Genomic DNA, 114,447 nt, shown 5'->3' on the forward strand with positions numbered 1-114,447 from the left:
GATGGATCGGCCGCGGTGGAGGCGTTGTGCAGACTGAGGCGGGAGCATCCGGGCCTGACACTCAAAGCCCTGGCGGAGGAGTTGGTGCGGCAGGGGATCCTGGAGCGCGGCAGTGTGAGCGAAAGCACGCTGCGGAGGCGGCTGGTGGAGGCGGGATTGGACCGGCGCAGCGTGCGGGCCGGTTCGGGTCTTAGCGGGGGGCCGACGAAGGCCTTCGAACTGCCGCTGCCGAATCTATTGGATGGCCGACTGCATGCACGGGCCGACGCTGAGGACCGGGGGGAATGCAGGGGCGCAGCGCACGTATTTGTTCGCGCTGCTCGACGACTGCTCGCGGCTGTGCGTGCACGGGCAGTTTTACGAGCACGAACGCCTGGAGGGTTTCCTGGATGCGCTGCGGCGGGCGCTCCAGACCCGCGGGCTGCCGGAGAAACTCTACACGGACAATGGAGCGGCGTTCCGCAGCCAGCATCTGGCGGTCGTGTGTGCGAACCTCGGCATCCGCCTGATCCACGCGAAGCCGTACCACAGCTGGTCGAAGGGCAAGATCGAGCGGTTCTTTTCCACGGTGCAGACCCAGTTCCTCCCGCCGCTGGTGTTCACGCCGGTGCACTCCATCGACGAATTGAACCGGCGGTTCTGGCAGTGGCTGGAGAGCGGGTACCATCAACACGTGCACTCGGCCCTGGCCGGCGAGGCACCGGCGCAGCGCTTCGCACGGCTGGGCACGGCGTTGAGGCTGCTGGATGCGAACGCGCCACTCGACCGCTTGTTCTTCATGCGGGTGGAGCGGCGGGTGCGCAAGGATGCGACCTTCTCGCTGGAAGCGGGCCTTTGGGAGGTGGCGGCGCATCTGCGCGGGCAGCTCATCACGGTGCGTTTCGATCCGGTGAGCCTGGCCCGGGTGGAGGTCTGGCTGGGCGAGCGGTTCATCGGGCTGGCGGTGCGCTGTGACAAGCACCGCAACGCGAAAATCCCCTTCGTGACCAACGACTATGAGCGCGAAACCCACTGAAGCCCCGGCGCTGGACCCGCGCTCAAGACGCTGTGGGGTGCCAGCCGATGGCTGGATGGCTGACGGCGGGTGGTCCTTGCCCACCCCGCCTGGCAGGAGGCGTACCGACGACTCGACCAACTGGCCGTTGTGCGCGCCAGCGGTGTCCTTCACGGGCCCAATGGCGTGGGGAAAAGCACCCTGTTGCACCGCTGGAGCGAACGGTTGAGCCCCAAGCAGTATCGCTTCGTGCGGATGACGCACGGCTCGCTGGCCCACTCCGATCTGCTGCGTCACCTGGTGAAACTCGGTGGCCGGGAGCCGAAGTACCGCAAGGGCGACAACGTCGGCCTGCTGAGCGAACTGTGGCAGGAGTGGGCTCCGGTGTGGCCGGTGCTCGTCATCGAGGAGGCGCAGGATCTGTCCGTGGCCGCACTGGAGGAACTGCGCCTGCTCACCTGCGCCCGCACCGACGCGGCCCCGCCGTTCTCCCTGATCCTCTGCGGGGACGAGGATCTGCTCGGTCGCCTGGAACTGAATGTGAACCGCGCCCTGGTGTCGCGGCTGGGCTTCTGCCTTCATCTGGCCCCCTGGCCCGCGGAGAGTTTTTCCGAGTACCTGCACGAGCGCCTGGCCGAGGTCGGCATCCACTCCAGCCCCTTTGAGCCGGCCGCCGAAACCCTGCTGCTGCAATCGGGACAGGGGCTGCCGCGCACGCTCAACGCCCTTTTGCAGCGCGCCATGGAGCAGGCAGCCCTGGCGAACCGGCGCGTTGTCACCACCGCGGATGTCCAGTTCGCCCTCGATGCGCTGCCGTGGCTGGCGCGAATCCGTCCGTCGTGAGGCACCATGCAACCGGCCGACCCCACGTCCGTCGTGCCTGCCCTGCTCGAGGAAATCCGCCGCCGCTTCTATGCCCAAGCCGAAGCGCGCACCTTCCATCGCGACCGGCGCATGCTGCTTTACGCGCTGAGCTGGCCGGCGACCTGGCTGGAGCACCGCGCGCTCACGTGCCTCTCGCCCGCTACACCACGCTGATCACCGACCGCCTCGACGACATCGCCGCGCACGGTGATCCCGCCCGTTACGGCCCATACTTTCCGGCGTATCTGCTCAAATGCGTCCAGGATTGGTTCCAGCATCACGGCGACGAACTCGACGCTGAACTCAAACACATCCGAAACGCCCTCGATCAAATCCTCGCCTCACCCTCGCTCGCCCTGACGGTCCGGCGGGACGCCCACCACCTCGCATTGCTCGCGGCCGCTCATCGGCTGCTCCACCAGCGCAGCCAACGCCAGCCCGCCGCCGACCGCCAGCTGTCGCTGTTTTGATCTCCGCCGCGATCAACGTGGCGTCACACCGCGTCGCTTTTCCATCACGTCACGCTCCACCCGGAGCACCCGCAAACAGCTCTACTCCCGTGCCGCATTTATCACGAAAAAACGTTCCTGAAACACCGTGACGCGGAACAGAAAGCCACCCGCGGCATCTACTTCATCTCGAGAACCAAGGACAACATGACTTTCACCACGGTGTCTCAAGTGGCTCCTGATCCGGACCGCCCGATCGACCCGAATATCCTCTCGGACGAGCGCTGCTTGAGCAGCCAAGGCACCGAGGTCCCGCCTGATTCGATATCGCGATCCGGTGGGCGCAACGGTGTACGAGTTCGTCACCACCGCATTCCACCTGCCCGCCGACATCATTGCCTGGCTGTATAAAGCGCGATGGAACATCGAGAAGGTCTTCGATCAGCTCAAAACAAGTTCGACGAGGTCAAGGCTTGGGCAACCAGCGATACGGCGAAATCCATCCAGCGAAGTTCTTTGCCTGGCTCACAACTTGCTCGAGCTGTTTGAGGTGCACTTGGAAAACGACTATCGGATTCGCAACCGAAGCCGGCCTGCAACGTCGTGAAAAAAGGCTCGCCGAACACACTGCCGTTGCCCGGAAAAGGGTACGCCGTCCCAGCCCCAGACCGCCTTTATTCCAGCCTCTACAATGCAGCATAAACCCATCCGATGGCTTCGCTCCTACTGGTTCTCCAGCACCCCTCTATCGCAGATCCTGCCTGTCCTGGCCCGCTCCTACGCACATTCCTAGCCTCCCACATTGGACACCCTTGAGGAAGGAGCCGAGGTCGGATACAATCCCGGCAAACCAGGTCGGCGCAGTTTTCATCCGCTACTCGGTGTGGTGGCGCGCACTCGGTTGTGCCCGGCTTATCGTTTTCGCTCAGGTGACACAGTGACCGCGACGCAGTGGGAAGAGCGGCTTCGACAGATTCCGCGCTAATCATCCAGTCGATGTCTCTACCACTCGAAGATCTCCAAGTGGCCGATGCCGAAGGCAGCTCCTGCCGGATTTTGGTTCTTTAGGATGACTGTGTAATCTCCCGCAGCCAGCGAGAAGTTCACGAAGCCCGCTTCCTTGTTGTCGATCGTCCAGCCGCCATAGCGGGTTTGCAGCGTCGCCTTGGATGTGGCGTCGATATCGTCACACGAGGCGACTAGTCCGGCCGAACCGTGTACCTCCACTCGGGGATCGGCCAGTAGTCCGGAAAGTCCAAATGCGGAGAGACTGGGGCCGCTACCCCGAATACCGATCGACATTGCACGGTCGAGTCGGAATCCAAGTATCAACACTTGATCGCCGACTTGCACATTGCCCCGCCCGTTAAAATGTTGGATGCGCGAATCACTGATCTCGTCGGAAACTACTATGCGTATATGTCCGATGCGACCATAACTTGATTGGTCCGTCAATAGGGCGGAGTAGCTCAAATCTGGGTCGAGATCTGCGGTGATTCCCGGTTCGTTGCTTTGAAGTGTTTGCCCGTAGTTTAGCGATTGTACATAATACTCGCTATTGCGCAAGATACGCACGTTAGTCATCGATACAGTATCACCACTTGGCGTGTGCGAATATGTTCCCCACGACAAGGGTGTCCAATGTGGGAGGCTAGGAATGTGCGTAGGAGCGGGCCAGGACAGGCAGGATCTGCGATAGAGGGGCGCTGGAGAACCAGTAGGAGCGAAGCCATCGGATGAGTTTTATACTGCATTGTAGAGGCTGGAATAGCTTGGTTAGCAGGGCTGAGACGGCGTACCCTTTTTCCGGGCAACGGCAGTGTGTTGGCGAGCCTTTTCACGACGTTGCAGGCCGGCTTCGCTGCGAATCCGATAGTCGTTTTCCAAGTGCACCTCAAACAGCTCGGCAAGTTGTGAGCCAGGCAAAGGAACTTCGCTTGGATGGATTTCGCCGTATCGCTGGTTGCCCAAGCCTTGGACTCGTCGAACTTGTTTTTGAGCTGATCGAAGACCTTCTCGATGTTCCATCGCGCTTTTATACAGCCAGGCAATGATGTCGGCGGGCAGGTGGAATGCGGTGGTGACGAACTCGTACACCGTTGCGCCCACCGGATCGCGATATCGAATCAGGCGGACCTCGGTGCCTTGGCTGCTCAAGCAGCGCTCGTCCGAGAGGATATTCGGGTCCGATCTGGGCGGTCCGGATCAGGGAGCTACTTGAGACACCGTGGTGAAAGTCATGTTGTCCTTGGTTCTCGAGATGAAGTAGATGCCGCGGGTGGCTTTCCAGTTTGCCAGAGCTCGAAGTCTATGCCAGCACGGTCCCACACCCAGATGACGCGCTGACGCTTCTTCGCACCCATTCGAAGCTATGTCCGCGCTGAGCCGTTTGAGCACAGACATGTCGTGCTCCTTTTCGCCCTGGAGTCAGATCAAGGTGATGCAGGGCGCGGGTGCGCAGGTTCAGAGCGTAAACATGGCCGACCGCCCAGCGCCGATCATCGATCTTCGCATCATGCGTGGCGGCACCGTGCCAATGACCATCGCCGGGCGTACAGTTCGTGATTGGCGAGCTCTTCCGGCATCTCCGCCCGTGGCGCCATCGTTGCCGCAACCCGCTCGGTCACGTCGGAGAGCATCTGCAGGCGCCCGCATGCTCTTGAGTTGCTCGAAAAGCTGCTCCGCTGCGGGCACGATTCAATGTGCACGCCAATCTGCTGAAGGAATCCTCGACCACTGCGTGGATCGCAAATCACCAGGGTCGCGCCGAGTTCAAGAAAACTCGGCGTCCGTGACCGCCCGGCAGTCCCGCTGATGCAGCGACGCAGCCAGGGCATTGCTCAGGGGCGCGAAAACGTCTTCCTCAATACAGGATCAGAAATGTGCTCCATATGGGGCCCCAACCTGACCCTCAATGCATCTTCAAGCATAAGTTTAAACAATTTTCAAGGGTGTCCAATGTGGGAGGCTAGGAATGTGCGTAGGAGCGGGCCAGACAGGCAGGATCTGCGATAGAGGGCGCTGGAGAACCAGTAGAGCGAAGCCATCGGATGAGTTTTATACTGCATTGTAGAGGCTGGAATAGCTTGGTTAGCAGGGCTGAGACGGCGTACCCTTTTCCGGGCAACGGCAGTGTGTTCGGCGAGCCTTTTTCACGACGTTGCAGGCCGGCTTCGTTGCAAATCCGATAGTCGTTTTCCAAGTGCACCTCAAACAGCTCGAGCAAGTTGTGAGCCAGGCAAAGGAACTTCCGCTTGGATGGATTTCGCCGTATCGCTGGTTGCCCAAGCCTTGACCTCGTCGAACTTGTTTTGAGCTGATCGAAGACCTTCTCGATGTTCCATCGCGCTTTATACAGCCAGGCAATGATGTCGGCGGGCAGGTGGAATGCGGTGGTGACGAACTCGTACACCGTTGCGCCCACCGGATCGCGATATCGAATCAGGCGGACCTCGGTGCCTTGGCTGCTCAAGCAGCGCTCGTCCGAGAGGATATTCGGGTCGATCGGGCGGTCCGGATCAGGAGCTACTTGAGACACCGTGGTGAAAGTCATGTTGTCCTTGGTTCTCGAGATGAAGTAGATGCCGCGGGTGGCTTTCCAGTTTTGCCAGAGCTCGAAGTCTATGCCAGCACGGTCCCACACCCAGATGACGCTGACGCTTCTTCGCACCCATTCGAAGCATGTCCGCGCCGAGCCGTTTGAGCACAGACATGTCGTGCTCCTTTTGCCCTGAGTCAGATCAAGGTGATGCAGGGCGCGGGTGCGCAGGTTCAGAGCGTAAGCCGATCGCCCCAGCGCCGATCATCGATCTTCGCATCATGCGTGGCGGCACCGTGCCACGACCATCGCCGGCGTACAGTTCGGGATTGGCGAGCTCGAGCATCTCCGCCCCGCCATCGTTGCCGCAACCCGCTCGGTCACGTCGGAGAGCATCTGCAGGCGCCGCATGAAACAGATCGAAAAGCTGCTCCGCTGCGGGCACGATTCGCGCCAATCTGCGGAACGCCTTCGTTCTGCGTGGATCGCAAATCACTCGGGTCGCGCCGAGTTCAAGAAACTCGGCGTCCGTGACCGCCGGCAGTCCGCTGATGCGGCGACGCAGCCAGGGCATTGAAGCCGCGCGAAAACGTCTTCCTCGATCACAGGATCGGAATCGTCCATGCAGCCCCAACCTGACCCCGCGGCATCTTCAAGCGGTAAGTTTAAACAATTTCCGGGCGTCTTCCTGCCCTACAACGGATTACCACCGCCATCAAGATACAGGCCGCTTGAAGAGCCCTTTCCAATTGCAAACAAAGAAATTGTTATTCCGCAATCGTTCTATAAAGTGGTTTGGACGCCCTTGTGATAATATTATGCCGGTTTAGAATGTAAAGGGGACATCATTAACAGGGTGGTAAAATTCTATATTGGATTCTAATTTCATGGATGGAATGAGGGAGCGATTGCGTGCATCAGAGCGACGGCAAGGAGGAGCGCAAGCCGTGACGCAAAGTCCCGCAATCCCTCAGGTGGTCTGACCCAGTGCGAGCATGGTGGGAAGTGTGATTGCGCGATGACTGCCGTCCGCAAGAATCTTGCCCGCCTCAAGCCCGATGCGTTCGTAGTCAATGACAAGCGTTGTGATATTTCGATCGGTCACAATATTCGTGCCCATGGCTGAAATAATCCCGGCCGCCCCGGGCAGGCGATATGGCGTCGGCAATATTGCCGCGCAGAATTGCGGCAATATTGTCCTCAAGACAAAATTCCAACACGCCTGCTTGTAGCTTGCAGACGGCGAACGAACTCCGCGCGTTCAGCCGGGGTCGACACCGCATACATTCGATTCTTCAATGGGACGCCCCACATGGACGCCGCTCGCAGGCGCAGCCGCGCGCATCAGGTCAACCGGTGCAGCGCCGCTGAAAGGAACGGCGATCCAAATTTCCTCATAGCCGCGCGCGAAGAGATGGCCGACGGCAAGCACCGCGCTTGATTCAAAATCGATCGAAACGCTTGCAAGTCCGGGAAGGCGCGTTTTTCGACATACAATCACCGCGTTGGTCAATTGGGCCGAAAACTCCTCCAGTACATCATCCAGCCAGACGTCGTCGAGAAGGATGCCTCCAAACTGGTCCTCGTAATCCCGAAAAAATTCCGCGATCGCTTCATGCTGCGCCGTGGCTCCTGCATGCAAGGGCGGATGCTCCGTGTCCGCGTGGCGCACCGTGCTTTCGTTGTGAACAAAGAGCATCGCTGCCCGATTGCGCCCGAACGCCTGGCTGAATCCACTCATGATCCCTTGGTAGATGCGGCTCCAGTGCCGAAGTTTGCGAAGCAAACACGCGTAGGGCTTGCGGCGCTCGAACATATGGCGGCTCTCAAGCGGGTAATAGCGCCCGTTCGCACGGCGCCAGAGAACCTTCTCGGCATCCAGCTTCTTCAAAAGTCTGCATGCACTTGCATTTGAAACCCCATACCGGTCGCCGAGTTCGCGCGTTGTTGGCAACGGGTCTTTGCATCCCATGATTTCTTCAGAGCAAGACGCCTGAGCGCAGCTTCGAGTTCGGTGACACCCTTGCCCGGACGCAAGAGTGCTGAGTTTGATGTAACAAGCTGCTTGTTTGACGGCATAATTTTGAGCGACTCGGATCTCCTTCGTAATATCGCCTGAAGTTTGTTACGCAACAAATCATATCGCTCGTCAATGGACAATTGTAAACGCTACCCACCAGCCATTCTGGCCACCTGCCCCATTCCGTGGAAAGAAGATCATGAACTTGACGAGCCGCTCTTCAGGCGCGTCGTGGCACAACTCGCGCAAAACTTCACAAGACATGTCTATCTCTTCGGAACTGCAGGTGAAGGCTATGCAGTCTCCGATCGGCAGTTCGAATCTATCGTTGGATCTTTTCGGAGCGCGTTATCCATGGATGCCCGACCGATGATTGGAATCATCAGCCTGTCGCTCGGAACAATCGTGGACCGCATTGCCCCTGGGTCGCGAACTGGGGTTTCGTGAGTTTCAGCTTTCCCTTCCCAGCTGGGGTGCACTGACGGATTCTGAGACCGATCGCTTCTTTGCGGAAACCTGCGGTCGCTTTCCCGACTGTCGATTTCTGCACTACAACCTAAAGCGAGCAAAGCGCGTCCTTGACGGCGACGCCTATGCACGCCTTTCAAAGGCCCATCCAAATTTGGTGGCGGTCAAGATGGGCGGCGAGGATCCCGCCGCGTTTGCCGACATTCTTACAAAGGCGCCCGCACTTCAGTGCTTTTTCACGGAATTTGGCTTTGCGGCGATGCGGGATGCCCACGAATGCGGCCTGCTTGCCGCACTTTCGGCGTGCTGCCACAAGAAAGGCCTGGCCTTTCACGCAGCGCGCGGTGCTGAGCTAAGCATGCGGGCGGAGGAGTTTCGTATGGTTCACCGCGCATTGAAGGGTGCGATCGACCCATGGCCACCCACATGGACGGCGTCTACGACAAGCTCCTCATCAAGCTGGAATTTCCGGAATTTCCCCTTCGCCTGCTGGCTCCTTACGCTTTTGCGGGTGAAGACGCATTCCTCCGCTTTGTTCAGAATCTACCCGCCGGCTGGCTGACTCCAAGGAAAACATGATTCGGTTCAGCATAATGTTGGTCGCGGGCTTGGCTGCCACCGCAGCCCTCGCTTCCGATTCGATCTGGTCGCCTGTTGCATCGCTGCCCGAAGGTCTGGCCGGATCCGCCTGCGGCGTCATCAGTTCCCGCTTGGTCCTTGTGGGAGGATCCCGCTGGGAGGATGAACGAAAGATCACTCTTCGCGAAGTGCAGAGCTATGACCCGCTGACCAATCGATGGGAACAGCTGGACGCCAGCCCACAGGCGTTTGCCCACGGTCCTTTCTGCACATGGCGAAACCGGATTCTGGCATGGACGGCCGACTCGGTTCTCACCATCGCAATGGATGCCCCTGGGCCGGGTTCAAGCACGGTCCCTTCCGCACCCTGTCGTTTATTCCGGAAGCACACTGCTTCATGACAGCTTCTACATTCTAGGCGGCTGCCCGGATGCGCTATCCACAAGCAAATCCACATCGCAGTTCTTCAGCATGGATCTGGTTTCGGGCTCAATTGAGATCCTGCCCGAATTTCCCGGAGGTCCAGCCATTCACATCGGACTTGCGGCGTCTGCGGGGCGCCTTTGGGCGTTTACCGGTGGGGTCTGGGACAAGGCATCATCTCAAATGCTCAACACGGATGCAGCGTGGGTTTATGATCCATTGACAAGGAAATGGAGCTCCGTGGCTCCGGTCCCCTATAAGGCACGCGGTGTCGCGGTCCTCGCTCTCGATGACAGGCATATCCTGCTGGCTGGCGGCTACCGCAACGAGGACGGCGGCGCGCACCTCACGGACGCCTGCCTGATCTACGATCTGGAAACAAACCAATACCATTCTTTGGGCCGGCTGCCGATCGCCGTCATGCTCGCCAGTTTGGCTCGCGTTGATGACTGGATCTATGTCCTTGGGGAGAGAATGGTCCCCGTCGTCGGTCGGCAAACGTCTATCGCGCTCCACTGCGGGCTCTCCTGCAGCATGAAGACTCAAGATCATGAGATATCGTGCGGGCGACTATGAGGAGGCCGATGCGACGCTGGCTGACTCATTCTCCCTTGCCCTATGAATGTCCTCAGCGCCAGTGAAGTGGTAGGCCAGCAGCAGAGCGATTCCCGCGATTACGAACAACACTGCAACGGACGCAAATATTGCCTGTAGTCCAAGCGCGCCTTTGAGGACTCCTGCAAGAAATACTCCGCAGCCACCAATACCCGTGGCGCATGCGTTCATGAGTCCTATCGCCGTTGCCCGCAGATGTTCGGGTACAATTTCGCATAGAATAGGCTTGTCATTGGCCTGACCGATGCCGCGAAACAGTGCAAAAAGTGAAATTGCGATCGCAATGGTAGCGAAGCCGGGGTGAGCCAGGAAAAGAAGGAGTGGTGGTGCTGCTGCGAAATAACAAAAGGCAAATACGAGCAATCGCCGTTCCGTGCGGGCGCGAAGCCAGCCGGTCTGAGATCCAACCACCGATCACGATCCTGAGAGGAGACTGCATGTTTGAAGCATGAATGTTCCCGCAAAACCCGCCTCACCGAGCGACATGTTGAACGAATCGCGGAAAAAAAGCGGGAGCCAGCTGAGAAAAACCCAAATGCCGATGCCCGAAAGTACAGCCTCAAAGAGCAGGAGGTGGTAGGTTCGGACGCGCAAAAGCTGCCGCAGTGCCGGCCACAACTGTGGACGATGGAAAGCTGGCACTGGCAGGCATCGGTCCGACTCCTCCAATCGTGGCCGCTCCCGGCAGGAACCGCTTTGCAAGCATGGCCAGCACGAGGCCCATTGCACCAAACACCAAGAATGATGCGCGCCAGCCCCAGTGTTCTGCGAGAAATCCAGCTGCCGCTCCACCGATCACAACTCCTCCATTAACGCCGATTGAAATCAAACTCATCGCACGTGCCCGGGTCGACAGGGCATGGAACTGCGCAATCAGCGCGTATGCTGCCGGAAGAAAGAGACATTCTGAAACTCCCAGGGCGACGCGCAGGACCAGCAGGGAATTGAACCCCGGAACCAATCCTGTGAGCGCCGTGACAACACTCCAAGCCACGAGACTGAACGTGACCACAGCTGAGCGAGAGAGCCTGTCAGCAAGGACACCGGCAATCGGTGAAAAGACCGCATAGGACCAAAGAAAGAATGAGCCTAGCAAGCCCAGCGCGACGTCGGACAGGCCGAGTTCGCTCCGCAAAGCGGGCAAAACAGTGGACATGGCCGTGCGGTCCGCATAGTTGACAGCCGAAGCAAGGGCTAGGAACACAACCATCCCCCAACGGTCGCTCTTCTCGGGCGTCTGGCATCCGGCCGCAGGCAATGGAAGCGGGTTGGATGTCATCGTTCACACGTCCCGGCCTGTTCCCGCGGCGTAAGCCCGCACCTCCATGATGCGGGCGTGATCAATGCCATTGGTGGAGACAACCACGATGCGCAATGCAACGGCAGGGACAGGCGTGGGAAGCAGGTGCACACGCCTCCGAAGATAATTTCCGTCCACGACAACCAGTGCAGCGCCACGATGCTCCGTCATCGCATTCGATCCGGTAGTCGCGCACCGTTTCCGCCTGCGGACGGCCCCATTGCATTGCCGCGGTGTATCCATCCGCCTGTGACAAAGTAAGGTGTCGGTGCTGTCCCGTATCAAACACGAGCTGAATCTCCTGAATCAGGACGACCGATTCCCATCGTATTTCGAGCCAGGCGGGCAAGCCGCATCCTGATTCGCTCATCCACCGGTGTGTCCCCGGGAAAGAACGTCTGGCGGTGCCTGAGTCACCACGTTGCTGCCTTGGGTGCCTTCAAGCACACTGTTCCACAAATTCTCCGAGCGTGCGCTTGGGATCTCCCGTTCGCGCCCGTGCACAGCGCGGGTTTGGCCGCTTCGAACCTGATGCGCTTCAGCACCCATCTGCTCACTTGATGCCGTGATGCTCGCGGCTGCGCGCACGAGATCGAGTTCATCCTCATTCCGGATGCCAATCAGGTAACAGTCGTCGCGCAACAAGCGCTGCTGAACCTCCCTTACCAGATCCGGCCGGCCTGAGAGCGCCGCCGGTGTCAGTCCGGACCGAATCGCAAAGGCCGCCGCCGTACCCACACCCTGCCCGACGACCGCGCAGGTAGCCATGACCCGCGTGGAGGCAAAGGCAATGTGGGTCGCGGAAATATTGCGTCCGGCAAACATCAGATTGCATGGCCCCTCGGAAATGCAGGCGCGCAGGGGAATGTCGTAGAGAAACGGAGGTGATGCTGCTCACAGGGAGCGAGGTCGGTGCATCAATGCCTTCCGGTGGATGCGTGTCGATCGGCCAACCGCCGTAGGCAATGGCGTCGGGAAACGGCCTCGACTCAAACAAATCGGCCTCCGTCAGCACATGGAGGCCGGTGAACCGCCGGCTTTCTCGCTTGCCGGGCAGAAAACCAATCCACTCAAGCGCCCAGTTGGAAGCATCGAGGCCAGACTCGTTCTTAACGTGGTTCCATACCCCAAAGCAATCGCGAGCAGCTCGTCGCGTATGCGTTCATTGTCCTTGATCGTATCAAGGCATCCGCCCCACTCCACCCACCAATAGCCGTACTCCAATCCCAGATCGGAACCGCTGCGACCAAATGGACGAAGCGTGAAGTGTTCGGGGCGAAACCGACGCACCCAAGGCGGCGCAATGAAGGGCATCGGACGGTCGTGCCTCCGCGCCTGAAACAGAATTGAGGATCCAAGGGTCCTTCGATCCGCGCGCTCGACGGCCAGTGATTCACCAAACTCCTCACGGGATTCCCGCCCGTGCCGAAACGGTGCCCTGGCTTCGAGTCCGAGACGACCGTCTCCGGTGCAATCGACAAAAATCCCTGCGGTGATGCGGATCCGATCCTCGGTCGATGCTCTTGTCGCGAGCACCGAACGCACGACTCCGTCCGAGACCTCCGCTCCGTCAACCGTCGTGTTCAGCAAGACGCGCAGGTTGGGCTCGCGCCTGCATTTGTCGTAGAGAGCGAGATCGAGCATCGCGGCGGATCGCTGCGGGTTGTGAACCGACTGCTCCAGGCGAATTTCCTCGATGATGCCCCCCTCGCGCAATTCGGTCTCGAGGGCAGCGCCTCCCTTCAATCCCGTCGCACCCACCATGTGCATGCGCACCTCGCTTGAGGCGTTGCCGCCGAGCACCGGGCGATCCTGACAAAGGATCACACGCACGCCCAGGCGCGCGGCGGACAGGGCGCAGGCGACACCTGCAGGACCACCACCGGCTACGAGGAGATCACAGTCAAGAACCTGAGTGGGTTCCGTCAACGGACCTCCTCCCAAAGAAATTCGAACTCCATGATCTGCGGGGCAGTCGGTCGACACCCTTGTAGTCGACAATGCGGAAGAGCGTGCGCCCGCTGCGTTCGAGAAAATAGGGTACGGGGTAGTATCCGTCGGTCACGTTCGCGCGCTCCGCATTGTCGAGAATTACCGCCTTCTCAACTGTGAGCGCAACGGGATCCAAGCGAAAGAGGCAGAGTTTCATGGCCGCAGGAAATGTCGGCCCGCCGCCCGATGGCGTGGCACTGCTGACCAAAGTCACGTGTTCGGTCCAGTTGCGGCCCATTAGATAGTAACGCCCATCACGCATGAAGAGTCGTGGTCGCCCGACATAGCCCGTTATGTAATCATGGGTTCCCGTAAGATCCACTGGCGTCGCAGCCAGTCATTGGTCGTGAAGTGGAGCCGCGCGCGATTGTCGTAGCCCCGGGTGGCCACGAGAAAGCCGTCAGCGTAGCGGACAAAGGAGCTCTCGTTGATCGGGAGATCACCAAACTCACGCGATAGATTCCTGACAAATTTCCAATTCCCGGCCGCTGTCCTCTGAGCGCAGAATCGCCACCTGGCCAGCCTTCGGGCGCGGAGCATGCACGGAGTAGCCCCCCGCAAGATTGCTGAAACTCATGGCCAGCATCCAGGTGGTCGTGCCTTCCACCACGAATTCGAAGGGGTACCCGTACCCACACCATCAATCAAGCCGACCCGTGCAAGCGGACCGTAGGTCTTTCCTCCGTCCGATGAGCGCGCGTAGCGCATACCGATGCGGGTGGTTTCGGTCTGCTTTTCCTGTGCGTCAATGTAACTGCCAATATCCCCGTTTGGAAAACGCACCCATTCGCCCATCTGCATTATCATTCCGTCCAGCCGCGCAGTGACTGGGCCGGGAGTCACCGCATCGGTCAGCTTGTCGATCCTAACCGTATCGATCTCTGCGCCGGGATCTCCACCATGAGCCTGCCCGCGCTTGAAGGAGACAAGCACCTCATCGCCAAGATCAACCAGATCCGGAAACGCGAGATAGTGTCGCGGCTCATTCGCAACTGACGCCACGATCACCCGAGTCTGATGGTGTTGGGCTGTGGCGAGGTCAACGCCAGCCACAAGCTGTGGCGCTGCCAAGGCATACAGAATGGCGAAGTGTGTTGAGTTCATTGCTTACAAGCGGTCGCCAACGCTTGATTAAGGCCAGCCATCACACCCCGATAGTCGCTGAAAACATTAAAGAATGAATATCCGAGAGAGCACGGTATTTTTCGACCTGCTCCGCGGCACACGGGATGCCTGCAACCTTGCCGTGGCGTCGGCATACAGCACCAACCTCACGAATCACCGCGAACACCTCCGGGGAGTCGATGGAGCCGAATTTGCCAAGGCCGAGCGATAGATCACCCGGGCCAATAAAGAGAACATCAACATTCGGAATAGACGCGATCTCCTCAAGATGCGGCACCACCTCCTGCTCTTCAATCTGAACCACAAGCATCGTTTCCCGGTTGGAATGCGCAAAATATTCCGCCGGTTTTGCGCGACCAAATGCTGAATCTGGATGAATCGCATCACAACCCCGTTTGCCTTGGGGAGGAAACTTGATCATGTTGACGCAATTCCGAACTTCATCAGGATCCAGCACTCGAGGGATCATCACTCCGGAAGCGCCACTCTCAAGGACTGAAATCACGTCTGTATAACTCGACGGTTTCAACCGTATGATTGCATCCGCTCCTCCCAGGCGACAGGCTTGAATCAGGCCGTGCAGCGTATCAGGGGATATTCGTTTGTGCTCCAGACAGATCCAAATTCCGTCGAGTCCAGCCGAAGCCATTAGCTCAACGAGTTCGGGATCCTGAAAACACGCCTTTGCGGTGAATACTGCTTCACCACGAGCCATCTTTCGTTTGCACCGTGAACTTATCATGGAAAAGTTTGAGAGGCATGATCAGACTTGCGCATCGATAAGCGCAATTGACACGCGCCCGCATGCCTCCTTCAGAAGCTTTCGATTTGAAAGCATATCTGACGAATGGATTGTATTAGATGGGCCCTCATGCCATCTTGATTTTACTGCATGGAACGGAACGAGACAATTGCATTTATGGTTTGGCTGCAATAGCCTCATGAAACCATATACGAAGATTGTGGCGGGCTGGAATATCATACAGAACCCAGCGATCGGTATGATTACGAATGGGCACAAGTTGAAACCGAAAGTTGAGAGGGATCGTCCTGTACCTGCCAGATAGTTTATTGTATCAACTATCGTGTAGGTTTCTGGTGTGACATCATAGACTTCATGACTGACAAAGACCCGGCGGTTGCCCAATCGTTCGAGCCGTTCGCGCGCAGCTGCACGATCACTGCCGGCATACGGCCATGCCCGGGCTCCGTCGTAATGACTGGCCGCAAAAAAGCCCCGCCAGATCCCGGCAATCTCTTCATCGTGGAGACCTATGAAGTTGCAGGCAATGGCTCCACGAGAAAAGCCACAGAGAAATACTGCCGTCGGATCGCCTCCATACTTCGAGCAAATGTACGCCACAGCCTCCTTGCAGAACGCTACGGTCACATCAACATTGCCCCACCATTGGAGCGCATTTTCATGCTTCGTCTCATCAACAAATGGAAGACAGATCCAAATGCTTCCCTTGCCGCCAGAAATGCCGAAACCGAGATTACAGTCCTCCACTCGCCCGGTGCAAATGTCGCCGTGCTTGCTGCGATAATTTCCATTCCCCGGATATTCGACAATGACCGGGAAGGTGTGCCCGTGCTTCCAGTCAATCGGCAGATACAGAGAGAAGTATACCGAAGTCCCTCGCCACTTGGGAAGCGTAGTTCGGACCCGACGCCCTGCAGCAGGTTCATCCTCGCTTATCTCAGGGCTCTCCAAATCCGGATGGAGCGAAGATATGTCAGGATAGCCGATATTGATTTTGCCGGCAGGAATAGCGCCCCCTTGGGCCGAAGGCGTGGCCACAATGCAAGACCCTCATCCAGCATGACGACAAAGGCCATGGATACCGCGAGCAGCCAACGGCAATTCGCAATCGGACTTGCTGTCGTATTTGGCAAGTGCCACCTATTGCTGATGCAGGAAGGAGCTCTTAGAATAGGCATGCGACACGCAGCTTAATAAGTCTCTCCGGGCCCGTAAGGAATAGGTTGCGGTTAATTCCGCGGGCCAGATACCACTTGTCGCTAAGATTGAGACATTCAAGCTGACCTGATACCGACGCCACGAATACTGTGCAAAGGCGTCCATGGTGGTTACAGCGGGAAACATCACCTCATTGCCCACTTCGCCGGGAACCTTCCCTTTTCGATTTGCACCGAGTCCAACAACAAATCCCTTTAAGGCGCCGTTTTGGAACTTGTAGCGTGTCCAAAGAGCACCGGTGTATTCCGGTGCATTGCGCGGCAAAAGTTTCGTAGGCAACGAAATATCCATCTTGGCTCCACTGGAGCATGAGATCCCATCCAGGCAACATGTTAAGAATCAGATCAGCCTCGGCACCCTTGGTTATTTGTTGCGCCAACTGAACTCGGTATCCAGCGGATGCCATGTCTGGATCTGGGTGAAGACCAATAATTTGTTTAAGGCGGAGATCAAATATGGACACGGTAGCTGTAATGCGACCTTCGTGAAGCGCTGTCTTCAATCCAATTTCATTTACAACACCTGTAGACGGCTTGAACGTTGATCCATCCGGATTTGCGCCAAAATTGGCGGTGAAAGTCTCAGAATAATTATAGAACAACGAGAAATCCTGCCGTGGTTTCCAAACAACACCGCCTTTGTAGGTCCAGTTGTCCCCACTGTTTCGCGCTCCTTGAAACCGGTCAACAAGCTGTCCGCATGTGAACGATACTTGTCAAATCGCGCACCGGCGACAAACTGCAACTTGTCCCCAGCCAGCCGGATGTGGTCGTGAAATGAAAGACTCTGATTTTCACACCCTGCTGTTTGTCTTGGATGTCAGGCGTGGATTTACTGGCGTCAAGTAGTTGTAAGTCGGAGTATAGATATCGAGCGCAGGAGGAGCATTGTGCGTGACAACGCTCGCTTCATTGTTGAGTTCAAAGTGCTGCCCGATAAACAGAAGCTTGTGATTAGTTGGCCCAATATTGAAATTATATATTGACTCCAAGGCAACGGTCTTGTCGCTGTCATAGTTAGTGGCAAAGCGCGACGTGCGATTCATCAGTCGATTATTAATCTGCATTCCCGCGGCAAATATATCATACACGTCATGATCCCAAAAGTTCATATAGCCAGCAAGGCGCAACGACCATTCGGGTACGGGCTGTGCCTCAATAGAGGCAAAACAGCTCTTTTGTCATTTTCGTTATATGCCCATGGATCCGTAAATGTGAAGTCGCGGGGAAGAAGGCCGAATGTAGTGGCAGCCCCACGCCCAAAGGGCTGAAGTTCTGCATTGTCACTCCAGTGCTTGAATCCCTTTTCGTGAAGGAATTCCCGGTAAGTTTCACCTGGACATTCTTCCAAGGACGCCAAGCAATCATGGGATCCACATTCCAACGTCTGAACCACGAAAAGCGGGTATTCACTCCATTGTTGAGATCCTCATCCCGGACGACACCGATGATTCGGTAGGCGAAATGCTTGTTGAGCGGAGCGGTATAATCAACCTCTGCTTTCTTTTGCGAATGATTACCATAGGTTAGCGCGAGCTCCCCAGCGGGCTTCCATTGCGGTGACTTTCGCACGCGGTTAAGTACTCCGCCAGTTGCATGCGAGCCATACACAATTGCGGATGGGCCTTTCAGGACCAAGCCGTTCGAACAGGAATGGCTCCGCACCAGCCTGACTTTGATTTTGGTTGTCGGCAAATCCATCTGTATACTGACTTCGCACGACATAGCCGCGAATCATCACACTATCGCCCACGTTTGATTCAATCGCCACGCCACTGATGTATTTCAAAACATCATACAGTTCGCTGGCCATCGCATCGCGCAAGAACTCTTGATTGATGACGGCTACCGCCTGTGGTGTGTCGATAAGGGCTGTATTGGTGCGGGTGACGCCTATTGCGTTCGTGGTTGCGTACCCTACATCCTTCTCTGCTGAGACAGTAAACTCGGAAAGCCGGATAACCTCTTCATCGGGTGAGGCTGCAGCTTGTGCAAAGATGGACGGAGGCAGGACTAAATAGCAGCAACCAAACATGCCAAGCAAACGAAGGAAGTGGCAACACTGTGGATATGGAATATTCATGTGGGATAGGAATGTTGAAGCCGACCTTGGAGATTCCGACTTCGAGGAAGGCAGGGCGAGTCAATGCAAGGGTCAACTGAGGTAAGAAGTTATCGTGACCGAGAAATCGGTGTTACGCAACAACTGAGTTAAATTACGAAGTTCCATCAGACCCGGAATGTCAATAGAATTGGGAGCTCAAATGGGCACAAAGATTGGGCGAAAGCAGATGAAAACTTTTTTTCGGAAATCCACGAAGTAGTGGAATTCTTGCCTAGAGCTTATCGGTGTTGCGTAACATGGAATCCATGATTCATCGAGCGAGCCCAGCAAATCTTATTCAAACACGCCGGCGAGTTTCCATGCATTTTGGTCATCGACGAAATATGTCCGTTTTGGTCAATTCCGGGCATGTTCCCGAGTACTCAACCCAACACCACACCTATGCGAGCGCTCAAACTGATCACCTGTCTGGGTGCATGCGTGGCGCTTGCCGTCACACTGCCCGCCCAGCAAACGCCGCAGCAACCGGCCGATCAAGCCATTCAACTGGAGGCCTTCACCGTGACTGGCTCCAACGTGAAACGCCTGGAATCAGAAAACGTCCTGCCTGTCACCCAGTTCACCACCGGATGAAATCGACCTGCGGGACGCCTCGCAGACATCGGACCTCCTGATGGCCCTGCCCCGTGTCACCGGACTTCCCGGCAACGAAACGGCGACACTGGGCGCCACCGCCCGCGGCGACAACGCCACCGTGTCGCTGCGCGGCATCCCTCCAGCAACACGCTGATCCTGCTCAACGGCCGGCGCCTGCCGCCCCACCCCATCAGCCAGGGTGAAGCCGGAGTGCCCACACCTCAACGAATGTGAATGTGCTCCCCAATCGCGGACTTGACCGCATCGAGGTCCTCCGCGACGGCGCATCGTCGATCTATGGCACCGACGCGGTCGCCGGTGTCATCAACACCATCACGCAACGCAACTTTGCCGGGACCGAACTCGTCCTCCGCTATGGAGAAACGGAGGACGGCGATGGACGCGAGGTGCGCGCGACGCTCACGCATGGCCTCAAGTTCCACAACGGACGCGGACGCGCCATGGTCGTCCTTGATCTCTATGACAGGGATCCGATCTACGCGCGGGATCGCGCCTTTTCCGCAGAGGCCGATCATTCCGCACGAGCGCCAGCTCCCGGAATGTGTCCACGGACACCACCTTCAACGCCCGCTCTGCCACAAGCGAGTTCGGCAACTTCATCATGGGCACGCTCACCGACGGCGTGTTCAAGACAGGGCGCACGGCCGGCATTCCCTCGTCGCTCGCCGCAACCAGCGGGCAGTTCTACCTGGTACCGACCGCAACCGGCGTGGGTTTCCAGACTTCCAGCCCTTCCCGCGCAGGAATCACCAGCACGTATTATTGGAACAACAACACCTATCGCGTGATTCAACCGCAAAGCACGCGCGGCAATCTGTATCTGAATGGTGAATACGACCTGGGCTCAAATCTCACCGCGTTTGCCGAGTGGAGCCAGTACCAGGCGCGCTCCGTCACCATTCGCGAACCCGACGGCATCACCCAGTCCACCGATGGCGACATCATCGTTCCCGCGACAAATCCCTTCAATCCGTTCGGCACGCGGTTCTGGAGTCCAACAGGAGCTCCAAACGCCGATGGCACGCCGCGCCTCACGGGCACGCCCGCGGCGGTGCGCATCACCAACAAGCGCCTGACCGATCTCGCGGACCGCACCGCCGAAATCAACACCTCGGTCTATCGCGGCGTGGCGGGAATTCGCGGACGGTTCTTCGACTGGACCTGGGAGGCCGCCGGCCTCTGGAGCGCCGCACGTGTGAAGGACGACGAAATGGGACCGAGCCGGAAGAGCCTGCTCAAGGATGCAATCAACCAAACCGACCCCGCACGCGCCTTCAATCCGTTCACGCGAAGTTTTGCCATCCAGAACAACACGCTCGTCGTCACGGGCCCCTACATCAATCCCGAGTCCGTTCAGAATACGTTCCGTTCGCACTTTATCCGGGAGGGCCTGACTGAACTGAGAAGCATTGACCTGCGGGCAGCCGGCAACGTCACTGAAATCTGGGCGGGCAATGTCATCGGTGCCGCGCTCGGTGCCGAATATCGTTACGAATCCTTTGCAGACACCCGACCCCCGTTCGCCGGTCTCAATCCCCCGGATTCCGGACTGGATCCGACCGCAAATGACTTCCTGGGTTTCTCGCCCAATTCCGACACGCATGGCAAACGGCAGGTCGCCGCCGCCTACGTGGAGGGGCTTTTCCCGCTCGTCGGCAAGGGCAACCGCCTCCCGCTTGTGGAGTCCTTCGAGATTTCAGCCTCAGCCCGGTATGAAAGCTACACGGACTTCGGCGACACAACGAAACCCAAGTACGGCTTCAGTTGGAGGCCACTCCTCCGTTCTTGTGCGCGGTTCCTACAACGAGGGCTTCCACGCGCCCAACCCGCGCAGCTTTTCACGGGCACGCTCATCCGGACCGCAACCAACTCCACCGACTCCTACCGCAGCATCGTGACGGGACAACCCACCGACGGCGCCTCGAACCGGCGCAGCATCGCGGCGGGTAATCCGGACCTCGATCCAGAGGAATCGCGTGGAAAGTCCGCAGGCATTGTCATTGATGTGCCAAAGATGCGCGGCCTTTCCGTCGGCATTGACTACTGGGAAATCCGGCAGCGCAACGTGATCGCCTCCTCCGGTTCAATCGCGGACGACACAGCGGCACTCCAAGCCGCCACGCAGGCGGCCCTTGCCGCGGGCCAGAGCATCAACCAGATCGACCTCGGTTCCGGCACTCCAGGCTACAAGGGCGATGGCGCGATCGTCCGCCTGCCCGTGACCCAGGCGGACCGCGACGCATTCGCCGCCTACAATGCCGGCCGCCCGCCCCGAGCCAGCGGGCTGTTGTCGGCGCGATCGAATACATTCGCACCACGTACTTCAATCGTTCGCAGGAATTCGTGAACGGGTTCGACTTTGACGTCACCTACCGCCTGCCCCGGATGGATGTTGGTCGTATTGTCCTGAACACCAACTGGACCTATCTCAACGACTTTCACACCTACGTGAGCAACGGCGCGCCGCGCACGGAATTGCGCTGGACCAATTCGACCAATGTGGGTGGCGCGACCCCAAAATGGCGGGGAAGCGCGACGGTCACCGAAGCGCAACAACTGGAGCGCGGGCCTGTCCGCCTACTACATCGGCAACTATTCCGACGTGGGCGCAACGACCTCCCTGGCGACCTATGAATCCCTGGGCTCCAAGCTACATCAAGCCGGTGTTCAACAACGGCGCCAACAGCTACCGGTTCATCGTTGATGACTCGATCAGCTTCAACGCCAACATCTCCTATCGATTCATGAGGAACGACTCCTGGCTGAACGACACGACAGTCCGGCTGGGAGTCGTCAATCTGACGGACGAAACACCGCCGCTGACATCGGATTCGCGGGGATATGAGACCGGCGTCTACAATCTGATGGCCCGCGGGCGCACCCTATTCGCTCCAGATTACCAAGCGGTTCTGACCGAAGACGCATCGCACAAGCTTCAAGCCGGCTCCCCCCGGGGCCGGCTTTTCATTTGGGAAGGAAAAGAGTTTCCGCCCAGCGTCAGTTGCCTCCGACGGCTGCATTGGTGCGCCGCGGGTCCGCATAACCCACGCGCATGCCGTCGGGTTTGATCGCGATGGCGTTGATGCCTCCAAATTGCCGGCCCGTTCCCGGCTCCTCGGGAAGATTCACCTGCCAGCCCTCGGCCTGAAGGCCGCGCACCACAACCGGATCGAGTGACTTCTCAGCCTCAACGGCGTCTCGTTTTGATTTGTCAAAGGGGCTGTACCAATGGATGCGTGTATCGCCTATCGCGTCCTCGATCGACCGGTGAAACACCAGGTTGTCGATCAACACCCGGAGGATTGCGGTCGGAATGCGTGACGAACCGGGTATGCCGAGGGCAAGCACCGGCTTGCCGCCGCTCAGAACGATCGTGGGCGCAATCGTGCTGCGCGGACGACGGCCGGGAGCGAGGGCATTCGGACTGTGCGCATCATTGTAGGCAAAATTGCTCATGGAGTCGTTCATCACGACACCGGCAGCGGCGACACCCGCGCCAAAATGAAGGCTCTGATCGACTGCGTCGCGCAAACGATGTTTCCATCCGCATCGGCGACGACGAAATGCGTCGTGCACGCCAGCAGCGAATCCACCTCCGAAACACCCGCCACCTTGCGTTTCCTGCCGAGCACGCGCTCGCGCAAGGCGGCAATTTCCCCGGGACTCACCATGCGGTCGAAAGCCGCCTGGGATTCGACTGTGTCACCAATTTCACGCTGCACCATCGCATGCGCCTCCTCCAGAATCGTCCGACCGGTCGATGTTGGCCGCCGTGCGAAGCGGCGGGGTCAGTTTCTCCGCTTCGAGTCCCTTGAGAATTATCATGAAAAGCGACGCTCCCGTGGTGGGTGGAGGTCCGCCAAGTAGGTGATATCCCCTGAAATCGATGGCTATGGGTTTGGTTACGCGCGCGGCATAACTTTCCAGATCCTCATGCGTCAAAAGCCCCCCGCCCTTTCTCGACGCTTCGACCAGCGCCGCCGCCACCGTCCCCCGGTAAAGCCATCGGCACCGTCGCGGGCGAGGTGCTCCATGGTGCGGGCAAGATCATGATTCGGAAGGCGGGAGCCGATCTGCGGGAGATCTCCATTCGGCAGAAACAGCCTCGCCAGCGTACCGTCCCCGCCGCGCAGCTTGTCCAGCCGCTCTTCGAATAGCAGCCGCGATTTCGGCAGGACGGTGAAACCCGCGTCTGCCAGTGCAATCGCAGGTGCGACCGTTTGCGCCCAAGGGAGTTTTCCCCAGCGTGAATGCGCGGTGAAGAGGCCCGCGGCAAGACCTGGAGTGCAAACCGACGACCATCCGTCGAAGCGGGATTTTTCCGGACGGCGGCGATACTTGTCGGGCACCAGCGAACGACTTGCCTGGTCCATGGCATCGACAGCGTGCGTCTCGCCTGTGCGCCCATCGAAATACAGCAGCATGAGTTTGCCCCCAAGACCTGATCCATAGGGCTCCGCGACTCCAAGCGTGGAGCGAAACGGCAACAGCCGCGTCGATCGCATTCCCACCCGCGCGGAGAATGCCGTCACCCGCTGCCGCCGCCTCCGGGTGGCCGGCCACCACCATCGTGCGGCTTGCAGAGACAGGTTTGACAAGGACCGGCACCTCGCCGCGCACAAAGACGGCGGCGATGCCGGAAAGAACGATAAGCCGGAGGGAATGGCGCGGGAGTTTCATCATGATCGCAACAGGTGTTGCCGGATGCTGCCGCTACGCGCGGCGGTGCGCAATGAGCGACTGATAGGAGGGCGCGCGCGACTGAAAGACGGTCGTGAATTCAAAGGGCCATGCCTTCACATCCGGGGCGAGGCTCCAGCGCGGATGCGATTCGATCACGGACCTCGCCTCCTCGAAATAGGGAGCGTAGTCCGTGCGAAAGTGCAACGGTGCACCCGGGAGGGAATGCGATGCCAGGCTTTCGAGAAACTCAGGCTGGACAAGCCGGTTCTTCCAGTGACGGCGCTTGGGCTGTGGATCGGGAAACAGGACAAAAATCGAAGCAATTGCCACGGAATCCGGCAGGACTGCGAGGAGGTCATCCGCGGATGCGTGCAGGAACGCGAGGTTGCCCAGCCGCGCCCTGTCCTTCTTGCGGGTGCCACGGCGAACCCGATCGCTCATGAGGTCCACACCGAGGCAGAACCTGTCCGGATGCGCCGCGGCATAGGCTTCAAGAAAATGCCCATGACCGCAGCCGATTTCGAGGGTGATGCGGCGATGCCCGGCAACCAGCGGAAGCAATGCCGCGCGCACCTCCGCGCGACGCTGCTCGTTCAGCCGCCGGTAGTCGGGAGGACGACTTCCTCCATGTCGCTGCGTCCTTTCATGGTTTCATGAGCGTGACCACGCATTCGAGATGCCGCGTCTGCGGAAACAGATCGAACGGCTGGACGCGTTTCAGCGCGTAACCCGCGGCGATGAACTCCTTCAGATCGCGCATCTGCGTGGCGGGATCGCAGGACACATAGACCACCGCCCGCGGACTGTAGTTGAAAAGTTGTGACAGGAACGTTGCGTCGCACCCCTTTCTCGGCGGATCGATGACCACGACGGTGTCCGCCGGCGGGAACGCGAGTCCGTCAAAGATCCGTGCGGCATCACCGGCGATGAACCGGACATTGGCAATGCCGTTGGACACCGCGTTCCCGCGTGCAAAAGCGACGCTGCTTTCACTGACCTCCACGCCCGTAACCTGCGCGAACGCGGATGCGCTCGCGAGGGCAAACAGACCGCTTCCGCAGTAGCCGTCCACCAGGTGGCTCGCCCCGCAGTCAGCGGCCTGTTCGCGCACGTACCGGGTAAACTCGGGGAGAATGAAGGGATTGTTCTGGAAAAAAATCACGGGCGAGAAAACGGAGCCTGAGGCTGCCGACGGTTTCTGACGATGACGGCGTCGAAGTCGGTTGTCACCTCGCCGGAAGCCTCCCGCAGCAGGAGAGTCGCCCCGCGCTGGTAGCCACCCGCCGCCGCTCTTGCGCGCACCTCCGCCCGAAGCGCATGCAGCCGGTCGTTGATGGCGTCGGTCGCGATCAGGCACCGTGGCACGTCAACAATGTCGAAGCGTGTCCCCTGCCTCAGGAATCCAATCGGCAGCGCCCTGTCCTCCGGTCGGCGGCGGCATCGCCCGGGACTTCCGGGACCTGTCGCGGGTGGCGAAATGCGGGGTGATCTTGGAGCGGTAGCCCCACTGCCGGGGCGAGGCGATGGTGGGTCAACCGGAAAGTCGATCCCCGCCATGTGGCGCAGCAGCTCCTCCACCTGGCGCCGCTTCCAGGCGAGCTGTGCGTTGTATTCAAGGTGTTGATACTGACATCCGCCGCACCTGCCGAAGAGCGGACACTGCGCCGCGACGCGATCGGGTGACGGTTTGAGGACCTCGAGCAGATCAGCCTCTGAAAAATTCCTGTGATTGCGAAAACCCGGGCCCGCACCCGTTCGCCCGGAAGCGTAAAAGGCACCATGACCACCCAGTTGTCCAGCCGTCCCTGAGGGTGGTCGATCGAGACGCGCCCCAGCCCTGACCCCAGGTTCGTCAACGTGGCTATCTCCAGCTCGATCTCCTGGTGGTAGGAAAACGGATGGTCATTCGGCTTCCGGTTCTTCTTTCGCACGCAGTCCACGTTCTAGCGAAGAAAGCGCTCCAGCAATGGTTAAAAGCCCATGTCATCGTTGCGCTGTACCGCGATGCGCGTCCCCTGGTCACGACGGGAGCGTGCCCCTCCAGTTGGGAAGAGTTCAACTCTCCTCTGCCTGACTTCCGACCTCTGAACTCTGACCTCTGGCTTCTCCGCGTGCTCCGCGTCTCCGCGTGAGACTCTTCCGGTGGCGTTCCGCAACGCGCGTCCCCAGGTCACGACGGGCGTGCCCCTCCATTTGCAAAGTTCTCCCCGTCGCTCTGCCTTCGCGTCTTCGTGTCTTCGCGCGAAACAATCTGACTTCCGTCCTCTTCTTTCTGCACTTGGCCTGAAGTCAGGAGCTGACTGCGGGCTGGAAGCCCGAGCCACACCGCGACCCCGCTTTCCTCGCTCCCCATCCGGATTCGGTCCGTGGTTCCCCTTCCGATGCCGTTTGCGCCATTGCATCGGATCGATGCCTGGTCAGCGTAAGTCTTTCTGTGAACTTCCGCCCGAAAAGATCACCAGCCTCCAGAACCCGCGGATCAAACAGCTCGTCAAGCTGCGTGACAGGCGGCCTCGCGACGAGGCCGGGGTCTTTCTGGTCGAGGGATTCCGCGAAATCCGCCGTGCGCTGGACAAAAAGGTCGCGCTGTCGGAAGTATACTTTCCCCCGATTGGTTCATGGGGGAAAATGAACGCAGCCTTCTTGAAAGCGCGCGCGGCTGGGGCGCGTTTGTTTGAGCTGAGCAGGGAGGCCTTTGCAAAGGTCGCCTATCGCGAACGTCCCGACGGCCTGCTCGCGGTCGCACCGCAATGGAAACGCTCGCTCAACGATCTGCATCTTCCCAAGGAACCGTTCCTGCTCGTCGTCGAGGCGATCGAAAAGCCCGGCAATCTCGGAACGATCCTGCGCAGCGCGGACGCCGCCGGGTGCGATGCCGTCATTGTGTGCGACCCGGTGACCGACCTCTTCAATCCAAACGTCGTCAGGGCGTCGACGGGCGTCATCTTTTCCGTGCCGTGCCTCATTTCAACAAGCGCGGAGGTGCATGCCTGGCTGAAGCAGCATGGCATTCGGACGGTCGCCACCACACCGGCGGCCGAGGCGCTCTACTCGGACAGCGATCTCGCGGTCCGCTTGCAGTGGTGATGGGAAGCGAGCAATATGGCCTGAGCGAATTCTGGCTGCGCGAGGCGGATCTGCCCGTTCGCATACCGATGGCCGGCCAGTGCGGACTCCCTCAACGTGGCAATGGCGACGATCATCACGCTGTTCGAGGCGGTCCGTCAGCGCGGGCCGCGCTCCGGTTTGAGCTGAAAGCCCGCCCGGCGCAGCGCCCGCCTGAGTGCGACGACGTGCTGGTGGTCACGCGTCTCCACCGTGCAACTGCACGTGACGGCACTGACATCGGGCCCGCTGAATGCCCGGTCATGGGCAATGTCCTTGATGCTCGCGCCAGCCTCGGCGATCACCCGCGCCAGCGCGGCCAGGCCGCCCGGGCGGTCGCTGATCACGGCGCTGAACCGTGCGATCCGACCATCAGCGACGAGCCCGAGTTCGATGACGCGGCTAAGGACCGCGGGGTCGATGTTTCCTCCGCAGATCGTGAGGGCGACGCGTTTTCCAGCCAGTTCGGGAAGTTTACCCGCAAGAAAAGCCGCGAGAGGCGCCGCGGCTGCGCCTTCAACGACGGTTTTTTCAAGTTCGGCCATGCGCAGAATGGCGAGGGCAATGGCATCCTCACGCACACTGACCACCTTGTCGACGCGTGACCGTGCGAGTTCGAAGGCGCGTGCACCGACTTTCAAAACCGCCAGGCCGTCGGCGAGTGTTGACTTTCTCGGAATCGCGACGGGCTGACCCGCCTTGAGAGCGGCGGCAAAGCTACAGGTGGCGATGCTTTCGACGCCGATGACCTGAACTTTGGGCTTCAGCGCTTTCACCGCCACGGCAATACCCGCGATCAGACCCGCGCCGCCGATCGGGCACACGATGGCGTCGAGATTGGGAACCTGCCGGAGAATCTCCAGGCCGGCTGTCCCCTGCCCTGCGATGATGGCCGGATCGTCGAAGCCATGTATGTAACGTGCGCCGTCTTTTGCGACGATCGCATCAGCTGCGGCACGAGCTTCGGCGAAGTCCCGGCCTGCGATGATCACACGTGCGCCGAGTCGTTCGCAGGTGGTCCGCTTGATGAGCGGAGCGTATTCCGGCATCACGACTGTCACGCGGATGCCAAGCAGCCGACCGTGATAGGCCAGCCTGAGCGCATGATTGCCCGCGCTTGCAGCCACAACGCCCCGTTTTCTGGCGGAGGAAGGGAGCATCGCCAGCGCATTGCGCGCGCCGCGTTCCTTGAATGACCCGGTGCGCTGAAGGTTGTCGAGCTTGCAGAAAATGCGCGCACCAGTGACCTCGCTCAACGCGATCGATTCCGGGCAGGGAGAAGCAATCACAGCACCCTTGATGCGCCTGGCAGCGGCACGGATGGCGCTCAAGGACACCTGCGAAGCGGAACTGCTGGACTCGCGGTCGGGGGCTTGAGTCATGGGTTCAGTAGCTGACAGGCCTGCACCGAAACTCCAATGGATATTTTTGCACAGACGCCGACTTGAAGAAGCCGGTGAAGGGCCAGGCGAAGGCCGGTTTTATATAACGCATGCGACCCATCGAGAGTGAAGCAGGCTTCCTGAAGCTTCCGCGGCAGTTGATAATACAAGGGTGTCCAATGTGGGAGGCTAGGAATGTGCGTAGGAGCGGGCCAGGACAGGCAGGATCTGCGATAGAGGGGCGCTGGAGAACCAGTAGGAGCGAAGCCATCGGATGAGTTTTATACTGCATTGTAGAGGCTGGAATAGCTTGGTTAGCAGGGCTGAGACGGCGTACCCTTTTTTCCTGGCAACGGCAGTGTGTTCGGCGAGCCTTTTTCACGACGTTGCAGGCCGGCTTGCTGCAAATCCGATAGTCGTTTTCCAGCGCACCTCAAACAGCCTGAGCAAGTTGTGAGCCAGGCAAAGGAACTTCGCTTGGATGGATTTCGCCGTATCGCTGGCTGCCCAAGCCTTGACCCGTCGAACTTGTTTTTGAGCTGATCGAAGACCTTCTCGATGTTCCATCGCGCTTTATACAGCCAGGCAATGATGTCGGCGGGCAGGTGGAATGCGGTGGTGACGAACTCGTACACCGTTGCGCCCACCGGATCGCGATATCGAATCAGGCGGACCTCGGTGCCTTGGGCCGCTCAAGCAGCGCTCGTCCGAGAGGATATCTGGTCGATCGGGCGGTCCGGATCAGGAGCTACTTGAGACACCGTGGTGAAAGCCGCGTTGTCCTTTGGTTCGAGATGAAGTAGATGCCGCGGTGGCTTTCCAGTTTTGCCAGAGCTCGAAGTCTATGCCAGCACGGTCCCACACCCAGATGACGCGCTGACGCTTCTTCGCACCCATTCGAGCTACGTCCGCGCTGAGCCGTTTGAGCACAGACATGTCGTGCCCTTTTGCCCTGAGTCAGATCTGGTGGATGCAGGGCGCGGGTGCGCAGGTTCAGAGCGTAAACATGGCTGACCGCCCAGCGCCGATCATCGATCTTCGCATCATGCGTGGCGGCACCGTGCCAATGACCATCGCCGGCGTACAGTTCGTGATTGGCGAGCTCTTCCGGCATCTCCGCCCGTGGCGCCATCGTTGCCGCAACCCGCCTCGGTCACGTCGGAGAGCATCTGCAGGCGCCGCATGCTCTTGAGTTGCTCGAAAAGCTGTCCGCTGCGGGCACGATTCAATGTGCACGCCAATCTGCTGAAGGAATCCTCGACCACTGCGTGGATCGCAAATCACTCCCTGGTCGCGCTGAGTTCAAGAACTCGGCGTCCGTGACCGCCCGGCAGTCCTGCTGATGCAGCGACGCAGCCAGGGCATTGCTCAAGGGCGCGAAAACGTCTTCCTCAATACAGGATCAGAAATGTGCTCCATATGGGGCCCCAACCTGACCCTCAATGCATCTTCAAGCATAAGTTTAAACAATTTTCCGGGCGTCTTCCTGCCTCTACAACGAGATTACCCACCGCCACTCAATCCCCGATACAGGCCACTCTGAAGCCCTTTCCAATCGCGCATTGTTGCTCCCAAGTTTCGCTATTCCGCAATCGTTCTTTAAAGTGGTTTGGACGCCCTTGCAATTTTCCGGGCGTCTTCCTGCCTCTACAACGAGATTACCCACCGCCACTCAATCCCCGATACAGGCCACTCTGAAGCCCTTTCCAATCGCGCATTGTTGCTCCCAAGTTTCGCTATTCCGCAATCGTTCTTTAAAGTGGTTTGGACGCCCTTGTCCCAATCCATGATGATCTGCTCGGGCAATGCGCCCCACATCGGTTTGACATTGCGCGCGATCCACTCAGCTCCGAGATGCGGTTCGATTGATTTGAAGAATCGACGCACCGTATCATCACTGACCACCGCATCCATCCCGAACAGTTCGGGAATCGTCGGATCTTCCCGCAGTCGCTCCACGTGCGAGAAACGCCTGCCATCCGTCAAAGCCGTCAGCATGAACGATTGGATCACATCGTATACCGGCGCTGCATTCGGACTGGTGCGTTCGATCGGACAGGTTGCCGCAAGGTTCTCGGCGATGCCTATATGTTTGGTATACGCCGCCCAAGGCACCAGCCCCCCGTACGGTGTCAACGCATCTTCGGTCACAGAAAGCCGCACTCGACCGCCAGCGGTCGGAAACGTAAACTCTCCTTCACTCGCAAGGTGAATGCTCTCCGTCTTGTTCAGTTCGTTCATAACTCAGAATCGCAGCATTTTCCGTGACAATCTTCCGGCCTCAACTGAGGAATTTAGGATTATCACAGTTTGCGCATGACACGGTTGCAGGAACTCAAGAAAGAGGCGCTGAGTCTTACGGATGCGGAGCGGGCAATTCTGGCATCGGATATCCTGCAGACGCTGCCTGCAGTGCTTTCCGACGAAGACGAGGGAGTCGCGGAAGCCATGCGCCGCGACGCCGAATTGGACGTCGATTCGACTGCCGCTATTGACTGGCCGAGGTTGAAGAAGGAGTTGGGCCGTTGATCGATGGCGCTGATTTTCCATCGCCTCGTTCAGATTGACTACAGCATAGCGTAAAACTGGTTCTTCACGGAATCGTGTGGGTAGCGCCTGAGGGAAGAAGGGGCGCGAGGTCGAGCTTGCCGCAGAAAAAGAGGATGCGGGCGCGGTAGTTTTCGAAGCGGCGAAAGCCGCGGGCATCGGCCTTGATGGCTTGGATCTTGGAGTTGAAGCCCTCGGTGAGGGCATTGGTGATCGGGTGCTGGAAGTACGTCAGAAGATTCACCAGATGGCTTTTGAGGGTGCGGGCCACGGCCATCACCTTCGGCAAACGGCTGCGCATGACGGTGCGGCACCACTGGGAGAAGAAGCGTTCGCCGCTGGCCGTCGTCCGGTTGGCTCCAGAACTCCACCATCTGCCCTTGTACAACCAGCCTGGAGGTCTTCAGGTTCATTTCCAGCAGCTCGGCGAAGCTGGCCTGATGCTTCTCCGGCACGGTGCCATGCAGCCAAAGATACCGAGTCTGCTTGAGGTCTCGTCGCCCTTTCGGCCAGCTTGGCCGCCTCCTGCCGGCGGGTCTGGTCGACCGCCCGTTGAGGTGCTTGGAGACATGGAAACGGTCATGGACGATCGCAGCCTGCGGAGCGGCGATCCGTGGTGGCAGCTGCAAAGTTCGCCCCTACGTCCATGGCGGCGGCCCCACTTTCAACCGCTGCGCTTCCGCAGGCACTTCCATTAGGGCAATCGCCTCGCTCGGTGTCCTGTCCAAGCACCACGTCCAGCACCCGCGACTGGCCGAGGTCGGTCATCAGCGAAACGTAACTTTGGCCTCGCAGAAAACTCTTCATCGAGGCTTGACTCGACGGAGTCCCTCCGTGCCCGTCGAGCCAGGCCCTGCCCACGGCCCGCTCGATCAGCCGTTGATCGCCTGTCCCAATGCAGCCGCAGCAAATCTGCGGCCTGCGTCAGCGACCGACAGGCCGCGATCACGGCCACCGCAAAGGCTTCCAAAGTGGAACGTGAGCGCGAGCCCGGCTCTGCCCACGGCACCGTCACCGTCTTCACCCGTGTGCCGGGCAGGCGCACCGCGGTACCCCCGCACCGCAGTTCCAGAAGGTATTGCATCACACCAGGTGCCGCCACGTTTGTCCGGTGCCGGACCATCCGAAGGGAGCGCCTGAATCGCACGGGCCAAGGGGGCTGCCCGCGCCTCCAGGGCATCGATGGCGACGAGCGCGGAGAGCGCCACAAACAATCCGTTCTGCGGCCAATCCGCATGACCGATCAGCAATCGCAGAGGGGAATCGATTTATTCTACCCGATTCGCGGACCAAGGGCGGCCCCCCTTCGCCATGATCAAATGGTCGGGCCGGCGAGATTCGAACTCGCGACCTCTTGCACCCCATGCAAGCGCGCTACCAGGCTACGCTACGGCCCGAACAAGAGAACGGTCAGAGAGCCCGATGCCTCCTCTCAACGCAAGCGCGTTTTTTCCGTTCCCAAATCCCGGAAACATGCCATCCGTGAAGCGCCAGATCGCCCAAGGCACCCCCGTCTCAAGAGCCGCGGAAGTTATTGCCTGCATTGAACAAACAAAGCTCGTGCGTGTCTAACGTGGCATCATGACAATCCTGACCCCAATCGACTTCTCCGGCGCCAGCGATGATGTCGTCAAGGCGGCATCCGAGCTGGCTGGCATCCTTGGCGCAAAAATCGTGCTGCTCCACGTCGTGCAGCCTCCGGTCGTCACCAGCGACTTCGGAGTCGGGCTCGAAAACGTGCAGGAACTCATGGTCATCAGCGAAAAGGCTGCCACCAAGAATCTCGATCGTCAGACGGCGCGACTTGCGAAAAAGGGACTTCAGGTGGAGGGCATTGTCACCACGGGCTCCCCCATCGCGTCGATCATCAAGGAAGCCGACCGAGTTGGCGCCAGGTACATAGTCATGGGCTCGCACGGCCACACCGCATTCTACGACCTGCTCGTCGGCAGCACCACCCAGGGCGTGCTCAAGCGGGCGAAGTGCCCGGTCGTGGTGCTTCCCACTCAGCGGAGTTCCCGGAAGAAGGCCAGGAAGAAGTAGCGCCACTTCCCCATCAGGGAGCGTGCGCACATCCCATAGTCTGCACCAAACCGCGAAATCTGCGGTTTCTTCCAGATTGCGCTGGATGAACGCGGTCCCTCTCGAACGGGTATTGGAATCGCTGGTTGTAGTCGGCATGAGTGCCAATCCATTCCCAGACAAATTCATGGCCAACGAATCGTCCAATGGCGCGGTAGTGATCTCCAACCCGAACCGACCAGTTGGGCTTGCCGATGGGCTTGAAATGGAGCGAAGGATGAAACGCATTGTCCTGCCAAAGCTGGTAGTTCTTGCGAGCGGTAGCCTGGGCTTTGCCAGGCAGTGCACGGTAAAGCCGCCAGAACTCCATCGTGCCGCGGCTCGCGATTTTCACTACGGTTCCGTCAGCCCGTCGAGCGGCTGCGCCTGTCCGGTGCGATATTCGTTGGCCGTGCTCTCATTCAAGGCGGTGAATTTGCCAGCCTTGGCGTCGGCCTTCATCTGGCGATCCCATGCATCATCGGTCCAGCCACAAAGCTCCGCGACAAGCGCGGCGCGTTCCTCCGTGGGAAGCCGCTCGATGGCCTGCTTGATTTCCTGCACGGTGCTCACGGGCAAAAGAATGCGTTTTCAGGGTGCGCTGGCAAATCCGATTTGATGGGCAGCGGCGTCGAGCACACTTGCCGCAACCAGGCAATTCCACCAGCCTGCGCCATGCTGCCTTTTGACGATGCCGTTCTCCAGTCGCGGCGGAGCCGTATTCAGAAAGATATTACACCCGCGCTGGGCGACTCCATCCTCCTGGTTTACGCGGGCAATCCCATCCCGCTTCCCGAAAACACAGACCAGACCTACCCGTTTCGCTCCCACGCGGAGTATTTTTTCCTCACCACCCTGGAGTGTCCCGGCGGCGTGGTGGCCTTCGATCCCAATCCCAAGAGCGTTCCGCAATGGCGGTCATTCGTGCCGGCGCTCACCGAGAACGAGCGCATATGGGAGGGGCGCACCCAGGCTCCCGGTGAACCGCTCGATGCACTGACAGTCTGGCTGAAACAACAGCCGCGTTCAGTCGTCCGGCTCGGCTCACCGCCTCCCACGATGGACATTTCCGACCGGGATGATCGGACGAAACGCGTCCGCGAACAATTCCGCCACGCACGCCGTCCGAAGGACGCGTTGGAGCTGGAGCTGCTGCGTCGCGCGGCCGCCTGCACCGCGGGGGGATTCGAAATCATGCGGACTCGATTGGGCCCCGCGTTTCGCCCCGCCTCCGAACGCTCCCTGCAGATCGAACTGGAGACCGGCTTCTTCGAAGCGGGCGCACGCCGGACTGGCTATGGTTCGATTGTCGGCAGCGGTCCGAATGCCGCGGTGCTGCATTTTGATCCAAGCGATCGCCGGGTGAACAAGGGGGAGTTTGTTCTCATCGATGCCGGGGCCGAAATCGATCGCTACGTTTGCGACGTCACGCGCACCTACGTCGCCGGCGGCAAACCGACGCCCTTTCAAAGGGATCTGCACGCCCTGGTTCTGTCGGTCGAGGAGGCCGCCATCAATCGCTGCCGAAGCGGTGCCGAGTGGAAGGAAATCCATTTCCAGGCAGCCATAGAGATCAGCGCCGGACTGGTCGATCTCGGCCTGTTCCGCGGCAGTCCCGAGTCGCTCGTTGAACGCAGCGCCCACACGCTCTTTTTCCCCCACGGCCTCGGCCATCTCGTCGGTCTCGGCGTGCGCGACGCGAGCGGCACGCTCCCGGGCAGACCGAAGGATGCACGCGCCGCTTTGCAGACGCTCCGGACGGACCTTCCGCTGATGCCCGGCTACGTGATCACCGTGGAGCCCGGCGTCTATTTCATCCCGACGCTGCTCAACGATCCGGTGCGACGCGAACGCTTTCGCGACTGCGTGGCCTGGGATCGCGTCGAGCCGCTGCTCTCGATCGGAGGCGTGCGCATCGAGGACAATGTCCTCATCACAAAGGGCGCCCCCGAGGTGCTGACCGCCGCAATCCCCAAGGTGCTCTGAATCGCCCAGCCGCACTGATTTCTCTCCGCGTGCTCTGAGGCTCCGCGTGAAACCATTCCGGCGGCGTTTCGCCGCCACTGCATTCACGACTTGCCAGCCCCGGCTATTTCGCTTCGCATGGTACTTCCGACAGCCCGGATGGCGGAATTGGCAGACGCAACGGACTCAAAATCCGTCGCCCTCTAAAGGCGTGTGGGTTCGATCCCCTCTCCGGGCACCAACTGTGGAAACAACCTCGGAATAGCACGCCTGCGAGTTGCAGGGTCGACATCGGTCCGCGATTAAGACATCGACGATCGCATGAAACCTGCGTTTCCCACCGATCTTCAGAACACGATTCAGTCCCGCGGTGTTGTCGCCGTGCTCGTCATCGACGAGATCAAACACGCCGTGCCCGTCGCGCGGGCATTGCTCCGCGGCGGCATCGCCTCAATGGAGCTCACCCTGCGCACGCCCGCCGCATTGGAATGCATTCGCGCGATCCGCCAGGAGGTCCCGGAGATGCTCGCTGGCGTCGGCACGGTTATTGAACCGCGCCAGGTTGACGAAGTCGTGCGCGCAGGCGGCGCATTCGCAGTCGCGCCCGGATGCAATCCCCGCGTCATCGCCGCCGCCGTCGCAGCCGGCCTGCCTTTCGCCCCAGGCATCGCGACCGCGACCGACATTGAGAGCGCGCTCGAGTCCGGCTGCCGGCTGCTGAAGTTTTTCCCCGCCGAAACTTCAGGCGGACTCCGTCACCTGGATTCGATTGCGGCTCCATACGCGCACCTCAAACTGCGCTACATCCCTCTTGGCGGACTGAACGCGAACAACATGCGCGTCTACCTTGAAAACCGCCACGTCGCCGCTCTCGGCGGATCCTGGCTCGCCTCGCGCGACCTCATCGCCGCCGAGCGTTGGGACGACATCGCCGCCAATGCCCGCGCCGCCGCCGACGCTGTGAAGAGTGTGCGCACCGTCGCCACCGCCGGAAGCAAATAGTCCCGGACCGCGTGCTTTGAACACGCCCTCCAGAAGCAAGAACCGCCAACCGGGATCAGCCGGCGAAGCGGACAGTGCAACGTGCGATCAAACGGCATTCATCCGGTCAGAACCGTCACACAACTCATGACCCTTCCTTTCCTCCGCCAGCTTCAAGTGCTCCACGCATTCCTCGCAGCCGCCGTGTCCCTCGCATCGGCGCACAGCCTCCTCGCCGGATCCAGCGATCGAAAAGTGGATCTTCGCTTCGGAATTCCCACGTGGCACCAGCCTCTCGGCATCCCAGCCGACTGGCACAAGCCCATGGCGAACGAGCGTGGCGCGTTGCTCTACGACTTCGGCCCTGGCCCCTACGTGCAGGGTGCAACCGTGGTCGAAGCAACTGCCGAGGGACCCGCGTTCTCACTGGATCGGCAGACTTTCGAGGAGAGTCCCCGGCTCCCGATTCTGCGCACACGCCTGACACAGGGAAGCGATGTACTTTCAGTCACTACCCTTGCCCTCCCTCCATCCCAGCCCTCGCCATCGAACGGACGCAGCAATGGCCATGAGCGACTCGACGGCATCGCGGGAGCAATCGACTGGGCAAATCCGCCCGAGGAGGTATCCCCGCAATTCCGCAACGTAGCCTGGGGAGTCAACCGACCCATTCGTTATCGCATCCGGGTGACCGAGGGCGATTCGAAGAAGGTCATGCTCGGTTTTTGCGAAAGCTACAAACGCATCCTCAATCAGCGCATCGCGGAAATGCGTGTTGAGGGTTCACCGTCACAGATTGTCGATCTGGCTCTCAATGCCCCCACCAACCAGCCTCAGGTTTTCCTCTTCAACGCTCACGACGCCAACAATGATGGCTGGATCGACATCGCAGTGGTGGCGCCACAGGGACACGACCCCAACACGACTCTTGCCACGATCGCAGTATACGCCGCCGGCACCTCGTTGAACCGCCAGGAACTGCTGGAGGGATCCTTGTCCGCCAGCGATCGGGCGGAACTCCGGATCGCATGCGGCACCGAAATGCGCTCGCAGGATCCGCGTGTCGACCTGATCCACGCAGCCTATTCCCCCGGTTCGCGGCCTGTCGTCGCTATTCGCACGAGACGCCTTCTTCAGTTCAATGAGAACGGTCTCGTGACAAACGGAGGGAGAATTTTCCTCGACACAACACCCCACGCCACCGGGTTCACCCGCAGCGCACAGGGGTGGAATCTGGAATTTCCACAAGGCACGCGGGAAGTGCTGGTCCGCGTGTTTTCAGGAAATGCCTCGCCGGATGATGTCCGCCCTGCACCCACGAGTCTGAAGGATGCGCTGCGCATCAGCCGCGAGAGATGGTCCAAACTGAACATCCCCCATGGTCGCATCACGGTCGCCGACCCCTCGATTCAGGCGATGGTCGACGCCTCAATTCGCACGGTTTATCAGGCCCAGGAAACAGTCAATGGCCAGACGCAGTTCAATTCGAGCTTCACCCTCTATCGCGGACTCTGGGCTGGGGACGCCGTCTATATTGCCACGCTTGCCGCGCAACTCGGCGACTCAACCTCGGCACGGCAGACGTTCGACGCCCTGCTCAGCCATCAGCGGCCCGATGGAATTATCGACGAACTTCACCCTCAGCAGATCTATCGCACGACCGCCGAGGTCATCTGGGCCATCGAGCACGACGCACAGATTTCCGGCAACTGGGACTACGCGCGCTCAAAGTGGCGTCAGATCATGCTGGGAATTCAAGGTATTCGCGCACTGCGCGATTCGACTCTGGCCCATCCCGATTCTCCTTTCGCCGGTCTCTTCCCACCGGGTTTCAGCGATGGCGGAATCCTCGACATCGGCGCCGAATACTCCTCGGTCTACTGCACCATCACCGGCCTGAAGGCGGCCGGACGAATGGCGCGGAAACTCGGCTTTGACAGCGACGCCGCATCCATTGAATCACTGGCAGAGGAGTTCCGCTCTTCCTTCGACCTCCACCGCCGGCGGGATCAGCGTCGCGACAGCCACGGCAACCTCTACCTGCCGGTGCGCGTGGGTTTCAAAGGCAACGATCCCATCCCGCAGCTCACGCAATGGGCATTCATGGATGCCAGCATCAACGGTGGCGGCTGGCTGCCGTCGAATCACGAATTGGTGACCGGAACTTTCGCCCTGCTGGAATCGGTGGAGCAACAGGGCCTGCCGGTCAGCATGGGCTGGATGCCCGGTGGCAACTGGGCGGGCATGGGTCTCTTCTATGGCATCGAAGCCCTGATCCTGGGAAGGGATGTCAAGGCCGCGGATGTCCTCTATGCCGCCGCCAATCATGCATCACCACTCGGCACCTGGGTCGAGGAACAATCCCTTGTCGGCAAGCCCCTCAAGCTCGCCGGCGACCAGCCTCATTGCTTCGCCGCCGCAGCGATGCCGCTGCTGGTCGGCTCCATGCTGGCCTACGAGCACAACGGGGCCATCCATCTTCTCGGAAGTGTTCCCGAGGAATGGCTTCGTGCGGAAGCAGTCAACAGCCTCAAGCAATGGAAAACCGCAGGTGGTTCCATTTCCCTCCGCTTGGCGGTGAATGAAGACGGATCGGTGATGTCTCTCCGTGTCGACCCCATCGAAAACGCCCGCCCCTCCGGATCCGTGATCCTGCACACCGCCAGCCTCACTCGCGCCGGTTTCAAGATCGCCGGTCTTGCCGCCGACGGGCTCATCTCAATTCCAGCAGGTCAGCCCTTTGAACTTTCCGCGAAGCGCTAGCCGGCACTTCGCGGCAAATGCACGCCGCCCTCGACGCCAGCGAGCCAAATGGTTCGGCATGGAGGAATGGGCTAGCGCTCGTTGATTCTGTCGTAACTCTTGAAGAAGGCCACAACCGCCTTCAGTGCGCCATCGGGATACCGGTGCCCGCCGGGATGCATCCAGGTCACCACCGGCGCGCCAACCTTTGAACGATGGATCTCCGCTTCCTTTCCTCCCTTTGGCCAGGGAGTGCCGTCCTGCGAACACTGGTTGGTTCGAAGATCGAATGCGATCATTCGCTCCTGCCACTCAAACTTGACCAGCTCATCGGTCCTCCCCGCGATGTGCAGGATCGGACGCGGCTCTGTCGGAAATCGCGCTCCTTTTCCCAGCAATCCCGACGATGGCGCAAAAGCCGCGAAATCGGAGGGTCGTTCCGCCCATAGCAGATACGTGAACGCCCCGCCATTGGAGTGCCCGGTTGCGAACACGCGATGCGAGTCGACCGGATATTCCTTCATTATCGTCGCCATCATGGCATCCACAAATTTCAAGTCCCGATCCCCCTGATCGCCCGCCGTCTTCTGCCAGCCCGCCCGCCTGCCCTCCGGATCGGTGATGGCCCCCGGCGTCGGCAGGCCCTGCGGATACACGACGATGGACTCCGGCCAGAGCTTGTTCACGCCCATGGAGAGCATCGCATGACGCATGGTGCCGCCATGCCCGTGAAAAACAAACACCAGCGGATGGCTGCCGTCCCCCTTCGAATCAGGAAGGGCGATCAGCGCCTCCCGCTCAGCACCATCGACAACCCACGTTCTCTCCACAGTCCTGGCATGGGTCGCGCCCACGGCGAGCAGGAGCGCGACGACAATGAATTGAAGCTGTTTCATGCCTGATACAACGCCAGTCACCCGGGTCCGGTTACCATGGATCAGAGAAATACGTCACCGGGCAATCCGGGCTTCAAGTCCACATTGCCGCGAAGCAATGACAGGTGGTTCCGATTTGCGGGAAGAGAAATCGCTTTTCTCGCCACGGTTCCTCGCACCTCATGCAGGCATGACATTGTCGGTTGCAGGACAACGGTGCCTGAGCGAACGGGAACCCGAACTGGGCCTTGGCCTGGTCGAGGAGATCGACCGCGCGCGCATCACCATTCTTTTTCCAGCGACCGGGGAGAAGCGCATCTACGCCCGTGGCACCGCGGTTCTCAAACGCGTGCAGTTCCGCATCGGCGACCGGCTCACCGATCGCGAAGGAAAATCCCTGACTGTCGATCGAATCGAGGAGGCCGGCGGCCTGATGACCTACTTCGAGTCCGGCCGATCGGTCCGTGAGGATTCGATTTCCGACAAAACCACCGTCGATCTGCCCCAGGAGCGGCTCATGGCCGGACAGGTCGACGAGGAGGACATATTCAGCCTGCGCTACCGAGCACTCCAATTCCAGGCCCGCCTTCGTCAATCCGAGGTGCGGGGGTTCCTGGGCGGTCGCGTCGAGCTCATCCCCCACCAGATGTACATCCTGCGCGAGGTCACGTCGCGCCAGTACCCGAGGGTGCTCCTTGCGGACGAGGTGGGACTGGGCAAGACGATCGAGGCCTGCCTCATCATCCAGCGGCTCCTCGCCGTTGGGAAGGCCCGGCGCGTGCTCATTCTTGTACCAGAAAGTCTGATACACCAGTGGTTCGTCGAGCTTCTGCGCCGCTTCAACCTCTGGTTCGGCCTCTACGACGAGGCGCGCTGCGCGGCCGATGAAGCCGCCGAGCCGGGAAAAAACCCGTTTCTCTCATCCCAGCTCGCACTCGCAAGCACAACCTTCGTCTCCGAAAGCGAATCGCGCCGGGCACAGCTGATCGCCGCAGGCTGGGACATGGTTGTCGTGGACGAGGCCCATCACCTGACGTGGACCCCCGAAGCCGCGAGCGCCGAGTACCGGCTGGTCGAGGAACTGGCATCGAAGTCGCCCGGCCTGCTTCTGCTGACCGCCACGCCGACGCAGTTGGGACCAACCGGCCATTTCGCGCGCCTGCGCCTGCTCGATCCTTCGCGCTACCCGGAATATGCCGCCTATCTCGAGGAGACAAAGCGTTTTCAAACCGTGGCCGGAGTCGCGGAGAAAATCGTTGAATCCCAGCCCCTCGAACCCGGCGACATCGCCTCCCTGAAGTCCATCTTCAGCCGCGACCCCCAGCGTCTCGATGAGCATCTCGCAGCCCTGAATCAGAAGCGCCGCGGAGCCCGGGAAAACCTGCTTCGCACCCTACTCGACCAGCACGGCACGGGTCGAGTGATGTTCCGAAACAGCCGCGCCAATATCGCCGGTTTTCCCCGCCGGCGTCTCTGCCCGGCGGTTCTCCCGGCTGCATCGCAGGCACAGCTCGAACGCGGCGCGCGCGAAATGGAGGCGGAGGAAACGGGGAGCGCGGGCCATGTCCGCTACGCCCTCAAGGACGACCCCAGGGTCGAGTGGCTGGTCAATTTCCTTCAGGAGATCCGTCCCTCCAAGACCCTCCTCATCTGCCGGTCCCAGCGCAAGGTGCTCGCTCTGGAGACCGCCATCAAGGAGCGCTCCAATGTCAGCGTCGGGCTCTTCCACGAGGGACTTCCGCTGGTGAATCGCGACCGCCAGGCCGCCTGGTTCGCCGAGCCCGATGGCGCCCAGTTGCTTATCTGCTCGGAGATCGGCAGCGAGGGACGCAACTTCCAGTTCTCGCACCATTTGGTCCTCTGGGATCTGCCTCTCAACCCGGGATTGATCGAGCAGCGGATCGGCCGCCTCGACCGCATCGGCCAGACGGAGGAGATTCGCATACATGTCCCCGTGCTCAGCGGCGGCGCAGACGAACTTGTGCTGGACTGGTATCATCGCGGCCTGAATGCCATTGAGCATCCGCTGCACGGCGGCAACGACGTGCAGGAGGCTTTTCGCGACCGTCTGCTCACGCTTGCCGTCGCACAAGGCGAGGGGCATGCCTCGGCCTCCCACGCCGCGCGTGAGGCCATGATAACCGAGACGATTGCTTTCCGCGAGGCGCTCGCCCTGAAGCTCAGGAACGGCCGCGACCGCCTGCTCGAACTCAACTCCTTCAACCCCGAGTCCGCCGCAAGGGTCATCACCCGCGTCCGGGAGGCCGAGGCGGACCCTGGCCTGCGCGCCTTTCTAGTCGAACTGCTCGACCACTTCGGCGTGCGCATCAAGGAGCATGAGGAGGGCGACATCTTCCTTGATCCCAGCCACGCCTACGTCGAGGGGTTCCCATCCCTACCGGCGGAAGGCCTGCTGGCCACATTCTCCCGCAAACGCGCCCTGGCGCGCGAGGACATCGGATTCCTGACCGCCGATCACCCGCTCGTGTTCGATTCGATCGACCTCCTTCTGGCGTCGAAGTCAGGCACCACCGCGTTCAGCAAGATCATCTCACCGAAGCCAAACCTGCTGCTCGAGGCCATTTTCGTCCTCGAACCCGTCGCCGAATCGCGCTGGCACGCCGACCAGTTTCTTGCCCCCTGCCCGGTCCGTGTCGTTGTCGACCTGCAGCGTCGCGATGTATCCGAGGCGTGGACACACGAGAAACTCGCAAAGGAAACGGAGGACGGCTCCATTGCGCGCTTTCTTGAGAAGGGAGGTTTTGAGCCCGCGTTGCTGAAGCGGCTGACAGATGCCGCGGAAAGACTCGCGCTGGCGCGCACGCGCAGGCTCAAGCAGGACGCCGCAGCCGCCGCTTCCGAGATGCTGACCGAGGAGCGGCAGCGGCTTCTCGATCTGAGGAAGGTCAACGACCATGTCCGCCCCGAGGAGATCGCAACGACAGAGGAGCGGCTGGCCGCGACACTCGCGGCCATCGAGGGCGCCCGCCTGCGCATCGACAGCCTGCGCCTCATCCTCGAGGGTCCTCAACTTGACGACTGAACCTGATTCTGCATTCGGCAGGCATCACGCCTGCGAAGCCTTTGAGGCATAGAACGGAACCAGTTGCTTCAGGTGTCCCTGAATGATCGAAGCGACCGTCTCCCCGGGCGTCACGCCCTTGTGCAACTCGAAAACCGCGACAAGCAGGGCAAGTTCGATGTCCACTTTCTTGGGGGAAACCGTCCTCATTTCGGCCAGCAATTCCAGCGCCTTCTTCTCGGCCTTCTTGTAGTCCCTGAAGTTTTCGTCACGCGCGTTTTGCATGAGCGCTACGCTCGACGCACCCGCCCCGCGGTCAAGAGCGCAGATTTGGCTGGTTCAGCCTGACAGGCCTGCCGTCCGCCGCACTCCGCCAACCCGGGTGCGGATCTGCAAGCCCGGGAAACCCGTGGCAGGGATGCACCGATCGACCTGCAATTCACCCTAGTCCCCGCGCAATCTCCACCCAAAGTCACCGCATTTCCACGTATCCGGGAATTTGGGCTTCAAATCACCCGTCAATCGTCGATAATCCGGCATCGGAAATGGAGAGCGCCCTCGGCAGTCTTTTCCAGCTCACTGTTCCGGCGCAGATGAGACGCGGCCTCACGCTCATCGCTCTTGTCGCCGGTTCTTTCACGATGGACCCATCCCTGCAGGCCACACCCGATCGGGCGGCACCCTTTGCCCTCACCCCTGCCGACATCGCGTTTCTCGACGAGCTTCAGCGTTCCGCCCTGCGATTCTTCATCGACCAGACCGATGCGGTGACGGGCCTTACGCGCGATCGTTGCCCCGCGGACGGCACCGCGGGAAACGACCCGTCGAGCATCGCCGCAGTCGGATTCGCCCTTTCAGCCTGGTGCATTGCCGACCAGCATGGCTGGCTTCCCCCGGGAGACGCTCTACGCCGTGCGAGGACAACGCTGCGATTCGCCGCGGACTCGCTCGAGCACGAGCACGGCTGGTTCTATCATTTTGTCGACATCCACACCGGCAAACGCGCCTGGGCGAGCGAAGCGTCAACCATCGACACCGCCATCCTGCTGAAAGGCGCCCTGCTCGCCCGTGAATATTTTCACGACGCTCAACTCACCGCCGATGTGAACCACATCTATTCTCGGATCGACTGGAAGTGGGCCATGAACGGCGGCACCACGCTGACCCACGGCTGGTGGCCGGAGACGGGTTTCATCCCCTATCGCTGGGACAGCTATTCCGAAATGCTCGGACTCTACCTTCTCGGCATCGGAGCCAGTGACTCGCCGCTGCCCCCTGATGTCTGGCACGCCTGGAACCGCGGGCCCGTCGTGCATGTGGGTCAGCGCACGTTCATCCAGTGCGCGCCCCTGTTCACCCACCAGTACGCGCACGGCTGGTTCAATTTCAGAAACCGCCGCGATCTGTATGCGGACTACTGGCAGAACTCCGTCAATGCCACGCTCGCGCAGCGCGACTGGTGTGCCGCGCAGAAGGAGCGGTTCCCCTACTGGTCGCACAACATCTGGGGGCTCACGGCATCCGACAGCGCGCGCGGTTACATCGCCTGGGGAACACCTGTGGACGGCAGCCACGATCCGAGCGACGGCACGATTGTCCCGTGCGCACCGGGCGGCTCGCTTCCGTTCGCTCCCCGCGAATGCCTTGATGCGCTCATGCACATGCGCGCGCTCGGCGGCAAGGCCGTGTGGAAACGCTACGGCTTCGTCGACGCCTTCAACCCCCAGACCGGCTGGACCTCCTCCGTCGTGATTGGCATCGATGTGGGCATCACCCTCGTCATGGCGGAAAACCTCCGCACCGGCCTCGTCTGGAACACGTTCATGCGCGCCCCCGAAGTGCAGCGCGGACTCCGCCTTGCCGGCTTCCACGAAACCTCCCGCACCCAAGGCTCCATGGCCTCAACCGGCACGCCATAGCGAGTTGAGTACCGAACGGGACAACAAAGTGCAACCCATGTCCGAATCTAACCACCTCGCTGACCTGCATGACCGGTTCAATCGCCGTATAGTTGGGAATATCGGTCGTCAATTCTGCAGCATGAGATGCAAAGGCCGCCTGAAAAGCGGGCATGGAATCAAAGGTCAAATGGCAGAGTGCGACAAATGCAGCCGGTGCATCGGGTGCGACGCCGGCGAGACCGTGCTCGATTGAATTGGACTTCAGCCCATTGCCCAATCGGCGCCGGACAAGCGGGATCTGTGTGGTCCTGTCGCCAGCCTCCTAAATCCGGTTTTCATCCCGATCCATCCGTGGTCAACACTTCGGGAATCTGTGGATTTTCAATCGTCTGGAACGCCGGTCAGGACCTGACCATACCGTTTGACGATGAGCGCTCAAAGCGGTTTGCTGACCGCCCCACCATGTCACCATTGGCATCCCTACCTCGACTGTTCGTCGCGTCACTCGTTTTCCTGACTGTCGCGAAGATTGCTTCATCCGCCGCGGAAAGGCCAAACATCATTTGGATCACGAACGAGGACATGAGTCCCAACCTTGGGTGCTACGGCGATCGCACTGCACACTCGCCAAATATCGACGCGTTTGCGAGGACCGCAGTGCGCTACACCCGGGCGTTTTCTGCGGCTCCCGTTTGCTCGCCGTCGCGAGCAACGCTCATCACCGGTGTTTGCGCCAACTCGCTCGGCAACCCCCACCTGCGCTGCGAGTTCTCGCTGCCCGGGGGATTCGAGAGCTATGCCTGGCAACTTCGCCAGGCCGGGTACTACACGACGAACAACGTGAAGACCGACTACAATCTCAGGGACGAGGCCGCCTATGTGCACAAATGGTGGAACGAATGCAGCGACCAGGCGCACTGGCGCAACCGCGCGCCCGGGCAGCCGTTCATGGCGGTCTTCAACATCATGGACACGCACCAGTCGCGCACAAGCGCCTGGCCGGAGAAGCAGTTTGAGCGTGAGATCGGCAGCCAGCTCGCTCCAGGGGAGCGGGCCAATCCCGCCACCGTCAATGTGCCGCTGTTCTATCCCGACACGCCCGCCTCAAGAAAGGCGATGGCGCGCTACTACGACTGCATCGCGGTCATGGATCACAAGGTCGGCGCGATCCTGCGGGAACTCGAGGCCGACGGACTCGCCGACGACACGATTGTGTTCTACTACTCCGATCACGGCATGGGAATGCCGCGCGGCAAACGGCTGCTGCACGACTCTGGCATGCATGTGCCGCTGCTCATCCATTTTCCAAAAAAGTGGGCGAAGTTCGCATCCGGAACTCCGGGTGGCACGGTCGATCGGCTGGTCTACTTTGTGGATTTCGCGCCGACACTGCTGAGTCTGGCCGGCGTGCCCATTCCCGGACACTTTCAGGGAACCGCATTTCTCGGACCCAAGGCGGGGCCCGCGCGACAGTATGTCTTTGGCGCGCGCGACAGAGTCGACGAAGCCTTCGACACCGCGCGTTCGGTGCGCGACGCGCGCTGGCTCTATATCCGGAACTTCCGCCCGCACCTTTCCTGGGCTCCTCCCGAGTCCTACTCCGACACAAGTCCCTTCCGCGTTGAACTGCTCGCCGAGGCCGCCGCCGGCCGCCTGGGCAAGGGTCCTACTGCATGGCTCGCCCCGACGCGGCCGCTGGAGGAACTCTACGACACCCAGGCCGATCCGTATCAGCTCAACAATCTCGCTGCCGATCCGAATCAGCGCGCGATCGTGTCCCGGATGCGCGGCGCGCTGCATGACTGGCTGATCGAGATTCGCGACGCGACGTTTGTCTCCGAAGAGGAGGTGATGGCTCATGCAGGAGGAGGTTCACCCTACACCTGGGTGCGCCAGGGCGATGACTACCCGCTCGAGCGCATACTGGAGGTCGCCGGGAAGGTCGGCGACCCAAAGGCGGTCGCCGCCCAGCGCAAATGGATTGGAGACAAGAACAGCGTCGTGCGCTACTGGGCGGCGGTCGGATTCTCCGCGAACAAGGACGGTGCACGGGCGGCTGAGAGCCAGCTGCTGCCGCTGCTCAAGGATCCCTCGGCCGCGGTGCGCATCGAGGCGGCGAGCGCACTGCTTGCGACCAAGGATGAGAAGGCCGCGGTCCAGACCCTCGTGCATGAAACCCTTGGCACCGATCTGAACGCGGCGCTGCATGCTGCGCGCACGCTGGAGCTTGCCGGCGAGCCGGCCCGTCCGTTCCTGTCACAGCTTCGCCCGCGTTATGAAGTGGCGAAGTCCCGGTGGCAGAAGGTCTATCTCGAGTACTACATTTCCATGGCGCTTGGATCGCTGATCACCCATCTCGACTCCACCCCGAACCATTAGCCGCCGCATCATGATGAGCATCCGTTTCGCCGCCTTTTTTCTCTTCTCCGCAGTTCTTGCATCAGCCGCGGGCTCCCGGCCCAACATCCTCTTCATCTTTTCCGATGACCACGGATCGCAGGCAATCAGCGCCTACGGCGAGAAGCGCCACCTGATAAACACACCGAACATCGATCGCATCGCCAGCGAAGGCATCCGCTTCGATCGCTGTCTCGTCACCAATTCACTCTGCGGGCCGAGCCGGGCCACCGTGCTGACGGGAAAATACAGCCACCTCAACGGATTTTACAACAACACCAACAGCCGGTTCGACGGCAGCCAGCCCACCTTCCCCAAGCTGCTTCGCGCGGCCGGTTATCAGACGGCGCTCTTTGGCAAATGGCATCTTGTTTCAGATCCCACGGGGTTTGACTTTTGGGAGATCCTTCCCGACCAGGGCCAGTACTACAATCCGCCGATGATCCGCAATGGGAAGAAAGTCACGCTGCCGGGCTACGTGACGGACATCATCGCCGACGAGTCGATCGCCTGGCTCAAGGGTCGGGACAAGACGAAGCCGTTTCTTCTCATGGTTCAGAACAAGGCGCCCCATGGCGAATGGGCGCCGGCGCTGCGCGATCTCGATTGGGACCACGGGCGCGTGTATCCGGAACCGGATACACGCTTTGACGCCTATGACAACGACCGCGGGCTTGCCTGGCGCGATCAGGACATGAACCTCGCAAAGACGTTCAGCGAACGCCTGGCCAAGCTGATCACCCCTCCCTACCTGAACGCGGAACAGCGCGCGGTCTGGGACGCCTATTTCGGTCCGCGCAGCGCAGCCTTCCGCAAGGCGAATCCCACCGGCCGGGATCTGGTGCGCTGGAGGTACCAGAGCTACATGCATGACTACCTGGGCACGGTGAAGGGGATCGATGACAATGTCGGGCGCCTGCTGGCCGCCTTGGAGAAGGAAGGCCTGGCCGACAACACAATCGTCGTTTATGCGAGCGACCAGGGTTTTTTCCTCGGCGAACACGGCTGGTACGACAAACGCTGGGTGCTGGAGGAATCCGTGCGCACGCCGCTTGTGCTCCGCTGGCCCGGCACGGTCAAGCCCGGCAGCACCAATGGGGATATGGTCTCCTTGCTGGATGTCGCCCAGACATTCCTCGAAGCGGCCGGGGTGCCGGCGCCATCGGACATGCAGGGCCGCAGCTTTGTGCCGCTGTTGCGAGGCGAACACCCCGCAGACTGGCGCAAATCGTTCTACTATCATTTCTACGAGTTCCCGAAACCGAACCGAGTGCGACCGCATGAAGCCATCATCACTCAGCGTTACAAACTCGCCCACTACCATGGCGACGTCGACGACTGGGAACTCTACGATCTCCAGCGCAACCCTGAGGAAACCAGGAACTATTTTCATGATCCCGAGTACCGGCAGGTGATCCAAGACCTGCGGACCGAACTCGATCGCCTGCGGCTTGTTTACCACGTGCCGAAAACCGCCCCACGATCCGCGTACGGCAACGAGGCTTTCCCGGGAGAGAAGCGCAGGTAGACCGACGATCCGGGCACGACGGAGCGTGCCTCTCCAGATCGATGAGATGATTGGTCGCCGACCGCTGGTCTCTGAAACCTGATCCATATCCGGCTCCATCGATGCGCAAACTCGAAGGCATTTCATCTCGCCTGCTCCTCGGGGCTGAGGCAGAAACACGTACTGATCCTCCCTGTGCCACCGCAAGATCCAGAAGAGGCTGAATGGTTTGCCGCTGAACTCCGGCCGCACGAGCCAATGCTGCGCGCCTGGCTCCGATCGCATTTCCGCGCGGCTGATCAGATCGATGATGTGATCCAGGAGGCCTATCTGCGTGTTCTCCGGGCACGCGCGCAGGGGGAGGTGCGCGCGCCCAAGGCCTTTCTTTTCGTCACGGCGCGCAACCTCATGCTCATGCACCTTCGGCACTGCGAGGTCACCCGAATAGATCCTTTAACGGAACGGGACTTCGAGGGCATCTTGGATGACAGGGCCGACGTCGCCGCCGAGGTGGCTCGCTCCCAGGAACTCGAAATGCTCACCCAAGCCATCCAATCACTCCCGACGCGCTGCCGCCAGATCCTCACGCTGCGGAAGATTTATGGGCTTTCGCAGAAGGAGGTCGCTGCGGAGCTCGGCATTTCCGAGCATACCGTCGAAGCGCAGGGCACGATCGCGCTGCGCAAACTCGGCGAGTTTTTCGCCGGCCGCGGCATCGCCCCCCCACCCCGATGAACGACGCGCGAAAACACTCATCCACGAATGCGATCGAGGATCAGGCCGCCGCCTGGGTGCTCCGGGAGGATCGCGGTCTCTCCGCGGTGGAGCAGGACGAACTTCTGCACTGGCTCTCGCTCGATTCGCGCCACGGCGAGTCGCTTTCAAGGCAGCGCCAGAACTGGCGTCGCCTGGATCTGCTCGGCCAGTGGAAGCCCGAGCACAGTCTTCGGCCCAATCGTGACCTGCTGGCACCGCATGAATCCATGCGAATCACGCCTACACGATTCCCTGGGAGAAACGCGATTTTCGCGCTGGCTGCCTCAGTGACAATTGTGTTCGCCGGGTTTGCGCTTTGGCTGCGTTTGAAGCCAGACGGAGCCGCTGGCAATCCTTCAACAATCGCGGCCATTGAGACGCGCTCACTGCCGGACGGCTCCCATGTTGAACTCAATCGAGGCGCGGTGCTCACCGCAATGTACACGGCAACTGAGCGAAACGTGCGGCTCGAGCACGGCGAGGCGCATTTCAGCGTCAAAAAGGATGCAGCGCGGCCCTTCATTGTTTCCGCAGGCGGCGTGAACGTGCGTGCAATCGGGACGGCCTTCAATGTCCGCCTCGGGGGGCGGGCGGTGGAAGTCCTGGTGACCGAAGGCCGCGTGCGCGTCGATCAACGCGAAGGCCCATCCGGCGAAAGGATGGTTGTCGTCCCGGAGCTTGAGCGGGGTGAGCGCACAGTCGTCCCGCTTGAGCCTGCGGCGGCACCGCAGGTCGCCGTCGTGACGCCTGAGGAAATGGACCAGTTTCTTGCCTGGCAACCCCGCATGCTGGAATTCACATCGGCACCACTCCGCAGCGTGGTTGCTGAATTCAACCGCCGCAACACGCCTATTCACCTGCTGGTCATGGATTCCGATCTGGCCGAGATCGAGGTGAGCGCCTCACTGCGCTCGGACAATGTGGAGGGCTTTCTCCGGCTGCTCGAAGCGGGCTTCGGCGTGCGGGTGCAGCGGCAGGGAGAGATAATTCGCCTGAACCGACCCTGACGCCGCCGAATGGACAAACCAAGCACCGGGTCAACTTTCAGGAAATCGGTCAGGAAGCGTTAGCGGAAATCCGGGCAGACGGCATCTCGGGTGTTAGACCCAGCCATGAGATCCCTTCCCCTTGCCTTGCTCCATCGCGCAAGATCATTGCGCGCCGCCTTCCTCATTGCCTCGCTGACAATCTACGCAGACGCGTTTGCCGCATCCCAGGGAAAGATCACTTTTGATCTGCCGGCAGGCGAGGCAAGCCAGACACTCAAACAGTTCGCGCAGCAGGCCCAGCGGGAGATTCTGTTTCCCGTCCAGCCCGTGGGCGGTGTGCAGACCAACGACGTCCACGGGGAGTTCAGCGTAGGCGAGGCGCTCGACCGGCTGCTCAGTGGCACGGAGCTGACGGCGCTAGTGGACACCAAGACGGGTGCGATTGTCATCAAGCGCGTGTCGAGCCCAAACGCCCCAAGCCGCCCCGCTGAGCGCGAGGCGGCGCAAGGTGCGGAGACTCGTCCATCACGGGGTGCCGCCGGCACGAACGAGTTGCGCGTCGTAAAACTCGAAAAACTCGAGGTCACAGGCACACGACTGCATGGACTCCTTGCCGGAGCGACGGCGCAGCCCGTGCTGTCCCTGAACAGCCGCGACATTGACCGGACCGGCGCGCAGTCACTCGGAGACCTCTTCCGCTATATTCCCCAAGTGTCCAGTTTCACGCTCGGTCAGTCGGTGACCCGCCCCAGCGGCTTTGCTCAAGCGGTTGGCGGCCCTCCGATTCCGAACTACAACGCCTTGAACAATGGTGCATCCGGTCGCGTAACCGCCACATTGCGAGGTACTGCCGGTGACGGCACACTGCTGCTTGTCGACGGCGTACGTGTGCCAAAGAACAACCAGGCCAGCGGCGGGGATGGATACGACCTGAATGGCATTCCCCTGGCAGCCATCGACCGCGTCGAGGTTCTCCTCGATGGCGCCAGTTCCATCTATGGTGCGGACGCCATCGGCGGGGTCATCAACATCATCCTGAAGAAGAACTATCGGGGAAGCGAGCTGCGCCTGGGTTATGAGAACACCTTCGACCGCGACGCCGGTGTGCGCACGGCAAGCATCACCCACGGTTTCGGCAGCGGCAGGCTGCGCGGCCTCGCAACCCTCTCCTACGAGGACTCCAACAGCATGGCGTTGCGCGATCGTGCCCTCACAGCGAGTTCTGACCGAAGGCCTTTCGGAGGGCAGGATCTGCGCGGAACCATTGTTGGTGGAGCCGGACGGGTGTCGCGCACCGGGACCGTTCCACTGCCGGGCTTGACCGCCACATCTGCCGCTGTGCCCTCCGGAACTTCCGGCACAGGTTTGACGGTGGCAAACTATGCCAGCTCCGGCCCCATACCCGAGCCCGGTGATCTGGCGCAGTTTCAAGACTACAGCTCCGAGTACACCCGCAAGAGCGCCGTGATCAAACTGAGTTATGACTTCGCGAAATACCTGGAAGCCTACACCCATGTGCGCGCGGGACAGAACCGCAATGAACTCGCCCCCCAGCCCATTCAGGCGAGCCTTACCATTCCCGCTGGCTACCCCGGAAATCCGTTTGGCATACCGATCCTACTTTCGAAGTACCTCTACGACATCGCGCCCGTGCGGACATCAATCAATGATTCGTTCCTGGCGACACTGGGCGTGCGAGGTCAGCTTCCGCGGGACTGGCACTATGATGCCTCCATCAGCTTTGTCCGTGGGCACACCAGAGCTGATGCATCCGCCGGACCGTCAATCACAGCCGCGTTGTTCAATGCGGCTGTTGCCGCGGGACAGACTCCGAATCTCTTCTACGACAGCACGCGCATTCCGAATCCGAACGCCCCCGGAGTGATCGAATCCCTCACGACCCCGGCGCGCGACGAGGAGGTCACGGAGGATTGGATTTACTCGGCCCAGCTCGATGGCCCGGTCTTCACATTGCCCGCCGGCAAGATCGTCGTCGCCGGAGGTGTTGAATTTCGTGAGGAATACACGGACTTCCCCCTGCGCTCCGCCACCGACAATGTTTCGGCGCGAGCTTCAAACCAGGAGGTGAGGGCCTTCTTCAGTGAGGTAAACGTGCCTGTTTTTGCTCCAGCACAGAAGCTGCCTCTCCTCGACCAACTGAACCTCTCGGGATCGTTCCGGCGCGAAGCGTACACTTCCGGCGGAAGCTCCTCGAATCCCCGGGGGGGCGTGGCCTTTCGTCCCATTAAATGGCTCCTGCTGCGAGGCAGCTACGGCACGGGCTTCAAGGTGCCAACCCTGCTGCAGACCAACCAGCCGGTTCTCTCCAGTACATTTCGCTTTTCAGGCAGCGTTGATCCCCTCCGTGGCAACGAGCCTCAAACCTCCTTCATAACCCGCACCACGGGAGGCAATCCCAACCTTCGTCCGGAGAAGTCCGAAAACACCAGCTTCGGTTTCGTCCTGGAGGCGCCGATGGTCAAGGGGTTGTCCTTCTCCGTTGACTGGTTCGACAACAAGTTCATCGACCGCATCACGCTACCCGCATTTGAACAAATGCTCCAGCACTTCCCGGAGCGCGTGACCCGCGGCCCCAACCGACCCGGAGACCAGGCAGGCTGGCCCGGCCCGGTGACGGCCATAGACTACCGCAATGTAAACCTCGCTTACAGCGAGGTGAGCGGCTGTGACGTGAGTGCGAAGTACGACCGCACAACTCCGCTGGGAGAGGTGCTCGTCAATCTCACCGTCACAAAATATGCGAAGAATGTTTTCGTCGCGGCGCCCAACGCTCCTCCTTCCTCCAATGTGAACACGGACAGCCTGCCAGTTCAGGTGAGCGGCGCAGCGTTCCTGAACCGTGGCGCCTGGGGAACCGGCGCACTCGCCACCTATCGCGCTGCCAGTCGCTTCCTGCCCACCGTCACCGCCACGCCCTCCGCGATTCGCTGGGACTGGCAGTTCAGCTACGACTTCGACAAATCGGCCTGGCTGAAGACGCACGGGGCCGGATGGCTCGGGAGAGCTCTCAAAGGCGTCAAGGCCAGCCTGACTGTCTTCAACGTATTCAACACGGAGCCGCCGCTCGACTACCTCTATCTGCCGGACAACACCACGCTCGACGCGCGCCTGCGTCGCTACGGCCTCTCACTGCGCAAACAATTCTGAATACAACGCCATGAAATCCCTTGCCTGCTGTCTGCTCTGTCTGACCTTCGCATGCGTCAGTGCGGCCGTTGCCGCTGATGCCGCCGGAGAGCTTACTGCTCTCAAGGCACTGGTGTCCGAAAAACCCCCTGCCGGTTTTTCCAGCAATTCGGCCCGGTTCCGCTGGAATCTCGAACGTGGCAACGCCATCGCAGCCGCCGCCGAAAACTTCATGACCAATCATCCCACCGACCCCCGTCGCTGGGAGGCTGCGGTCATCCTGCTCTCGCGGACCCGTGCATTCGTCAAGGCCATTGACGAGGCCAAGCTCGACCAGACCAGGCCTGGAACCGTGGTCATGGGTTCCATCACCTACGACCATGAAGCCCAGGCGGACTGGCGCCGGCGTATGGAGGAGCTGGACACCCAGTGTGCTGCAGCCACTGACATGACAGCAGAAGTCCGCAAGGAATACGAACTGGGCGCAGTCATACGGCACATGACCTCAGCCGGAATGATCGGCGCGGGCGCCAGAGTGAGCCCCGGAAAGCCTGCGACCAAGGTGGACCCGGCCGAATCTGCCGCGCTTCTCGCAAAGCTGCACGCTGAACTCGACCATGTCATTGCCGCCTATCCGGATGACCCGCTCACGACCTCGGCTTTCGACCGCTTCGTCAACCTGTACCGACGCTCGGGCGCCTCGATCGAAAGGGTCAACGCGCTGCTGGAATCCTATGTCGACGCACCCAGCGAGGGCATCCGCAACATCGTCGAAGCAGGCCTGACTTTGCAGAAGGCTCAGATGCAGCCGCTCGACTGGAAATTCACCGCAGCCGACGGCCGCCAAGTCGATCTAACCCAGCTCCGCGGCAAGGTTGTACTGATCGATTTCTGGGCCACCTGGTGCAAACCCTGCATTGCCGAAATCCCGAACATCGTCGCCACCTATCAGAAGTTTCATGAGCGCGGATTTGAGGTTGTTGGAATTTCCCTCGAGCAGGCCGGAGTGACGCCTGAGACTGGCGCTGATGCGGCCCAGATGAAGCTGGCGGCGGCGCGCCGCAAGCTTCTGGATTTCACGGCGAAGCACGGCATGCCGTGGCCCCAGTATTTTGACGGCAGTGGATGGAAAAATCCATACACTGCAAAATACGGCATTCGTGGAATCCCCCGAATGTTCCTGCTCGATCGTGAAGGCAAGGTTGTGACCATGGACGCCCGGGGACCGAAGCTCGAAACCGAGCTCAAGCGACTGTTGAACCGCTGACCGCCGTGCACGCTCTACGCATTCTGGCCGCGGCAGCCATGCTCCTTTCCGCCAACCTCCGCGCTGAGACGGAGGCCGATCGCGACTTTGCAGCCTACAACGCCAGCAAACGCATCATGACTCCACCGGAGTACAAGGACATGACTGCGGGTGAGCGCGCCCTGTGGCGCGACAGGGAGATGGTTCGACTCGCAAAAGCGGGCCTCGCTCTTTTCGAAAAGCACCCCGACGACCCTCGGCGATGGGACTTGGTTGTATACCTTGGCTACCTCAAGCCGGGGTTCATCAAGTCGGTCGGGCCGGACTACGACACCATGAAGTCCAAGGCGTTTGTCTACGACGATGCGGCGAAGGCGGCGTGGGCAGCGAAGGAAACGGAACTTTGGAATGCGATGCGGGCAGCCTCGGATCGCACCCCGCTGGCGGACGAGGAACTCGCTTGGGGATCCTTCGCAACGGATTTCCGAGCCCAGGCGGCACGTGCAAAAAGGGGAGAAGCGGTGGATTGGGTGCCTTTTCGGAGGAGACTGGCCGCGCATGTCGAAAAATTTGTGAGCATGAATGAAACACTCACACGACGCGCTCGCGATTTTCTGAGTGCGCTGGCTGCCTTCGCTCCAGATGCCGCGGCGATTGAGTGGCGCAATCTGGCTGACCACTCGCCCAATGCCGCACTGCGCGCACTCGCCGCTGAGGAATCAAGCAGGATGGCCGCACTTGTCAGGCCGATTGAAATCAAGTTCACCGCGATTGACGGCCAGGTGGTGGATTTGAACGCGCTGCGCGGCAAGGTCGTCCTGGTCGACTTCTGGGCCACTTGGTGTGGGCCGTGCAAGGCAGAGATCCCCAACATCAAGGGAGTCTATGCCGAATACCACGACAAGGGCTTCGAGATCATCGGCATCTCCCTGGAAAACGCATCGCTCAAACCCGAGGACACTGCTGAGCAAGCTGCGGCCAAACACGAGAAGGCCAGAAAGATCCTCGCTGATTTCACCGCGAAAGAGGGCATGTCCTGGCCACAATACTATGACGGCATGTACTGGAAAAATGCCATCTCCACACGTTTCAACATCACCGGCATTCCCGCCATGTTCCTCATCAATCAAGAGGGAAGGGTCGTGTCCACAAATGCGCGTGGTCCGTCCCTCGAGGCTCAGGTGAAGCAATTGCTCAAGCTCTAGCACACACCAATCGGCTGATTGGCTGCCTGCATTTCATCCCTCCACCCCCCGGACGGCTCGGAGTGAATTCCCCCCGGCGCTGTCTTCAACCGCGTCATCAGCAGCTCCTTCCCGCTTGTTGGTTGCAGAAAATAATTTCATACGATCGGCATTGTCATATTGTCAGATGACGTCGGTGGGTTACCGTGGACCGTGAATGGCGTCTATATCTGAGATGACATCGTCCTGCTTTGCGTTGCTCGGAGATATTGGTGGGGCTGAATTGCTCCTGATCTTCGTCTTGGTGCTGGTGCTGTTTGGCGGAAAACGGCTCCCCGAGTTTGCCCGCGGCCTTGGGAAATCGATCAGGGAATTCAAGAAGGCAACAAGCAGTGTTGAGGAGGAATTGCGGCGGGTGATGGAGGAACCGCCACCTCCTCCGCGCAAGAAGGATCCGGCGTCGCTTCCCGCCTCATCCACACCCGCACTGCCGTCTCACGCCAGTGCGTCGGCTGGGGTGATCACCGATGAACACGCCTATGATGACGATCCCTACTCCGCCGATCTGCATCATCCGGGTCCCGACGCCCCGAGCGTATCAGTGAATGACGACGCGAGCACCGTGCCACTCACGCCAGCAGAACCGGTTGCACCATCCCACTCCGAAACGGCATCCACCGATCCAGCAAAGCCCAAGGATGCCGCCAGCGCCTCGCCTGGCTCCGAGGCCACCGGGGGCGACTCAAAGGTAGCCTGACGCGGGAGACCGCCTGATAGCGCCGCTGAGGCACCCAAGAATCTGCGTGGCGGTGACCGCTGTGGCTCCGTGAGCGCGAGCGAGCACATCCGCAGCACATCCCTGCCAGACGACACCCGTGGCGGCCGCCTCCAGGGGACTCTCAGGATTCTGCGCCAGCAGCGAACCAATGATGCCGGACAACAGGTCGCCGCTGCCTCCGCGGGCTAGAACCGGACCGCCAAACGGCGAGCAATACTGAATCTCCCCCGAGGCAACCCGCGTGATGGGTCCCTTCAGCACCACCACAGACTGATGACGCCGGACATAACTTTCCAGATCCAGGCCTTCTCCAATCCTGGCAAATTCTCCCGCATGTGGCGTCAGGATCTTCGCGCAGTCACCCGCCGTCACGATATTCGGCTGGAGCGCATCCGCATCGATGAGCACGGGAAACCGGAATGTCCGCATCTCGGAGGCTATGCAGGCCAGTGTCTCGACCTCCCTGCCCAGGCCCGGTCCCACGACCAGGGCCGTCAATCGCTCAAGCCTCCTGCGCAGCACATGCGCACCCTCCATGGCCAGCCCACCCTCCGGCGTCTCCGGCCAGCCAACCCACATCGCCTCAGGCACAGCGGCCGCAAAGCTCGCCACCAGCGAATCCGGCACGAATGCGGTCAGAAGCCCGCAGCCGCCCTGCAGCGCAGCGCGCACCGTCATCAGCACCGCCCCCGGATACTGGAGCGAACCTCCCACCACGCCGAGATGACCGTAGCTTCGCTTGTCGGTCCTTGAGTCGCGCAATCGCGTCAGCGGCGCAAGGGTTTCCTCCATCAGGACACGCGTGGCGGTTCCGCTGCCGGAGGGAACGTCCCACCCCAGATCCAGATGACGGATCCGACCGGCATTCGGGATTGTCAAGAGGGGGGTCTTCGTGATGCCGGTGGCGTAGGAGAAGTCCGCCCGAAACGCTTTAGTTTCGCCCAGGCCCGACGGCAGGTCCACCGCAGCCCGAAGCCGGACATCGAGGGCATTGATCCGCTCCAGCCAGAGCGCCACACCCTCGGAAAGCGGGGGCCTGAATTGAAATCCAAAGACACCGTCAACCACCAGGTCGTAGCCCGGCGCCAGCCGTTCCGTCGAATGCACGATGGCACTACGATTGAATCCATTTCTCTGAAATGAGATCCATGCCCGCCGGGTCAGCGGACGAAGCGAGCGCTCGCCAAAGAGAAACACAACATCGGCATGCGCCCCTGGATTCTGAGCCAGCAGGAGATCCGCGGCAATCAAGGCATCCCCGCCATTGTGTCCCTTTCCCACCAGGATCAGAAACCGCGGCCTGCCGCCCCAACCGCCAATCTCTCCGGAGTCAGCGGCAATCGCATTCGCAAGAGACCGGCCGGCCTGCTGCATGGCCCGCCACTCGAGCGTTTCGTCGCCGCGGAAAAAGTTCGCCTCGAATTCCCCCGCCTCCTGGCAGGATAGAACCGGGCGCGACACGATTCTCAGTCTGCGTTCCATCAGCGTCGTGTGGCTGCCGCTGCCGGCGCGGTGAATTGCAGGGGGCACTGGATGCCAAGCCCCCGGTCAACCACCGGGCGTGTCAGGCGTGTCAAGCTGCGGAAATAGACATGGTCACCATGGCGGACCACCTCGAAAAACTCGGAAAAACCGCCCTGATCCACGTTCCACATGGCCACCTGCGTGGTGTCGCCCTCCCAGATTGCGTTGCCGCCCCAGGCGTCCCAAACGGCCTCGATTGTCGCAAGCGATGCCTCCGGCTTCCGCGCAAGCGCCTGCACCACGGCAGGCGGTGGCGGCAGTCCGGCGACTGGAACGGGCGGCGCACCCGGACGGATGTAGTCGCGCCGTAGCAGAAAAACAAATACAGCACCAATCACGAAACCAAGGAGCACCCAGGACGGCACCTTCGACGGTGGCGCCGGTGGAGGTGCATTGTCGGGAATCACCGCGCTCATGGCTGAATGGCTATCCGCGCACAATCGCGGCCACAGCCAGCGCAGCAGTGTCCGTGTGCGACAACGAAACGAGCACCTGCGTGCCGCCGAAGCGTCGCAGCAGGTCCACGCCTCCTTCGTCGAGGCGGATGCGGGGATCGAGCCTCGTTCCGTGATAGACTGAGATGGATTTCCATCCCAGCTCGGCGCCAATGCCGGTTGAGAAGGCCTTGGAAACCGCCTCCTTTGCCGCAAAGCGGGCCGCGAGGTGCTTGTGGGGGTGCGCCATCTGCAGGCAGTACGCGCGCTCCTCGTCGGTGAACACCCTCGATAGAAAACGCTCTCCGTGCCGCTCGTGCGCGCTGCGGATCCGCGCCACATCCACGATGTCGGTTCCCAGACCCAGAAGAACGCCGCCGGAAGGAAGGTCGAATGTCATGATGACAGAGGCCTCAGAGCGTCCCACATGAGGCGGCGGATCTGCAATCGCCGTTCATGCTCATCGCGCATGCATGCGCCGTTTCATTTCACGCACCGCCTCGTCCACTCCGGTGAAAAGCGCCCGGCTGACAATGCTGTGTCCGATGTTGAATTCATGCACGTGGGGCAGCGTCCTGAATTCGGCCACATTGACATAGTTGATGCCGTGTCCGGCGTTGACCACGAGGCCCAGCTGATGGGCATAGGCCGCCGCTTTGCGAAGGCGTTCGAATTCAGCAAGGCGCCGCTGTTTGGGCCCGGCATAGGCCTCCGCGCACGCGCCGGTGTGAAGTTCGACCCACGGGGCGCGCAGCTCAGCCGCCACATCCAGCTGCTGTTCGTCTGGATCAATGAACAGGCTCGTTTCAATGCCGGCAGCAGACAGGGCTCGAATGGTTGAACCCACTCGATCCCGATTCGCGATGACATCCAGCCCGCCCTCGGTCGTCACTTCCTCGCGGTTTTCCGGAACCAGACACACGGAGTCGGGCCGCAGACCAAGTGCAAGATCCAGCATGGCTGGTGTGGACGCCATTTCCAGGTTCAACCGCGTCGCGAGCGCTTCTCTCATGCGTCGCACATCGGCCTCCTGCATGTGCCTTCGATCCTCACGAAGGTGCACGGTGATGCCGTCCGCTCCCGCTCTTTCACAGGCAATGGCAAATGCAACGGGATCCGGTTCGACGGCCCCGCCGGCGGACGCGCCCGCATTTCGGTAGCGCGCCTGCCGGACTGTCGCACAATGGTCAACGTTGACGCCCAGGAGTATCATGCTGTGAGCTTGCGCTAATTCCTTTGGCAAACAAAGGCTGAAGTAGGCGGGAGTTCACCTTCCTGAACACCAGCCGTCCAGCCTCAATCCCACCATGCCCACCTCACCGCCCAAGCGCGAAAATCTGCTGCTGAACATCTTGTTCAATGTCGCGCTTCCCTCGATTCTCCTCACGTACCTGAGCAAGCCCGCTGTGATCGGGCCCGTCTCGGGATTGATTGTCGCCCTGTCCTTTCCGCTTGGGTATGGGATCTGGGATTTCATCCAGCGGCGGCAGACGAACTTTGTCTCGGTCATCGGTTTTGTGAGTGTCCTCCTGACGGGAGTGTTCGCATTGATCCAGGTCAATCGCTTCTGGTTCGCGGTCAAGGAGGCCGCCATTCCCACCGTCATCGGCGTGGCCATCCTTGCCTCACTGGGCTCCAGGCGCCCCCTTGTGCGGCAGCTTCTTTACAATGACCAGGTGATCGACGTGCCGCGCATCGATGCCGCGCTCCAGACGCGGGGAAACACCAAAGCGTTGGACCGGCACCTGCGCGAGGCCAGCCTTCTGCTCGCATCCAGCTTCGCCATCAGCGCCGTGCTCAATTTTGCGCTGGCCCGTTTTCTCATTCGCAGCGACACCGGAACCCCGGACTTCAATGCCGAGCTCGGAAAGATGAATGCATTGAGCTGGCCGGTGATCGTGGTGCCCTGCCTTGTCATCATGCTCGTCGCCCTCTGGCGCCTGATGAAGGCCATCTCGAACCTGACGGGCCTGTCGACCGAGGAGATTCTTCGCTCGCAGCCAAATGCTGCGGCCAAGGGATGACTCCGTGCTACTTGCGAAGATTTGAGGGGATGTAGTTCCGCTGTGACGGACCGGTGTATATCTGACGCGGCCGGTAGATCTTCAGCTTGGGATTCCGCGCGACCTCCTGCCATTGGGCGATCCAGCCCGGCATGCGCCCCATGGCAAACATGACCGTGAACATCTCCTCGGGAATACCGAGCGCACGCATGATGAGTCCCGAATAGAAGTCGACGTTCGGGTAGAGCTTTCGCGCGATGAAATAATCGTCGCTCAGCGCAACCTCCTCGAGCTTCATCGCAATGTTCAGCAGGGGATCGTCCTTGATGCCCAGCGATGCGAGCGCCTTGTAGAAGCTCGTCTTGATGATCTTGGCGCGTGGATCGTAGTTCTTGTAGACGCGGTGACCGAAGCCCATCAGTCGCTCGCCCTTGCCGGATTTCGCGGCGGCGATGAATTTCGTGCCGTCATCACCATCGGCATGAATGGCCTTGAGCATCTCAATCACGGCCATGTTCGCTCCACCGTGCAAAGGGCCCCAGAGGGCGTTCACTCCAGCGGAAATCGAGGCGAAAAGATTGGAGCCCGCGGAGGCAACCATGCGCACCGTCGATGTTGAGCAGTTCTGCTCATGGTCCGCATGCAGGAGCAGGAAGAGATTGAGCGCTGAGGACACCTCGGGGGTTGCGACGTACTCGTGGGAAGGCTCCGAGAACATCAGATGGAGAAAGTTGTCGCAGTAGCTCAACGAGCGTTTCGGATGATTCAGCGGAAGACCGCGGCTGATGCGATAGGAAGAGGCTGCGAGCGTGCGGATCTTTGAGATTGCAATCGCAGATGCGTCCTCAAACTGCACCAGATCCTTCTGGTGGTTGTTGGTCGCGAGCTGCGGATGGTAGCACCCGAGGACGTTCATCATCACGGACAGCACCGCCATGGGATGCGACTCCCTGGGGAATCCGCGCAGTTGCTGCGTCATTCCTTCATGCAGGGGAGCATGGCGTGTCAACAGGTCGGAAAACCGGGCGCGCTGCTCGGGGGTCGGCAGATCGCCATGGATGACCAGATAGGCCGTCTCGATGAAGTTGGACCTCTCCGCAAGTTGTTCGATGGGATAACCGCGATACCGAAGGATGCCCTGCTCACCGTCGATGTATGTGATCGCGCTCTGGCAGGAACCGGTGTTGCTGAATCCTTCGTCAAACGTGATGTACCCCGTCTCCGCGCGCAGCTTGGAAATGTCCACGGCCTTCTCAGCCTCGGTCCCAACAATCACCGGCAGGCTGAGCTCAGCATCGTCAATTTTCAGGGTAGCAGATTTCGCCATATTCGTCATTAGACAGCAAAAACCGTCCGGCTTGCAAAGGAAAGTTGCCGGACTTTCCAGGCAATGCGCCGCAATTAGGGGGAATGGTCGCAACGGTTAGGAAATGTTTGCTCCCTTCGTCGTCAAACTGGCCGTTCGCCAGTTGACCCAAGTCTGCGCCTAGGCGGCCAGGTTGACAAAATTCCGGTAGATCTGCAGCCCCTTGCCCTGGCTCTTCTCGGGGTGAAACTGGGTCGCGAAAACGCTGCCACGGCTCACCGCGGCGCAAAAATCGCCACCGTAGTCACAAGCCGCCAGCGTCAGAGCGGGGTCATTCGGCACGCAGTGGTAGCTGTGAACGAAGTAGAACGCCTCCCCGTCAACGGCCAGATTCGCTGCCAGGGGCGCCTCTGGATGGAGGAAGCGGACGGTGTTCCAGCCCATGTGCGGAATCTTGAATTCTGGGGGGCGCCTGAATCGCACCACTTCGCCCGGAAAAATTCCCAGTCCCCGCACCCCGCCCTCCTCCGAACGTTCAAACAGCGCCTGCATGCCCAGGCAAACTCCGAGAAACGGTCGATCCTCCCGGATCCAGCCCGCGACGGAATCCGCCGCACCTGATGCACGGAGGGACGCCACACAGTCGCGCAGCGCGCCAACGCCTGGAAGCACAAGCCCTTCGGCTCCGCTCACTGATAGCTCCTGCGGCGTGCGCACAATCCTCACCAGACCGCCGGCAGCCTCCACCGCTTTTGTGACGCTGCGGAGGTTGCAGATTCCGGTGTCGATGACGGCAATAGTGGCGGCGGGCATGCGGGACGTTTGCTCTGTCGAACCACCAGGCGCGTTCAGGCGCGATGCAGGCTTAAAGTTTTCCCTTTGTCGAAGGAAGCCGGCCCGCCATCCGAGGATCGATCTGCGTCGCCTCATCCATTGCGCGGGAAAGCCCCTTGAAAATCGCCTCGGCCACGTGATGGGGTTCCTCGCCGTACTCGAGTTTCACATGAAGGTTGCAGGCCAGCGCATTGCTGAATGCCCGGCTGAATTCCTTGACCAGGATGAGATTGAAGTCGCGTACAAAGGCACCCGGCGCATTGACATCATAAACGAGGCAGGCCCGCCCGCTCAGGTCCACCACCACGCGGGCCAGCGATTCATCCATGGGCAGAAAAAATGAGCCGTACCGCCGTATGCCGCGCTTGTCCCCCAACGCCTGTCGAAAAGCATCTCCAAGAACGAGGCCGACATCCTCGACGGTGTGATGGTAGTCGACATCGACATCACCCTTGCAGGAGACCTCAAGGTCGAACAGCCCATGCTTGGCGAAGAGGGTGAGCATGTGATCGAAAAACGGCACGCCCGTGTCGATTTTTGAGGTTCCGCTCCCATCGACAGCCAGAGCCAGCGTGATGTCCGTTTCCGCAGTTGTGCGCTTTACGACTGATTTTCGGAGCGTGTCCATTCGAGAAGTGCTTGATCGACGATGTTCATTTCCTCGTCGGTTCCGACGCTGATGCGAAGAAAGGAACCGGTCAAGGGATGGTTCGGAAATGCGCGGACCAGAACCCTGCGAGAGAACAGGAAATCATAGACGGATCGCGCAACCTGCCTCCCGCTACCGCCGTTGCGGTCCCGAGGTTCCACAAAAATGAAATTCGTGGAGGACTCGTAGCTGAACCAGCCAAATTCCCGACTCCACTTGGTGCGGTAACGATCGCGGGTCGCGACCACCTTCCCGATCAACCGGTCATAGTAATCGCGGTCAGACAATGCCGCGATCGCGGCGGCCTGCGAGAGGCGGCTGACATTGTAGCTGTCGCGCACCCTGTCCAAGAGCTCCACCATCTCGGGACTGGCCAGTGCATATCCCACACGGATGCCAGCCAATGCATGGGCCTTGGACAATGTACGTACGACAACAAGCCGCGGATGCCGCGCCAGCAGGGGCACGGCATTTTCCTTCGCGAACGGCGCGTAGGCCTCATCCACGACGAGCACGCCCGCAAAGCGCTCCAGAATCCGCTCCAGTTCGGCGTTGGAGAAGGCGACACCCGTCGGTGCATTGGGCGAGGTCAGGAAGAACGCCCTGGCCGATGATGCGGCGATCGCCTCCACAGGCAGGTGCATCGTGCGATCAAACTCAATCGCCGTGCTCCGCCCGTCCTGGAGTCCGATCAGCACGGGATAGAGCGAATAGCTGGGAAAAGTGTAGCCGGTGTCAACGGATGGACCGCTGAAGCATCGCACCAGGAGGTTGAGAATCTCGTCCGAACCGTTGCCAACAAAGACATCCTTGGCCGTGAGGCCATGCCCGTGATAGGCCGCAATGGCCTCACGCAGGGGCTCGCTTGAGGGATTTGGATAGAGTCGCAGCGAAGCCCCATCCGCTCCAATTTCACGGCGCAGCGCTTCAACGATCGCAGGGCTCGGCGGGTAACCCGACTCATTGGTATTGAGTTTTATCCATCCCGGGCCGGTTGGCTGGAGCCCGGGTACATACCCATCCAGCCTCGCTATATGTGGCGAGACCAATGTTGAAATCATTGTCATGTTCAACGAAGCCGGCAGGCGACGGAGCGACCATGCGCGTCGAGCTGTTCCATCTGGGCGAATGCGCCCACAACTGGAGCGGCTTTCCTGAGCGCCGTCTTGTCATAGTGAACCGTGCTCGTCCGTCGCATAAAATCATCCACCCGAAGTCCGCTGAAGAATCGTCCGGCGCGTCCGGTTGGCAAAACATGGCTTGGTCCGGCGGTGAAGTCTCCAAGCGCCGTCGGTGTATAGTTGCCAAGCATCACGGCGCCTGCCGTCGTGACCTTCTGCAGCAGCGTTTTCTGCGCGGCATCCGACACCAGCAATTCAAGGTGCTCTGGAGCAACATGGTTGGCCACCTCGATCGCCTGCGAAATCGAAGACACCTCCACTCCAAGAAACCCCTGGTCCAGCACGAGTTGAATCCTTCCCACGCGAGAGAGCGACTTCACCTGAAGCCGGATCTCAGCGAGGATGCCCTCGAGAACCGGCTTGGAAGTGGCGACGAGATAGATCTTCTCGCGTCCGCTTCCGTGCTCCGCCTGTGCAAGGAGATCCGATGCGGCAAATTCGGGATCAGCGGTTTCATCAGCGATGACCATCAGCTCGCTCGGTCCGGGAAGAAGATCCACTCCAACAACTCCGAACACCTGCCGCTTCGCTTCGCAGACGTATGCGTTCCCGGGGCCGTATATCTTGTCCACGGCAGGAATCGTCACGGTGCCGAAAGCCATCGCCCCAACTGCATGCACCCCGCCAATGCGATAGACCTCCGACACACCCACCCGATGGAGCGCTGCAAGCAAGCCATCCGCGACACGACCCTCCGCGTTGGACGGCGTAAAGACGGCGATTTCCGGGCATCCCGCTATTCTGGCCAATGATGCCGTCATGAGAACCGTCGAAACCAACGGCACCTGGCCTCCAGGGACATAGAGGCCGACACGACGAATGGGATGAAAGCGTTCACCCACCATCCCGCCCTGGGGATTCTTCGCAGACCAGTCCTTCGGGCGGCTTTTCTCATGAAAGGCGACTATCGATTCGTGCGCCGCTGCAATCGCCTTGGCCTCCGCGGCTGGAAGGCGCTTGGAGGCTGCGAGGATCTCACTGTCCTTCACACGAAACAATCTCGCGGCCAATTTGGCTCCATCGAACTTCGCTGCATAATAGGCAAGTGCCTCATCGCCGCGCTGCCTGACATCCGCAAGGATGGCAGCCACCGAATCGGAAATCTCGCGAGGCACCAATGCGGTGCGGCAGAAACTGGAGAGGTCGTCGCGAAACGATTTGGCGGTGAACGAAAGTGTGCGCACAGCAGGTTCTTGGGAAAAGTACTTCCTCGTACCCTAGCCGGCGTCACCATTTGGCGGCAACGCTGAACACGCTTCCTCAATCGTGAAACTGGAGCCAGGCCTCAATTAATTGGGTCCGGCGGGAATCGGCACGACGGAAGGCACCTGGAAAAGCTCGTCTGCAAACGATTCGTTGATGGCAATCGCTGTAAATTCTATGGTTACCAGCCTGGACCTTCCATCCTCCGTCTTCGTTTGCGTGACAATCCTCTTCGGGAAACGAATGCCGCCTGTGATTATCTCTCCCTCTTCCCGGATTGTCCCGCCCTGTTCATTCTCAGTCAAAAGGAGCCTGCCGGTTGTCTGATCGAAATACCGGGTAAACACGCTCCCTGTGTCGTGAACAAAGGACAATTTGCGAGCCATGAGCCCATCCAGATCCACCAAGCCCAGGTCATCGACCCGCCCACCCTTGCGTTCCAGTCCCCGATAAAATGCAAGGTTCTCCCAGGTGTTCGCTCGCAGTCGCTTCACCTGTTCCTTCTGCATCAGGCTCATGCGCCACCGCTCAGGATTGTGCAGGTCCTCGTACCGCTGCCAGGCTTCGTAATCGTCCAGCGCCGTGATTTCCCTGCGATCCGCTGTTGTTGTGACAATTCGCTGCCGGTACGGCTTCTGGAAGATGATTTCAATCGTGGCCTTCCGATGGTCGCCGGTCGTCAGTTCACCCTGAAAGTGCACCGTCCTGACAGCCTGCAGCGCTTCCTCGGATCCGAGCCAGGCCCTGGCCTGATTCACAACCGCCTTCACGTCTGCGGTTTGACAAAATGCCGTGCACACGCCCAAGGCGGAACAAAGGAGCAACGACGCTGCACGAATGAGCCTCATGTCCTGTCAGACCCCAAATCCGATGAAAAGGTTTCGATCAACCTCATTCCCATTCAATCGTCGCCGGCGGCTTGGAACTGATGTCGAGCACCACCCGGGAAACGCCACTGACTTCATTGGTGATGCGGGACGAAATCAACTGGAGGAGATCATACGGCAGGCGGCTCCAGTCGGCCGTCATGGCATCCTTGGATTCGACCACCCGCAGTGCAATCACATCCGCATAGTTGCGTTCATCGCCGATGACACCGACCGATCGCACGGGAAGGAAAACGGCGAATGACTGCCAGACTTTCCAGTACCATCCGCTCGCCTTCATCTCCTCCTGCACGATCGCGTCAGCCTTGCGCAGGATATCGAGCCTTTCCTTCGTGATGTCACCCACAACCCTGACGCCCAATCCCGGGCCGGGAAATGGCTGCCGCCAGACCACCTCACGGGGGAGCCCAAGCGCGGTGCCGACTGCACGCACCTCGTCCTTGAAGAGTTCCCGCAGCGGCTCGAGCAGCTTGAGCTTCATGCGCTCGGGAAGTCCGCCCACGTTGTGATGCGACTTGATCAGAGCCGCGGGGTTGTCGGCGATCGCCACCGATTCGATGACGTCCGGGTACAGCGTTCCTTGGGCGAGAAATTCGGCCGCACCCACCTGCCTGAGCGATTTTTCAAAGACGTGCACGAATGTGTTGCCGATGATTTTTCGTTTCTTCTCCGGATCCACGACGCCCTTCAAGCGCCTCAAAAAAAGCGCCGATGCGTCGACAACCCGGAGATCGATCCTGAAATTGCGCTTGTACAGTCCGACCACGGCGTCGCGCTCACCCTGGCGCAGCAGTCCATTGTCCACGAAGACGCAGGTGAGCTGCCTGCCGATCGCCTTGTGAATCAATGCCGCGGCGACGGATGAATCAACCCCACCGGAGAGACCGAGAAGCACCCGCGCCTTTCCGACCCTGTTCCGGATGTCGTCAATCGCGTGTCCAATGAAATCCTTCGTCGTCCACGACTGTCCCGCACCGCAAACTTCCACGAGAAAGTTGCGGATCATGTCGGTGCCGTGCTCAGTGTGAAACACCTCGGGGTGAAACTGGATGCCGAAGAAGTTTCGTTTCCGGTCCTCAATCGCGGCGAATGAGGAGTTTTCCGTGGAACCTATCGCCATGAACCCGGGCGGCAGCGCGATGAGCTTGTCTCCATGCGAATTCCACACCTTGAGTCTGCGGGGCAGTTTCGCGAAAAGCCTTCCCGGCCTGGTGATCCGGAGGTTGCCGTGTCCGTACTCCCTGCGGTCGCCCCTGGACACCCTGCCACCGAGAAGTTTTCCCATCAACTGAATGCCGTAGCATATGCCCAGCACGGGCACGCCGGCTTGAAAGATCCGCGGATCCGGCAAAGGCGCCCGGCGTGCAAAAACGCTGCTGGGTCCACCGGAGAGGACAATGCCGATGACACCATCCGCGACCAGCGTTTCCACGGGCGTGGAAAAGTGATAGATCTTGGAGAAGACCGAGCACTCCCTGATGCGACGCGCGATGATCTGCGTGTATTGTGATCCGAAGTCGAGGACTGCAATCGTCTGGGCCATGGGAAACAAGAGCGACCCGCGGTCGCGGGATCAAGCGAGGAAGGTGTTTCGAAATCGCGAAGGTGTCGATCGCAAGCCGGGTCGAGGAAAACCGCTCAAAATCTCAGGCGAGCGTTCTCGTGGGCGCATCGAGGGCATGGAACGCGGTCGGCATCCGAGGCGGTCGCATAGAGGTGCCTGCATCGAACGCAGAAAAACACGTGTTTCCGGCGCGGCCGGTCGAATCGCGTGCGATCGCGCCGGTCGTAATACAACCACAGACCCAGATAGAGGGCGGCAACCAGACCGCAATAGACGACGACGGCACCCGTGAGGTCGAACACTGGCGCAGGTTGGCGACGGTCAGGTTTCCCGGCAACCTTTTCAGGGTGGGTGCCTCACGCTTCCACAGGAAACACGCCGGAAGACCGGCGCGTTCGTGTGCAGCGCAGCCTGGTCAGGCCTGTGCCTCGGCGGCGGGAGCCGCCTCGGCCGCAGGAGAGGATTCAGCGGGCTTGTCGGACGAAACCGCCTTCGCGCCCCTGGCGCCCCGGCGACCTTTCGACTTCTTGTACCCAGGATCGTCGGCCCTGATCAGCTCGATCAGGGCCATCTCGGCGGCATCGCCGATTCGCTGGTTCCCGAGCTTGTAAATGCGCGTATATCCACCCGCGCGACCGGCGAACTCCTTGTGCTTCTCCTTGAAAAGGACGTCGATGGCCGCTTCATCACGCACATCGCGGAGCGCGAGTCTGCGCAGGTGAAGCGCGGCGCTCTTCTCCTTGGCGACCGCGGCCTTTTTGGCCTTGGTGATGATCTTTTCGATGAATGGGCGCAGAGCCTTTGCCTTGGTCAGCGTGGTCTCGATGCGACCATGACGGATCAGGGAGGCGCCCATGTTCGACAACATGGCGGCGCGGTGTTCGCGGGTTACGCCAAGTGAGGCGCGGTGTTTATTGTGACGCATGATGCTTGTGTTTGTTCGATCCCCGATCGGCAACCCGGTCGCAGCGTGGGGCGGCAGCGGGCGGCGCGAGGATCAGAAATGATGGGAGTGATCGACAGCGCACCGGGCCGTCCGCGAATGGCGGAGCGGCGCCCGGCGGGCTCAGGCTTCCTTCTTGGTATCGAGCAGACGTTCGTCGAACTTCATGCCAAGGGAGAGGCCGAGCGCCTCCAGTTTCTCCTTGATCTCGTTGAGCGACTTCTTGCCGAAATTCCGGTACTTGAGCATCTCCTGCTCGGTCTTCATCGCCAGCTCACCAACGGTCGTGATATTGGCGTTGTTCAGGCAGTTGGCGGCGCGAACGGACAGTTCAATCTCGTTGACCGACATGTTCAGCAGCTTGCGCAGCTTGTTCTGCTCCTCGCTGACCTCCGACTGCTGGTTCTCAAATTCGTAGACCTCGTCGCTGACGCGATCGAACACATCGAGATGATGCTTGAGGATCGAGGCGGACTGCTTGAGCGCGTCATCCGGGGTGACACGGCCGTCGGTCCAGATTTCCAGGATCAGCTTGTCATAGTCGGTGATCTGGCCGACGCGCGTGTTTTCGACCGAATACTTGACCAGGCGCACGGGCGAGAACAGGGAGTCGATTGGAATGACACCGATCGCCTGCTCCTCCTTCTTGTTCTGCTCGCCGGGATAGTATCCACGGCCTGTCTTGATCTCGATTTCAGCCTCAAATGCACGCGGCTTGTCCAGCGTGCAGATCACCTGCTCGGGATTGACGATCGTGATGTTCGCATCGGCCTGGATATCCGCCGCAGTGACGGCCCCCACGCGATTGACCCGGATGAGCAGGGTGACCGGCTCCCGCTTCTGGGAAACGATCAGGATCTTCTTGAGATTCAGAACGATGTCGGTGACATCCTCAACGACGCCATCGACGCTCTGGAACTCGTGATTGACGCCGTCGATCTTTATGGAACTGATGGCCGAGCCCTCGATGGAACTCAGCAGCACACGGCGCAATGAATTGCCCACGGTGTGCCCGTAGCCGGCTTCAAACGGTTCGGCGATGAACTTTGAGTAGGTGGCGGTGGCGCCTTCCTCGATCTTGGTGAGCTTGTTCGGGAGTTCGAACTTTCCGAGGCGTTTAGGCATGGAGATGTAGAGGGACGATGATTGACGCTAAAGGGACAGGACGATTTGACCGGAGGAGAAAATGAAAAGCCGGGAAATCCGGCTGATTAGAAGCGGGAGTAGAACTCGACGATGAGTTGCTCGTTGATCGTCGTGTCCATTTCGTCGCGATTGGGCAGGCGATTCACGACGGCCTTGAACGCCTCGGCATTGAGCGTGAGCCAGCCGGGAACGTTGCGCATGCGGTTCTCCTCGAGATTGCGCGTGGCGATCTGGCGGGATGTCGGCGTATTCTTGATCTCGATCTCCTCGCCGGCGCGGACATTGTAGCTCGCGATGTCGACCTTGTGGCCGTTTACGCGGACATGGCCGTGATTGACCATCTGACGCGCGGCTGCGCGGCTCTTCGCAAATCCAAGAAGGTAGACAACGCTGTCGAGACGCGTCTCGAGGAGCTGAAGGAAACGTTCACCGGTTACGCCGCGGCCGCTCTTGGCGATTTCGAAAACACGGCGGAACTGCCGCTCAAGCAGGCCGTAGGTGTAACGAAGCTTCTGCTTCTCGTTCAGTCCGACGGCATACTCGGACATCTTGCGGCGATTCTTCGGGCCGTGCTGGCCGGGAGGAAATGGGCGGCGTTCGAAGGCTTTGGTGGCACCGAAGATCGGCTGTCCAAAGCGCCGATTCATGCGGGTGGTGGGACCGGTATAGCGAGCCATGACTGCTAGGGATGAGTTTGATTGAAAAGTTGTGGGATGAAACGGTGACCGCGAGGGCGTCGGATCAGACGCGGCGGCGCTTGGGCGGGCGGCAGCCGTTGTGCGGTATCGGCGTGACGTCGATGATCGAGGAAATTTCCAAACCAATCGCCTGGAGAGCGCGGACTGCGCTGTCGCGACCGAGTCCGGGTCCGGAAACGCGGATGACGACGTCCTTCAGTCCATGGGACATCGCATTGCGCGCGGCATCCTGGGCGACGACCTGCGCCGCGTACGCGGTGGACTTGCGGGAGCCGCGGAAATTGCACTTTCCAGCGCTCGACCAGGCGATCACCTGCCCTTTTTGGTCGGTGATGGATACAATCGTGTTATTGAAGGAGGCCAGAACATTGACGATGCCCGACGTGACGTTCTTCGAGCCTTTCGCCTTGCGAACCTTGATGGCTCCCAACTCCTCCTTGAGAAGCTCCTCGGCCGTCGGCTGTCGGGCGACTCCTCCCACAAGCTCAACCGGCTTGGCTGAGGCTGCAGACTCCGCGGCGGAAGCATCCCCCGCGGGTGCGGGGGCGCCGGCGGCGGCGTCAGCAGGCGCAGCCTTTGGCGCCTTGGGTTTCCTCTCAGCGGCGGGAGCGGCATCCGCGCTGGCGGTCGCCTTGGCGGATTTTTCTTTCTTCGGAGCAGATTTTTCTTCGGCCATGACGGAAAATTATTCTTTGGCTTTGGTGACGCCCACGGTCTTGCGCGGGCCCTTGCGGGTGCGCGCATTGGTGCTGGTGCGCTGGCCCCGCACGGGAAGGCTGCGGCGATGGCGGATACCGCGATAGCAGTTGATGGCCTGAAGGCGCTTGAGATTCGCGGCAATTTCGCGGCGAAGGTCACCTTCCACCACCCACTTGTGTTCAGTGATCACATGAAGGATGCGATTCAGGTTTTCCTCCGTGAGGTCCTGGGCACGAATATTGGGATCGATGCCGGCTTCCTTGACGATCTGGTCGGCACGGAGCGGCCCGATGCCATAAATGTAGCGCAACGAATGGCCAACTTTCTTTTTGGCCGGAATTTCAACGCCGAGAAGACGAGGCATGGTGGATTGTGTTTAGCAGTTTGGATTGAAGTTTGAAAAAAAATGATGGTGCGGCAGTCAATCAGCCGCAGGGGCGGAGGAGGCGGCTCCATGCGGCAGGGCATGGACCGTCGAATTCATGGGGACCGGAAGCGTCAGTATTTCCGGCCCATTCTCAGTCGTGAGCACCGTGTGTTCGAAATGGGCTGAAGGCGATTTGTCCGCCGTCACCACCGTCCAGCCGTCCGCAAGCATGCGGGTCTTGAAGCCACCGAGATTCACCATCGGTTCGATTGCGAGTGTCATTCCAGGCTTTATCCGGTCACGCACCTCACGGCCGAAATTCGGGATCTGAGGTTCCTCGTGCATGCTGACACCGACACCGTGACCGACCATGTCGCGAACAACTCCGAAGCCACTGGCTTCAACATGGGTCTGGACAGCCTGTGAGATGTCCGAGATGCGATTGCCGACAACGGCCGCGGCGATGCCCAGGCGAAGCGCCTCTTCGGTGACATCAAGGAGTTTCCTCAGCTCCGGCCGGACCTTTCCGACCGGTACGGTGACGGCATTGTCGCCGATGTATCCGTGGTTGGATACAACGATGTCGATGGAAACGACATCACCATCGCTTAGGATCCGCCGCAGCGAGGGTATGCCATGGACAACCTCCTCGTTAACGGAGATGCAGGTGTGCGCCGGGTACCGGCGTGATCCCACCTGATAACCGAAGCAGGCGCTCCTGGCTCCCAAGCGGGCTATCGCGTTGCGCCCGGCCTCCTCCAGATCCTGAGTGCTGATGCCCGGCCGGACCATCGCCTTCAGTTCCTGAAGGACGGTCGCCGCAATCCGGCACGATTCACGCATGTGAACGATCTGTTTTTCGGACTTGATCGGGATCATGCGGTGTGCGCTCGGCTGCCGGACTCGGCCAGCAGACCATGATTGCGATAGTGATCGACGAGACCGGAGGCGGATTCAAAAGCGTCGCCCGGGATGACGGCATCAAGGCATTCCTGGCGGGCCTCAAGCCATTCGTCAAAAACCAAAGCCTGGAGCAGCGTAGCCGGGAAGCCCCAGAGGACAAATCCCGCATCGGGTTTGCGCGACCAGAACCATTTCCGCATGATGGCGAGGATGGATGCGTCAGTCGCAGGGATCTGCGTCAACGCTGGCGGCGAAATCTCCAGCCTCAGCAATCCGGCCGGAGAGACGTGCTCAATATGATTCAAAGAACTGTCGTGTAATGCTTCGCCCGCAAGGATCGATCGATGTGAACCGAGGACCACCAGCTTGGTTTTGGCCCGTAGGTTCAAACCAGCGAAGAGGTCGGAAAGTGAAGACTTCACGACCGAAGTAAAGGCTAATTTCCGCTAAAGTGACGATAGGCCCAGATGCCCAACCCCAGCAAAAAGAGCCCCAGCATTGGGTATACGAGTTTCATGACCGCTTCTGAGCTGAGTGCGTCGCTTGTTGCACTCGATACTCCGGCGCTGCGCGCACGGATGCGTCCCTTCTTGAGGAATCCATCGTAATGGCGTTGCAACAGAAATGTCTCAACCTGGCGCATCGTGTCGAGAATGACACCCACGGTGATCAGCATGCCCGTTCCGCCAAAGAATATTGCGATGCGTTGCGGAACGTTGAGCTCGAAAAGGAGAACGTCCGGCATGACGGCTATGATGGTCAGAAAGATCGAGCCAGCCAGCGTCAGGCGCGTCATGATGAAGTCGAGGAACTGCGCCGTGGGTTCCCCAGGCCGGACCCCGGGGATGTAGCCGCCGTACTTTTTCAGGTCATCGGCAATTTGAATCGGCTTGAACATCACGGACACCCAGAAATAGCTGAAAAACAGGATCAGAAAGACCATGATCGCATAGTAGCTCCAGTGGCCGCGCAACAGATTGCTGGAAAAGTCGATCATCCAGCGCCAGTTCATCGCCGCACCGAGCTGGGCGAATATCTGCTGGGGAAAAAGCAGGATCGCACTCGCAAAGATCACCGGCATGACTCCGGAATAGTTCACCTTCAACGGGAGGAAGGAACTCTGCCCTCCCATCACCTTGTTCCCCACCACCCGCTTGGCGTACTGAACCGGAATCTTCCGCTGGCCCTGCACCACCATGACGATGCCCATGGTCACCAGCACAAACAGGGCGACCATGATGATTCCCTGCGGAAGGCCGAGACGATCGACGCCGATCGGTGCAAAAAAGAGCCGGTACGTGGCTGCAGCCGCTCCGGGAATATCCGCCAGGATGCCTATGGTGATCAGGATTGAAACGCCATTGCCAATTCCGCGCTGCGTTATCTGCTCACCCAGCCACATCAGCAGAAGCGTGCCTGCCGTCATGAAAATGACGGAGGTGATCAGGAACGATGTCTTGCTGACTATGACGATCGATCCGTACTGGTTGATGTCGTAGCCGGGAAACAGGCGTCCGGGATTCTCCAGTGCGAGAATCAGCAGCGTTCCCTGCACGACGCAGATGAGGACCGTCGCGTATCGCGTATACTGCGTCAGCTTCTGGCGTCCGACATCCCCCTCCTGCTGAAGCCGGCTCAGGCTCGGGACAACCGCGGTCATCAATTGAAACACGATCGCCGCACTGATGTAGGGCATGATCCCAAGCGCAAAGACGGCACCCTTCACGAGCGCGCCGCCGGTGAACATGTTGTACAGCCCGACCAGTGCGCTTGCCCCGCCGGTCGTCTGATCGGCGAAAAACGCCTGCAGCGGCTTGGGATCAAGTCCCGGCAGCGGAATGTGCGCACCTACGCGGGCGACAAACAGGAGGGCAAGTGTGTAGAATATCCGGGAGCGGAGCTCCGGAATCTTCAGGGAGTTGGTGAACGCTGAAAACACGGTTGGGAATCTGGAAACGCGATGGAGTTCAAACGACGCAAAAAACCGCGCAGGTATGCGCGGTTGAACCTTCGGCGTATCAGGCTACGATTGCCTGTCCGCCGGCGGCTTCGATTTTTGCCTTGGCCGACGCTGAAAACTTCGCCGCGGTCACCTTGATCGCACGGCCTATCTCACCGTCACCCAGAACTTTCAGGAAGGTCTCATCCTTGCGAATCAGTCCGCTGCGGGAAAGCACCGCTGCATCCACCTCGGTGAGCGAGGCGTCGAGCGAGGCAAGGTCACCGACATTGACAATGGCCGGTGCGACGCGGAATGCAGCCTGATTGAATCCCCTGTGCGGGAGCTTGCGGTAAAGCGGCATCTGACCGCCTTCAAATCCCGGACGGATGCTGCCACCGGAACGGGCCGTCTGACCCTTTCCTCCGCGCGTAGAGGTCTTCCCGTGGCCACCGCCTTCGCCGCAGCCGACACGTTTGCGACGATGCACGGCACCGGGGACGTTCTTGAGTTCGTGAAGTTTCATAAAGGATTCCTGGATGCGCCATTCCCGTTGCAACGGAAACGACTCGGATTGGACGAATGATTGGATGCGCGAAGATCTTCCGATCAAGCCTTGCGCAATGCTGCGATGTCATCCGACAAACGCAGTTGGCGGAGCGCCGCAACAGTCGCATTGACAACGGCGATGTGGTTCTTGGACCCCATCGATTTCGTCAGAACGTTTTTCACACCAGCCGCCTCGAGGACCGCTCGCACACCACCGCCCGCTATGAGGCCAGTGCCGGGAACCGCGGGCTTCAGCAGAACCTTGCCGCCATCAAAAGTACCGAAGACTTCGTGGGGAATGGTATCACCCTTGAGCTTCACGTTCACGAGCCGCTTTTTCGCATGTTCGGTGCTCTTGCGGATGGCATCAGGCACCTCGTTGGCCTTGCCCAGTCCGACGCCGATGTTGCCCTTCTGGTCCCCAACGACCGCAAGGGCTGAAAAGCTGAAGCGACGTCCACCCTTAACCACCTTTGCGCAGCGGTTGATGAAGACGACCTTCTCAAGCATCTCCGGCCCATCGCCCTTTGGAGCGGAGTTGTCGCGGCGATCACGCCGTGGACCCGAGCCATCCCGGCGAGGACCACGTCCGTCGCCGGGGCGGTTTGAACGTCGTGCAGCAGGGCGAACTTCGGTCGCGGGGGCGACGGGGGTTGATTCAGTGGTGGAAACAGGATCAGTGCTCATGAGCAGGGAGGTTAAAACACCAGTCCGCCTTCGCGGGCGGCTTCGGCAAAGCCCTTGACCTTGCCGTGATAGCGGGCGCCACTGCGGTCAAAAATCACAGCGGAAAGACCCGCAGACTTGGCTTTGTCGGCAAACGCCGAGCCGAGTACCTTCGCTCCGGCGAGGTTGGCCTTGATGTTTTGTTTGCGGAGAGAGGGGTCGAGGCTCGACAGAAACACGAGCGTGGCACCTGCTGAGTCGTCGATGGCCTGCGCGTAAATATGCTTGGCGCTGAATTTTACGCTCAAACGCGGACGAGCTGTGGTACCGTTGACCTTCTTCCGGATGCGCCAGCGGCGCTTTTGGAGAAGGTCGGCTTTTTGAATGGTGTTCATTGAAACAAATTAGAATTGAATGTGGCCCGTTCCGAGGAAGTAAGCGGATTCTCCCACAGGAGAACGGTTCCGGCATTCGCGTTTGGAGCTTAGGCGACGGTCTTGCCTTCCTTGCGACGGACGCGCTCGCCAACAATACGCACACCCTTGCCCTTGTAGGGCTCCGGCGGATAATAGCTGCGGATTTCCGCGGTCACGGCGCCGACGAGCTGCTTGTCAGCTCCCTCAATCTTCAGCTTGGTTTGATCCGTGATGGTGATCTTGATGCCCTCGGGAATATCGAACAAAATGGGGTGGGAATAGCCGAGGGAGAAATCGATCTGCTTTCCCTTTTGCGTGGCCTTGAAGCCGACCCCCTGAATCTCGAGCTCCTTTTCAAAGCCCACCGACACACCTTTCACCATGCCGGCGACCACGGAACGGGCCGTGCCGAACATTGCCCGGGAAAACCGGGTGTCTTCGGTGGGCTCGAAACGAACTTTCTTGTCGGAGACTGAAATCTTCACGACAGGCGCGAACGTCTTGTTCACCTTTCCCTTGGGACCTTCGACATGCACCGTGTTGCCCGGCTTGACGTCGACCTTGACCTTGTCGGGGATGGAAACGGGTAGTTTGCCAATGCGACTCATAATGTTGCGCTCCTCGGTTACCAGACGTTGCAGATCAATTCGCCACCGACCTTGTTGCGGCGGCAATCCTGGCCCTTCATAAGGCCACTGGCGGTGGACAGGATGCTGATGCCGAGTCCATTCAGGACACGGGGAATTTCGGCGTATCCGTAGTAGAGGCGGCGACCGGGCGTGGACACACGGTCAAGATTCGTGATCGCTGGCACCTCGTTCACGTACTTGAGCTTCACCACGAGCGTCTTGTGGCCCAGTTCGTCCGTGCCATCGGAATAGTCCGCAACGAAACCTTCGGCCTTCAGAATCGCGGCGATGCCCTCCTTCATCTTGGAATGAGGCGCGACGGCCTCCGCCTTCCTTGCCGCCGACGCATTGCGAAGGCGCGTTAAAAAATCGCTGATCGGATCAGTCATGGTTGGATGGATTTGGCTGGCTGCCGGATCATATCCTGCACCGCACAGGCGATGCGACCTCCGGCAAGCTAGAGAATGAGAGAATTTACCAGGATGATTTCGTGACTCCCGGGATCTTGCCCGCCAGGGCGAGTTCGCGGAACTGGATGCGCGACACCCCGAACTTGCTGATGTAGGCGCGTGGGCGGCCACTCATTGAGCAGCGATTGCGCACGCGAGTCGGGGACGAGTTGCGGGGAAGCTTCTGCAGTTTCTTCTGAGCGGCAAAGAATTCTTCGTCACTCGTGCCCGGATTGACCAGAATGGCCTTCAGTTCCGCTCGCTTGGCGGCAAACTTTGTGGAGAGCTTCTTGCGCTTTTCATTGCGCTGAATGGCGGAGGTTTTCGGCATGACAGGGAGGCGTTGAATTAAGCGGCTGCCGCCTTTGCGGCTTCTGAACGGCGGAAGGGCATGCCCAGCAGTCTGAGCAGTTCACGGCCCGCATCATCCGTTCCGGCCGAGGTTACGATCGTGATGTCCAACCCCATGGACTTTTTGACGTTCTCCACGGTGATTTCCGGGAAGATCGTGAAATCGGCTATGCCGAGGTTGTAATTTCCCCGCCCATCGAGCTTGGTTGGCACGCCACGAAAGTCACGGATCGTCGGCAAGGCAACAGCCAGCAGGCGATATAGGAATTCCCACATGCTGTCTCCCCGCAAGGTGACATACGCCCCCACCACCTGCCCCTGGCGAAGCTTGAAGTTGGCAATGGCCTTTTTGGACTTCGCGAGCACGGGTTTCTGACCGGCAATCAAGCCGAGATCCCGGGAGACATCTGTGATAAGATTCTTGTCGGCGTCCGAATCAATGCCCGTATTGAGAACGATTTTGATCAGGCGCGGAACCTGATGCTTGTTTTCATAGCCCCGGCTCTTCTTGAGCTCGGGAACCACGGTATTGACGTAGAACTGTTTGAGTGAAGGTGAGGCGCTCATGAGATGGGCCACCGGGTTTCCAAGCCGGCAGCGGATGAGTGATGATGAGATGAGAGAAAAGGATTAATTAGGCCATTGTCCGCCGTGCGGTGGCAAGAGCGTTCTGGCCAAAATCAAGTTGCAACCGTGGCTGACGTCGTCGGGCGACGCTTGCTGGCGTCATAACGCGACTTCAATTGAAGGTTCGACGCATGAATTGAACCTTCGCGCTCCGCTATGGTGCCATTCGGATGCTCCTGCGATTTCTTCAGGTGTCGCTTGATCATGGCAACACCTTCGACCCGAGCACGTTGCTTGTCGGAAACAAGCTCGAGGATCTTGCCGCTCTTGCCCTTGTGGGATCCGGCGATGACGACGACGTCGTCGCCGCGTTTGAGATGGGATTTCGACATGGTCGTGTGAGTTACAGCACCTCGGGGGCGAGCGAGATGATTTTCATGAAGTTCTTGGCGCGAAGTTCCCGGGCCACCGGTCCGAAGATGCGGGTGCCGCGCGGATTGCCATCCGCGCCGATGATGACGATCGCATTGGAATCGAATCGCAGGTAACTGCCGTCTGAGCGGCGAACTGGAGCGCGCGTGCGAACGACAACCGCCTTCGCAACCTCGCCCTTTTTCACTGTTGCATCGGTCGTGCTTTCCTTGATGTGGACCGTGACGATATCGCCAACGCCGGCCGTGGCGGTATTCTGCCCCTTGCGGGAAATGTATGCGGCCTTGCGGGCACCGGTGTTGTCGGCGACTTCTAGAATGGAGCGGAGTTGGATCATGACGTACCTCCTGGAGGTTGAGGATTCAATTGTGATCAGTCCTTTGACGCTGCGGACGCGTTGGGAACTGTCTTCTTTGTGGGCACTGCAGCGGCGACATCGGTTTCGCTGATGGCGACGGCGTCTGACGTGGCTGCCCGGGAAACGATGCTGACGATCCGCCAGCGCTTCAAGCGACTGAGCGGGCGGGTCCCCATCACCTGCACCTTGTCACCAACACGCGTGTCATTCTTCTCGTCATGAACGTGCAGCACGGTCTGACGATTGATCACCTTGTGGTAGCGCGGATGCGGCGTCTTGTAGGGAATCGTTACCTTGACAGACTTGTCGCCGGAACGGCTGGTTACTATCCCGGTGACGGTTTTTCGAGAATTGCGAGTGGACATGGCTTTAGGCGGCTTTTGCGCCCTTCCTGGCGCTGGCTGCAGTCATCAGGCGGGCGATGGTCTTCCGAAGTGAGCGAATCTCGTGGGTCTTTTCGACCTGCCCCGTGTGTTTGCGCAGGCGCATCTGAAGGAGCGCCTCGCGGGATTCGCGAAGCTTGGTCTCAATTTCAGCCGGAGTGAGTTCCTTGATTTCTTTCGCTGTCATGGCGGCGTGTTTTGATGGTTTTCTGGCAGCGGACTAGGCGGCCGCATTCTCGCGCACGATGAATCGGCAGCGGAAAGGAAGTTTCGCATCGGCCAGGCGGAAGGCCTCCTTTGCGATGCTCGCCGGAACACCGGAAAGCTCGAAAAGGACGGCGCCGGGTTTGATGATCGCGACGTAGTACTCGACCGGACCCTTGCCCTGACCCATGCGGACCTCGGCCGGTTTCTTGGTGATGGGCTTGTGAGGGAATATTCGAATCCAGAGTTTCCCTTTGCGCTTCAAGTGGCGGGAGATCGTGACGCGGGCAGCCTCGATCTGCTGGCCGGTCATGGGTCCACGGGAAAGGGACTGAAGCCCGAAGTCGCCGAAGGCAAGGGTGTTGCCGCGCTTGGCATTTCCAGCGCGGGATCCCTTCTGGGACTTGCGATATTTGGTACGGGAAGGAGCGAGAGCCATGGCTAGCTAGGTTTGTAAATTTGGAATCCTGAATTTGAGATCGAACCTCAAACGGTCGCGTCGGCTTCCTTTTTGCAGATCCAGCATTTGACGCCGATCTTGCCATAAACGGTCTGGGCTTCAGAAAACCCGTAATCGATGCTTTCACGCATGGTATGCAGGGGCACGCGTCCCTTGCGCTGCCATTCGCGACGGGCGATATCGGCGCCGCCGAGGCGGCCTGAACACTGGATGCGGATGCCCTCGGCACCAAGCGCCATCGCCATTTCAACGGCCTTCTTCATTGCGCGCCGGAAAGCGATGCGGCGTTCCAGTTGGAGAGCGACGTTCTCGGCAACGAGCTGCGCCTCGATCTCCGGCTTCTTAACCTCCTGGATGTCGAGAAGGATCTCCTTGCCGGTGAGCTTTGCCAGCTCCTCCTTGATTTTCTCCACCTCCTGGCCCTTGCGTCCGATGACGACTCCAGGACGGGCGGTGTAGATCTTTACGCGGACGCGGTTGGACGCGCGCTCGATGAAGATGCGCGGGACTGATGCCTGCTTCAGTTTCTCCATCAACTTCTGGCGGATGATCTGATCCTCGAGAAGCAGTTTGGGGAAATCCTTTTTCGTCGCAAACCAGCGGGACTGCCAGTTACGGCGTACCGCGAGGCGGAAACCTACGGGATTGGTCTTTTGGCCCATGGTGTGTGTTAGTTGGCGTCTCCGTCGGTGAGGACGATGGTAATGTGGGACATCTTCTTCCGGCGCGGCATCGCTGTGCCGCGGGCACCGGCCTTGAATCGCTTGAGCACGGGGCCCTGGTCGACAATCGCGGATTTCACGATCAACGCATCAGCCGAGAGATTGTTGTTGTTTTCCGCGTTCGCGATCGCGCTCTTCAGCGTCTTTGCGATGAGGCGGGCGCTCTTGCGCGGGATCACGCCGAGAAGGTCGACGGCGTCAGGAGCAGTGCGCCCCTGAATGGTACGGGCCACCTCGCGCACCTTCTTGGGTGACATGCGAGCGTAGCGGGTGATGGCTTGAACTTCCATGATGACAATGTGGATTCCCTCGTCCTGCGAGGGCGACAGCGGGAGTTGCGTGGAGCGGACTCCTCTGCCCTTTGTTCGATTGATGATTGAAGTTTGATTCTGCTGGTGTCAGCCGGCCGGGCTGGCGGGCGGCTCTCACCAGGAAACGGGCTTAGATTTCCTTCCGGGTCATGCCACCGTGCGCCTTGAAGACACGTGTGGGGGCAAATTCGCCAAGCTTGTGACCCACCATGTTCTCAGTCACGTAAACGGCGACAAACGCCTTTCCGTTATGAACATTGAACGTAAGCCCGACAAAGTCGGGGGTGATCGTGGATCGGCGGGACCAGGTCTGGATCGGCTTCTTGTGTGAGCCGGATTTCTGCGCTTTTTCGACTTTCTCCGAGAGGTGATAGTCTACGAAGAAGCCTTTTTTGATGGAACGGGCCATGGTAGCGAAGGTAGCTGGATTGGATTACTTCTTGTTGCGCGGCGGACGGCCGTTGTGACGAACCAGAATCTGGGAGCTCGTCGGTTTTGACCGACGGCGCGTGGGAAAGCCCTTCGCCAACTGACCCCAGGGGGACACCAAGTGCTGGCGACCGCCACCACCCTTTGACTTGCCCTGTCCACCGCCATTGGGGTGGTCAACAGGATTCATGGCCATGCCACGGACGCGCGGGCGGCGCCCAAGCCAGCGATTGCGACCGGCCTTGCCGAGCGACTCGTTGGTGTGATCGGCATTGCCGACCTCCCCGATGGTGGCCCGGCAGCGGGCATTCACCATGCGGATTTCCCCCGACGGCATCTTGAGCTGTGCGACGCCATCGTCGACCGCCACCAGCTCGATCGATGTGCCGGCAGTCCGTCCGAGCTGCGCGCCCCGGCCCGGATAGAGCTCCACGCAATGCAGCTTGGTCGCCGGCGGAATCAGTTCGAGCGGGAAGTTGTTTCCAACCAGGAAGTCGTTTGTCGTAGCCTTGCTCGCCGCGACAATGGTCGTCCCAACCTCGAGGGAGAGCGGGGCGATGATGTAACGCTTTTCCGCACCGGCATCCTGATACTGGACCAGCGCAATGTGGGCGGTGCGATTGGGATCGTATTCAAGGGCGATCACCTTGGCGGGCACGTCGAGCTTGTCGCTGCGCCGGAAGTCAATGATCCGGTAGAGCTGCTTGTGGCCGCCTCCCCGGCGGCGCGACGTGATCCGACCGTAGACATTGCGCCCGCCGGTCTTCGGCTTTGGTTCGGTGAGTGCACGCTCCGGACGCTTCTTGCTCAGGGAGGGATTCCGATTGAGCAGGGTGAAGCGCTGGGATGGTGTGAGTGGACGAAAGGGTTTCAGTGCCATGGGATGTTTCTCCTGATGGAGGTTCGCGATCAGACGAGTTCGATCTTGTCGCCGGCCTTGAGCGTCACGATGGCCTTCTTGAAATCGGAGGTCCTGCCGGGCCTGCCCGAACGGCCGCGTTTGTTCTTTCCGCTGTAGTTCTGGATGTTAACGCGGGTTACGCTGACCTTGAAAGCCTGCTCGACGGCACTCCTCACCGCGCCCTTGGTGGCATCCGGGTACACCTCGAACGTGTACTGCCCAAGATCGGAGGATGCCTTCGTGGCCTTTTCCGTCAAACGGACAACTTTGAGAATCGAATGAGAGTTCATCTTAGTTCTGAGCCCCCTTAACGCGGGCGAGGACGGCATCCATGGCCGCCGCGCTGAGGATGATTTTCTTGTAATGTGCCAGATCGAGCGTGTTGAGCTTCGAAGCCTCCTGAAGCGAAACGCGGGCCAGGTTGCGTGCGGCGCGCGCACTCTCGGGCGCAAACGGCGCATCGACGAGCAGAAGCCTGCCCTTTGGCTCGATGCGTTTGACGACCTCGCTGGCGGTCCGGGTCTTCGCCGTGGGAAACGAGACACTGTCGATGACAACGAGTTCTCCCGCCGCGGCGCGATCGTACAGGGCGCGGCTGAAGGCAAGATCCCTGACCTTGCTGTTGATCTTCTTCGAAAAGTCGCGCGGACGCGGACCAAACACCACTCCACCGCCCACCCAGAGTGGCGAGCGAATGGATCCGGCACGTGCGCGCCCGGTGCCCTTCTGTCTCCACGGCTTTTTTCCGCCTCCGGAAACCTCACCGCGGGTCTTTGTCGAACGAGTGCCCTGCCGCTGATTGGCGCGGATGGCAACTATGACTTCCTTGACGGCCTGAACACCCTTGTCTCCCTCAAAAACCGGGAGATTGGGGAAGTCCTGTTCGCGGGATGTGGTGCCGTCTGAACTGTAAACTTTCAGCTTCATTGCTATGGGATGATCGAAGGTTAGGCGCTCGCTTTCGGCTGGCCCTTGATTGCGGTGCGCACGATGACGTCATCGCCGTTGGCACCCGGAATGGCGCCTTTCACGAGAAGAATGTTCTTTTCGGGAAGCACCTTGACGATGCGCAGATTCTGAACCGTGCGGCGCTCAGTGCCCATGTGGCCGGGCATTGCCTGGTTCTTCCAGGAGCGACCGGGTGTCTGTCTCATGCCGATGGAACCGATGCGGCGATGAAACATGGACCCGTGCGAGGCCGGACCGCCGGCGACGCGCCAGCGACGAACCACTCCCTGAAAGCCCTTGCCCTTGGTGATGCCTGTCACATCGACAAACTGGCCTTCCTTGAAGGTTTCGACTGTAATGACGTCACCCTGCTTGAGGGAGGTCCTTTCCGCCAGGCGAACCTCGCCAAGGACACGCGGGGCAGAAGCAAGGCCGGCCTTCTTTGCATGACCGAGCTCGGCTTTGGATGCGTTCTTCTCCTTCTGCTGGGAGAAGCCCAGTTGGACGGCATGATAACCGTCTGCCTCCTGGGTCTTGATCTGGACCACGGCACAGGGTCCAGCTTCAACCACGGTGACGGGGACCAGGACGTTTTGGGCGTCGTAGACCTGCGTCATTCCGAGTTTTTTACCGATGAGTGTACTGATCGACATGGGCTAAGCGGTAGGTGGAAAATTTCCGTTTAAGTTGCCTACATTAGCGATTCCGGCTTGGCACCGGAGTGGCCGCTAAACTGTTGGTTGATTCTGCCGGGCGCAGATTAAACGTTGATGGTGATATCCACGCCGGAAGGCAGGTTGAGCTTCTTGAGCTCATCCACCGTCTGCGCGGTTGGTTCGATGATATCGATGAGACGCTTGTGAGTGCGAGTCTCAAACTGCTCCATCGACTTCTTGTCCACATGCGGCGAGCGGTTGACGGACAGCTTGTCGATGCGTGTGGGCAAAGGAATGGGGCCTGAGACGCGTGCGCCTGAGCGCTTGGCGGTCTCAACGATCTCAAGGGCGGACTGGTCGATGACTCGATAGTCGAAACCCTGAAGCTTGATGCGGATGCGTTGGCCTTTCATGGCAAATGATGCTGAAATTAAGTACGAGCGGGAGCCTTGACAGACGACTCCACGATCTTGGTGAGGAGCGAGTTTGGAACTTGCTCAAAATGCGACGGTGTAATGGACGCGCTCGCCCGACCCTTGGAGAGGGAACGGATGTCGGTGACGTAACCAAAGAGGGATTCGAGCGGCACATTCGCGGATACGATGCAGGCACCGTTCTTGTTTTCCATGCCCTGAATCTGACCGCGGCGGCGATTGATGTCGCCCATCAGGTCTCCCTGGTATTCATCCGGCGTCGTCAGTTCGACACCCATGATCGGCTCGAGAAGGATCGGCTTGGCCTGCCTCATCGCCTCCTTGAAGGCAAAGATGCCGGCCATCTTGAATGCCAGCTCGGAAGAATCGACCTCGTGGAACGAACCGTCGATGATGCGAACAATGACGTCGACGACCGGGTAGCCGGCGACAACACCATTGTTTGCGCCCTCGAGAATGCCTTCGGTCGACGGCTTGATGAATTCCTTCGGGATAACGCCGCCAACGATCTCGTTGACGACCTCGACACCCTTGCCCTTTTCGTTGGGCTCAATCTTCACGACGACATGGCCATACTGTCCCTTGCCGCCGGATTGACGGATGAACTTCCCTTCGCCCTGCGCCGGAACCGTGACAGTCTCGCGATAGGCGATCTGCGGCTTTCCAACGGTCGCCTCGACCTTGAACTCGCGCTTCATTCGGTCGACGATGATTTCAAGGTGAAGTTCACCCATGCCCGCAAGGATGGTCTGACCCGTGTCGGTATCGGTCTTTACTCTAAGCGTCGGGTCCTCGGCCACCAGCCGCTGAAGCGCTGTGCCAAGCTTCTCCTGGTCACTCTTCGAGTTCGGCTCGATTGACATCGCGATGACGGGCTCCGGGAACGACGGCGGCTCAAGCCGGATGTCGTAGTCCTCATCGCAAAGCGTATCGCCGGTGATGACATCTTTCACGCCCACGAGCGCGCAGATGTCGCCAGAATAGGCGGCATCGATTTCCTCGCGATCCATCGCGCGCATGAGCACAAGTCTGGAGACTCGCTCGGAGCGGCGGGTGCGTGGATTGTAGAGGGACATGCCCTTGGTGACCTTTCCGGTGTAAACACGGTAGAACACGAGCTTGCCGACAAAGGGATCGGTCCAGAGTTTGAACGCGAGACCAGCCAGCTTGCCCTTGTCGTCGACAGTCGCCTCGACCTCGTTGCCATCGCTGTCCTGACCCTTCATCGGTGGAACATCGATCGGGTCCGGCAGGTAGTTGACGACGCAATCGAGCAGGCGCTGGATGCCCTTTTTCTTGAAGGCAGAACCGGGGACGACACCCGTAAACTTCATCGAGCAGGTTGCCCTGCGAACGGCAATGATGAGCTCTTCGGTCTCGATCTCCTGTCCTTCTAGATACTTGGAGGCAATGACGTCGTCGAAATCGGAAACCGCCTCGATCAGGCGCTCGCGGTACTTTTTCGCCTCGTCCGCATATTCAGCGGGAATGGGCGAAGTGACCGGAACCATGCCAAGCTCGTCGGTTGTGTCGGCAAACACGTACGCCAGGTTCTGCACGAGATCGATGACCCCGTTGAAATTTTCCTCCTTGCCGATGGGAATATAGAGGGGATGTGCGTTGGCCTTCAGCTTCTCGCGCATCTCGTCGATGGCCCGGAAAAAATTCGCGCCGGTGCGATCCATCTTGTTGACGAATGCAATTCGCGGGACGCCGTACTTGTTGGCCTGGCGCCAGACAGTCTCGGACTGCGGCTGCACGCCGGCGACCGCGCAGAAAACCGCAATCGCGCCGTCGAGCACACGCATGGAGCGCTCCACCTCTGCGGTGAAATCGACGTGACCGGGGGTATCGATGATATTGATGCGCTGCTTGATTCCCTTCCAGGGACCGTAGGAGGCGTTCCAGGCGCACGAAATGGCTGCAGCAGTGATCGTGATGCCGCGCTCGCGCTCCTGCTCCATCCAGTCGGTCACCGCGGTGCCTTCATGCACCTCGCCCATCTTGTGGACCGCGCCGGAATAAAAGAGGATGCGCTCGCTCGTGGTGGTCTTGCCGGCATCAATGTGGGCGGCGATGCCGATATTGCGCGTCCACTCCAGCGGGAAGGACCGCTCGCGTGCGTTGGCAGGTGAAACCTTGTTCTTGTCGGTGACGACACCGATGCTGATCTGCGATGACATGCTCTTGGTCCTTACCACCTCAGGTGGGCAAACGCTCGGTTGGCCTGGGCCATCTTGTGCGTGTCTTCCTTCTTCTTCACAACCGAACCCGTGTTGTTGTAGGCGTCGACGATCTCGGCCGCCAGGGCATCGCGCATCGGCACACCCTTGCGTGTCCCGGCAGCGGATACCAGCCAGCGCAGGGCAAGGCTCTCCTGGCGTTCGAACGAAATTTCGATGGGCACCTGATAGGTCGCTCCACCGACCCGGCGGCTCTTGACCTCGAGACGCGGGCGGGCGTTCTCCATGGCGCCGATCAGCAGATCGACGGGATCACCCTTCTCAAGCTTCTCGGAAACCTTCTCAAAGGCACCGTAAACAATGCGCTCAGCGAGATTCTTCTTCCCGCTTTTCATGATGACATTGACGAGGTGCGCAACCAAGGGGCTCTTGTAGCGAATGTCCGGCTCAATGCCGCGCTTATCTGCTCTGTGACGACGTGACATGGTCTAAATTCTCCTTGTCGGGGTTATTTCTTCGCCGCCTTCGGGCGTTTCACACCATACTTTGAGCGACTCCGACGGCGTTTCTCGACACCCGTCGCATCAAGCGTTCCGCGAACAATATGGTAGCGCACACCAGGCAAATCCTTCACGCGGCCGCCGCGAATCAGCACAATCGAGTGCTCCTGCAGATTGTGCCCCTCGTCCGGGATGTAAGAAATCACCTCGTTGCCATTGGTAAGCCGGACCTTGGCCACCTTGCGGATGGCCGAATTGGGCTTCTTCGGAGTGCGGGTCATAACCTGCACACAAACACCGCGACGGAAAGGATTCCCATCCAGGGCCGGCGACTTGGACTTCACACGGATGTTCCGGCGGCCTTTGCGCACGAGTTGGTTGATGGTCGGCATACTAGATTGATGGTCTCGGAAATGGCGAAAAGACGCGGAACGTACCAACGCGGACAGATGCGGCAAGAAGAATCTAAAAGAAACTCTCGCTCCCTCTGAAAATTGGCCGAATCACCTCAAAAAAGCACCTTGGCGAATCCATCAAAAACATCAATGTCGGCGGGGGGTATTCCCTGCCCTCCATTGGAGACTCAAGCTTCCATTCGTCTCCATGGCGCGGCCAGCGTCGCAATCACAGTCAATAAGAAAATCGCCCGGTCTCGAAAGACCGGGCGAATAATAGCCCGGAGCTAGGCTCAACAGGCTATTTTGGCGGGAGGGATGTAAAGTAGAGTGCCGATACCGGAAACTCGCAAGACCTAATTTCGCCGTTTCTCGATTGAAAGTAACAAAAAACCGCAACCCAAATGGGTTGCGGTTAGAGAGTTAGCACTCAGCAATCAGGATCAGGCTGAAGTCGCTGCGGGCGCGGCCACCGCTTCTTCCAAAACTGCAGCCGGGCTTTCGGTGGAGACAGACTCCTCGCCGAATGGGAGGCTGATACGGAGTTGCTTGTAGGTAGGCAACCCTGTGCCAGCAGGAATCAGGTGACCCATGATGACGTTTTCCTTGAAGCCCTTCAACATGTCGACCTTCCCCAGCGTCGAAGCGTCCGTTAGGACCCTCGTCGTTTCTTGGAACGATGCCGCTGAAATGAAGGATTCCGTTTCAAGCGAAGCCTTGGTGATGCCAAGCAGGATTGGCTCAGCCTCGGCTGGCTTTCCGCCGGCCTCCTCGATCCGCCTGTTGTTGGCTAGGAACGCAGCCCGATCCACCTGTTCGCCCCAGAAGTATTCGCTGTCACCGGGATCGGTTATGCGAACCTTTCTCAACATCTGGCGAATGATGATCTCGATGTGCTTGTCGTTGATGGTCACACCCTGCAACCGATAGACACCCTGAACCTGTGCGATTAGAAAATCGTACAATGCACTGGGTCCGAGGATTTCAAGGATCTCGTGCGGATCAGCAGAGCCTTCAGTCAGGTGCTGCCCCTTGTGAACAACATCGCCGGGCTGCACGATGATCTGTTTGCCCGTCTGAATAAGGTGCTCTTCTTCCTGAGCGGTTTCATCATTCTTGACGACGAGCTTGCGCTTGCCGCGAACGGTTCCCTCGAAGGAAACGATGCCATCGATGCGCGCCATCTCGGCGGCATCCTTGGGGCGTCGCGCCTCGAAGAGTTCCGCAACTCGTGGCAGACCACCGGTGATATCCTTGGTCTTGGATGCCTGGCGCGGCGTCTTGGCAAGGAGTGCACCGGGAGCGATGACATCAGCCTCGTTCACCACGATCTGCGCGCCAACCGGAATGGAATAGGCGGCCAGCGGGCGATTGGAACCATCCCTGACTTCAATCTGGGGATTGAGGTCCTCCTTGTGTTCGATGACCACGGTGGCAATGCGACCGGACGATTCGTCAAGTTCGCGCTTTACCGTGACGCCTGGAATCATGTCCTTGAACACCAGCGTGCCTCCCTTTTCGGAAAGCACAGGCACGTTGTATGGATCCCATTGTGCCAGCAGGGCTCCTTTTTCAATTTCCTCGCCATCTCCAACATGGAGGAAGGATCCCACAACGATATTGTGCGATTCCAGCTCCTTCTGGTCGGAGTCCAACAGGACGATCGAGCCCGTCTTGTTGAGCACGATGTTGCCTCCGTCAGCGGTCTGCACCAGGCGCAGGCCACGATACTTGATGATGCCAGCCGACCGGACGCGGATTTCGGGAGTCTTGAATCCGCCTGACGCAACGCCGCCAATATGGAACGTACGCATCGTGAGCTGGGTTCCCGGCTCGCCGATGGACTGCGCCGCGATGATCCCGACAGAGTCGCCGATCTTCGCCATGCGATTCGTCGCGGGATTGATGCCGTAGCTGCGTGCATCGATGCCATGAGGGCTGATCGACGTCAGCGGGGACATGACCTTCACCCGCTCGATTCCTGACTCGACGATGGCTGTTGCAAGTTCCTCGGTGATGAGTTCGCCGGATCCAATCAGTCGCTCCGCTGGATTCAATGGATTGAAGACATCGTCGCTGGAGCAGCGACCCACTATGCGTTCGCGCAGACCAACCATTTCATCGTCACCCTCATAGATGGCTTTCTTCCAGATGCCGTCCCGCGATCCGGAATCGTCCTCGGCGATGATGACATCCATCGCGACATCACACAGCTTGCGTGTCATGTAGCCCGCGTCGGCGGTCTTCAGTGCCGTGTCCGCCAGGCCCTTGCGCGCACCGTGCGTGGAGATGAAATACTCAAGAACCGTCAGGCCTTCGCGGAACGAGGACAGAATCGGGCGTTCAATGATTTCTCCCGACGGCTTGGCCATGAGTCCGCGCGTGCCGCAGAGCTGGCGGACCTGCTGCTTGTTTCCGCGGGCACCGGAATCCATCATGATGTAGACGGGATTCACCTCGTTGCGCCCCTCGTTGCTTTCAAGCTTGGAGAACACCGCCTTGGCAATCCTGTCGGTCGCACCGGTCCAGATGTCGACGACCTTGTTGTAGCGTTCGCCATCGGTGATGATGCCCTTGTTGAACTGGCCTTCGACTTCCGAGATCTTCCTGCGGGAATCCGCCACGATCTCCCGCTTGTCCTCCGGGATGATCATGTCGTCGATTCCAATCGAGATGCCGGCCTGAAAGGCGGTCTGGAAGCCGAGTTCCTTGAGTCGGTCAAGCATGTCGACCGTGACACTGTTGCCGGCCACCTTGTAGGTGTTCAGAATCAAATCGCCCAGCTTGCTCTTGGGCACCGGGAAATTGACAAAGCCTAGTCCGGCCGGCCAGAGCTGGTTGAAGATGACGCGTCCGACTGTCGTACGAAGAACCTTCTTATCAGAATTTCCATACACGGTCTCGCGGCCGAAGTCCGGATTTGGAATGTCGACCCAGTCATGCACACGAAGCGCGCCATCGGCCTTTGCGTAAAGGACCTCCTGCAGACCGCTGAGAAGGGGCGTGCGCTGCTCCTTGGTCGGCTTCCTGCGGGGTTCGATCGTCAGGTAATACGCTCCCAGGACGATGTCCTGTGACGGCGTGAGAATTGGTTTACCGGACGATGGCGAGAAGATGTTGTTCGTCGACATCATCAGGAGCTTGCACTCGAGCACGGCTTCCAGCGAAAGCGGCACATGCACCGCCATCTGGTCGCCGTCGAAGTCCGCATTGTAGGCGGTGCAGACAAGCGGGTGCACACGGATGGCCTCGCCCTCAATCAGGACGGGCTCGAAGGCCTGGATCGACAGACGGTGCAGGGTTGGTGCGCGGTTGAGCAACACGGGATGCCCCTTGGTAACCTCCTCAAGGATGTCCCAGACCTCCGGCGACTTCTTCTCAATCATCTTGCGGGCGCCACGCACCGTGTGGACAAAGCCGAGTTCCTTGAGGCGCCGGATGATGAACGGCTCAAAAAGGACAAGCGCCATCTTCTTGGGAAGGCCGCATTGGTTCAGCTTGAGCTCCGGTCCGATGACGATGACGGAACGGCCCGAATAGTCGACGCGCTTGCCAAGAAGGTTCTGGCGGAAACGCCCCTGCTTGCCCTTGAGCATGTCGGAAAGCGACTTGAGCGGACGATTGCCCGCACCCGTCACCGGCCGGCCATGACGGCCATTGTCAAAGAGGGCATCCGCGGCCTCCTGCAGCATGCGCTTTTCGTTGTGAATGATCACATCGGGCGTCTTGAGCTGCATGAGATTCCGCAGACGGTTGTTGCGGTTGATCACACGGCGGTAGAGATCGTTGAGATCGGACGTCGCAAAACGGCCGCCCTCAAGCGGAACAAGCGGGCGCAGGTCGGGAGGAATCACCGGCAGCACCTCCAGAACCATCCATTCCGGGCGTGACTTGGAGTGGATGAATCCCTGGATGACCTTGAGGCGCTTTGACAGCTTCTTCTTGATCTGCTTCGAACGGGTCGCGCGCATCTGCTCCTGGAGTTCAGCCACCGTGGCCGGCAAATCCATTCCCTTCAGCGCCTCGCGCACCGCCTCGGCACCCATCTTGGCGACAAATGAATCGTCGCCGTATTCATCGAGCGCCTGGCGATATTCCGTGTCGGTGAGCAGCTGTTTGTGCTCGAGCGGGGTCTTGCCCGGGTCAATCACCATGAAATTCTCATAGTAAATGACGCGCTCCAGGGAGCGGGCGGTCATGTCGAGCAGCAGGCCAAGACGGCTTGGCATGCTCTTCAGGAACCAGATGTGGGCGACGGGAACCGCCAGTTCGATGTGGCCCATGCGCTCGCGCCGGACGCGGGCGATGGTCACTTCGACGCCGCAGCGGTCACAAACCACATCCTTGTACTTGATGCGCTTGTACTTTCCGCAGGCGCACTCGTAGTCGCGAACCGGACCGAAGATCTTCTGGCAGAAAAGCCCACCCGGCTCGGGCTTGAATGTGCGGTAATTGATCGTTTCGGGATTCTTGACCTCTCCCTTCGACCATGCGCGGATTGTTTCCGGAGAGGCGACGGTGATTGAAACACAGTCGAACTGATTCTCGTCGAGACCGAGCGCAGAACGAACCTCGTCGCGGCTGGAGGCGGCGGTTTCAGCTGGTTGGATGCTCATTTGATTTTCCCTTGAATTTGATTAAATGGAATGGATTGCACGAAGGACTCGTGCGTATCAGGCGCCCAGACCCAGCGCATCCCGCTTTGCGAGCTTGATGTCGAGGCCCAGTGACTGGATTTCCTTGATGAGGACGTTGAAGGACTCGGGTGTGCCGGCCACCAGGGTGTTATCGCCCTTGACGAGTGACTCGTAGATCTTGGTGCGGCCCTGCACGTCGTCAGATTTGACGGTGAGCAGTTCCTGAAGCGTGTGGGCGGCTCCATAGGCCTCGAGCGCCCAGACCTCCATTTCGCCGAATCGCTGGCCGCCGTACTGCGCCTTGCCGCCAAGCGGCTGCTGCGTGACGAGTGAGTAGGGCCCGACCGCACGCGCATGGATCTTGTGGGACACAAGGTGGTTGAGCTTCATCATGTAGATGTAGCCGACCACGACCTCCTGGTCGATTTTCTCGCCCGTGCGTCCATCGAACAGCGTGCTCTTCCCGGAGTTCGGCAGGCCGCCCTGCTTCAGGTAGTCGCGCACCTTCTTCTCGGGGATGCCGTCGAACACCGGAGTCGCCACCTTGATTCCGAGCTTCTTGCATGCCCAGCCCAGATGGGTTTCGAGGACCTGCCCCACGTTCATGCGCGATGGCACGCCCAGGGGATTCAGGCAGATTTCAACCGCCGTGCCATCCGGCAGGAACGGCATGTCCTCTTCCGGAACGATCTTGGCGACGACGCCCTTGTTTCCGTGGCGACCCGCCATCTTGTCACCGACCTCGAGCTTCTGCTTCGTGGCGATGTAGACCTTCACCTGCTTGATCGCGCCGGTTCCGGAGTCCTCACCCGCCTCCACGCCTTGGATCTTGCGTTCGCGGTCGCCCTCGAGCTCGTCAAACTTGCCCTGATAGGAACCGATGATCTCCATGATCTTGATTCGAACCGGCGACGGATCGATCTCGACGTGCTTGGAGACTGCGGCGAGCTTGCGAAGCAGCGTCTTGGTGATCTTGCGGTTCGCCGGGATGATGATTTCACCCGTCTGCCCATTGACCACGTCGAGCGGAATTTTCTCACCAAGCAGTATGTTGGAGAGCGCCTCGGTGAGGGACTCGCGAAGCTTGTCCATCTCCGTCTTGTAGTCCTCCTGGATCTGCTTGATCTGGCGGCGGCGGTCGGATGGCGAAAGCTTCTCCTGCTGATTGTCGATCCGCGAGGAGACCTTGACGTCCATGATGATGCCGGAAACGCCCGAAGGCACCACCAGCGACGTGTCCTTCACGTCAGCGGCTTTTTCGCCGAAGATCGCACGGAGGAGCTTTTCCTCGGGAGCGAGTTCAGTCTCGGATTTCGGAGTGATCTTGCCGACAAGGATGTCCCCCGGCTTCACCTCGGCGCCAATGCGGATGACACCGTTGTGATCGAGATTCTTGAGGGCCTCTTCGCCCACATTCGGAATGTCTCGAGTGATTTCCTCGGGGCCAAGCTTGGTGTCGCGCGCGGTTACCTCGAACTCCTGGATATGGATCGAAGTGAAGATGTCCTCCTTCAGCACCTTCTCCGAAATCAGGATCGCGTCCTCGAAGTTGTAGCCGTTCCACGGCATGAAGGCGACGAGCACGTTTCGGCCGAGAGCCATCTCGCCCTTGTCGGTGGACGGTCCGTCGGCAATGACGTCGCCCACCTTGACCTTCTGCCCCTTCCTGACGATCGGCTTCTGGTTGAAGCAGGTGCCCGCGTTCGATCGCATGAACTTGCGCAGCTCATAGACGGCCACGCCGTTTTTGGAATCGCTCTTGGGATGCTTGTCGAAATTTTTTGGAATCTCTCCGTCGCGCGTCGTGACAATGCGCTTCGCATCGACGGATGCGACTATTCCGGAATCCTCCGCCACGACGACGATCTTTGAGTCGCGTGCGACACGCTCCTCGATCCCGGTTCCGACAAAGGGTGCCTCAGCCTGAAGCAACGGCACACCCTGGCGCTGCATGTTCGCACCCATGAGCGCACGATTCGCATCGTCGTGCTCAAGGAACGGAATCATGCCGGCTGCGATCGAGATGACCTGCTTTGGAGACACATCCATCAGGTGGACTTCACTTGCCGGAACCTCGAGGAAGTTGCCGTCCTGACGAACGGTGACCTTGCCGACAAAGTTGCCCTTGTCATCGATCTCGGCATTCGCCTGCGCGATCACCTTGCCCTCCTCCTGGTCGGCTGTGAGATAGTCGATCTTGTCCGTGGCGCGTCCATCCTTCACCACGCGATAGGGCGACTCGATGAACCCGAATTCGTTGACGCGTGCATAGGTGGACAGCGAGTTGATGAGACCGATGTTCGGTCCTTCAGGTGTTTCGATCGGGCAGATCCGCCCGTAGTGGGAGGGATGAACGTCGCGCACCTCAAAGCCAGCGCGGTCGCGATTGAGCCCCCCGGGTCCGAGGGCGGAGAGACGCCGCTTGTGCGTCACCTCGGCCAGCGGATTGATCTGATCCATGAACTGGGAAAGCTGGGAACGCGCGAAGAAATCGCGGATGACTGTCGTGAGAGCCTTTGGATTGATCAGCTTCTGCGGCGTGATCGAGTCGACGCTCTGATCGTACATTGTCATGCGCTCGCGCACCAGTCTCTCCGTGCGGGCAAGACCCACGCGGCACTGGTTGGCGAGAAGTTCGCCAACTGTGCGAACGCGACGGGAACCGAGGTGGTCGATGTCATCCACCACCCCCTCGCCGCGCTTGAGACGAACCAGATACTTCGTCGCACCCACGACGTCACCAGCCTCGAGAATCCGCTGTTCGAGGTCGACCTTGAGTCCGAGCTTCTGATTGACCTTGTAGCGGCCCACACGACCGAGATCGTAGCGCTTCGGATCGAAGAACAGGCGCTTCAGCAGGGCCTTGGCATTGGCGGTCGTCGGAGGCTCGCCCGGGCGCAGGCGCTTGTAGATCTCCTTGAGGGCCTCCTCCTCATTGCGCGTGGGATCCTTCTTGAGCGCGCGGATGATCGCGCCTTCGTCGGCCGCGGTGTCGATCACGCGGATTGCATTGATGTCATGTTTCTCGAACGTGCGGACAATCGCCTTGGTCAACGGTTCAAAGGCGCGTGCGAGCACGACGCCCTGCTGGGCGTCAATTGCATCTTCGACGAGCACCAGGGTGCTGACGTTCTCCATGTCGAGCGCCTTGGAGACCTTGAGCTCCTGGATCTCGTAGAAGAGATTCAGGATGTCGATGTCCGCGCTGTATCCCACTGCGCGCAGCAGCGTCGTGATGAGAAACTTCCTGCGGCGGCGACGGCGATCGAGATAGACGTAAAGGAGGTCATTGTTGTCGAACTGGACCTCGAGCCAGGTGCCCCGGTCGGGAATGATGCGGAACGAATGGAGCAGCTTGCCGTTCGGATGCGGTGTGACCTCGAACGCGATGCCCGGGGACCGGTGGAGCTGGGAGACCACCACGCGTTCGGCGCCGTTGATGATGAAGGAGCCGCGCTCCGTCACCATGGGGATTTCGCCCATGTAGATCTCCTCATCCTTGATGAAGTCCTCCTCCCGGAGGCGAAGCTTCACGTAGAGCGGGACAGAGTAGGTGATTCCATCCCGGATGCACTCGATCTCGCTGTTCTTCGGCTCACCGATTGCATAGGAGACATACTCGAGCACCAGTCGCCCGTCATAGGACTCGATCGGAAAAACCTCGCGAAAGACAGCCTCCAGTCCCTGGTTCTTTCGTTGCCTGTCGGGAGTGCCCTTCTGCAGGTACTCCAGATAGGAGCTGATTTGCAGCTCAATGAGATTGGGCGGCTGGATAACTTCGCGAAGCTTTCCGAAGTTAATGCGGTCTGCGTGATTGCTACGATCGGCCATGGGAATTCCCGAGTTGAATGACAAAGCTGCTACAAGTGAAAGGAAACACTCAGATGCGTGTGTTCAGAGGCACGATCCGGTTCGTCGACGGATCCAGTGCCATGACTAACAAAGAACATATTACGAAAAAGGCAAAGGACAGGCCACGCTGAAGTGCGGCCTGTCCCGAAGAAATCGCGGTATTGAGCGAGTTTAACGCCAAACTTCTTACTTTAGCTGAACCTTGGCACCGGCGGCCTCGAGCTTCTTCTTGATCTCCTCGGCTTCGGCCTTCGCCACGTTTTCCTTCACCGGTTTGGGCGCACCGTCAACGAGGTCCTTCGCTTCCTTCAGGCCGAGGCCGGTGATCGCGCGGACCTCCTTGATGACGCCAATCTTGTTCGCACCGGCTTCAGCCAGAACGATTGTGAATTCCGTCTGCTCAACCGCAGCAGCGGCGGCCGGAGCCGCAGCTCCACCCGCTGGCGCAGCTGCAACGGCAGCGGCGGCGGAAACTCCCCACTTGCCTTCGAGATCCTTGACGAGGGCGGCGAGGTCGAGAATCGACTGGCCGGACAGCCATTCGATGACTTGGTCTTTGGTGATGTTGCTCATTTGACAGTCTCCTGAAGCGGATAGCGGTTCAATGGGAACTCGTTTAAGGGACGTATCCCCTAGCCTGCTTCGTTAGAGGTTTTGGGATCGCCGATGCGGGCGCTTGCACGCCTTGGCGGCGAAAAGTTTATCGGTTGATGATTGTTTTTCAGGAAGCGGCAGCCGGAGACTCCTTCTTGACCCTGGCATCCAACACGCGAACGAAGGATGCCGCGGTGCTCGTGAAGAGACCGAGCAATTGTGCGCGCAGCACGTCGAATGGCGGCAGTTCAGCAATCTGCTCCAGCTCTCCAGCCGAGATGATCTTGCGGTCGATGACGCCAACCTTGACCTCAAGCTTCTTTTTCTCGTCGAAGAACCTCTTGAGGACCTTTGCGACGCCTGCCGGGTTCTTGCCACCCACGACAACCGCCGTGGGACCGGACAGACTGCTTTCGATCTCAGGCAGGCCGAGCGCCTTGGCAGCGACACGCAGCGAGCTGTTCTTGACGACATGATATTCGGCCTTCTCAGTCGCGAGCTGGGACCGGAGTTCAGCGACATCCGCCACGGTGACCTTGGAGAAATTGGCGAGGATCACGTAGTCGCTCTTCTTGAGGTGCGACTCGACCTCTGAAATGAGGTATTGTTTTTCTGCTCTCATGATAGGATCGGTCTCCGCTTAGAACTTGGAATACTCCGTCGTGGCGAGGCGGACTGAAGGGCTCTGTGATGACGACAGCGCCACGTTCTTGATGTATACGCCCTTGAAGGCCGCAGGCTTGGCCTTGCCAACCGCATCGATGACGGCCGCCGCGTTCTCAAGGATCTGCTCAGCGCTAAAAGACCGCTTGCCGACGCCAACCCCAATGTTGGCGGCCTTGTCCATCTTGAACTCGACGCGCCCAGCCTTCACCGCCTTGATTCCTCCTGCAATATCGTCGGTGACAGTGCCGGACTTGGGATTCGGCATCAGGCCCTTGGGGCCGAGAACCCGGGCGATCGTTCGCACGGTCTTCATGGCCTCGGTGGTCGCGATGGCGACATCGAAGTCCAGCCAGCCCTCGTTGATCTTGGCCATCATGTCCTGAAGACCCGCATGATCAGCGCCTGCATCAAGCGCCGCCTTGGCGTTGTCCGTGAAAACAAGGACGCGCACTTTCTTGCCGGACCCGTTTGGCAGTGGCGTGGTTCCACGGATCATCTGGTCTCCCGCTGTCGGGTCGACGCCGAGGCGAAAGGAAAGTTCGACAGTCTCGTCAAACTTCGCCTTGGGGAATTTCTGAAGGATGTCCACGGCTTCCTTGAGCGCGTACTCCTTCGTCAGATCGGCGGCCTGTTGGGCGCCCCGATATCGTTTGCTTTTTTTGGCAGGCATTTTTTCTCCTCGCGGTTCAAGCGTCCAATGGGGACTCCCGCATGGATGGTTTTGAGTACGGCGAAAACGAGTTCCGCCAGATTGAGTTGCAGATCAGTCGACGACATCAATGCCCATGTTGCGGGCGGTGCCGGCAATGACCTTGATTCCAGACTCCTCGTCCTTCGCGTTCATGTCCTTCGCCTTGAGCCTGTAGATTTCGGCGAGCTGCTTGCGGGTGACCTTGCCCACCTTGTCCTGGTTGGGCTTGGCGGAACCCGATGCGATGTTCGCCGCCTTCTTGAGCAGAACGGAAGCGGGAGGGGATTTGAGAATGAAGGTGAAGCTCTTGTCAGAATAGACAGTGATCACCACCGGGAGGATCATCCCATTCTGGTCCTTCGTGCGCGCGTTGAACTCCTTGCAAAACGCCATGATATTGACACCCTGCGCGCCGAGTGCGGGACCGACCGGCGGCGCCGGATTTGCGGCTCCGGCGGGGAGTTGTAGGCGAACGTAACCTTGGATCTTCTTGGCCATGATTGAAGTGCGTGAAAATTGCCTTATTCGGTCATTCGTTGAACCTGCCAGTACTCGAGTTCGACAGGTGTGAAGCGGCCGAAAATGGAAACGGAAATCTTGAGCTTGCCGCGTTCGGGATCGATTTCGTCAATGCGCCCGGTGAGATTGGAGAATGCGCCGTCAGTCACCTTGACCTCTTCACCAACCTCGTATTGCACCTTGGGGACTTCCTTGCCGGAAGCCGCCTCGATGCGCGCACGGATTTCTGTTATTTCCTCCTCGCGCAACGCCGCCGGGCGCTCGCCACCCACAAAACCGATCACCCCGCCAACCTCCTTGACGAAGTACCATGGCTTGTTGATGACCTTGCCGTCCTCACCGTACAAGCGCATCTGGATGAAAACGTAGCCAGGATACAGCTTGCGGGTCTTTGTGGTCTTCTTCCCACCCTTTACTTCAGAGACGATCTCGGTCGGCAGCAGAACCTCGAATATGTAGTCATCCAGTTCCTCGGCCTTCTTGAACTTCTCTATGTAGAGCTTCACCTTCCCCTCCTGGCCGGAAAGCGTGTGAAGGGCGAACCACTGGGAGCCAACGGGAGCTGATGTGGAGGATGCCATGTCGATTCTAGCTCACCCAGGAAGTAATGAGGTCAACCACTTGCAGCAGCGCAAAGTCGCTTATGCTTGTGAAGACACCCAGCAACACAGTGGCAAGAATGACCACAATCGTGGAGTCCCTGAGCTCCGTCTTGGTCGGCCAGGCGGCTTTCTTGAGCTCGTCGATCATCTCCCCGAAGAAGATGCGCACTGTGCCAAACGGATTTTTCATGAAGGATTGGTGGCAGGGGCGGAGGGAATCGAACCCCCAACCAACGGTTTTGGAGACCGCTACTCTACCAATTGAGCTACACCCCTGTGGATAGTATTTTTAGACGATGCAGCCGAGGCCCGGCAGGGAGCCTCGGCATGAGAGTTGGGACTTCAATCGGAAACGATCAGGCGATGATTTCAGTGATACGGCCCGCACCGATAGTGCGTCCGCCTTCGCGGATCGCAAATCGCTGCGTCTTTTCCATCGCAATCGGAACAATGAGGTCAATCTCGACGCTGACATTGTCCCCCGGCATGATCATTTCAACACCAGTCGGGAGATTGACAATGCCGGTCACATCCGTCGTGCGGAAATAGAACTGCGGACGATAGCCGTTGAAGAACGGGGTGTGGCGACCGCCCTCTTCCTTGGTGAGCACGTAGATCTCAGCCTTGGCCTTCTTGTGCGGCGTGATGGACTTCGGAGCGGCGAGCACCTGACCGCGCTCAATGCCTTCCTTTTCAACTCCGCGGAGAAGAATGCCAACGTTGTCGCCCGCCTGGCCGCTGTCGAGCAGCTTGCGGAACATTTCAATACCGGTGACTACCGTGCTGGTCGTGTCACGAAGTCCGACAATCTCAACCGTGTCGTTGATCTTGACGATGCCGCGCTCAATGCGACCCGTCGCAACCGTGCCGCGACCAGTGATCGAGAAGACGTCCTCCACGGACATGAGGAAAGGCTTGTCGGTTTCACGAACGGGCTCGGGAATCTCGGCATCGATCGCGTCCATGAGCTCGGTGATCTGGGCAATGCCCTCGGGCTTGCCTTCGAGGGCCGCCGTGGCGGAACCGCGGACAATGCGCGCATTGTCACCATCGAATTGGTACTTGCTGAGCAGCTCGCGAATTTCCATCTCCACGAGATCGAGAAGCTCCTTGTCGTCGATCAAATCGACCTTGTTCAGCCAGACAACGATCTTTGGAACACCCACCTGACGGGCGAGAAGGATGTGCTCGCGGGTCTGCGGCATCGGACCGTCGGCAGCCGACACAACCAAAATGGCTCCATCCATCTGCGCCGCTCCCGTGATCATGTTCTTCACGAAGTCCGCGTGGCCCGGGCAATCAACGTGCGCATAGTGCCGCTTTGGCGTCTCATATTCGACGTGAGCGACGGAAATGGTGACGATCTTGGATGCATCGCGCACGGTGCCACCCTTCGCAATATCCGCGTAGGATTTAACCTCGGCGAGACCTTTGCTGGCCTGAACTGCCAGAATGGCCGTGGTCGTGGTGGTTTTGCCGTGGTCGACGTGGCCGATCGTGCCGACGTTAACGTGGGGCTTTTTGCGTTCGAATGTACCTTTAGCCATAAGAATGGGCGCGAGTTATATGAATGGAATTGTAAGTGCTTGATGACCCTTGGATTTTACGTCGCCTTTAGGGAATCCGACGTCTCTTAGCGTTTGACCTGGAGCCCAGAACCGGATTTGAACCGGCGACCTCGTCCTTACCAAGGACGTGCTCTGCCAACTGAGCTATCTGGGCAGACCAAAAGACTGTGGGTCAAAAAACGAAAAGAGCGCGAAAAGTGCGCTTCGGTTGGGACATCGTCAACTGCAATCTTTCCTGTTTCGTTAAAATGCAGCCATTCAACGCTCAAGGTCCCAATCGCAGGCGATAGGTGCCCGGTCTCAATCCAATTCCCATCCGCAGTCGTTCCGTCAGGTAATTCCTGAAGTAACCGTCGCACTCGTCCTCCCCTGAACTGATCACCAACGCGAGGCTTCCCATCAAACCCTTGCGGTCAATGATCGCCATCCATTCCATCGGCCGCCAGTCTCCTTCCGGCGCGCCCGGCCTCTTCGAAAGTATCATAGCCAGGGGAACGCCACCGCCGGCTGGCACAATTTCCAGATACCCCAATCGATCCGACAAAGGAGCAAAATTCCTGTCTTCCTGGCCAATTGCACGATAGGGATTGGGCTCCCTCCCCACATGCAGCCCGTCAGGAGGGGATTTTGGCAGGTTGATGACCTCGGGAAAATGAAGTTCAATGCGCTCCGGCAGATTGAAGAGCTTGGGAGGATAGCTCGAAAGATTGCCTTGGGAGGCCATCTGCAGTGTTCGTGGTCGGATTGCGAATCCCGCGTTGTTTATGGTGGGCAGAAAAAGGGGCGTCGGATCAAACAGATCAACCTCGGCCTTCATCGTCTGGCTCAATCCCACGCTCATGCCGACCTTGTCGCGCCTTGCCAGCGCAGGAGGATTCGAATCGGGGAATCTGATCAGCGAAAGCACAACGACAAAGATCAGCATCAATCCGCCCCCTAATCCAAACCATCCCATCACCCGCAGGCCCCGGCGACGGCGTTCACCACCATGCGCAGTGCGTCGATCTCCATTCGAAGCGTTTGGCGCCTCTTCGTTCATTTCGACCGATTCTGAGGATCCAGCGACATGACGGAGCCTGACCGCGCGCCTGCCGTTGGCTCGGCGGCCAGCAAGATTACAAGACCAGCCTTGTCCGCCGCACTGACTATTTCCGTAAAATCCCCCAATGCCAGACCCGTGTCTGTTCTCAAAAGCAGACGCGCCCCGGGGTGCTGCCGGCCCTTGTCGAGGAGCCATTGCCGGATTTCCGCAAACGTGTACTTCCCGTCCTCAGTAAAGACGAGGTCCGGTCCCGCGACGCTTATGACAATCGACGTGGCGGCCCCAAGGTGAATCGCCTGCGACACAACTGGTAGCCTGAACCGACCATCGTGCGATTGATTCGACACGACAATTCCAGGAGATATCACAAAGCGGGAGCCAAATATCGCAAAAAACAGGCAGGTGAGTCCCGCGTTGACGAAGTGCAGCCACTCGACGCCGGTCGACGGTTTTCGCACTCGGGAGAGAAGATCGAGGGGGCGGGTGACCATGTCGTAGCCTTGATCCAGTGCGCTCAAACTGTCGCCCGGTACTCGGTCAGCAGGTACTTCATGATGTCATTTGCCGCCCACTCGACATCGCGCACAAGCGCACGCACGCGCCCCGTCAGGAAATGATAGGCAAGTTGCGCGGGAATCCCCACCATCAAACTCCCAACCGCGCAGATGAGTGCCTGCCACATGCCGGTCGCGAGCGCATTGGCCGTCGCATACTGGCCGCCTTCCATGAACTTCATGAAAGTGGTGATCATGCCCAGCAAAGTTCCCAGTATTCCAACCAACGGTGCTATCTGCGCCAGCGCCGCGATGAATCCGAGCCGGCGCTCAAGAACGGGAATCTCCACCAAAGCGGCCTCCTGAACCGCGTAGCGCAATCTCGCCTCATCCGCATTGGCGTGCAGCAGGGCGGCCTTCACGACCGCAGCCACCGGTCCGGGCGTTTCCTCGCAAACTGTCATGGCTTCAATCAGTCTGCGCTTCGCCAGAATGTTGCGCACTCCGTCGACAAATGCGGTGGACCTGATCTGCCCCCGGTGAAGGAAAAGCGTCCTTTCAACAAAAAGCACCACGCCGATGACAGCCATCAGCAGGATGACATACATCATCGGTCCGCCGCGGGAAAAAAACGAAAAGTCGAAGGTCATGGTTCAGGATCGGATAAATGAAGGCGCAGGTGGCTTCTCAATCAACCTTGGCGGGAGTGGTCGCAGGCTCCACCTCGACGCCAAAACGGGCGAGTCTGCCGCTTGCAATGCTTTCGCCCGGCAGGTGGCGGTCGACCATCAGCATGTACGCTTCACGGGCCTGCTCAAGTTTGCCGTCAGTCTCCAGGAGTTCGCCAAGCCCAAGGAGCGTGCGGGAGAGGAAATAGCGCCCGCCACCCGTCAATTGTGCGGCCCTGTGCTCATCCAGAAGGAATGGCGTGACCACCTGCTGCCACCACACAACTTCCGCGCGGCGCTTCGACTCCGCATTGCCCCGCCTCACCAGCAGCAGCCCGAGATTGTACCCCGCCTCGATGCGAAGTTCCGGGCCGGCCTCGGCCTGGTCAACGAGTCGCTCGTAAATCGCAAGCGCCGCCTCGGCATGGTTGCTCAGCTGACCCTGCGCAAGTGAACTCCCGTTCGCCTGAGCGTTGTGCGCTGCGGCCAGCGCCAGATAAGCGTAAAGTACATCCGGATGCCGCGGAAAATTGTTCACCAGAAGCTCGTAGATCTGCTGCGCGGGATTGAACTCATTCAACAAACGGAGGAGGTCGCCCTGCTTGAGCCGCGCGTAGAACACCAGATCGCTGTCCGGATAGGCCTTCAGCAGATCCTCAAGCAGCCGGTAGGCCTCGTGGTAATAGGTGTCCTGCCCCCGCTTTTCCGCATACAAGGCCGCCTGAAAAAGCGCGAACGGCGCGTAGCGGTGCTTCGGGAAGTCATCCCTCAGTTTAACCAGCAGGCTTTGCGCATCGACATACCGGTTCTGATTCGCCGCGCGCTCGGCTTCAAGCAGGTACGACTCCACGGCGGCATCACTCTGTGGAAAGTCCGTTCGCAGCTTGCGCAGGATCTCCAACCCCTGCGCTTCCTGTCCCTGGAGGTGAAAATGGGCGTCCGCCTCCACAAGACGCGCCGTGCTTGCTATCTCAGTCCTCAACGCGGGATCGACCCCGTCCAGGCTGCCCAGCAGCTCGTCCACAAAAACGAGGGTTTGACTGGGTTCGCCCACCTCGAGCGACAATCGCGCGCGCAGCCAGGCCATCCGCACACGAAGATCCTCGGGGAGCCCCGATCCCGCGGTGACTGTCGAACTCTTGAGCAGATGATCGACACGATTGTAGGCCGCCCGGGTCGACACTTCTCCCGCAGCGCGCATCGCCCTCGCAAGATTCCACTCAGCCTGCCAGCGGTTGGTTTCGTCCAGTCGTGGATCCTTCACCGCCTCATCAAGTAGCGCGGCCGCGGCGTTCAGCCGTTCCGGGTTCAACTGCGCGGACTCAATCTCTGAATAGATTCTCTGAAAAATCAGCGCACCCGGATTGACTTCCGGCGGCACGTCCTCGAGAGCGGTCGCGTAGGCATCGGCTGCCAGCCGATAGTCAGGCGCACGGAAATAGGCTTCGGCGATAAGCACGCCGAGTTCCGCCCGTACGACGGCCATTTCCGGTCCCGACAACGCTGCGCGCGCCTGGGATGCATAGTCCGCCGCCCGGCGATACTGCGGATACTCCCACGCGACCTTGACAAGAATGCCCAGCGCGTGCGGCTTGAGCCGCGACCCGGGAAATGCCTCCAGCATTCGCTTCGCATCCGCCTCGGCATCCCGGTAACGCTTGTCCGCAAGATTCAACTCGGCGCGCTGCAGGAGCAGTTCCTCGAGTATGGGATGCGGCGTTGCGGAACCGATCAGCCGGTCAAGCTCACCTCGAAAGCCAGTCTGCCTCGCATCTCTCGCAAGCAGCAGCAATGCCACCCGCTGCTTCTCCCGATCGCCCGACGACGCGAGCAGCTGCATCAGCGCGTTCCTCCCCACCGGATCGCCGGCACCCGCGATCAGTCCAAGCAGCAGCTGCAGATCATCAGCCACACCCTTTTCCTCTATCGGCAGCGCCTGGATGTGCTGCCGCAGAAAATCCACAGCCTCGTTCCGCCGTCCAAGACCATTGAGCGCAACCGCAATCTGACGCATGGCAATGTAGCCGGCCGCCGTACCCGGACTGCGCTGAAGCCGCGAACGCATTTCCGCCAGCGCCGATTCTGTAAACACTCCGGAAATCAGATCAATCTCCCGCAATGCGAGGGTGAATCGCGCGCGCTGCAGATCCGTCACCGCCAGCGCCAGCGCCTGCTGATAAAAGGCGCCCGCCTTCGCATCTCCGGCAATCTGTCCCTGCGCAAAATGGAACCAGCCGCGATCAATGCGATCCAGGCCATCCTCGTTCACCGCCCTCAGCTCGCGACGCGCCTCGTCCGCCCGCTTCAGCACGATGCAGGCAAGCGCCAGCCTGAGGTGATAGCCATCCGTCGGCGGCCCGGCAAACGTGCGCAATGCGTCCTCAACATCCGCCGCCCGACCATCATCCAGAAGCGCGGTGGCCAGTTGGAGCGCAATGTCGTTCCTCCGCTCAACCGCATCAGGCTGGATTTCCGCGAGTTGCGCACGGAAAACCTCGATGGCCACCGACGGCAGGCCCAGACCCAGCGCACGCCAGCCAGCCAGGTCATGCAGCGCCGCCCTGCCCGCCTCCGGAAACTGGACCACTTGAGCGGGCACCAAAGGCGCCTCCACCCCCGGCGCGGTTTGGGCGCCGCCTCCTGCAGGTGGGAAAACGGCCAGCAATCCAAGTCCGCAAAACAACGACAATCGCATGAGAATTGAGCAGCCCAACGTGCGTGCAATTGATGCGGGACGCAAGCTTCACAGGGTGTCGCTTGCCGCAGCGCTCCGATGGGACCAATCTGGCCCATCCATGGAACCCTCCATTCGCCAGCAAACGATGCTCGATGACTTCCTGATCATCGAGGATCCGCAGGAGCGCCTGGGCGCGGTGGTGGACAACGGTCGCAACGCTCCGCCGTTGTCCGCAGAGTTTCGCATTGATGAAAACCGCGTCGCGGGATGTCAGTCGGAGGTCTGGCTGATCATCCGGACCGACGGGGATGCCTGCACTTTCCAAGGCGACAGTGATTCCCCCCTGGTTCGCGGACTTGTCCATCTGACATGCCGATTCTTCTCGGGTGAATCCACTGCCGACGTTGCCCGGTCCGCGGAATCGATCGATCCTGTTTCCCTGCTTGGACTCTCAAGAAATCTTTCATCGACGCGCATCAATGGCCTTGCCGCTGTGCGTCGAAGGATCCGGCAGCTTGCCGCCGCTGCATCGTCCTCAACTCCGTGAGATACTTCGACGCCCATGTCCATCTGCAGGATTCGTGCCTCAGGAACCACTGGCCGGTCCTGTCGAAGACATTGCCGAGCCACGGGCTCGTCGAGGCGGTCTGCAATGGAACCTCACGCAATGACTGGCCGGCGGTCGCCGCACTCGCGCGCCAATGCGAATGGATCCGGCCGGCTTTTGGGCTCCACCCCTGGCATGTGGGCAACGCACGCGAAGGTTGGCTGGACGAACTCCGCGCGTTTCTCCTCGCGGACGGTACGGCCGTCGTGGGCGAAATCGGCCTGGATCGATGGATCCTCGACTCAGCGCGCGCTGACGATGCGCGTCTGACAGGCCTTGAGCGCGCCTCACTGGAAGCGCAGGAGGCTGCATTCATCGCCCAGCTTGAGCTTTCAACAGAACTCAAGCGCCCGCCGACAATTCACTGCCTTCACGCGTGGAACCGGATCGAGCAGATTCTCAGTCATTCCCACCGGCCTTCAACCGGGTTTCTCCTTCATGCATTCTCCGGTCCCCCCGATCGGGTGAAAGTCTTCCTCGAACTTGGGGCATACTTCTCCTTCAACGGATATTTCCTTGCTCCAAGGCACGCCGCTGTGCGCGACGTCTTTGCGAGCATTCCGCTCGAACGACTGCTCGTCGAAACCGACGCACCCGCGATGCCGTTTCCTGAAAGCCACCGCAAGCACGCCCTGCCCGCGCAACCGAATGAGCCGGCGCCCATCCACCCCGCAAACATCGAGGTCGCTTATGCCGCCCTTGCAGAACTCCGCGGCATGTCCGTCGCCTCGCTGTCAGGCGTGATCGAGCGCAACTTCCGCCGGCTGTTCGACCATCTCGGACGCGGCCTCAATGGATAGCCGTCGAAACTGGATTGATCATGCCATCACCAGTTCGTCGTCCTTGACCTTGAACCTAACCTCGCCGCCCTCTCTCACCTCGCCGGCAATAAGGGCGCGGGCTAGCTTGGTCTCAATGTTGCGCTGCAGGAAACGTCTCAATGGTCGCGCGCCGAATACCGGATCGTAGCCCTTCTCGCCGACCCAGGCCTTCGCCTTCTCGTCGAGCGCGACCGTTACACGGCGATCGGCCAGGCGCTTGTTCAGGTCGGCCAGCAGCAGGTCAACGATTGTCGTGATCTCCTCCAGCGTGAGCGGCTTGAACAGAATCGTCTCGTCGATGCGGTTCAGGAATTCCGGCCGGAACGCCTTGCGCAGCTCCGCCATGACGCTTTCGCGCACGCTTTCGGGAATCGTGCTGCCGGTCACGCCGTCCAGCAGGAAGCGCGAGCCGATGTTCGACGTCATGATGATGATCGTGTTCTTGAAATCCACCGTGCGTCCCTGCGAGTCTGTGACGCGTCCGTCATCAAGCACTTGTAGCAGAACATTGAATACATCCGGATGCGCCTTTTCGACCTCGTCGAAAAGCACGACCGCGTAGGGCTTGCGCCGCACCGCCTCGGTCAGCTGCCCGCCCTCATCATAGCCGACGTAGCCGGGAGGGGCGCCGATCATGCGCGCGACACTGTGCTTTTCCATGTATTCGGACATGTCTATCCGGATCATCGCGGCTTCGCTGTCGAAGAGGGTTTCCGCAAGCGTCTTTGCGAGCTCGGTTTTGCCGACACCCGTCGGTCCGAGGAACAGGAAGCTGCCGACCGGCCGGCGCGGATCCTTTATGCCCGCGCGCGCACGCAGGATGGCATCGCTCGTCAACTGCACCGCCTCCTCCTGCCCGATCACGCGTTCATGCAGCTCGTCGCCCAGGCGAAGCAGTTTCTCCTTCTCTCCCTCGACCAGGCGGGAGACCGGCACGCCGGACCACTTGGCCACGATTTCAGCCACTTCTTCGGACGAGACCTCCTCCTTGAAGAGCTCCGTCTTGGCCTCGGCCTTCTCCAGCTTCTTGAGTTCCGCCTCCAGTTGCGGAATGCGTCCATGGCGAAGCTCCGCGAGCTTGTTGAGGTCATAGGCACGCTCCGCCTTTTCCACTTCCACTCGGGCCGCGTCGATTTCCTCGCGCACCTTGCGGACGCGCTCGACCGACGCCTTCTCCTTCTCCCATTTCGCACGCAGGGCGGACGCCTGGGTGCGCGCATCCGCGAGCTCCCTGCGAAGCGCATCGAGCCGGTGTCGCGAGCCTTCATCCTTCTCCAGCTTCAACGCCGCCTCCTCGATCTCGAGTTGAAGCACACGGCGCTGCAACGCGTCGAGTTCCTGCGGCGCGCTGTCCATTTCCGTGCGGATCATCGCGCAGGCCTCGTCGACAAGGTCGATCGCCTTGTCCGGCAGGAAGCGGTCTGAAATGTACCGGTTGGAAAGCGTGACCGCCGAAACGAGGGCGTTGTCCTGGATGCGCACGCCATGGTGCAGTTCAAACCGCTCGCGCAGGCCGCGGAGGATCGAAATCGCGTCCTCCACCGACGGCGGTTCCACCAGCACGGGCTGAAACCGGCGTTCAAGCGCCGCATCCTTCTCGATGTGCTGCCGGTACTCGTCGAGCGTCGTCGCGCCGATGCAGTGCAGCTCGCCTCGGGCGAGCATCGGCTTGAGCAGGTTCCCGGCGTCCATGGCACCCTCCGTCTTCCCAGCTCCGACGATGGTGTGCAGTTCGTCGACGAAAAGAATGATGCGACCGTCGCTCTGCTTCACCTCGGACAGCACCGCCTTGAGCCTCTCCTCAAATTCGCCGCGATACTTCGCGCCGGCGATCAGCGCGCCCATGTCGAGCGAGAAGATCGTCTTGTCCTTGAGACCCTCCGGCACGTCACCGCGCACGATCCGCTGGGCCAGACCTTCGACAATCGCGGTCTTCCCCACGCCAGGTTCGCCGATCAGCACGGGGTTGTTCTTTGTCCGGCGCGACAGGATGCGGACGGTCCGGCGAATCTCGTCGTCGCGCCCGATCACCGGATCGAGCTTTCCCTTTCTCGCCTGAGCGACGAGGTCGATGCCATACTTCTCCAGCGCCGCATAGGTCGCTTCCGGATTGTCCGAAGTCACACGCTGATTTCCGCGAATCTCCTTCAGCGCATTCAGCACCTTGGCGCGATCGAGGCCAAAGGACTTGAGGTACTTTGCGAAGGACTCGGGCTTGGCCACCTCCACGAGTCCCAGGAATAGATGCTCAACGGAAACAAACTCATCCTTCAGTTTCTTTGCCTCGGCCTCGGCCCGCGTCAGCGCGTCGTTCACAGCCTGGGTGACGTAGATCTTCGAGGTGTCAACGCTGCCGCTGACCTTCGGAAGCCGGTCAAGTTCGCGCGCGGCCGCCAGTTCGAGCGCACTCGTGGTGAGGCCCGTCTTTTCGATCAACGCCGGTACAATCCCCTTTTCCTGCGTTAAAAGCGCAAAGAGCAGGTGCCAGGTGTCGACTTCATTGTTTGAACGGCGGCGAGCCTCGGACTGGGCGTCAGTCAGCGCCTGACGCGACATCGTGGTGAGCGTGGAAGGGTCCATGATTTTATGATTGCCCTCTGCATTCCCCGTTCCACCACCCGCTCCTGCGAAGGAAGTCCGGCAAGAGTGGCAGTCTGTCACGCCATCGCGTCATTCTCCCTCGAAGTGTGCCACAACGCCGCACCCGGAATAAATGCACCCGCCATCTCAGCGTGGCTGCAACTCATAGACTTCAACAAGCCCCACACCCGGACGGGCGGCTTGGTTCGTCGATAGATCTTCGAACGGCCGGACTACAACCGTGTAACCGCCAGGTGGCAGATCAACAATCATCGCGGGCTCCACGGGCTTCATTTCCGGAATGCCCAGGGACTTGATTGCGTCAAAAACCATCTGCTCGGAATACTGGTCAACCGTTCCGCGAACCAGGACAGGACCGTTCGTCAGACGAGTATTGCGGGAATCCCAGTCGTCATTCTCAAGGAGCAATTCTCCGCGGGAGTCATGGAGCCACATTTTCGGATCCGGCATCCCGTCGGACACACCGAAGTTCAAGAGCGTCTGACCGAGCGTTCGGATGAGAATCCGTTTTGTGAAGGATGGCGATCCGGGATCGGGATTGATGACAAAGCCGGCGATGATGGGATTGTCCGTGTCCGCATAGGCACGGGTGGAGAGGTTGATCAGGCGCGTACCTCCCACCCCGTCGATTTCATAGGCCTCCACGAGCGCGGTGCCCGTCGCTCCGCCCACGCCCTCAATATTGGCGGTGTAGCCTCCTGGCGGGAGGATGCAGAACAAGGCGGAATCCCGACCACCGGCCGCGAAGGGGAAACCGGCCCGCCGCGTCTGTTCGGCAGCGGGTTGATCGCCCCAATTGTCGTTGACCGCAAACGGAGTCGTCTCGCCCTGACGGTAAAGCCGCAGAATCGGATCAAGCAACGCGCCGCTGACCCCAAATGGAATCAGCGAAGGTCCCGCAGCCCGCACGAGGACAGCCTTGTCCGCGCTTCCCGTGATGACAAAACCCCCGATGAGTTGGCGCGATCCCGTTCCCACGAGGGCGCGCGTGGAAACGTTGATCAGTGTGCCCGCCGAGTACGGAATCTGAGGGGATGCCCGATAGTTAGCCACCGAAAAGGCCGTTTGCCGAACTGTTCGCGCATTGTCGGACTCGCCCGGCAGGCCGGCTGGGATTCCCAGCGCCACCGGTTCGCGCAAGATTCCAGTCGAGCTTCCGGTGTTCAGATTGGAAAGCACCAGGTTAGGATTGGAAAAATAAGGCACCCGCGAGCCCGGTGCATATGCCATGATGTCGCGAAACTGGCGATTCTGCCCCGTGCTGTCCTGGGCAAAAAAGCGGTAGCCATAGCTGTACGGAAAGGCTCCCGGTCCCTTGGCATTCTCACGATCGTGAGCACAGCCGAAATTGTGCCCCAGTTCGTGCGACAGCACGTGCGACGAGTTCATCGATCCGAATCGAACAACCGAGAAACCATAGTAACAGTTCGTGAGGGACTGTGGTTCATCCATGAGATAGGCTATGCCCGCGGATCCGCCAGTGTCTCCGGCCTCGATCCCCAGCGATACCAGATCGGCCGCCACCTGATCCCGCAACGCATGAATCTGATCAAGCACCCCATCGGTCGTCCCCCTGAGCGAGCCCAGTGTCGCCGAGTAGCTGACACTGGATTCGTCCAACGCCACCTCATTCGCCGAGGCGAGTTCAATTCTGACAGGAATCTGGCTGCTGGAGAAATCGGCGTTCGTGCCGGCGATCGTCAGATCGACGATGCTGCCAACCTGGTCGACGCCATACGACTTTTTCACGGCGGTCGTATAAAGAAACAGGAGGCGCACCTTTACTCCGCCGGCGGAATCCAACGCCATCGGCGCAAGCGCAGAACGGACCTCATCGCCACTCAGGTCTTTTTCACCTCCAGCAGAAAGTGACTGCATTGCGATCCCTTCCATATTGGACACCACCTGTCCTCCACACTCACCCAGCCGGGCCGGATCAACCTTCCAAATCTGTCCGAGCGGACCCTCCGCACTGGCAATCGATCGCAACTGATACTCGCCGAGCGCCGGATCGAGGATCTGCGCGGAAACAGCGTCCTCGTTCACCGCAATCAGTACCCGGCTTTGGTCGCGCCCCTCGATATCTCCGCTGACGACAAATCGCCGGGGCCCGAGGCTTTCAGCGCGGGCTACACGCATGGTGACCACCGATCCGTCGGGCATGGGCAATGAAAACCGACCGGTCCCCGGGGGCATCCAGGCTGGAGATCGTTTTCCCAGCAAGAGTTCGCGATTCAGCGCTAGGTAGTGAACGCGATCGGTAGCCGCATCCAGCTTCGCTTCAATCTCCGCGGCGTCGATCGGCGGGCTGACGTAGGCAAACAAGGCATTGCCGCGGAAATCCGGCGGCGGAGCGTTCCCGACAGCAGGTGCAGCAGCTCCTTCAAAACTGACCATCTTCTCGGAATCGGCGGTGGTGCCGTTCCGTGAGTTCACAGACGCTTCCGACCGATGAACCCGTTTGGTTTGTCCAGGGCCCGGCTCCTGAAGTCCTTTCAAGGCGGACCAAACCACCATAGTCAGGAAGCTCACCAACAAACCGATCGAGACGATCGTCCCACGGAAATTGCCTCTAGCCACAGCGGAAAAGGGTGCTCATTCGGAAGTAAGGAGACCAGAGCTCCACTTGTTTCGCAAGTAGCTCCCCACATAAGCGTGCCCAGAGATCCAGTTCACCCTTCTGGCAGCCAGAATTGAGTCGATATTCCCATGCAAAATGCACTTAAGATACGACCCATCGCGCAAAGGTCCTGCGCGAAACTGACCTCCACGCTTCATGGTGACGAGACACATCAGTGCCAACAACGCCCTTTCGCACCGCACCCAGCTCAACTGCGACAGGCCTTCCTTTTATAAGGATTAATGTACAAAAATAAGCGAGTTGCGGTTGTCATGCCGGCCTACAACGCAGAGCGCACGTTGCGGGCAACTTATGACGAAGTGGTCGATCAGGGAATCGTCGACGACATAGTTTTGGTCGACGACCGAAGCCGCGACGCGACGGTGGCTTTGGCCCGCTCGCTGCCGGGAGTGACGGTGCACGTTCACGACAGAAATCTGGGCTACGGCGGCAACCAGAAAACCTGCTACCGCCTCGCGCTGGAAAAGGGCGCCGATATCATCATCATGGTTCACCCCGACTATCAATATACGCCGAAACTGATCCCGGCGATGGCCAGTATGATAGCGAACGGGCTTCATGATTTTGTGGTCGGCTCTCGCATATTGGGAGGCTTTGCCCTCAAAGGCGGCATGCCCTGGTGGAAATACTTCTCGAACCGCTTCCTGACCGCCGCGCAGAATCTATTGATGGGGGCGAAACTCTCCGAATATCACACCGGTTACCGCGCCTACTCACGCTCGCTGCTCGAAAGGATGAGTCTCGACGGACTTTCCAACGACTTCATTTTCGACAACCAGTTCATCGCCCAGGCGCTTTGGCACGGCTGCATGATCGGCGAAGTCAGCTGCCCGACAAAATATTTCGCTGAAGCATCCTCCATCAATTTCCGACGCAGCACCATTTACGGATTCGGATGCCTCGGAGTCGCCGGCCGCTTTTTTCTCGCCCGCCGCCTAGGCCTGCCCCGCCCCGCCTACCTTTCAGGCCCGAAAACGAATTCGCAGGTGCGCGCGGACAGCACAGACGCGTAACCGCCCGGCATGGCGGTGAGCTCTCGTTAAGCCCGATGCGCCGTTCGAAATCTGCTTGGGCCATCTTCCTCCCGGTGTCCATCTCCTGCATTCGGCGGGAGGTCTCAGTGCGCCACGCCACATTCCGCTTAAAGCTTGGGTTTCATGCGAATCCGAATCAGGCGCGCAGGCAGGATTCATCAGGCCAATGCCGGTCTGGCAAGTCGTGAGCCGACAAGCACAGCTGCGGAAGTGGGGTTGCTCGATTCTCAATCTTTCCGAGCTTGGTTCCTCCGTTAACCACAAACATTAGGGGCTGATCCCACGGCTGTCTGAATTAGGGTGATTCTGGCGTTTCTAAGACATTTGAGAATAGCGATTAACGATGATTTTGATGTGTCATCGATTTGATTTCTGGGGCCAAGTGATCCGCTATTTCGCGGATGAATACCGGCAAAACCGCTCTGGCCCAAGTGCTCGCAGGCATCAGCGGGAAAGAGTTTTCGCGTTGCTCCTCGCGATATCCAATGCGTCGCGACACTCCGGCGCTTTCCGCTTACGATCACTTTGCCACGATGGTCTTCGCACAGCTCACCTATCGCGAGAGCCTGCGCGACATCGAGGTCTGTTTGAATGCGCGTCGAGGGTTGCTTTATCATGCCGGAATTCGCGGCACGGTGAAACGCTGCAATCTGGCTTACGCGAACGAGCATCGCGACTGGCGCCTGTTCGCCGAAGTGGCGGGAGTGTTGATGCGCCGGGCGCGACGGATGTATGCGGGCGATCCAACGCCGCTCGACTTGGACGCCGATCTGTTCGCGACCATCGTCGGAGCACAAGCCCATCCAACAGCCCTGCGACTCCACGCATCGAGGATGCCCTGCTCTCGCATCAGACGCGTGCAGCGGCGTCTGCTCGTGCGCACACCTTCCTCCTTGAGATCGGCGACGCTGCGGGGCGCTCCGTAGTGTCCCGCGTCACGGAGTTTCCTGAAGACGGGAGTGGATTTGGTCAGGGTGGGAGCGACAGTGGTCTGAAGGATCGGGTTTGGAGCGTGGCGGGGTTGGGGTGAAGAGGGCGTAAGAGGGAGAGGAGGATTAAGAGGTTGGGGAATGCAGCGGATCCACCCACGGCGCTGGGTCCTGAGCAATACATCGAGGACGGAGGCCCATCGGCAGGTGCGTGGTGAAGGATTGTGTCCGCGGTGTGGAAAGG

Annotated in this window: 118 protein-coding genes, 4 tRNA genes and 5 pseudogenes; 34 read left to right on the top strand and 93 right to left on the bottom strand. The window is 59.8% G+C overall.

The window, feature by feature from the left end:
• The first annotated feature begins 241 nt into the window (after positions 1-241).
• The 5 genes from HS122_03255 (at position 242) to HS122_03275 (ending at position 2,914) form a co-directional block, all read left to right on the top strand.
• Positions 242-1,015, top strand: coding sequence for a transposase (locus tag HS122_03255; GenBank protein ID MBE7537417.1), 774 nt, complete (start codon positions 242-244; stop codon positions 1,013-1,015).
• A 165-nt stretch (positions 1,016-1,180) separates the two neighbouring features.
• A complete protein-coding gene (locus HS122_03260) occupies positions 1,181-1,837 on the top strand; it encodes an AAA family ATPase (GenBank protein MBE7537418.1) in 657 nt (218 codons plus the stop codon).
• A 33-nt stretch (positions 1,838-1,870) separates the two neighbouring features.
• Positions 1,871-2,032: a hypothetical protein gene (locus tag HS122_03265; protein ID MBE7537419.1), complete on the top strand. Its 162-nt coding sequence runs from the start codon at positions 1,871-1,873 to the stop codon at positions 2,030-2,032.
• The gene (locus HS122_03270) at positions 2,005-2,328 is read left to right on the top strand and encodes a hypothetical protein (GenBank protein MBE7537420.1); all 324 of its coding nucleotides are present in this window, start codon (positions 2,005-2,007) and stop codon (positions 2,326-2,328) included. The genes HS122_03265 and HS122_03270 overlap by 28 nt, the downstream gene beginning before the upstream one ends.
• Before the next feature lie 316 nt (positions 2,329-2,644).
• Complete coding sequence (locus tag HS122_03275; protein ID MBE7537421.1) at positions 2,645-2,914, top strand: hypothetical protein; 270 nt, start codon at positions 2,645-2,647, stop codon at positions 2,912-2,914.
• Between the two features lie 395 nt (positions 2,915-3,309).
• Here the strand turns inward: HS122_03275 and HS122_03280 are convergent, their stop codons facing one another.
• From HS122_03280 to HS122_03300, 5 genes are all read right to left on the bottom strand, one after another.
• Positions 3,310-3,891, bottom strand: coding sequence for a hypothetical protein (locus HS122_03280; protein ID MBE7537422.1), 582 nt, complete (start codon positions 3,889-3,891; stop codon positions 3,310-3,312).
• Positions 3,892-4,083: 192 nt separating this feature from the next.
• Positions 4,084-4,464 (bottom strand): hypothetical protein, encoded by a 381-nt coding sequence (locus HS122_03285; GenBank protein MBE7537423.1) that lies wholly within the window; start codon positions 4,462-4,464, stop codon positions 4,084-4,086.
• Between the two features lie 811 nt (positions 4,465-5,275).
• A complete protein-coding gene (locus HS122_03290; protein MBE7537424.1) occupies positions 5,276-5,977 on the bottom strand; it encodes a transposase in 702 nt (233 codons plus the stop codon).
• A gap of 838 nt (positions 5,978-6,815) precedes the next feature.
• Positions 6,816-6,965 carry a hypothetical protein gene (locus tag HS122_03295; GenBank protein ID MBE7537425.1) on the bottom strand — a complete coding sequence of 50 codons (150 nt, stop codon included), beginning with the start codon at positions 6,963-6,965 and terminating at the stop codon, positions 6,816-6,818.
• A 141-nt stretch (positions 6,966-7,106) separates the two neighbouring features.
• Positions 7,107-7,817: a hypothetical protein gene (locus tag HS122_03300; GenBank protein MBE7537426.1), complete on the bottom strand. Its 711-nt coding sequence runs from the start codon at positions 7,815-7,817 to the stop codon at positions 7,107-7,109.
• A gap of 930 nt (positions 7,818-8,747) precedes the next feature.
• Here HS122_03300 and HS122_03305 point away from each other — a divergent pair.
• Genes HS122_03305 through HS122_03315 form a run of 3 tightly spaced genes read left to right on the top strand, consistent with a single transcriptional unit; the run spans position 8,748 to position 9,911 of the window.
• Positions 8,748-8,912 (top strand): hypothetical protein, encoded by a 165-nt coding sequence (locus tag HS122_03305; GenBank protein MBE7537427.1) that lies wholly within the window; start codon positions 8,748-8,750, stop codon positions 8,910-8,912.
• Positions 8,909-9,313: a hypothetical protein gene (locus tag HS122_03310; protein MBE7537428.1), complete on the top strand. Its 405-nt coding sequence runs from the start codon at positions 8,909-8,911 to the stop codon at positions 9,311-9,313. The genes HS122_03305 and HS122_03310 overlap by 4 nt, the downstream gene beginning before the upstream one ends.
• A complete protein-coding gene (locus HS122_03315; GenBank protein MBE7537429.1) occupies positions 9,240-9,911 on the top strand; it encodes a hypothetical protein in 672 nt (223 codons plus the stop codon). Before HS122_03310 ends, HS122_03315 begins: the two co-directional genes overlap by 74 nt.
• Here HS122_03315 and HS122_03320 read toward each other — a convergent pair.
• The 10 genes and pseudogenes from HS122_03320 to HS122_03365 all read right to left on the bottom strand — a co-directional run bounded on the left by HS122_03320 (position 9,906) and on the right by HS122_03365 (position 18,430).
• The gene (locus HS122_03320; protein MBE7537430.1) at positions 9,906-10,361 is read right to left on the bottom strand and encodes an MFS transporter; all 456 of its coding nucleotides are present in this window, start codon (positions 10,359-10,361) and stop codon (positions 9,906-9,908) included. The genes HS122_03315 and HS122_03320 overlap by 6 nt on opposite strands.
• A 148-nt stretch (positions 10,362-10,509) precedes the next feature.
• Positions 10,510-11,229: an MFS transporter gene (locus HS122_03325; protein ID MBE7537431.1), complete on the bottom strand. Its 720-nt coding sequence runs from the start codon at positions 11,227-11,229 to the stop codon at positions 10,510-10,512.
• A 3-nt stretch (positions 11,230-11,232) separates the two neighbouring features.
• Positions 11,233-13,179: pseudogene (locus tag HS122_03330) on the bottom strand (FAD-dependent oxidoreductase).
• Positions 13,154-13,504 carry a hypothetical protein gene (locus HS122_03335; GenBank protein MBE7537432.1) on the bottom strand — a complete coding sequence of 117 codons (351 nt, stop codon included), beginning with the start codon at positions 13,502-13,504 and terminating at the stop codon, positions 13,154-13,156. The pseudogene HS122_03330 and the gene HS122_03335 overlap by 26 nt, the downstream one beginning before the upstream one ends.
• A 311-nt stretch (positions 13,505-13,815) precedes the next feature.
• A complete protein-coding gene (locus tag HS122_03340) occupies positions 13,816-14,346 on the bottom strand; it encodes a hypothetical protein (GenBank protein MBE7537433.1) in 531 nt (176 codons plus the stop codon).
• Between the two features lie 40 nt (positions 14,347-14,386).
• The gene (locus HS122_03345; GenBank protein MBE7537434.1) at positions 14,387-15,082 is read right to left on the bottom strand and encodes an aldolase; all 696 of its coding nucleotides are present in this window, start codon (positions 15,080-15,082) and stop codon (positions 14,387-14,389) included.
• 48 nt (positions 15,083-15,130) lie between these two features.
• On the bottom strand, positions 15,131-16,168 hold the full coding sequence (locus HS122_03350) for a hypothetical protein (protein MBE7537435.1): 1,038 nt from the start codon (positions 16,166-16,168) through the stop codon (positions 15,131-15,133).
• A gap of 310 nt (positions 16,169-16,478) precedes the next feature.
• A pseudogene (locus HS122_03355) lies at positions 16,479-17,021 on the bottom strand (TonB-dependent receptor).
• 120 nt (positions 17,022-17,141) lie between these two features.
• A complete protein-coding gene (locus tag HS122_03360; protein ID MBE7537436.1) occupies positions 17,142-17,459 on the bottom strand; it encodes a hypothetical protein in 318 nt (105 codons plus the stop codon).
• Between the two features lie 464 nt (positions 17,460-17,923).
• Positions 17,924-18,430 carry a TonB-dependent receptor plug domain-containing protein gene (locus tag HS122_03365; protein MBE7537437.1) on the bottom strand — a complete coding sequence of 169 codons (507 nt, stop codon included), beginning with the start codon at positions 18,428-18,430 and terminating at the stop codon, positions 17,924-17,926.
• A gap of 423 nt (positions 18,431-18,853) precedes the next feature.
• Here HS122_03365 and HS122_03370 point away from each other — a divergent pair, with 423 nt between their 5' ends.
• From HS122_03370 to HS122_03385, 4 genes are all read left to right on the top strand, one after another.
• Entirely contained in the window at positions 18,854-19,045 is a 192-nt protein-coding gene (locus HS122_03370) for a hypothetical protein (protein MBE7537438.1), read from the top strand.
• A 233-nt stretch (positions 19,046-19,278) separates the two neighbouring features.
• On the top strand, positions 19,279-19,857 hold the full coding sequence (locus HS122_03375; GenBank protein MBE7537439.1) for a TonB-dependent receptor plug domain-containing protein: 579 nt from the start codon (positions 19,279-19,281) through the stop codon (positions 19,855-19,857).
• 1,555 nt (positions 19,858-21,412) lie between these two features.
• Positions 21,413-21,703, top strand: a complete 291-nt coding sequence (locus tag HS122_03380) for a hypothetical protein (GenBank protein ID MBE7537440.1) — start codon at positions 21,413-21,415, stop codon at positions 21,701-21,703.
• A complete protein-coding gene (locus HS122_03385) occupies positions 21,700-22,137 on the top strand; it encodes a TonB-dependent receptor (protein ID MBE7537441.1) in 438 nt (145 codons plus the stop codon). The genes HS122_03380 and HS122_03385 overlap by 4 nt, the downstream gene beginning before the upstream one ends.
• On the opposite strand, the gene HS122_03390 is transcribed toward HS122_03385, so the two are convergent.
• From HS122_03390 to HS122_03415, 6 genes and pseudogenes are all read right to left on the bottom strand, one after another.
• Positions 22,067-22,537: a gamma-glutamyltransferase gene (locus HS122_03390; GenBank protein MBE7537442.1), complete on the bottom strand. Its 471-nt coding sequence runs from the start codon at positions 22,535-22,537 to the stop codon at positions 22,067-22,069. The genes HS122_03385 and HS122_03390 overlap by 71 nt on opposite strands.
• Entirely contained in the window at positions 22,537-22,794 is a 258-nt protein-coding gene (locus HS122_03395; protein MBE7537443.1) for a gamma-glutamyltransferase, read from the bottom strand. Before HS122_03395 ends, HS122_03390 begins: the two co-directional genes overlap by 1 nt.
• A complete protein-coding gene (locus HS122_03400) occupies positions 22,781-23,056 on the bottom strand; it encodes a gamma-glutamyltransferase (protein ID MBE7537444.1) in 276 nt (91 codons plus the stop codon). Before HS122_03400 ends, HS122_03395 begins: the two co-directional genes overlap by 14 nt.
• Positions 23,008-23,667: a gamma-glutamyltransferase gene (locus HS122_03405; protein MBE7537445.1), complete on the bottom strand. Its 660-nt coding sequence runs from the start codon at positions 23,665-23,667 to the stop codon at positions 23,008-23,010. The genes HS122_03400 and HS122_03405 overlap by 49 nt, the downstream gene beginning before the upstream one ends.
• Before the next feature lie 115 nt (positions 23,668-23,782).
• Complete coding sequence (locus tag HS122_03410) at positions 23,783-24,325, bottom strand: methyltransferase domain-containing protein (GenBank protein MBE7537446.1); 543 nt, start codon at positions 24,323-24,325, stop codon at positions 23,783-23,785.
• Positions 24,326-24,395: 70 nt separating this feature from the next.
• Positions 24,396-25,683, bottom strand: a pseudogene (locus tag HS122_03415) (class I SAM-dependent RNA methyltransferase).
• A gap of 478 nt (positions 25,684-26,161) precedes the next feature.
• On the opposite strand from HS122_03415, the pseudogene HS122_03420 reads away from it, so the two are divergent.
• Positions 26,162-27,007, top strand: a pseudogene (locus tag HS122_03420) (RNA methyltransferase).
• Here the strand turns inward: HS122_03420 and ilvA are convergent.
• The 3 genes from ilvA to HS122_03435 all read right to left on the bottom strand — a co-directional run bounded on the left by ilvA (position 26,977) and on the right by HS122_03435 (position 30,480).
• Positions 26,977-28,239, bottom strand: coding sequence for a threonine ammonia-lyase (gene ilvA / locus HS122_03425; protein MBE7537447.1), 1,263 nt, complete (start codon positions 28,237-28,239; stop codon positions 26,977-26,979). The pseudogene HS122_03420 and the gene ilvA sit on opposite strands and share 31 nt — an antisense overlap.
• Positions 28,240-28,553: 314 nt before the next feature.
• On the bottom strand, positions 28,554-28,874 hold the full coding sequence (locus HS122_03430; GenBank protein MBE7537448.1) for a transposase: 321 nt from the start codon (positions 28,872-28,874) through the stop codon (positions 28,554-28,556).
• 1,012 nt (positions 28,875-29,886) lie between these two features.
• Positions 29,887-30,480: a hypothetical protein gene (locus HS122_03435; GenBank protein ID MBE7537449.1), complete on the bottom strand. Its 594-nt coding sequence runs from the start codon at positions 30,478-30,480 to the stop codon at positions 29,887-29,889.
• Between the two features lie 75 nt (positions 30,481-30,555).
• On the opposite strand from HS122_03435, the gene HS122_03440 reads away from it, so the two are divergent.
• Complete coding sequence (locus tag HS122_03440; protein ID MBE7537450.1) at positions 30,556-30,768, top strand: addiction module protein; 213 nt, start codon at positions 30,556-30,558, stop codon at positions 30,766-30,768.
• A gap of 64 nt (positions 30,769-30,832) precedes the next feature.
• Here HS122_03440 and HS122_03445 read toward each other — a convergent pair whose 3' ends face one another.
• The 4 genes and pseudogenes from HS122_03445 to HS122_03460 all read right to left on the bottom strand — a co-directional run bounded on the left by HS122_03445 (position 30,833) and on the right by HS122_03460 (position 32,183).
• Complete coding sequence (locus HS122_03445) at positions 30,833-31,174, bottom strand: transposase (protein MBE7537451.1); 342 nt, start codon at positions 31,172-31,174, stop codon at positions 30,833-30,835.
• Positions 31,122-31,415 (bottom strand): annotated as a pseudogene (locus tag HS122_03450) (transposase). The gene HS122_03445 and the pseudogene HS122_03450 overlap by 53 nt, the downstream one beginning before the upstream one ends.
• A gap of 243 nt (positions 31,416-31,658) precedes the next feature.
• Positions 31,659-31,994, bottom strand: a complete 336-nt coding sequence (locus HS122_03455) for a hypothetical protein (GenBank protein MBE7537452.1) — start codon at positions 31,992-31,994, stop codon at positions 31,659-31,661.
• A 112-nt stretch (positions 31,995-32,106) separates the two neighbouring features.
• Positions 32,107-32,183: transfer RNA gene (locus tag HS122_03460), tRNA-Pro, on the bottom strand.
• Positions 32,184-32,367: 184 nt separating this feature from the next.
• On the opposite strand from HS122_03460, the gene HS122_03465 reads away from it, so the two are divergent.
• Positions 32,368-32,829 (top strand): universal stress protein, encoded by a 462-nt coding sequence (locus HS122_03465; protein ID MBE7537453.1) that lies wholly within the window; start codon positions 32,368-32,370, stop codon positions 32,827-32,829.
• Between the two features lie 13 nt (positions 32,830-32,842).
• Here the strand turns inward: HS122_03465 and HS122_03470 are convergent, their stop codons facing one another.
• The gene (locus HS122_03470; protein ID MBE7537454.1) at positions 32,843-33,202 is read right to left on the bottom strand and encodes a hypothetical protein; all 360 of its coding nucleotides are present in this window, start codon (positions 33,200-33,202) and stop codon (positions 32,843-32,845) included.
• Positions 33,202-33,420, bottom strand: coding sequence for a hypothetical protein (locus tag HS122_03475; GenBank protein ID MBE7537455.1), 219 nt, complete (start codon positions 33,418-33,420; stop codon positions 33,202-33,204). The genes HS122_03470 and HS122_03475 overlap by 1 nt, the downstream gene beginning before the upstream one ends.
• A gap of 102 nt (positions 33,421-33,522) precedes the next feature.
• Between HS122_03475 and HS122_03480 the strand changes: the two genes are divergently transcribed.
• The 4 genes from HS122_03480 (at position 33,523) to HS122_03495 (ending at position 38,556) form a co-directional block, all read left to right on the top strand.
• Entirely contained in the window at positions 33,523-34,833 is a 1,311-nt protein-coding gene (locus HS122_03480) for an aminopeptidase P N-terminal domain-containing protein (GenBank protein ID MBE7537456.1), read from the top strand.
• Between the two features lie 132 nt (positions 34,834-34,965).
• A tRNA-Leu gene (locus HS122_03485) sits at positions 34,966-35,053 on the top strand.
• An 80-nt stretch (positions 35,054-35,133) separates the two neighbouring features.
• A complete protein-coding gene (gene eda, locus HS122_03490; GenBank protein MBE7537457.1) occupies positions 35,134-35,814 on the top strand; it encodes a bifunctional 4-hydroxy-2-oxoglutarate aldolase/2-dehydro-3-deoxy-phosphogluconate aldolase in 681 nt (226 codons plus the stop codon).
• Positions 35,815-35,940: 126 nt separating this feature from the next.
• Positions 35,941-38,556: a hypothetical protein gene (locus HS122_03495; protein MBE7537458.1), complete on the top strand. Its 2,616-nt coding sequence runs from the start codon at positions 35,941-35,943 to the stop codon at positions 38,554-38,556.
• 71 nt (positions 38,557-38,627) lie between these two features.
• Here HS122_03495 and HS122_03500 read toward each other — a convergent pair whose 3' ends face one another.
• Positions 38,628-39,431, bottom strand: coding sequence for a prolyl oligopeptidase family serine peptidase (locus tag HS122_03500; GenBank protein ID MBE7537459.1), 804 nt, complete (start codon positions 39,429-39,431; stop codon positions 38,628-38,630).
• Positions 39,432-39,600: 169 nt separating this feature from the next.
• Between HS122_03500 and rapA the strand changes: the two genes are divergently transcribed.
• Positions 39,601-42,453, top strand: coding sequence for an RNA polymerase-associated protein RapA (gene rapA / locus HS122_03505; protein MBE7537460.1), 2,853 nt, complete (start codon positions 39,601-39,603; stop codon positions 42,451-42,453).
• A 24-nt stretch (positions 42,454-42,477) separates the two neighbouring features.
• On the opposite strand, the gene HS122_03510 is transcribed toward rapA, so the two are convergent.
• Positions 42,478-42,717: a hypothetical protein gene (locus HS122_03510; protein ID MBE7537461.1), complete on the bottom strand. Its 240-nt coding sequence runs from the start codon at positions 42,715-42,717 to the stop codon at positions 42,478-42,480.
• 260 nt (positions 42,718-42,977) lie between these two features.
• On the opposite strand from HS122_03510, the gene HS122_03515 reads away from it, so the two are divergent.
• Positions 42,978-44,351 (top strand): hypothetical protein, encoded by a 1,374-nt coding sequence (locus HS122_03515; protein MBE7537462.1) that lies wholly within the window; start codon positions 42,978-42,980, stop codon positions 44,349-44,351.
• Here HS122_03515 and HS122_03520 read toward each other — a convergent pair.
• Complete coding sequence (locus HS122_03520) at positions 44,254-44,610, bottom strand: EthD family reductase (protein MBE7537463.1); 357 nt, start codon at positions 44,608-44,610, stop codon at positions 44,254-44,256. The genes HS122_03515 and HS122_03520 overlap by 98 nt on opposite strands.
• A gap of 185 nt (positions 44,611-44,795) precedes the next feature.
• On the opposite strand from HS122_03520, the gene HS122_03525 reads away from it, so the two are divergent.
• The 8 genes from HS122_03525 to tatA all read left to right on the top strand — a co-directional run bounded on the left by HS122_03525 (position 44,796) and on the right by tatA (position 56,316).
• The gene (locus HS122_03525; protein MBE7537464.1) at positions 44,796-46,712 is read left to right on the top strand and encodes a sulfatase-like hydrolase/transferase; all 1,917 of its coding nucleotides are present in this window, start codon (positions 44,796-44,798) and stop codon (positions 46,710-46,712) included.
• A gap of 10 nt (positions 46,713-46,722) precedes the next feature.
• Positions 46,723-48,258, top strand: coding sequence for a sulfatase (locus tag HS122_03530; GenBank protein MBE7537465.1), 1,536 nt, complete (start codon positions 46,723-46,725; stop codon positions 48,256-48,258).
• A gap of 174 nt (positions 48,259-48,432) precedes the next feature.
• On the top strand, positions 48,433-48,972 hold the full coding sequence (locus HS122_03535) for a sigma-70 family RNA polymerase sigma factor (protein ID MBE7537466.1): 540 nt from the start codon (positions 48,433-48,435) through the stop codon (positions 48,970-48,972).
• Positions 48,969-50,000 (top strand): FecR domain-containing protein, encoded by a 1,032-nt coding sequence (locus HS122_03540; protein ID MBE7537467.1) that lies wholly within the window; start codon positions 48,969-48,971, stop codon positions 49,998-50,000. Before HS122_03535 ends, HS122_03540 begins: the two co-directional genes overlap by 4 nt.
• A gap of 105 nt (positions 50,001-50,105) precedes the next feature.
• Complete coding sequence (locus tag HS122_03545) at positions 50,106-53,150, top strand: TonB-dependent receptor (GenBank protein ID MBE7537468.1); 3,045 nt, start codon at positions 50,106-50,108, stop codon at positions 53,148-53,150.
• A 10-nt stretch (positions 53,151-53,160) separates the two neighbouring features.
• Positions 53,161-54,396 (top strand): redoxin domain-containing protein, encoded by a 1,236-nt coding sequence (locus HS122_03550; protein ID MBE7537469.1) that lies wholly within the window; start codon positions 53,161-53,163, stop codon positions 54,394-54,396.
• A 5-nt stretch (positions 54,397-54,401) separates the two neighbouring features.
• Positions 54,402-55,580 carry a TlpA family protein disulfide reductase gene (locus tag HS122_03555; GenBank protein ID MBE7537470.1) on the top strand — a complete coding sequence of 393 codons (1,179 nt, stop codon included), beginning with the start codon at positions 54,402-54,404 and terminating at the stop codon, positions 55,578-55,580.
• 214 nt (positions 55,581-55,794) lie between these two features.
• Positions 55,795-56,316 (top strand): twin-arginine translocase TatA/TatE family subunit, encoded by a 522-nt coding sequence (gene tatA, locus HS122_03560; GenBank protein ID MBE7537471.1) that lies wholly within the window; start codon positions 55,795-55,797, stop codon positions 56,314-56,316.
• Here the strand turns inward: tatA and HS122_03565 are convergent.
• The 4 genes from HS122_03565 to HS122_03580 are packed head-to-tail and all read right to left on the bottom strand — an operon-like array spanning position 56,302 to position 59,508.
• A complete protein-coding gene (locus HS122_03565; GenBank protein MBE7537472.1) occupies positions 56,302-57,819 on the bottom strand; it encodes an NAD(P)H-hydrate dehydratase in 1,518 nt (505 codons plus the stop codon). The two genes, tatA and HS122_03565, sit on opposite strands and share 15 nt — an antisense overlap.
• A complete protein-coding gene (locus tag HS122_03570) occupies positions 57,819-58,277 on the bottom strand; it encodes a hypothetical protein (protein ID MBE7537473.1) in 459 nt (152 codons plus the stop codon). The genes HS122_03565 and HS122_03570 overlap by 1 nt, the downstream gene beginning before the upstream one ends.
• 10 nt (positions 58,278-58,287) lie before the next feature.
• On the bottom strand, positions 58,288-58,695 hold the full coding sequence (gene acpS / locus HS122_03575; GenBank protein ID MBE7537474.1) for a holo-ACP synthase: 408 nt from the start codon (positions 58,693-58,695) through the stop codon (positions 58,288-58,290).
• A gap of 60 nt (positions 58,696-58,755) precedes the next feature.
• A complete protein-coding gene (locus HS122_03580) occupies positions 58,756-59,508 on the bottom strand; it encodes a pyridoxine 5'-phosphate synthase (GenBank protein ID MBE7537475.1) in 753 nt (250 codons plus the stop codon).
• Positions 59,509-59,602: 94 nt separating this feature from the next.
• Here HS122_03580 and HS122_03585 point away from each other — a divergent pair, with 94 nt between their 5' ends.
• Positions 59,603-60,319: an MFS transporter gene (locus HS122_03585; protein MBE7537476.1), complete on the top strand. Its 717-nt coding sequence runs from the start codon at positions 59,603-59,605 to the stop codon at positions 60,317-60,319.
• Positions 60,320-60,326: 7 nt separating this feature from the next.
• On the opposite strand, the gene HS122_03590 is transcribed toward HS122_03585, so the two are convergent.
• The 54 genes from HS122_03590 to HS122_03855 form a co-directional block, all read right to left on the bottom strand.
• Positions 60,327-61,625 (bottom strand): citrate synthase, encoded by a 1,299-nt coding sequence (locus tag HS122_03590; protein MBE7537477.1) that lies wholly within the window; start codon positions 61,623-61,625, stop codon positions 60,327-60,329.
• Between the two features lie 159 nt (positions 61,626-61,784).
• A complete protein-coding gene (gene hisH, locus HS122_03595; protein MBE7537478.1) occupies positions 61,785-62,417 on the bottom strand; it encodes an imidazole glycerol phosphate synthase subunit HisH in 633 nt (210 codons plus the stop codon).
• Between the two features lie 52 nt (positions 62,418-62,469).
• Positions 62,470-63,066 carry an imidazoleglycerol-phosphate dehydratase HisB gene (gene hisB / locus HS122_03600; GenBank protein MBE7537479.1) on the bottom strand — a complete coding sequence of 199 codons (597 nt, stop codon included), beginning with the start codon at positions 63,064-63,066 and terminating at the stop codon, positions 62,470-62,472.
• A complete protein-coding gene (gene hisC, locus HS122_03605) occupies positions 63,039-64,154 on the bottom strand; it encodes a histidinol-phosphate transaminase (protein ID MBE7537480.1) in 1,116 nt (371 codons plus the stop codon). The genes hisB and hisC overlap by 28 nt, the downstream gene beginning before the upstream one ends.
• 2 nt (positions 64,155-64,156) lie before the next feature.
• Positions 64,157-65,452 (bottom strand): histidinol dehydrogenase, encoded by a 1,296-nt coding sequence (hisD, locus tag HS122_03610; GenBank protein MBE7537481.1) that lies wholly within the window; start codon positions 65,450-65,452, stop codon positions 64,157-64,159.
• Between the two features lie 105 nt (positions 65,453-65,557).
• Positions 65,558-66,241 (bottom strand): hypothetical protein, encoded by a 684-nt coding sequence (locus tag HS122_03615; protein MBE7537482.1) that lies wholly within the window; start codon positions 66,239-66,241, stop codon positions 65,558-65,560.
• 121 nt (positions 66,242-66,362) lie between these two features.
• Positions 66,363-67,901: a glutamine-hydrolyzing GMP synthase gene (guaA, locus tag HS122_03620; protein ID MBE7537483.1), complete on the bottom strand. Its 1,539-nt coding sequence runs from the start codon at positions 67,899-67,901 to the stop codon at positions 66,363-66,365.
• A gap of 95 nt (positions 67,902-67,996) precedes the next feature.
• Positions 67,997-68,224 (bottom strand): hydrogenase nickel incorporation protein HypA, encoded by a 228-nt coding sequence (locus HS122_03625; protein MBE7537484.1) that lies wholly within the window; start codon positions 68,222-68,224, stop codon positions 67,997-67,999.
• A gap of 113 nt (positions 68,225-68,337) precedes the next feature.
• Positions 68,338-68,847: a 50S ribosomal protein L17 gene (rplQ, locus tag HS122_03630; GenBank protein ID MBE7537485.1), complete on the bottom strand. Its 510-nt coding sequence runs from the start codon at positions 68,845-68,847 to the stop codon at positions 68,338-68,340.
• 141 nt (positions 68,848-68,988) lie between these two features.
• Positions 68,989-69,990: a DNA-directed RNA polymerase subunit alpha gene (locus HS122_03635; protein MBE7537486.1), complete on the bottom strand. Its 1,002-nt coding sequence runs from the start codon at positions 69,988-69,990 to the stop codon at positions 68,989-68,991.
• 86 nt (positions 69,991-70,076) lie between these two features.
• Complete coding sequence (gene rpsD / locus HS122_03640; GenBank protein MBE7537487.1) at positions 70,077-70,688, bottom strand: 30S ribosomal protein S4; 612 nt, start codon at positions 70,686-70,688, stop codon at positions 70,077-70,079.
• Between the two features lie 64 nt (positions 70,689-70,752).
• Positions 70,753-71,139, bottom strand: coding sequence for a 30S ribosomal protein S11 (gene rpsK, locus HS122_03645; protein MBE7537488.1), 387 nt, complete (start codon positions 71,137-71,139; stop codon positions 70,753-70,755).
• 255 nt (positions 71,140-71,394) lie between these two features.
• Complete coding sequence (gene rpsM, locus HS122_03650) at positions 71,395-71,772, bottom strand: 30S ribosomal protein S13 (GenBank protein MBE7537489.1); 378 nt, start codon at positions 71,770-71,772, stop codon at positions 71,395-71,397.
• Between the two features lie 57 nt (positions 71,773-71,829).
• Entirely contained in the window at positions 71,830-72,654 is an 825-nt protein-coding gene (gene map / locus HS122_03655) for a type I methionyl aminopeptidase (GenBank protein MBE7537490.1), read from the bottom strand.
• Positions 72,651-72,878, bottom strand: coding sequence for a hypothetical protein (locus HS122_03660; protein ID MBE7537491.1), 228 nt, complete (start codon positions 72,876-72,878; stop codon positions 72,651-72,653). The genes map and HS122_03660 overlap by 4 nt, the downstream gene beginning before the upstream one ends.
• 236 nt (positions 72,879-73,114) lie before the next feature.
• Complete coding sequence (gene secY / locus HS122_03665) at positions 73,115-74,617, bottom strand: preprotein translocase subunit SecY (protein MBE7537492.1); 1,503 nt, start codon at positions 74,615-74,617, stop codon at positions 73,115-73,117.
• Positions 74,618-74,696: 79 nt separating this feature from the next.
• The gene (gene rplO / locus HS122_03670; protein ID MBE7537493.1) at positions 74,697-75,143 is read right to left on the bottom strand and encodes a 50S ribosomal protein L15; all 447 of its coding nucleotides are present in this window, start codon (positions 75,141-75,143) and stop codon (positions 74,697-74,699) included.
• Between the two features lie 83 nt (positions 75,144-75,226).
• Positions 75,227-75,853 (bottom strand): 30S ribosomal protein S5, encoded by a 627-nt coding sequence (rpsE, locus tag HS122_03675; protein MBE7537494.1) that lies wholly within the window; start codon positions 75,851-75,853, stop codon positions 75,227-75,229.
• An 11-nt stretch (positions 75,854-75,864) separates the two neighbouring features.
• Positions 75,865-76,227, bottom strand: coding sequence for a 50S ribosomal protein L18 (locus HS122_03680; protein ID MBE7537495.1), 363 nt, complete (start codon positions 76,225-76,227; stop codon positions 75,865-75,867).
• An 89-nt stretch (positions 76,228-76,316) separates the two neighbouring features.
• Positions 76,317-76,856: a 50S ribosomal protein L6 gene (gene rplF / locus HS122_03685; GenBank protein ID MBE7537496.1), complete on the bottom strand. Its 540-nt coding sequence runs from the start codon at positions 76,854-76,856 to the stop codon at positions 76,317-76,319.
• Between the two features lie 17 nt (positions 76,857-76,873).
• Positions 76,874-77,266, bottom strand: coding sequence for a 30S ribosomal protein S8 (rpsH, locus tag HS122_03690; protein ID MBE7537497.1), 393 nt, complete (start codon positions 77,264-77,266; stop codon positions 76,874-76,876).
• An 85-nt stretch (positions 77,267-77,351) separates the two neighbouring features.
• On the bottom strand, positions 77,352-77,657 hold the full coding sequence (gene rpsN, locus HS122_03695; GenBank protein MBE7537498.1) for a 30S ribosomal protein S14: 306 nt from the start codon (positions 77,655-77,657) through the stop codon (positions 77,352-77,354).
• 17 nt (positions 77,658-77,674) lie between these two features.
• Entirely contained in the window at positions 77,675-78,244 is a 570-nt protein-coding gene (gene rplE / locus HS122_03700; GenBank protein ID MBE7537499.1) for a 50S ribosomal protein L5, read from the bottom strand.
• A gap of 113 nt (positions 78,245-78,357) precedes the next feature.
• A complete protein-coding gene (gene rplX, locus HS122_03705; GenBank protein MBE7537500.1) occupies positions 78,358-78,636 on the bottom strand; it encodes a 50S ribosomal protein L24 in 279 nt (92 codons plus the stop codon).
• An 11-nt stretch (positions 78,637-78,647) separates the two neighbouring features.
• Complete coding sequence (gene rplN / locus HS122_03710) at positions 78,648-79,013, bottom strand: 50S ribosomal protein L14 (protein ID MBE7537501.1); 366 nt, start codon at positions 79,011-79,013, stop codon at positions 78,648-78,650.
• A 35-nt stretch (positions 79,014-79,048) separates the two neighbouring features.
• A complete protein-coding gene (gene rpsQ / locus HS122_03715; GenBank protein MBE7537502.1) occupies positions 79,049-79,399 on the bottom strand; it encodes a 30S ribosomal protein S17 in 351 nt (116 codons plus the stop codon).
• 4 nt (positions 79,400-79,403) lie between these two features.
• Positions 79,404-79,604 (bottom strand): 50S ribosomal protein L29, encoded by a 201-nt coding sequence (gene rpmC, locus HS122_03720; GenBank protein ID MBE7537503.1) that lies wholly within the window; start codon positions 79,602-79,604, stop codon positions 79,404-79,406.
• A 33-nt stretch (positions 79,605-79,637) separates the two neighbouring features.
• Positions 79,638-80,060, bottom strand: a complete 423-nt coding sequence (gene rplP, locus HS122_03725) for a 50S ribosomal protein L16 (protein MBE7537504.1) — start codon at positions 80,058-80,060, stop codon at positions 79,638-79,640.
• Positions 80,061-80,107: 47 nt separating this feature from the next.
• On the bottom strand, positions 80,108-80,743 hold the full coding sequence (gene rpsC, locus HS122_03730) for a 30S ribosomal protein S3 (GenBank protein ID MBE7537505.1): 636 nt from the start codon (positions 80,741-80,743) through the stop codon (positions 80,108-80,110).
• A gap of 8 nt (positions 80,744-80,751) precedes the next feature.
• Positions 80,752-81,093 carry a 50S ribosomal protein L22 gene (gene rplV / locus HS122_03735; GenBank protein MBE7537506.1) on the bottom strand — a complete coding sequence of 114 codons (342 nt, stop codon included), beginning with the start codon at positions 81,091-81,093 and terminating at the stop codon, positions 80,752-80,754.
• A 151-nt stretch (positions 81,094-81,244) separates the two neighbouring features.
• Positions 81,245-81,523, bottom strand: a complete 279-nt coding sequence (gene rpsS / locus HS122_03740) for a 30S ribosomal protein S19 (protein MBE7537507.1) — start codon at positions 81,521-81,523, stop codon at positions 81,245-81,247.
• Positions 81,524-81,547: 24 nt separating this feature from the next.
• A complete protein-coding gene (gene rplB / locus HS122_03745) occupies positions 81,548-82,423 on the bottom strand; it encodes a 50S ribosomal protein L2 (GenBank protein ID MBE7537508.1) in 876 nt (291 codons plus the stop codon).
• A 29-nt stretch (positions 82,424-82,452) separates the two neighbouring features.
• Entirely contained in the window at positions 82,453-82,734 is a 282-nt protein-coding gene (gene rplW, locus HS122_03750) for a 50S ribosomal protein L23 (protein ID MBE7537509.1), read from the bottom strand.
• Between the two features lies 1 nt (position 82,735).
• Positions 82,736-83,371, bottom strand: a complete 636-nt coding sequence (gene rplD / locus HS122_03755; protein MBE7537510.1) for a 50S ribosomal protein L4 — start codon at positions 83,369-83,371, stop codon at positions 82,736-82,738.
• 20 nt (positions 83,372-83,391) lie between these two features.
• On the bottom strand, positions 83,392-84,045 hold the full coding sequence (rplC, locus tag HS122_03760; protein MBE7537511.1) for a 50S ribosomal protein L3: 654 nt from the start codon (positions 84,043-84,045) through the stop codon (positions 83,392-83,394).
• 107 nt (positions 84,046-84,152) lie between these two features.
• Positions 84,153-84,461 (bottom strand): 30S ribosomal protein S10, encoded by a 309-nt coding sequence (gene rpsJ, locus HS122_03765; protein MBE7537512.1) that lies wholly within the window; start codon positions 84,459-84,461, stop codon positions 84,153-84,155.
• A gap of 17 nt (positions 84,462-84,478) precedes the next feature.
• The gene (gene fusA, locus HS122_03770; protein MBE7537513.1) at positions 84,479-86,665 is read right to left on the bottom strand and encodes an elongation factor G; all 2,187 of its coding nucleotides are present in this window, start codon (positions 86,663-86,665) and stop codon (positions 84,479-84,481) included.
• Positions 86,666-86,676: 11 nt separating this feature from the next.
• Positions 86,677-87,150 (bottom strand): 30S ribosomal protein S7, encoded by a 474-nt coding sequence (gene rpsG, locus HS122_03775; GenBank protein MBE7537514.1) that lies wholly within the window; start codon positions 87,148-87,150, stop codon positions 86,677-86,679.
• Positions 87,151-87,173: 23 nt separating this feature from the next.
• Positions 87,174-87,557, bottom strand: a complete 384-nt coding sequence (locus HS122_03780; protein ID MBE7537515.1) for a 30S ribosomal protein S12 — start codon at positions 87,555-87,557, stop codon at positions 87,174-87,176.
• Between the two features lie 446 nt (positions 87,558-88,003).
• Positions 88,004-92,176 (bottom strand): DNA-directed RNA polymerase subunit beta', encoded by a 4,173-nt coding sequence (rpoC, locus tag HS122_03785; protein MBE7537516.1) that lies wholly within the window; start codon positions 92,174-92,176, stop codon positions 88,004-88,006.
• Positions 92,177-92,233: 57 nt separating this feature from the next.
• Positions 92,234-96,028, bottom strand: a complete 3,795-nt coding sequence (rpoB, locus tag HS122_03790; protein MBE7537517.1) for a DNA-directed RNA polymerase subunit beta — start codon at positions 96,026-96,028, stop codon at positions 92,234-92,236.
• A 207-nt stretch (positions 96,029-96,235) separates the two neighbouring features.
• The gene (rplL, locus tag HS122_03795) at positions 96,236-96,613 is read right to left on the bottom strand and encodes a 50S ribosomal protein L7/L12 (GenBank protein ID MBE7537518.1); all 378 of its coding nucleotides are present in this window, start codon (positions 96,611-96,613) and stop codon (positions 96,236-96,238) included.
• 157 nt (positions 96,614-96,770) lie between these two features.
• Entirely contained in the window at positions 96,771-97,265 is a 495-nt protein-coding gene (locus HS122_03800) for a 50S ribosomal protein L10 (GenBank protein MBE7537519.1), read from the bottom strand.
• Positions 97,266-97,283: 18 nt separating this feature from the next.
• Complete coding sequence (locus tag HS122_03805) at positions 97,284-97,979, bottom strand: 50S ribosomal protein L1 (protein ID MBE7537520.1); 696 nt, start codon at positions 97,977-97,979, stop codon at positions 97,284-97,286.
• 93 nt (positions 97,980-98,072) lie between these two features.
• Positions 98,073-98,498 carry a 50S ribosomal protein L11 gene (rplK, locus tag HS122_03810; GenBank protein ID MBE7537521.1) on the bottom strand — a complete coding sequence of 142 codons (426 nt, stop codon included), beginning with the start codon at positions 98,496-98,498 and terminating at the stop codon, positions 98,073-98,075.
• A 23-nt stretch (positions 98,499-98,521) separates the two neighbouring features.
• Entirely contained in the window at positions 98,522-99,100 is a 579-nt protein-coding gene (gene nusG / locus HS122_03815) for a transcription termination/antitermination factor NusG (GenBank protein ID MBE7537522.1), read from the bottom strand.
• Between the two features lie 7 nt (positions 99,101-99,107).
• The gene (secE, locus tag HS122_03820; GenBank protein MBE7537523.1) at positions 99,108-99,311 is read right to left on the bottom strand and encodes a preprotein translocase subunit SecE; all 204 of its coding nucleotides are present in this window, start codon (positions 99,309-99,311) and stop codon (positions 99,108-99,110) included.
• A gap of 10 nt (positions 99,312-99,321) precedes the next feature.
• Positions 99,322-99,397, bottom strand: a tRNA-Trp gene (locus HS122_03825).
• A gap of 80 nt (positions 99,398-99,477) precedes the next feature.
• Positions 99,478-100,668 carry an elongation factor Tu gene (gene tuf / locus HS122_03830; protein MBE7537524.1) on the bottom strand — a complete coding sequence of 397 codons (1,191 nt, stop codon included), beginning with the start codon at positions 100,666-100,668 and terminating at the stop codon, positions 99,478-99,480.
• A gap of 99 nt (positions 100,669-100,767) precedes the next feature.
• Positions 100,768-100,843 (bottom strand) — tRNA-Thr (locus HS122_03835).
• 111 nt (positions 100,844-100,954) lie between these two features.
• Positions 100,955-101,614 carry a hypothetical protein gene (locus HS122_03840; protein ID MBE7537525.1) on the bottom strand — a complete coding sequence of 220 codons (660 nt, stop codon included), beginning with the start codon at positions 101,612-101,614 and terminating at the stop codon, positions 100,955-100,957.
• A gap of 110 nt (positions 101,615-101,724) precedes the next feature.
• Positions 101,725-102,222, bottom strand: a complete 498-nt coding sequence (locus HS122_03845) for a hypothetical protein (GenBank protein ID MBE7537526.1) — start codon at positions 102,220-102,222, stop codon at positions 101,725-101,727.
• A gap of 23 nt (positions 102,223-102,245) precedes the next feature.
• Positions 102,246-102,875 (bottom strand): MotA/TolQ/ExbB proton channel family protein, encoded by a 630-nt coding sequence (locus tag HS122_03850; GenBank protein ID MBE7537527.1) that lies wholly within the window; start codon positions 102,873-102,875, stop codon positions 102,246-102,248.
• A 37-nt stretch (positions 102,876-102,912) separates the two neighbouring features.
• Entirely contained in the window at positions 102,913-105,588 is a 2,676-nt protein-coding gene (locus tag HS122_03855) for a tetratricopeptide repeat protein (GenBank protein ID MBE7537528.1), read from the bottom strand.
• Positions 105,589-105,688: 100 nt separating this feature from the next.
• Between HS122_03855 and HS122_03860 the strand changes: the two genes are divergently transcribed.
• Positions 105,689-106,117: a SufE family protein gene (locus HS122_03860; protein ID MBE7537529.1), complete on the top strand. Its 429-nt coding sequence runs from the start codon at positions 105,689-105,691 to the stop codon at positions 106,115-106,117.
• The gene (locus HS122_03865) at positions 106,114-106,977 is read left to right on the top strand and encodes a TatD family hydrolase (GenBank protein MBE7537530.1); all 864 of its coding nucleotides are present in this window, start codon (positions 106,114-106,116) and stop codon (positions 106,975-106,977) included. The genes HS122_03860 and HS122_03865 overlap by 4 nt, the downstream gene beginning before the upstream one ends.
• 18 nt (positions 106,978-106,995) lie before the next feature.
• Here the strand turns inward: HS122_03865 and clpB are convergent, their stop codons facing one another.
• Both clpB and HS122_03875 read right to left on the bottom strand, forming a co-directional pair.
• On the bottom strand, positions 106,996-109,578 hold the full coding sequence (gene clpB, locus HS122_03870) for an ATP-dependent chaperone ClpB (protein ID MBE7537531.1): 2,583 nt from the start codon (positions 109,576-109,578) through the stop codon (positions 106,996-106,998).
• Between the two features lie 147 nt (positions 109,579-109,725).
• Positions 109,726-112,035, bottom strand: coding sequence for a hypothetical protein (locus tag HS122_03875; protein ID MBE7537532.1), 2,310 nt, complete (start codon positions 112,033-112,035; stop codon positions 109,726-109,728).
• A 426-nt stretch (positions 112,036-112,461) separates the two neighbouring features.
• On the opposite strand from HS122_03875, the gene HS122_03880 reads away from it, so the two are divergent.
• Both HS122_03880 and HS122_03885 read left to right on the top strand, forming a co-directional pair.
• On the top strand, positions 112,462-113,253 hold the full coding sequence (locus HS122_03880; GenBank protein MBE7537533.1) for a glycosyltransferase family 2 protein: 792 nt from the start codon (positions 112,462-112,464) through the stop codon (positions 113,251-113,253).
• A gap of 422 nt (positions 113,254-113,675) precedes the next feature.
• A complete protein-coding gene (locus tag HS122_03885; GenBank protein MBE7537534.1) occupies positions 113,676-114,200 on the top strand; it encodes a DUF4372 domain-containing protein in 525 nt (174 codons plus the stop codon).
• Positions 114,201-114,447: the final 247 nt, after the last annotated feature.

It is taken from the genome of Opitutaceae bacterium (assembly GCA_015075305.1).
Lineage (GTDB): Bacteria > Verrucomicrobiota > Verrucomicrobiia > Opitutales > Opitutaceae > UBA6669.

Coding starts and splice junctions, on each gene's coding strand:
- HS122_03255 (MBE7537417.1), top strand. CDS start 242: ATGGCCGACTGCATGCACGGGCCGACGCTGAGGACCGGGGGGAATGCA.
- HS122_03280 (MBE7537422.1), bottom strand. CDS start 3,891: ATGACTAACGTGCGTATCTTGCGCAATAGCGAGTATTATGTACAATCG.
- HS122_03295 (MBE7537425.1), bottom strand. CDS start 6,965: ATGGGCACGAATATTGTGACCGATCGAAATATCACAACGCTTGTCATT.
- HS122_03300 (MBE7537426.1), bottom strand. CDS start 7,817: ATGGGATGCAAAGACCCGTTGCCAACAACGCGCGAACTCGGCGACCGG.
- HS122_03305 (MBE7537427.1), top strand. CDS start 8,748: ATGGCCACCCACATGGACGGCGTCTACGACAAGCTCCTCATCAAGCTG.
- HS122_03310 (MBE7537428.1), top strand. CDS start 8,909: ATGATTCGGTTCAGCATAATGTTGGTCGCGGGCTTGGCTGCCACCGCA.
- HS122_03315 (MBE7537429.1), top strand. CDS start 9,240: ATGCCCCTGGGCCGGGTTCAAGCACGGTCCCTTCCGCACCCTGTCGTT.
- HS122_03325 (MBE7537431.1), bottom strand. CDS start 11,229: ATGACATCCAACCCGCTTCCATTGCCTGCGGCCGGATGCCAGACGCCC.
- HS122_03335 (MBE7537432.1), bottom strand. CDS start 13,504: ATGCGTGATGGGCGTTACTATCTAATGGGCCGCAACTGGACCGAACAC.
- HS122_03340 (MBE7537433.1), bottom strand. CDS start 14,346: ATGAACTCAACACACTTCGCCATTCTGTATGCCTTGGCAGCGCCACAG.
- HS122_03345 (MBE7537434.1), bottom strand. CDS start 15,082: ATGGCTCGTGGTGAAGCAGTATTCACCGCAAAGGCGTGTTTTCAGGAT.
- HS122_03360 (MBE7537436.1), bottom strand. CDS start 17,459: ATGAACTTTTGGGATCATGACGTGTATGATATATTTGCCGCGGGAATG.
- HS122_03365 (MBE7537437.1), bottom strand. CDS start 18,430: ATGAATATTCCATATCCACAGTGTTGCCACTTCCTTCGTTTGCTTGGC.
- HS122_03370 (MBE7537438.1), top strand. CDS start 18,854: ATGCGAGCGCTCAAACTGATCACCTGTCTGGGTGCATGCGTGGCGCTT.
- HS122_03385 (MBE7537441.1), top strand. CDS start 21,700: ATGAATCCCTGGGCTCCAAGCTACATCAAGCCGGTGTTCAACAACGGC.
- HS122_03390 (MBE7537442.1), bottom strand. CDS start 22,537: ATGAACGACTCCATGAGCAATTTTGCCTACAATGATGCGCACAGTCCG.
- HS122_03395 (MBE7537443.1), bottom strand. CDS start 22,794: ATGGTGCAGCGTGAAATTGGTGACACAGTCGAATCCCAGGCGGCTTTC.
- ilvA (MBE7537447.1), bottom strand. CDS start 28,239: ATGACTCAAGCCCCCGACCGCGAGTCCAGCAGTTCCGCTTCGCAGGTG.
- HS122_03435 (MBE7537449.1), bottom strand. CDS start 30,480: ATGAACGAACTGAACAAGACGGAGAGCATTCACCTTGCGAGTGAAGGA.
- HS122_03440 (MBE7537450.1), top strand. CDS start 30,556: ATGACACGGTTGCAGGAACTCAAGAAAGAGGCGCTGAGTCTTACGGAT.
- HS122_03465 (MBE7537453.1), top strand. CDS start 32,368: ATGACAATCCTGACCCCAATCGACTTCTCCGGCGCCAGCGATGATGTC.
- HS122_03480 (MBE7537456.1), top strand. CDS start 33,523: ATGCTGCCTTTTGACGATGCCGTTCTCCAGTCGCGGCGGAGCCGTATT.
- eda (MBE7537457.1), top strand. CDS start 35,134: ATGAAACCTGCGTTTCCCACCGATCTTCAGAACACGATTCAGTCCCGC.
- HS122_03495 (MBE7537458.1), top strand. CDS start 35,941: ATGACCCTTCCTTTCCTCCGCCAGCTTCAAGTGCTCCACGCATTCCTC.
- HS122_03500 (MBE7537459.1), bottom strand. CDS start 39,431: ATGAAACAGCTTCAATTCATTGTCGTCGCGCTCCTGCTCGCCGTGGGC.
- rapA (MBE7537460.1), top strand. CDS start 39,601: ATGACATTGTCGGTTGCAGGACAACGGTGCCTGAGCGAACGGGAACCC.
- HS122_03510 (MBE7537461.1), bottom strand. CDS start 42,717: ATGCAAAACGCGCGTGACGAAAACTTCAGGGACTACAAGAAGGCCGAG.
- HS122_03515 (MBE7537462.1), top strand. CDS start 42,978: ATGGAGAGCGCCCTCGGCAGTCTTTTCCAGCTCACTGTTCCGGCGCAG.
- HS122_03525 (MBE7537464.1), top strand. CDS start 44,796: ATGTCACCATTGGCATCCCTACCTCGACTGTTCGTCGCGTCACTCGTT.
- HS122_03530 (MBE7537465.1), top strand. CDS start 46,723: ATGATGAGCATCCGTTTCGCCGCCTTTTTTCTCTTCTCCGCAGTTCTT.
- HS122_03540 (MBE7537467.1), top strand. CDS start 48,969: ATGAACGACGCGCGAAAACACTCATCCACGAATGCGATCGAGGATCAG.
- HS122_03545 (MBE7537468.1), top strand. CDS start 50,106: ATGAGATCCCTTCCCCTTGCCTTGCTCCATCGCGCAAGATCATTGCGC.
- HS122_03550 (MBE7537469.1), top strand. CDS start 53,161: ATGAAATCCCTTGCCTGCTGTCTGCTCTGTCTGACCTTCGCATGCGTC.
- tatA (MBE7537471.1), top strand. CDS start 55,795: ATGACATCGTCCTGCTTTGCGTTGCTCGGAGATATTGGTGGGGCTGAA.
- HS122_03565 (MBE7537472.1), bottom strand. CDS start 57,819: ATGGAACGCAGACTGAGAATCGTGTCGCGCCCGGTTCTATCCTGCCAG.
- HS122_03570 (MBE7537473.1), bottom strand. CDS start 58,277: ATGAGCGCGGTGATTCCCGACAATGCACCTCCACCGGCGCCACCGTCG.
- acpS (MBE7537474.1), bottom strand. CDS start 58,695: ATGACATTCGACCTTCCTTCCGGCGGCGTTCTTCTGGGTCTGGGAACC.
- HS122_03580 (MBE7537475.1), bottom strand. CDS start 59,508: ATGATACTCCTGGGCGTCAACGTTGACCATTGTGCGACAGTCCGGCAG.
- HS122_03585 (MBE7537476.1), top strand. CDS start 59,603: ATGCCCACCTCACCGCCCAAGCGCGAAAATCTGCTGCTGAACATCTTG.
- HS122_03590 (MBE7537477.1), bottom strand. CDS start 61,625: ATGGCGAAATCTGCTACCCTGAAAATTGACGATGCTGAGCTCAGCCTG.
- hisH (MBE7537478.1), bottom strand. CDS start 62,417: ATGCCCGCCGCCACTATTGCCGTCATCGACACCGGAATCTGCAACCTC.
- hisB (MBE7537479.1), bottom strand. CDS start 63,066: ATGGACACGCTCCGAAAATCAGTCGTAAAGCGCACAACTGCGGAAACG.
- hisC (MBE7537480.1), bottom strand. CDS start 64,154: ATGACAATGATTTCAACATTGGTCTCGCCACATATAGCGAGGCTGGAT.
- guaA (MBE7537483.1), bottom strand. CDS start 67,901: ATGGCCCAGACGATTGCAGTCCTCGACTTCGGATCACAATACACGCAG.
- rplQ (MBE7537485.1), bottom strand. CDS start 68,847: ATGCGTCACAATAAACACCGCGCCTCACTTGGCGTAACCCGCGAACAC.
- HS122_03635 (MBE7537486.1), bottom strand. CDS start 69,990: ATGCCTAAACGCCTCGGAAAGTTCGAACTCCCGAACAAGCTCACCAAG.
- rpsD (MBE7537487.1), bottom strand. CDS start 70,688: ATGGCTCGCTATACCGGTCCCACCACCCGCATGAATCGGCGCTTTGGA.
- rpsM (MBE7537489.1), bottom strand. CDS start 71,772: ATGCCTCGTCTTCTCGGCGTTGAAATTCCGGCCAAAAAGAAAGTTGGC.
- map (MBE7537490.1), bottom strand. CDS start 72,654: ATGATCCCGATCAAGTCCGAAAAACAGATCGTTCACATGCGTGAATCG.
- HS122_03660 (MBE7537491.1), bottom strand. CDS start 72,878: ATGCGGAAATGGTTCTGGTCGCGCAAACCCGATGCGGGATTTGTCCTC.
- rplO (MBE7537493.1), bottom strand. CDS start 75,143: ATGAAACTTCACGAACTCAAGAACGTCCCCGGTGCCGTGCATCGTCGC.
- rpsE (MBE7537494.1), bottom strand. CDS start 75,853: ATGAGCACTGATCCTGTTTCCACCACTGAATCAACCCCCGTCGCCCCC.
- HS122_03680 (MBE7537495.1), bottom strand. CDS start 76,227: ATGAACACCATTCAAAAAGCCGACCTTCTCCAAAAGCGCCGCTGGCGC.
- rplF (MBE7537496.1), bottom strand. CDS start 76,856: ATGAGTCGCATTGGCAAACTACCCGTTTCCATCCCCGACAAGGTCAAG.
- rpsH (MBE7537497.1), bottom strand. CDS start 77,266: ATGACTGATCCGATCAGCGATTTTTTAACGCGCCTTCGCAATGCGTCG.
- rpsN (MBE7537498.1), bottom strand. CDS start 77,657: ATGCCGAAAACCTCCGCCATTCAGCGCAATGAAAAGCGCAAGAAGCTC.
- rplE (MBE7537499.1), bottom strand. CDS start 78,244: ATGAGCGCCTCACCTTCACTCAAACAGTTCTACGTCAATACCGTGGTT.
- rplX (MBE7537500.1), bottom strand. CDS start 78,636: ATGTCGAAATCCCATCTCAAACGCGGCGACGACGTCGTCGTCATCGCC.
- rplN (MBE7537501.1), bottom strand. CDS start 79,013: ATGATCCAACTCCGCTCCATTCTAGAAGTCGCCGACAACACCGGTGCC.
- rpsQ (MBE7537502.1), bottom strand. CDS start 79,399: ATGTCCACTCGCAATTCTCGAAAAACCGTCACCGGGATAGTAACCAGC.
- rpmC (MBE7537503.1), bottom strand. CDS start 79,604: ATGACAGCGAAAGAAATCAAGGAACTCACTCCGGCTGAAATTGAGACC.
- rplP (MBE7537504.1), bottom strand. CDS start 80,060: ATGGCTCTCGCTCCTTCCCGTACCAAATATCGCAAGTCCCAGAAGGGA.
- rpsC (MBE7537505.1), bottom strand. CDS start 80,743: ATGGGCCAAAAGACCAATCCCGTAGGTTTCCGCCTCGCGGTACGCCGT.
- rplV (MBE7537506.1), bottom strand. CDS start 81,093: ATGGAAGTTCAAGCCATCACCCGCTACGCTCGCATGTCACCCAAGAAG.
- rpsS (MBE7537507.1), bottom strand. CDS start 81,523: ATGGCCCGTTCCATCAAAAAAGGCTTCTTCGTAGACTATCACCTCTCG.
- rplB (MBE7537508.1), bottom strand. CDS start 82,423: ATGGCACTGAAACCCTTTCGTCCACTCACACCATCCCAGCGCTTCACC.
- rplW (MBE7537509.1), bottom strand. CDS start 82,734: ATGAACTCTCATTCGATTCTCAAAGTTGTCCGTTTGACGGAAAAGGCC.
- rplD (MBE7537510.1), bottom strand. CDS start 83,371: ATGAAGCTGAAAGTTTACAGTTCAGACGGCACCACATCCCGCGAACAG.
- rplC (MBE7537511.1), bottom strand. CDS start 84,045: ATGTCGATCAGTACACTCATCGGTAAAAAACTCGGAATGACGCAGGTC.
- rpsJ (MBE7537512.1), bottom strand. CDS start 84,461: ATGAAAGGCCAACGCATCCGCATCAAGCTTCAGGGTTTCGACTATCGA.
- fusA (MBE7537513.1), bottom strand. CDS start 86,665: ATGTCATCGCAGATCAGCATCGGTGTCGTCACCGACAAGAACAAGGTT.
- rpsG (MBE7537514.1), bottom strand. CDS start 87,150: ATGTCACGTCGTCACAGAGCAGATAAGCGCGGCATTGAGCCGGACATT.
- HS122_03780 (MBE7537515.1), bottom strand. CDS start 87,557: ATGCCGACCATCAACCAACTCGTGCGCAAAGGCCGCCGGAACATCCGT.
- rpoC (MBE7537516.1), bottom strand. CDS start 92,176: ATGAGCATCCAACCAGCTGAAACCGCCGCCTCCAGCCGCGACGAGGTT.
- rpoB (MBE7537517.1), bottom strand. CDS start 96,028: ATGGCCGATCGTAGCAATCACGCAGACCGCATTAACTTCGGAAAGCTT.
- HS122_03800 (MBE7537519.1), bottom strand. CDS start 97,265: ATGAGAGCAGAAAAACAATACCTCATTTCAGAGGTCGAGTCGCACCTC.
- HS122_03805 (MBE7537520.1), bottom strand. CDS start 97,979: ATGCCTGCCAAAAAAAGCAAACGATATCGGGGCGCCCAACAGGCCGCC.
- rplK (MBE7537521.1), bottom strand. CDS start 98,498: ATGGCCAAGAAGATCCAAGGTTACGTTCGCCTACAACTCCCCGCCGGA.
- nusG (MBE7537522.1), bottom strand. CDS start 99,100: ATGGCATCCTCCACATCAGCTCCCGTTGGCTCCCAGTGGTTCGCCCTT.
- secE (MBE7537523.1), bottom strand. CDS start 99,311: ATGAAAAATCCGTTTGGCACAGTGCGCATCTTCTTCGGGGAGATGATC.
- tuf (MBE7537524.1), bottom strand. CDS start 100,668: ATGGCTAAAGGTACATTCGAACGCAAAAAGCCCCACGTTAACGTCGGC.
- HS122_03840 (MBE7537525.1), bottom strand. CDS start 101,614: ATGCTGATCTTTGTCGTTGTGCTTTCGCTGATCAGATTCCCCGATTCG.
- HS122_03845 (MBE7537526.1), bottom strand. CDS start 102,222: ATGGTCACCCGCCCCCTCGATCTTCTCTCCCGAGTGCGAAAACCGTCG.
- HS122_03850 (MBE7537527.1), bottom strand. CDS start 102,875: ATGACCTTCGACTTTTCGTTTTTTTCCCGCGGCGGACCGATGATGTAT.
- HS122_03855 (MBE7537528.1), bottom strand. CDS start 105,588: ATGCGATTGTCGTTGTTTTGCGGACTTGGATTGCTGGCCGTTTTCCCA.
- HS122_03860 (MBE7537529.1), top strand. CDS start 105,689: ATGGAACCCTCCATTCGCCAGCAAACGATGCTCGATGACTTCCTGATC.
- clpB (MBE7537531.1), bottom strand. CDS start 109,578: ATGGACCCTTCCACGCTCACCACGATGTCGCGTCAGGCGCTGACTGAC.
- HS122_03880 (MBE7537533.1), top strand. CDS start 112,462: ATGTACAAAAATAAGCGAGTTGCGGTTGTCATGCCGGCCTACAACGCA.
- HS122_03885 (MBE7537534.1), top strand. CDS start 113,676: ATGAATACCGGCAAAACCGCTCTGGCCCAAGTGCTCGCAGGCATCAGC.